The following is a 111,872-nucleotide window of genomic DNA, read 5'->3' on the forward strand; positions in this document are numbered from 1 at the left end:
GTGCCGAAACGGAGGACGGTCGGCGCGGCCATGCCGAGGCCGATGCCGATCCGGCGCGGGTCGTTGTCCGGAGCGCCAGCCGCCTCCAACTCGGTGTCCACGACAGCCTGGAGAGCGCGCGGGGCACCCAGCCCACCGAGCCCCTCGGGGTAGTGCACCCACGCGAGCCCGGCGTCGAAACGGGCCTTGAGGAAGTCGAGCTGGCCGGTCTCCAGCGGTGGGTGCGCGGCCAGCAACTCCTGGGCGCGGCGGCGCAGTTCGGCCGCGCTCGTGGACGCTCCCGTGGTCTCTTCGCTCATACGGCGGCTCCGTTCTCCAACGACGGTACGACGACGACCCGGCCGGTGGTGACACCGTCGCCGACCCGCTGCACGGCGGCGGCCGCACCGGCCAGCGGGACGCGCTCGCTCACCAGCGGCTTGATGGCGCCGCGTGCGGCCAGGTCGGTCAACCGCTCGTGGCAGTCGAGGATCAGCTTCGGGTTCTTGACGGCGTACAGGCCCCAATGCAGGCCCAGGATCGAGTAGTTCTTCACCAGGGCGTGGTTGAGCGACGGGCTGGGAATCGTGCCGCTCGCGAAGCCCACGACCACGATCCGGCCCTCGAAGGCGACGACCTTCGTGGACTGCGTGTAGGCGTCGCCGCCGACCGGGTCGAAGATCACGTCGGCACCGCGTCCGCCGGTGGCCGCCTTGACGGCCGCGACGACGTCCTCGGTACGCCGGTCGATCACGACGTCGCAGCCCAACTCCCGTGCCACGACAGCCTTTTCGGCACCGCCGACGACACCGATGACGGTGGCACCGGCTGCCCTGCCGAGTTGTACGGCCGCGCTGCCGACCCCGCCGGCGGCTGCGTGCACGAGCAGGGTCTCGCCTGCCTCCAGGTGGGCACGCTGGTGGAGCGCGAACCAGCCCGTCTGGTAGCCGATGTGGAGTGCGGCGGCCTCGGCGTCGTCCAGCGAGTCGGGGGCGGGCAGCAGACCGGCGGCGTCCGCGACCGCGTACTCGGCGAAACCGCCGTACGGCAGCGCGGGGTTGGCGATCACGCGGCGGCCGTCCTCGGTCTCGCCGCAGATCTCGACACCCGGGGTGAACGGGAGCGGGGGCCTGACCTGGTAGTGGCCTCGGCACATCAGGACGTCCGGGAAGTTGATGTTCGCGGCGCGTACCTTGAGCAGGACCTGGCCGTCGCCCGGCGTGGGTCGTTCCACCTCCGCCAGGCGCATCGCCTCACTTGGCTCGCCGTTCTCGTGCACTTGCCATGCCTGCATGCGGGGCCTCCACGGGACTGCTCTGTCTGACCGGGGTCGATTGCATACTAAGCGGTCGCTTGCCGATGAGGGAACAGTCGGGTTCGTCACGGTCGAGTGGGTGCGTGCCGTTCTTTGACCGCAGGCCGGTGGGGGCTGGTCGCGCCCACGCGGCGGAGCCGCACATCGATACAGCCCCGCGCCGCTGAGGGGCGCCCCGGTGGCCGCGTCTTTCACTGACCGCGCTTCGGCCTCGCCCTCACATGCATCCGCTCCCCCTGCGGGCCGAACAGGCTCAGGAACTCCGCGGGACCCTCCCCCGTGGACCCGAACCAGTGCGGCACCCGCGTGTCGAACTCGACGGCCTCCCCCGTCGCGAGCACGACATCGTGTTCGGCGAGCACGAGCCGGAGCCGTCCGGACATCACGTACAGCCACTCGTAACCCTCGTGCGTCCGCAGGTCGGGTTCCTCCTTCCGCTGTGGGACCAGCACCTTGAAGGCCTGGAGTCCGCCCGGCTGACGGGTGAGCGGCCAGTAGGTGCGACCGTGCCGCTGGATCGGCTCGGACCGGACCCGTGGATCACTCACCGGCGGCGTCCCCACCAGCTCGTCCAACGGCACCTGATGAGCCCGCGCGATCGGCAGCAGCAGTTCCAGGCTGGGCTTACGCAGCCCGGACTCCAGGCGGGACAGCGTGCTCACCGAGATGCCGGTCGTCTCCGAGAGCCCGGCGAGAGTCGCGCCCCGCTCCTTCCGGATCCGCCGCAGTCGCGGGCCGACCTCCGCCAGGACCTCGTCCGTGTCGTCGTTCATGACCGATATTGCAGTTTCGGCAAACACGTTTGTCAATACGGCAGCGATGGGGCGACCTTCGGGGGTGGAGGTGGTCACCGTGACCGAGACACGTACCGGAACCTACGAAGTGGTCGTCATCGGCGGCGGAGCGGCAGGGCTCTCCGCCGCGCTGGTCCTGGGCCGGTCCCGGCGTCGCACGCTGGTCGTCGACGCCGGTGAGCCGCGCAACACGCCCGCCGCTCACATGCAGGGCTATCTGTCCCGGGACGGCATGTCACCCGCCGAGTTCCTCGCCCTGGGCCGCGAGGAGATCGCGCGCTACGGCGTCGACCTGGTCCGGGACCGTGCGGTGGACGTCACGAAGGGCGAGGACTTCGCCGTAGCGCTGGCCGACGGGGAGACCGTGCACGCGCGGCGGATCGTCGTCGCCACCGGGCTCAAGGACGAGCTGCCCGCCGTCCCCGGAGTCGCCGAACGCTTCGGGCGGGACGTGATCCACTGCCCGTACTGCCATGGCTGGGAGGTCCGTGACCAGGCCTTCGGTGTCCTCGCGACGACGGCGATGAGTGTGCACCAGGCGCTGATGGTCTCGCAGTGGTCGAAGGACGTGACCCTGTTCCTCCACACGGTCGCCGAGTCCGAGCTGACGGACGACGACCTGCGGAGGCTGGCCGCGGCCGGGGTCGCCGTAGTGCCTGGTGAGGTCGCGGAACTGGTGGTCCAGGACGATCGACTCACCGGCGTCCGCCTCGCGGACGGCACCACGCACCCCCGCGAGGCCCTGTTCGTCGCGCCCCGCGCGATTCCGCAGACCGGCCTCCTGGAGAAGCTGGGAGCCGAGCTGCAGGAGACCCCGTTCGGCGCGTACCCCGTGGTCGACCCGACGGGCCAGACGACCGTGCCCGGGGTGTGGGCGGTGGGCAACGCGATGGGCTTCGCGGAGCAGGTCGTGAACGCGGCCTCCGCCGGGTACCGGGCGGGCGCCACGATCAACGGCGAGCTGCTCATGAGCGACCTCGACGCGGCCGTCCGGGTGTAGACCGCCCGCCTCCGTTGCACGATGGCTGCATGCTGCTGACCCGGCTCGCTCATGTGTCCCAGGAGGTCGCCGCCACCTCGGCGCGGTCCCGGAAGATCGCCCTGCTCGCGGAGCTCTTCCGGGACGCGGAGGCCGACGACGTCCCGATCGTCATCCCGTATCTGGCGGGCCGCCTGCCGCAGGGCCGCCTCGGTATCGGCTGGAAGGTGCTGAGCCGGCAGGTCGAACCGGCATCGGAACCTACTCTCACCGTGCGCGAGGTGGACGCCCGGCTCACCGGCCTCGGCACGGTGTCGGGCGCCGGTTCGCAGGCCGAACGCTCCCGCCTGGTGGGCGAGTTGATGGGTGCGGCCACCGCCGACGAGCAGCGCTTCCTGTTCGGGCTGATCACCGGTGAGGTCCGGCAGGGCGCGCTGGACGCGGTCGCCGTGGAGGGGCTGGCCGAGGCAACTGGCGCGCCCGCGACGGACGTTCGGCGGGCCGTGATGCTGGCGGGTTCGCTCCAGACGGTGGCCGAGGCGCTGCTCTCCGAAGGCCCCGCCTCCCTCGACCGGTTCCGGCTGACCGTGGGCCGCCCGGTCCTGCCGATGCTCGCGCACAGCGCCACGTCCGTCGCCGAGGCGGTCGAGAAGCTGGGTGCCTGCGCGGTCGAGGAGAAGCTCGACGGCATCCGTGTCCAGGTCCACCGCAACGGCGAGGTCGTACGGCTCTACACCCGCACCCTCGACGACATCACCGACCGCCTGCCCGAACTCACCTCCGCCGCCCTGGAGTTGAGAGGCGAGCGGTTCATCCTGGACGGTGAGGTCATCTCGTTCGACGCGGACGGGCGGCCCCGTTCCTTCCAGGAGACGGCGGGCCGGGTCGGCTCGCGCGTGGACGTGGCCACGGCCGCCGAGACGGTCCCCGTCTCCCCCGTGTTCTTCGACGTACTGTCCGTCGACGGCCGCGATCTGCTCGACCTGCCGTTCGCCGAACGGCACGCGGAACTGGCCCAGTTGGTGCCTGAGCCGATGCGCGTCCGCCGGACTCTCGTGTCCGGCCCCGAGGATGTCCCGGCGGCCGAGACCTTCCTCGCCGAGACCTTGAAGCGCGGCCACGAGGGGGTCGTGGTCAAGGGCCTCGACGCCCCGTACAACGCGGGCCGCAGAGGCGCCTCCTGGCTGAAGGTGAAGCCCGTCCACACGCTCGACCTGGTCGTCCTGGCCGCCGAGTGGGGCCACGGCCGCCGCACCGGCAAGCTCTCCAACCTCCATCTGGGCGCCCGGAGTTCGGACGGTTCCTTCGCGATGCTCGGCAAGACCTTCAAGGGCATGACCGACGCCGTGCTGGCCTGGCAGACCGAGCGCCTCCAGGAGCTGGCCGTGGAGAGCGACGGCCACGTGGTGACCGTACGGCCCGAACTCGTCGTAGAAATCGCGTATGACGGCCTGCAGAAGTCGACCCGCTACCCGGCCGGTGTCACGCTGCGCTTCGCGCGGGTCGTGCGGTATCGGGAGGACAAGCGGGCGGAGGAGGCGGACTCGGTGGAGACGTTGTTGGCGGCGCATCCGGAGGTGAAGCCGTGAGTGGGGACGCGAGGGGCAAGCGGAGCGCCGGGCTGTTGTTGTTCCGGCACACCGATCGTGGGCTGGAGGTGTTGCTCGGCCATATGGGTGGGCCGTTCTTCGCACGCCGGGACGCGGGGGCGTGGAGTGTGCCCAAGGGTGAGTACGAGCCCGACGAGACCGCCTGGGACGCGGCCCGGCGCGAGTTCCAGGAGGAGCTGGGGATCGCGCCGCCGGACGGTGAGGCGATCGGGCTCGGCGAGGTGCGGCAGAGCAACGGGAAGGTCGTCACCGCGTGGGCGATCGAGGCTGATCTGGATCCGGCGGCCATGGTCCCCGGCACGTTCCGGATGGAGTGGCCGCCGAAGTCCGGGCAGGTCCAGGAGTTCCCGGAGCTGGACCGGGTGGAGTGGCTGAGCGTCGAACGGGCGCGGGAGGTGATCGTCACAGCGCAGGCCACGTTTCTCGACCGGCTGGTGGAGCACTCGGGCTGAGCGAGCGCGTATGCGTACGCGTTGCGGTCCCCCGCGCCGCGCGGGAAGGTCGAAGCACAGCCCGCTCCAGGAGGTCAGCCATGCCCATCGCGACGGTCAACCCGGCGAACGGCGAGACGCTCAAGACGTACGAGGCCATGGGTGCCGAGGAGATCGAGCGCCGGCTCCAGCTCGCGGAGGCCACGTTCCGTACGTACCGGACGTCTTCCTTCGCCGAGCGCGCCCGGCTCATGCATCGGGCCGCCGATCTGCTCGACGAGGACCAGCAGGACATCGGCCGGACCATGACCACCGAGATGGGCAAGCCGGTCAAGCAGGCCCGCGCGGAGGCGGCCAAGTGCGCGAGGTCGATGCGCTGGTACGCCGACCACGCACAGGAACTGCTCGCCGACGAGCTGCCCTCCGCGGCGGACGTCAAGGACTCGGGCGGTTCACGGGCCCTGGTGCGGTACCGGCCGCTCGGCCCCGTCCTCGCGGTGATGCCGTGGAACTTCCCGCTGTGGCAGGTGATCCGCTTCGCCGCGCCCGCGCTGATGGCGGGCAACGTCGGCCTGCTCAAGCACGCGTCGAACGTCCCGCAGACCGCCCTCTACCTGGAGGACCTGTTCCACCGCGCGGGCTTCCCGGAGGGCGCCTTCCAGACCCTGCTGGTCGGTTCCGGCGCGGTTGAGGAGATCCTGCGCGACGAACGGGTGAAGGCGGCCACGCTCACCGGCAGCGAGCCCGCAGGCCGGGCGGTCGCGTCCGTGGCCGGGGACATGGTCAAGAAGACGGTGCTGGAACTGGGCGGCAGCGATCCGTACGTCGTCATGCCGTCCGCCGACATCGAGCGGGCCGCGCAGATCGCGGTGACCGCGCGCGTACAGAACAACGGGCAGTCGTGCATCGCCGCCAAGCGGTTCATCGTGCACACGGATGTCTTCGACGCGTTCACCGAACGGTTCGTGGCGGGCATGAAGGCGCTCACGGTCGGTGACCCGCTGGAGGAGGAGACCGAGGTCGGACCGGTCGCGAGCGAAGCGGGCCGTGGCGATCTGGAGGAACTCGTCGACGACGCGGTGGAGAGCGGGGCGACCGTGCTGTGCGGTGGTGAGCGGCCGGATGGCCCCGGCTGGTTCTACCCGCCGACCGTCCTCACCGACATCACCCGCGAGATGCGCATCCACCGCGAGGAGACGTTCGGACCTGTCGCCACGCTGTACCGGGTAGCCGACCTCGACGAGGCCGTCCTCCTCGCCAACGACACGCCGTTCGGGCTGAGTTCCAACGTGTGGACGCGGGACGAGGCCGAGGTCGAGCGGTTCGTACGGGACCTGGAGGCCGGTGGGGTGTTCTTCAACGGGATGACCGCGTCGCATCCGGCGTTCCCGTTCGGCGGGGTGAAGCGGTCCGGGTACGGGCGGGAGTTGTCGGGGCACGGAATCCACGAGTTCTGCAACATCACCACGGTATGGCACGGAGCGTGAGCGTTACGCGGCTACGATCCCCTCTGTGAACCGCGAAGTGACTCTGCCTCTGATCGTCGACGACCGCGGGACCCTGCAGGTGGCTGCCGCCGATGTCAGCAAGCTTTTGCGTACCGTGGGTGGGCGGTGGCTGCACCTTGTCGAGGCCGGGGAAGAGGGGCTTGATGAGGACACGGTGGCTGCGTTGACGATCGAGCTGGCGAAGTTGGCGGATCGGATTGACGTGGCTTGCATCGCCCATAGCAGTGGGGGGTCGTCGTAGTTCGCTGAGTGCGGGTGCGCCGTGGCTTGTCGCGCCCACGCGACGGAGCCGCAAATAGATACAGCCCCGCGCCCCTAGGGGGTGCCCTGAGCCGGCGTTGGAAGGCTCGCCCAGAACATTGCCTCGTAGTGCTTGAGCTTGCTGCTGTATCCCCGTACCAGGTTCTCGTTCACACGGCCCGCGTGTACCGCTGCCGCCGCCTTCTCGTCCAGTTCCGGGGACGGCTCGGCGAAGAAATCGAAGAAGCCGCAGGCCGCCTCCGTGAAGGCGTAGTGCTCGCGCAGCGCAGCGGCGATTGTTGCGCAATAGGCGCCCCATTCCGCGAAGTTGGACGTCAGGGCGAGTACCACGTCCGTCGGGTTCGCGTTGAGGGCTAGCCACGCGACGTAGGCCGGATAGGACTGGCAGCCGGGCAAGGGTTCGTAGCTGGTCAACCGAGTCTCGTCCACGCCGCAGGCCTCCGCGAAGGCGATGAGCCGCTCCCCCGCCATCGACTCCCCCTCCGCCAGGAACTCGAAGAAAACCGATGCCTCCGGGGTGGTCTCCGGGCGTTGCGCCAGATGCAGGAAAGCGCGGCGGTCGGCCGGGATCACCCGGTGTTGTTCCAGGGCCAGGGTTGCGAGGGTTTCCCGGGGTGCGGCACCGGTCTCGATCCGGGCTACCAAAGGGTTGGTGGTCATCGCGTCCTTCTTCGGCCGGGGTCCGGATACTGATCCGACCTTTACACAGGGTCCCTGAATTGGAGTAGTCCACCGAGAGATCGTCGCCCTCAAGGGTGATCGTGGGTGCACCACCCTCTGAGGTGAACCACCTTCTGACCGGCGGGCGAAGGCCTTCCGGAAGGCGAAAGCAGGGACGGTTCATGGCGACTTTGTGCAAGCCCTCGGTGTCGGTTCCCGAGCACGTGATCACGATGGAGGAGACGCTGGAGCTGGCGCGCTCCCGTCACGCGGACCACCCCAACCTGCCGCTGGCCCTCCGGCTGATCGAGAACACCGGTGTGCGCACCCGGCACATCGTGCAGCCCATCGAGGAGACCCTGAAGCACCCCGGGTTCGAGGACCGCAACAGGATCTACACGGCCGAGGCGAAGGCCCGGGTCCCGTCGGTCGTGCAGCGCGCGCTCGACGAGGCGGAGCTCCTCACCACCGACATCGACGTGATCATCTACGTCTCGTGCACGGGCTTCATGATGCCCTCGCTCACGGCCTGGCTGATCAACGAGATGGCCTTCGACGCCACCACCCGCCAGATCCCCATCGCCCAGCTGGGCTGCGCGGCCGGCGGCGCGGCCATCAACCGGGCGCACGACTTCTGCACGGCCTACCCGGACGCCAACGCGCTCATCGTCGCGTGCGAGTTCTGCTCGCTGTGCTACCAGCCGACCGACCTCGGCATCGGCTCCCTGCTCTCCAACGGCCTGTTCGGCGACGGCATCGCGGCGGCCGTGGTGCGCGGGCGCGGCGGCACGGGCATCCAGCTGGAGCGCAACGGGTCGTACCTGATCCCCAAGACCGAAGAGTGGATCATGTACGACGTCCGGGCCACCGGGTTCCACTTCCTGCTGGACAAGCGGGTGCCGGCCACCATGGAGCCCCTCGCGCCGGCGCTCCAGGACCTCGCGGGACTGCACGGCTGGGACGCGGCCGACCTGGACTTCTACATAGTCCACGCGGGCGGGCCCCGAATACTCGACGACCTGAGCAAGTTCCTGCAGGTCGACCCGCACGCGTTCCGGTTCAGCCGGGCCACCCTCACCGAGTACGGCAACATCGCCAGCGCCGTCGTGCTGGACGCGCTGCGCCGGCTCTTCGACGAGGGCGGCGCCGAACACCGGGCGCGTGGACTGCTCGCCGGGTTCGGACCCGGTATCACCGCCGAGATGGCCCTGGGCCGCTGGCACAACGACGACCGAGAGACGGCTTGAGTACGGCATGACTGAAGAGACGCTCACCGAGACCCTGCCCCCGGTCCGGCCCTGGCCGGCCCTCGACCTGACCGGGGTGGACTTCGACCCGGTCCTCGCCAAGCTGATGCGGGAGGGTCCGGTCAACCGGATCAAACTGCCCAACGGCGAGGGCTGGGCCTGGCTGGTCACCCGGCACGACGACGTGCGGATGGTCGCCAACGACCCCCGGTTCAGCCGCGAGGCGGTGATGGACCAGCCGGTGACCCGGCTCGCCCCGCACTTCATCCCGGCCCGCGGCGCGGTCGGCTTCCTCGACCCGCCGGACCACACCCGGCTACGGCGCTCGGTCGCCCCGGCGTTCACGGCGCGCGGGGTGGAGCGGGTGCGGGAGCAATCCCGGCTGCTGCTCGACGAGTTGGTCGACGAGCTGCTCCAGCACGGGCCGCCGGCCGATCTCACCGAGACCGTGCTGAGCCCCTTCCCGATCGCGGTGATCTGCGAGCTGATGGGCGTCCCGGCCGCCGACCGGCACGGCATGCACACCTGGACGCAGCTCATCCTGTCCTCCTCGCACGGCGCCAAGGTCAGCGAGAAGGCGAAGCAGGAGATGGGCGCCTACTTCGGCGATCTCATCGGTCTGCGGGAGGGCGGCGACGGCGAGGACGTCGCCTCGCTGCTCGGTGCCGCCGTGGGCCGGGAGGAGATCACGCTGGAGGAGGCGGTCGGGCTCGCGGTGCTGCTGCAGATCGGCGGCGAGGCGGTCACCAACAACAGCGGGCAGATGTTCTACCTGCTGCTGACCCGCCCGGATCTCGTCGAACGGCTGCGCGCCGAACCGGAGTTGAGACCCCAGGCCATCGACGAGCTGCTGCGCTACATCCCGCACCGCAACGCGGTCGGGCTGTCCCGGATCGCCATGGAGGACGTGGAGATCCGCGGCGTACGGATGCGGGCGGGCGACCCGGTGTACGTGTCGTACCTGGCCGCGAACCGGGACCCGGACGTGTTCCCGGACCCGGACCGGATCGACTTCGCGCGCAGTCCGAACCCGCATGTGTCCTTCGGTTTCGGCCCGCACTTCTGTCCCGGCAACATGCTGGCGCGGCTGGAGTCCGAGCTGCTGGTGGACGCGCTGCTGGACCGGCTGCCGGGGCTACGGCTCGCGGTCCCGGCCGACGAAGTCCCGTTCAAGAAGGGCGCGTTGATCCGCGGTCCTGAGGCGCTGCCGGTGACGTGGTGAGGTGTCGATGACGGCGACAGAGGGGTTGCTGGTGCCGCCGGGTCACGGCCGGGTCGTACAGACACCCGCGCAGCACGTGACGTTCAAGGTGACCGGCTCGCACTCGCGGACCGCGTCGACCTTCGAGGTGGTGGTGCCGCCGGGGTTCGACGTCGGGGCCCATGTGCACACCCGTAGCGAGGAGTTGTTCTACGTGCTCGAAGGCGAGCTGGATGTCCTCGCCTTCGAGCCGCGGATCCGTACGCCGGACAACTGGCAGCGGTGGGAGTCGAGTTCGGGCACGCGGGTGGTACGGGCGACACCGGGGACGGTGATCGTCGTGCCGCCCGGGTGTCCGCACGCGTTCTCGAACCCGACGGAGACGGCGGCGAAGATGTTCTTCCAGGCGTCGCCGCCGCCGGATCATGAGCGGTATTTCGAGGAGCTGTTGGAGATCCTCGGGGGTGGGGGGCCGCCGGATCATGCGGCTATCGAGGAGTTGCGGGGGCGGTACGACATCGAGCAGCTGACGCCTTTGAAACACCGGTAGTTGTTCGTCCACCGGCCGGTGGGGGCTGGTCGCGCCGACGCGGCGGACCCGCACATCGATACAGCCCCACCGGTCCCGTACCCGAAACTCAACGAATCGGCATTCCCGACAACGTCCGCGCGATCACCAGCCGCTGGATCTCGCTCGTACCCTCGAAAATCGTGTAGATCGCGGCGTCACGGTGCATCCGCTCGACCGGATACTCACGCGTGTAGCCATTGCCACCGAGGATCTGAATGGCCTGCCCGGTGACCTTCTTCGCCGTCTCGCTGGCGAACAGCTTCGACATCGACCCCTCGGCCGCCGTGAACTGCTTGCCGTTGACGGCCATCCAGGACGCCCGCCACACCAGCAGCCGGGCCGCGTCGATGGACGTACGCATGTCGGCGAGCTGGAAGGCGACACCCTGGTTGTCGATGATCGGGCGGCCGAACTGCTCGCGGGTCATCGCGTAGTCGAGGGCGACCTCGTACGCGGCACGGGCGGTGCCGACCGCCATCGCGCCGACGGCCGGGCGGGACGCCTCGAAGGTGGCCATCGCCGCGTTCTTCACGCGCTCGCCACCGCCGGCCTTCGCGCGCTCACGGGCGCGGGCGAGGCGCTCGTCGAGCTTCTCTTTGCCGCCGAGCAGGCAGGAACCGGGGATGCGTACGTCCTCCAGGACGACCTCGGCGGTGTGCGAGGCGCGGATGCCGTGCTTCTTGAACTTCTGCCCCTGGGACAGGCCCGGCGTGCCCGACGGGACGATGAAGGAGGCGTGGCCCTTGGAGCCCAGGTCCGCGTCGACGACCGCGACGACGACGTGGACGTTGGCGATACCACCGTTGGTCGCCCAGGTCTTGGTGCCGTTGAGCACCCACTCGTCCTTGGCCTCGTCGTACACGGCACGCGTGCGCATGGAGGCCACGTCGGAGCCGGCGTCGGGCTCGGAGGAGCAGAAGGCGGCGACCTTGACGTCGTTGGCGTCGCCGTACATCTGGGGAATCCAGGTGCCGATCTGCTCCTCGGTGCCGTTGGCGAGGACGCCGACCGCGGCGAGACCGGTGCCGACTATGGAGAGGGCTATGCCCGCGTCGCCCCAGAACAGTTCCTCCATGGCCATCGGGATGCCGAGGCCGGTGGGGTCGAAGTACTGCTGGGCGTAGAAGTCCAGGGAGTAGATGCCGACCTTCGCGGCCTCCTGGATGACCGGCCAGGGAGTCTCCTCACGCTCGTCCCATTCGGCGGCGGCGGGGCGGATGACGTCGGCGGCGAAGCCGTGCAGCCAGTCCCGCACCTCCTTCTGTTCGTCGTTGAGTTCCATGGTGAACTCGGCCATGACTCCTCCAGCGGCGCACTAGCATGTTACTTGCGGTAACGACAGAGTCTGTTACCGACGGGTAGGAAAGTCAACTCCCGATGACCACTCGGCAGCCCGTTCGAGGCGTTGGGGCCATTGAGTGTTAGTTTGCGCAGGCGTCACCGATTCAGCACGGGCGGGGAGAGACCATGAGCACCACGCAGCGGACCGATCAACAGCGGTCCGCCGACCGCCGACGGCGCGAGTTGCTGGAGGCCGCGGACAGAGTGGTGCTGCGTGACGGTCCGCAGGCCTCGATGAACGCGATCGCCGCGGAAGCGGGTATTACGAAGCCGATTCTGTACCGGCACTTCGGGGACAAGGGTGGACTGTACGCCGCCCTTGCCAAGCGGCATACGGATGCCCTGTTGTCTTCTCTGCGGGCGGCGTTGGATGCGCCCGCTGAGCGTCGGGAGCGGGTTGAGTCCACGCTCGACACCTACCTCGCCGCGATCGAGGCGCTGCCCCAGGTGTATCGGTTCCTGATGCATCCCGTGGAGGGTGGGCAGACCGCGGATCAGGGGTTCGACACGGGGAATCACTCTGTTCCGCTGCTCCGGCGTATGGGCGAGGAGTTGGCTCAGGTCATCGAGGAGCGGGTGGATCTCGGGCCCAACAGTCAGCAACTGGCTCGGGTGTGGGGGCACGGGATCGTCGGAATGATGCACGCGGCCGGGGACTGGTGGCTGGGTGAACGGCCCTGCTCCCGGGCCGAGTTGGTGCGGAGTCTGGCCGACCTGTTGTGGGGGCGGTTGGCTGCCGCCGGGGACAAGGTCGGCGGGCCGGGGTTCTAGCCGGTTGCGTTTCGGGGGCGGGTCCGGTGGGGGCTGGTCGCGCCCAAGCGGCGGAGCCGCAGATCGACACGGCCCCGCACCCCTTAAAAACCTGCGCTGGCCGGTGCTGAAGAGCTGTCCACGCCCACGCGGCAGAGCCGCAAACCGATACAGCCCCGCGCCCCTCAAGAAGCTTCGCTCACCGGTGCCATGAGGCTCGGCTCACCTGTCGCTTCAGGCGTTTTTGGCGCCAGCCCGTCAAGTGGTCCGCGTACACCCGGCCCTCCACGTGGTCGTACTCGTGCTGCAAGCACCGTGCGAACCAACCCGTGCCGTGCACGGTGATCGGGTCCCCGGCCACCGTGAAGCCCTCGATCACCGCGTGGTCGTAGCGCTCCGTCCCCGCCTCCAGGCCCGGTAGGGAAAGGCAGCCCTCCGGGCCCCGCAACACCACACCGTCCGTCTCCACCAGGCGTGGGTTCACCACATGGCCGAGGTGGCGGGTCTCCTCGTCGTCGGGGCAGTCGTAGACGAACACCCGCAAGGACTCGCCCACTTGGTTCGCGGCGAGGCCCACGCCCTGGGCCGCGTACATCGTCGCGAACAAGTCCTCTACCAGGCGGGCGAGTTCGGGGCCGAAGTTCGTTACCTCCTCGCACGGGGCATGCAGCAGGGGGTCGCCGAGCAGGGTGAGGGGACGGACTCGCCCGTGGGCGCCCGGGATGGAGCCGTATCGCATGGGCGCAAGGGTACGGTTCTCTACGGCGCACGCCCGCCGCGAGGGGTTCGCGGTGCCGCGGTTCGGGCACCGATAAGGATCTCGATAGGCTGAGGTCCACACCACGTTGCCGGAGGCAGAGGCGCGGCGCGTACGCAAGGAGGATCGAGAACTGATGGCAGGCAACTCGGACCCGCTCACGCCGCGGGCCAAGCTGGCCGTGACGGCGGGCAAGGCGGTCGCGGCGGCATCGCGTGCCGCGGGGCGGGGCAGCGGATCGGTGATCGGCGGCCGAGTGGCACTCAAACTCGACCCCGACCTGCTCGCCCGGCTCGCACAGAACCTGGACGTGACGCTCGTCTCGGCCACCAACGGCAAGACCACGACGACGCGCTTGATCGCCGAGGCCCTCGGGGCCGCCGGGGAGGTCGTCTCGAACGCGCTCGGCGCCAACATGCCCGCCGGTATCACCTCGGCGCTGGCCGGTGGCTCGGCCGCCAAGTTCGGTGTCATCGAGGTCGACGAGAAGTACCTCGCCGGCGTCGCCCGTGACACCGACCCCAAGTGCATCGCCCTGCTCAACCTCTCCCGCGACCAGTTGGACCGCGCGGCCGAGACCCGCATGCTCGCGGAGAACTGGCGTGAGGGGCTGTCGGGTTCCAAGGCCGTCGTCGTCGCCAATGCCGACGACCCGTTGGTCGTGTGGGCCGCTTCCTCCTCCCCCAACGTGATCTGGGTCGCCGCCGGGCAGATGTGGAAGGACGACGCCTGGTCCTGCCCGTCCTGCGGTGGCGTGATGCAGCGGCCCGGTGACGACTGGTTCTGCGGCGAGTGCGGATTCCGTCGGCCGACGCCGAGTTGGGCGCTGTCCGGGGACCATGTCCTCGATCCGCACGGCTCCGCCTGGCCCATCCACCTCCAGCTGCCGGGGCGCGCCAACAAGGCCAACGCCGCCTCCTCGGCCGCCGTCGCCGCCGTCTTCGGGGTGCCGCCACAGGTCGCCCTGGAGCGGATGTACCGGGTGCAGGCCGTCGCCGGACGCTATGACGTCGTCCAGTTCATGCAGCGCGACCTGCGGCTGCTGCTGGCGAAGAACCCGGCGGGCTGGCTCGAAACGTTCAGCCTGATCGACCCGCCGCCGACCCCGGTGATCCTCTCGGTGAACGCGCGCGGCGCCGACGGCACCGACACCTCGTGGCTCTGGGACGTCGACTACACCCGACTGACCGGCCACCCCATCTTCGTCGTGGGCGACCGCAAGCTGGACCTCGCGGTCCGCCTGGAAGTGGCCAACCAGCACTTCCAGGTCTGCGACAACCTCGACCAGGCCGTGCAGCTGGCCCCGCCCGGCCGCATCGAGGTCATCGCGAACTACACCGCGTTCCAGGACCTGCGCCGCCGCGTCGGCAACTGAGACTCAGAGGACGAATTGACCATGAGCGACAACCAGCTGCGTCTGGTGTGGATCTACCCGGACCTGCTGAGCACCTACGGCGACCAGGGCAACGCCCTTGTCGTGGAACGCCGGGCGCGGCAGCGCGGCCTCGACGTGGCCCGGATGGACGTGCGCAGCGACCAGCCGATCCCCACCTCGGGCGACATCTATCTGATCGGCGGCGGCGAGGACCGCCCACAACGGCTCGCGGCGGAGCGGCTGCGCCGTGACGGCGGGCTGCACCGAGCGGTCGGCAACGGCGCGATCGTCTTCTCGGTGTGCGCCGGCTACCAGATCCTCGGCCACGAGTTCATCAACGACCTCGGCCAGCGCGAGCCCGGCCTCGGTCTGCTCGACGTGGTGTCGACGCGCGGCGAGGGCGAGCGGTGCGTCGGCGATGTCCTGGGTGACATCGACGCGCGCCTGGGCCTGCCCCAGCTGACCGGCTTCGAGAACCACCAGGGCGTCACCCATCTCGGACCCACCGCCCGCCCGTTCGCACAGGTGCGGCTCGGCAAGGGCAACGGCACGGGCGACGGCACGGAGGGCGCGTACAACGACACGGTGTTCGGTACGTACATGCACGGGCCCGTGCTCGCCCGCAACCCGCTGATCGCGGACCTGCTGCTGAAGCTGGCCCTCGATGTGAACGCGCTGCCGCCGATCGACGACCGCTGGTACGAGGCGCTCCGCAACGAGCGCATCGGCGCAGCTCAGCAGCCTGCCTGAACCAGGTCCGAGGGCGGGTGTACATCTCCTCTTCGGACACCGGAAACCAGCCCGTCTGACGGCTCGTCCGCGCAGGTGAGCGGGGTCGTCCAGCAGGCGGACGCACGCTACGGTCCCGCCCCCTCCTGCCGTTAGGGTGGCGGGGTTCGTACCGGACAATGTGGTCCGGTTTCGGCCCACGTTGAGAAGGTTCTTCGGGCTATGCGCATTGGTGTCCTCACGTCCGGCGGCGACTGCCCCGGCCTGAACGCCGTCATCCGGTCCGTCGTGCACCGCGCCGTCGTGGACCACGGCGACGAGGTCATCGGCTTCCGGGACGGCTGGAAGGGCCTCCTGGAGTGCGACTACCTCAAGCTCGACCTGGACGCGGTGAGCGGCATCCTCGCTCGCGGCGGCACCATCCTCGGCTCCTCGCGCGTCCAGCCCTCACAGCTGCGGGACGGCGTCGAGCGGGCCAAGGGCCATGTCGAGGAGCTCGGCCTCGACGCGATCATCCCGATCGGCGGCGAGGGCACGCTCAAGGCGGCCAAGCTGATGTACGACGCCGGTCTCCCGGTCGTCGGCGTCCCCAAGACCATCGACAACGACATCGCGGTCACGGACGTCACCTTCGGCTTCGACACGGCCGTCGGTGTCGCGACCGAGGCGCTCGACCGGCTCAAGACCACCGCCGAGTCCCACCAGCGCGTCCTGGTCGTGGAGGTCATGGGCCGCCACACCGGCTGGATCGCGCTGCACTCCGGCATGGCGGCCGGCGCGCACGCCATCGTTGTACCTGAACGCCCCTTCGACATCGAGGAGTTGGCCGCGCGCGTCGGCGAACGCTTCGAGGCAGGTAAGCGCTTCGCGATTGTCGTGGCCGCTGAGGGGGCCAAGCCGCGGGTGGGGTCCATGGACTTCGACGAGGGCAAGAAGGATGTCTACGGTCACGAGCGCTTCGCGGGGATCGCGCGGCAGCTGTCCATCGAGCTGGAAGAGCGGCTCGGCAAGGAGGCGCGGCCGGTGATTCTTGGGCATGTGCAGCGTGGGGGTACGCCGACTGCGTACGACCGTGTGCTTGCCACTCGGTTCGGGTGGCATGCGGTGGAGGCCGCGCATCGCGGGGAGTTCGGGAAGATGACCGCGCTTCAGGGGACCGACATAGTGATGGTGTCGCTGGCGGATGCGGTGGAGACGTTGAAGACCGTTCCCGCTGATCGGTATGAAGAGGCTGAGTGCGTGCTGTAACTCGTCCATGAGCGAAACTGCCCCCGGTCACGATCGTGACCGGGGGCAGTTCTAGTCTGTGTGCGGACAGACTTGCACAACCCCCACGAATCAGGAGCCGTCCGATGGATCACGGCGGGCACGGTATGACCATGGATCTGCCGCCGTTTACCTTTGCGCGCGGGCTTGAGTGGTCGGCCGACCCGTTCTTCCTGACCGCCTGCCTGCTCGGGCTCGGGCTTTACGGCTGGGGGGTCGTGCGGTTGCGGCGGCGGGGCGACTCGTGGCCTGTGGGGCGGACGATCTCTTTCGTCATCGGTGTGCTGACCATCGGGCTGGTGATGTGCACCAAGCTCAATGACTACGGAATGGTCATGTTCAGCGTGCACATGGTGCAGCACATGGTCATCAGCATGTTGACGCCGATCCTGTTGCTGCTCGGTGCTCCGGTCACCCTGGCATTGCGCGCGCTGCCCCCGGCCGCAAGGGGTCGCAAAGGGCCCCGTGAGCTGTTGCTGATGTTCCTGCACAGCCGGTACATGAAGATCATCACGCATCCCGCGTTCACGATCCCGCTGTTCATCGCGAGCCTGTACGCGCTGTACTTCACGCCGATCTTCGATTTCCTGATGGGGTCGAAGACCGGGCACATCGCGATGATGGTGCACTTCCTCGCCGTGGGTGTGGTGTTCTTCTGGCCGATCATGGGTGTGGACCCGGGGCCGAGTCGGCCCGGTTATCTGATGCGCATGCTGGAGCTGTTCGCCGGGATGCCGTTCCACGCGTTCTTCGGCATCGCGTTGATGATGGCGTCGGAGCCGATGGTCCAGACGTTCAAGAACCCGCCCGCCTCGCTCGGCATCGACGCGCTCTCCGATCAGAACGCGGCCGGCGGTATCGCCTGGGCGTTCAGCGAGGTGCCGTCCGTGCTGGTGCTGATCGCCCTGCTGTTCCAGTGGTACAGCTCGGAACAGCGGCAGGCCAAGCGCCAGGACCGGGCCGCCGACCGGGACGGCGACAAGGAACTTGAGGCGTACAACGCCTATTTGGCCTCATTGAACACACGAAGCAATTGAACACATGCGGCAACTGAACGGAAATTTCGTTCAGTAGCATAAGCGCGATGGGGGAACCGCCACCGGGGGGAGCGGTAATGACATTTCGCACTGTTGTGCAAAGGACCGGAATTCCGGTGATCCGCAGGATCGCCGTGCTGCTCGTGTGTGCCCTGGTCGTGACCGGACTGGGCGGATGCGGCGGGGGCGCACATACGTTCGCCGTGCAGGCGGTCGCCGCCGGAGTTCCGTCGCTCGCGCCTTTCTTCGACGAGAAACAGGGGCTTGGGCAGGACGCCGAGGTGCGTTCGATGCCGGTGCAGGGCAGCTTGCAGCAAGGGGACACGCCTGGTCTGTACGGCGGCACCAAGAAGCCGACCGTCTGTGACGTGGCGAAGCTCAAGAGGTTTCTGACCGATCCCGCGAATCGTCCGAAGGCCGTTGCCTGGTCGGGCGTGCTGGGTATCACCACGGATCAGATACCGGGCTATCTGGATCGGCTCACACCCGTGCTCCTGCGTCACGACACTCTCGTACAGAACCACGACTACAAAAAAGGAAAGGCCACGCCCTACAACTCCCTTCTCCAGGCGGGAATCGCGATTCTCGTCGACGAGCAGGGGGAACCCGCCGCGAAATGCTCGTGCGGAAATCCACTGCGCCCCTTCAAGGGCGACGCGAGCCGCATTTCCGTCAAGTTCGCGGACGGCAACGAGAAGTGGAACGGATATCACCCGTCCTCGGTCGTGGCCGTACGTCCGGCACCGCGGAAGATGGAGGGGCTCGCGCTCGTCGACGTCGACGATCCCGACACCGGCATCACGCGTCCGGTCGGTACGACGGGCAGGCACGACACCACCTTCGACACCCGGAAGCAGCACGCTGTGCCTGACCTCGCGGGGATGACCTTCGGGGCGGCGCGGCAGCAACTGGTGAGCAGTGGGCTGGCCGTGGGGTACGGCGGAAGTGCGCTGCCGTCCGACGACGCTCACGTCACGGCCAGCGATCCGCCCGCCGGGACCGAGCTGCGGTTCGGGGAGTACGTGCTGCTGAGCGTGGCCGGTGGGACGAGTGAGGGCACTGCTTCCACTCCCCCGGGTCCGACGTCCTCCGGGCCGACGACTTCCGAGCCCACGCTGGCTCCACCGACGTCCACGGCACCGCCCTCGACGTCCGCACCAGCACCGCCCACGTCCTCGTCTCCGCCTTCGTCACCACCACCGTCCTCGCCCACGAACGAGCCGCCACCGTCGAGCAGTTCGCCTACGACCGGTTCGCCCGCGGTGGTGTCCCACTCGCCGTCGACGAGCGCACCGGTCACCAGCAGCGCCCCGATGACGAGTGCTCCCGTGACCAGCAGCGCGCCCGTCACCGCCAGCGCCACCGTGACGACCGGCACGCCCACCGCCACCACCGTCACCGCGACCGCCACCACGACCGAGACGTGACGCGGACCCGGAAGGAGGAGTCCGGATGCCACAGGGATCGCCGACCTCGGGAGTGGGCCGGGTCATCGCCGGTCGTTATCTCCTGCTGAACCGGCTGGGCAGTGGCGGTATGGGACATGTGTGGCTCGCACATGACCAGCGGCTGGCCTGTGAAGTCGCGCTCAAGGAGATCGTGTTCAGTAACCCGGCCTCCGCCGACGCCGAACGGGAGGCCCGGGTCGCGCGGGCACGGGCCGAGGCGCGGAACACGGCGGGGCTGCGCGGTCATCCGCATGTGGTGACCGTGCACGACGTGCTGGAGCACGAGGGGCTTCCCTGGATCGTCATGGAGTACGTGGCGGACGCCGTCGACCTGCGCGACATGGTCGGCCGGTACGGCTCCCTGGCCCCCGCGGAGTGCGCCCGCATCGGGCTCGCCGTGCTCGACGCGCTGACCGCCGGGCACCAGCGGGGCGTGATGCACCGGGACGTGAAACCGGCGAACATCCTGCTCGCGCCGGACCGCACCGGTTCGCCGTACGCCCGCGTACTCCTCACCGACTACGGGATCTCGGTGCAGCCGGACGCCGGGGAGACGCGGTACACACTGACGTCCGTGCTCGTCGGTACGGCGGGCTATCTGGCACCGGAGCGGGCCACGGGCGGGCCACCGACCGCCGCCGCCGACCTGTTCTCGCTGGGCTGCACGCTCTACCACGCCGTCGAGGGCCACGGCCCTTTCGTGCGCGAGACCCCGCTCGCCGAGATCACCGCAGTGGTCATGGAGGACCCGCTGCCCCCGGTCCGCGCGGGCGCCCTGGCCTCGGTGCTCCACGCGATGCTGGAGAAGGATCCGCTACGACGGATTCCGGCGGCGGAGGCCGAGGCGGCGCTGGCGCGGATCGTGACGCCGCAGACGGAGCCGGAGGCGTACGCGCGGACCCAGACCGACCTGGGCTCGCCCTCACCCTGGGAGGGGCAAGCGGTGCCTTTCACGGCAGGGCAGCCGCCTCCCACGCACTCCCCCACCGGCCGGCGCCGACGCCCCCGCCCCCGGCTCCGCCAGGCCGCCCTCGCGGGCCTGCTCGGGCTCGCCCTCGCCCTGGGCGGTGTCTGGTACGCCATGGCCCACCAGTCGTCCGGCGACGACACAAGCACGAAGAAGGACAGTCCGCCGTACGGCACAGCCATCGGGCTCTCCGCGCCGCTCAAGGACGGCGACTGTGTGACCGCCGACTGGCCGGGCGGGAAGCGGTTCGAGGGGACGCCTCGGCTCGCCGTCGACTCCACCTGCCGGAACTCGGTGCCCGACGGTCAGGTCATGGCGTTCGTGTCCACCGCGTCCGCCGGCGAGGCGCGCAAGGTCGGGGCGGACCGGTGTGCGCAGCGGACGCAGGAGATGCGGGAGAAGCTCGCGGACGTGCGGGGCTTGGCCGTCGTACCGACCGACGCGGGTTTCGAGGCCGCCGGGCATCGCACCGCGTGTCTGGTGCTGGGCGCGCACGGGCCGGTCTACGGGCCACTCGGCAGTCGTCGCGCCCTCGGGTCGGCGTTCGCGGACACGTCGACCATGCAGAAGCGGGACTGTCTGGACGTGCCGTCCGACCGGGCCGCGAGCCTGGTCTCCTGCACCGGCAAGCACGATCAGGAAGTGCTCGGGTTCACCCGGTTGGGCGCGGGCGTCAAGCTGGCCCAGGCGCGTACGGAATCGGACGCGGCGTGTGCCCGGGACGTCCCACCGGCCGACTACGGCTTCGATCCGTCGGTGTACGAGGCGGCCTCCTGGACCAGCCAGGGACCGTGGAAGTCGGGCACACATTTCGTCGTGTGCGCCGTTCGGAGGCAGAACGGGGGCACCATGGAGGGGAACGAACCATGAGGAGGGTGTTGCGATGCCCGGTTCCACGAAGACCATGGGGGTCATCACCGTCGGCGGTCTGGTGGTGGTGACGGCCTACACGGTGGCGCTCGGCAGTAACGGCTGGCTGTGGTTCGGCTGGGTCGTGCTCGGGCTGATCACCCTCGGGATGGTGGCCACGCGGAGCACCTGACGCCCGCTACGCCTCACTCCGGCGGCTCGCCGAGTGCACGCCCGGCTGGTACTTCGGCAGCCGGGCGGTGATCTTCATGCCCGCTCCTACGGCGGTCTCGATGACGAGGCCGTAGTCGTCGCCGTAGACCTGGCGGAGCCGGTCGTCGACGTTGGACAGGCCGATGCCGCCCGAGGGGCTGACCTCGCCCGCGAGGATGCGGCGCAGCAGGTCGGGGTCCATGCCGGCGCCGTCGTCCTCGATGACGACGAGTGCCTCGGCGCCCGCGTCCTGCGCGGTGATGCTGATGCGGCTCTTGTCGGCCTTGCCCTCCAGGCCGTGCTTCACGGCGTTCTCGACCAGCGGCTGCAGACAGAGGAACGGGAGCGCGACCGGCAGCACTTCGGGAGCGATCTGCAGGGTGACCGAGAGCCGTTCGCCGAAGCGGGCGCGGACTAGCGCCAAGTAGTGGTCGATGGCGTGCAGTTCGTCGGCGAGGGTGGTGAAGTCGCCGTGCCTGCGGAACGAGTAGCGGGTGAAGTCGGCGAATTCCAGGAGCAGTTCGCGGGCGCGCTCGGGGTCGGTGCGGACGAACGAGGCGATCACCGCGAGCGAGTTGAAGATGAAGTGCGGGGAGATCTGGGCCCGAAGTGCCTTGATCTCGGCCTCGATCAGACGGGTGCGGGACTGGTCCAGATCCGCCAACTCAAGTTGTACGGAGACCCAGCGGGCCACCTCTCCAGCGGCTCGGACGAGGACAGCGGACTCGCGCGGTGCGCAGGCGACCAGGGCGCCGTGGACCCGGTCGTCGACGGTGAGCGGGGCGACCACCGCCCAGCGCAACGGGCAGTCGGGGGCGTCGCAGGTGAGCCGGAACGCCTCGCCGCGGCCGGTCTCCAGCGGGCCGGCGAGCCGTTCCATGATCTCGGTCCGGTGATGGTCACCGACGCCGTCCCAGGCGAGGACCTGCTTCTGGTCGGTCAGGCACAGCGCGTCGGTGCCGAGCAGCGTGCGCAGTCTGCGGGCCGAGCGGCGGGCGGTCTCCTCGGTGAGGCCTGCGCGCAGCGGGGGCGCGGCGAGGGACGCGGTGTGCAGGGTCTGGAAGGTGGCGTGCTCGACGGGGGTGCCGAGCCCGCCGAGGCTCTCGGGGCGTGCGGTGCGCCGGCCCAGCCAGAAGCCGGCGGCGAGCAGCGGGAGTACGGCGACACAGAGGCCGGCCAGGAATCCGCTCATGCGGCCACCTCCGTAAGGGAGTTGGGCGATCCGCCCACGGTGACGCCAGGACCGCCCGTGGGTGTCGTCACGCCTTCACCTCCGCCCGCAGCTCCTCCGGCAGATGGAACCGCGCCAGGATCGCCGCCGTTCCCGTCGGCACCCGGCCCGGCGTGGCCAGGGACACCAGCACCATGGTGAGGAACCCCAGCGGCACCGACCAGAGCGCGGGCCAGGCGAGCAGCGCGTGCAGGGGCCCGGTGCCGGGGAAGCCCGCCATGGTCGCGGCCACCGCGACGAACGCCGACCCGCCACCGACCAGCATCCCGGCCGCCGCGCCGGGCGGGGTGAGCCGCGTCCACCAGATGCCGAGGACCAGCAACGGGCAGAAGGAGGACGCCGATACGGCGAACGCGAGCCCCACGGCGTCGGCGACGGGCAGCCCGCCGACGAGCACGCTCGCCACCAGCGGTACGGCCATGGCGAGGACCGTGCCGAGTCTGAAGTGCCGTACACCGCGCGACGGTAGGACGTCCTGGGTGAGGACCCCGGCGACGGCCATGGTCAGCCCGGAGGCGGTGGACAGGAAGGCGGCGAAGGCGCCACCCGCCACCAGTGCGCCGAGCAGATCGCCGCCGACGCCGCCGATCATGCGGTCGGGCAGCAGGAGGACCGCCGCGTCCGCGTCGCCGGTGATGGTGAGTTCGGGGGTGTACAGGCGGCCGAGGGCGCCGTAGACGGGCGGGAGGAGGTAGAAGGCGCCGATCAGGCCGAGGACGGCGACCGTGGTGCGGCGGGCGGCGACACCGTGCGGGCTGGTGTAGAAGCGGACGACGACGTGCGGCAGGCCCATGGTGCCGAGGAAGGTGGCGAGGATGAGGCCGTACGTCGCGTACAGCGGGCGTTCCTCGCGGCTCGCGGCGAGGGAGGTCGACATGCCGCCGTTGGTCCCGCGGTCGACGACGGGGACGGGGTCGCCCTTGGCGAAGGCGAGGCGGGTGCCGCGCTCGATGTGGTGGGTACCGGTGGCGAGTTGGAGCTTCGTGGCGTCGTGGGTGTGGCCGTCGACCTTGCCGGTCACCGTGACCGTAAGGGGGCGGTCGAGCCTGAGGTCGAGTGTCTCGTCGACCCGAACTGCCCGCTGTTCACGGAACGTTGCCGGTTCCTCGAAGGCGCGCCGGGGTGCTCCGTCGCTCTGCCAGGCGAGGACCAGGAAGAGGGCGGGGACGAGCAGCGCGGTGAGCTTCAGCCAGTACTGGAAGGCCTGCACGAAGGTGATGCTGCGCATGCCGCCGGCCGCGACGGTGGCGACCACTACGACCGCCACGATCAGTCCGCCGAGCGAGTCGGGCGCGCCAGTGAGGACGGTCAACGTGAGCCCGGCGCCCTGGAGTTGGGGCAGCAGGTACAGCCAGCCGACACCGACGACGAAGGCGCCCGCGAGGCGTCGTACGGCGTGCGAGGCGAGGCGGGCCTCCGCGAAGTCGGGGAGGGTGTAGGCGCCGGAGCGGCGCAGTGGAGCGGCGACGAACAGCAGGAGGACCAGGTATCCGGCGGTGTAGCCGACCGGGTACCAGAGCATGTCGGGGCCCTGGACGAGGACCAGTCCCGCGATGCCCAGGAACGAGGCGGCGGAGAGGTATTCGCCGCTGATGGCGGCCGCGTTGAGGCGGGGGCCGACCGTGCGGGAGGCGACGTAGAAGTCGGACGTGGTGCGGGAGATGCGCAGGCCGAAGGCGCCGACAAGGACCGTGACCACGACGACGAGGGCGACCGCCGGTACCGCGTAACTGGAGTTCACCGGCTCAGCGGTCCTCGACCAGGCGGACGAAGTCGCGTTCGTTGCGTTCGGCGCGGCGCACGTACCAGAGGGCGAGGAGGACGAGCGGGGCGTAGAGGCAGAAGCCGAGGATCAGCCATTCGAGGCGGTGGGAGTCCGGGGTCGCCGCGAAGACGAGGGGCAGGGGGCCGACCAGGAGCACGAGGACCGCGAACACCGTGAGGGCGGCGCGGAGTTGGGTGCGCATGAGGGAGCGGACGTAGGTGTGGCCGAGGGTGGTCTGTTCGTCGATCTCGGTGCGCGGGCGGGAGTAGCCGGAGGCGCGGCGGGTGCGGCGGGGCGGGCCGGTGACAACTACCCTGCGTTCGCTGGGGTCCTGAGGCATCGTCATGACCTCCGCATCAGCAGGTCCCGCAGTTCGCGGGTGTGGCGGCGGCTGACCTGGAGTTCCTCGCCGCCGACCAGGACGCTCACCGTGCCCGCGTCCAGGCGGAGTTCGCCTATGTGGCGCAGGGCGACGAGGTGGCGGCGGTGGATGCGGACGAAGCCCCGGGCGCGCCAGCGGTCCTCCAGGGTGGACACCGGGATGCGGACGAGGTGACTGCCCCTGTCGGTGTGCAGGCGGGCGTAGTCGCCCTGGGCCTCGACGTGGGTGATGTCGTCGACGGCCACGAAGCGGGTGACGCCGCCGAGTTCGACGGCGATGTGGTCGGGGTCGGGTTCGTGCACGGGTATCCGCGGTGCGGAGCCGCCGAGTTCGGCCGCCCGGCGCACCGCTTCCGCGAGGCGTTCCTTGCGGACGGGTTTCAGCACGTAGTCAACTGCCTTGAGATCGAAGGCCTGTACGGCGAAGTCCTCGTGCGCGGTGACGAACACGACGAGCGGCGGCTGCGCGAAGCCCGTCAACAGCCGTGCCATGTCGAGCCCGTCGAGGCCGGGCATCTGGATGTCGAGGAACACGACATCGATCGCTTCCGGTCCGTCCGGCCCTGATTCCAGGGCCCTGTTGATGCGGCGCAGCGCCTCGGTCGCGTCGCCCGCGCCCTCCGCGCTGCCGATGCGTGGATCGGCGTTGAGCAGGTAGAGCAACTCCTCCAGCGAGGGGCGTTCGTCGTCGACGGCGAGGGCGCGCAGCATGAAGGTGGAGTGTAGGAGTAATTCGTACGGCTGGACATGTACCGGGCGTGGACGTTCGCGCTGGATACAGTGCGCACATGAACAGCAGGACCGCCCCGTTCGACGAACTCGACCGGAAGATCATCACCGCGTTGATGGCGAACGCCAGGACCAGTTTCGCCGAGATCGGCGGGGCGGTCGGGCTGTCCGCGACGGCGGTGAAACGGCGCGTGGACCGGCTGCGGGAGACGGGTGTGATCACCGGGTTCACGGCGACGGTGCAGCCGTCCGCGCTCGGCTGGCGCACGGAGGCGTACGTGGAGGTGTACTGCGAGGGCGCCGCGCCCCCCAGGCGGCTCGCGGAGGTGGTGCGCAACCATCCGGAGATCACCGCGGCGATGACGGTGACCGGTGGCGCGGACGCGCTGCTGCACGTTCGGGCGACCGACGTCGTGCACTTCGAGGCGGTGCTGGAGCGCATCCGGCAGGAGCCGTTCATCCGGAAGACGATCAGTGTGATGGTGCTGTCCCACCTCCTCCCGGAAAGCCCGGAGGCGGGAGCCACCCATCCCGCCCCGGACGACGCATCAGGCATGCGCTGAAGCCACCTAAGACGCAGCATTCCTGCGCGGACACGCAGCCTTCATCGCTTGTCGCGCGTATTGGTCTCTTCCTACCGTGGTGTCAACCCCAGTCGTCATCACAGGAAGCGGAGGGACCCCTCTGTGCCCGACACCCGTGTGCGGCGCCGGCGGCGCTTTCTCGTCTGCGAACCCAGACACTTCGCCGTGCAGTACGCGATCAACCCCTGGATGCATCCCGACACCCAGGTGGACGTCGATCTCGCCCAGGAGCAGTGGCGGACGCTGATCGACACCTACCGTGCCCACGGCCACACCGTCGACACGGTGGCGCCGGTGGCCGGTCTCCCGGACATGGTCTTCGCCGCGAACTCGGCGGTCGTCGTCGACGGCCGCGTCTTCGGCTCCCTCTTCCACGCGCCGGAGCGGCGCGCCGAGTCCGACCACTACGACATGTGGTTCAAGGCGGCGGGCTACGACGTCCACCGCCCCGAGTCGGTGAGCGAGGGCGAGGGCGACCTGATCCCGACCGGCCGTTACGTGCTGGCCGGCACCGGTTTCCGTACGACCCGCGAGGCCCATCGCGAGGTGCAGGAGTTCTTCGGCGTCCCGGTGATCAGCCTGACGCTGGTGGACCCGTACTTCTACCACCTGGACACGGCGCTGTTCGTCCTCGACGAGGACAACATCTGCTACTACCCGGAGGCGTTCTCGCCGGGCAGCCGCGAGGTGCTCGCGCGGCTGTACCCGGACGCGGTGCTCGCGACCCGCGAGGACGCGATGACGTTCGGCCTGAACTCGGTCTCCGACGGCCGTCACGTCTTCATCTCCCCCCGGTCCGGGGCGCTCGCCTCGCGCCTCGCCGACCACGGTTACGTCCCCGTCCCCGTCGACCTGTCGGAGTTCCACAAGGCCGGCGGCGGCATCAAGTGCTGCACCCAGGAGATCCGCTCATGACCGCACCCGCCAGTGCCCGTACGTCCGCCGACCTCATCCGCGCCGAGGAGCCGGTCCTCGCGCACAACTACCACCCGCTGCCCGTGGTCGTCGCCCGCGCCGAGGGCACCTGGGTGGAGGACGTCGAGGGCCGCCGCTACCTCGACATGCTCGCGGGCTACTCGGCCCTCAACTTCGGCCACCGCCACCCGGCGTTGATCGAGGCCGCCCACCGCCAGCTCGACCAGCTCACCCTCACCTCCCGCGCCTTCCACAACGACAAGCTGGCCGAATTCGCCGAGCGGCTCGCGGAGTTGACCGGGCTCGACATGGTGCTGCCGATGAACACCGGCGCGGAGGCGGTCGAGAGCGGCATCAAGGTGGCCCGCAAATGGGCCTACGACGTGAAGGGTGTCCCGGCCGACCAGGCGACCATCGTCGTCGCGGCGGAGAACTTCCACGGGCGTACGACGACGATCGTCAGCTTCTCCACGGACGAGACGGCGCGGGCGGGCTTCGGTCCCTTCACCCCCGGCTTCCGGATCGTGCCGTACAACGACCTCGCCGCGCTGGAAGCGGCGGTCGACGAGACCACGGCGGCGGTCCTGATCGAGCCCATCCAGGGCGAGGCCGGGGTCATCATCCCGGACGCGGGCTATCTGGCCGGTGTGCGTGAACTCACCACCCGCAAGGGCTGCTTGTTCATCGCGGACGAGATCCAGTCGGGCCTCGGCCGCACGGGCCGCACGCTCGCGGTCGAGCACGAGGGTGTCGTCCCGGACGTACTGCTGCTCGGCAAGGCGCTCGGCGGTGGCATCGTGCCGGTGTCGGCGGTCGTCGCGCGCCGGGAGGTGCTGGGAGTACTGCACCCGGGCGAGCACGGGTCGACGTTCGGCGGCAACCCGCTCGCCGCGGCGGTCGGCACGGCGGTCGTCGAGCTGCTGGAGACCGGTGAATTCCAGCGCAGGGCCACGGAGTTGGGCGTGATCCTGCGGGACGGTCTGACCGAGCTGGTCGGCAAGGGCGTGGTCGGTTTCCGCGCCCGCGGCCTCTGGGCAGGCGTCGACGTCGACCCGGCGATCGGCACGGGGCGCGAGATCAGCGAACGCCTCATGCGCGAGGGCGTGTTGGCCAAGGACACGCACGGCTCGACGATCCGGCTGGCGCCGCCGCTGACCATCACGGCGGATGAACTCCGGTCAGCTGTGGGCGCGTTGGAGAATGTGCTGAGGCAGGGGGCGTGAGCCTGCGTCAGCTGTGGGGGCTGGCTGGATCGACGGACGGTCCAGCCAGGCCCCGCAGGGAGGCGGGCAACTGCCCTGCGGCAGGCGCCACTGGGCGTGAGGTGTGGGGCGGGGTGGATCGACGCACGGAGACCCGTCCAGCCCACCCGCACGGAGGCACGTAACTCCCGTACAGCAGCTGCCACTTGCCCACCCGCAGGGACGCAGGTAACTCCCGGACGGCAGAGGCTACTTGCCCGCCGCGCCCTGCTCCGCGGGAGTACCCGTGCCGGTACCGCTGTCGGCCAACGCGGCCTGGGCGAGGAGGCGGCGGGCCAGGTCGCGGGCCTCGTCCACGGTGAGGGAGGCCCAGAGTCCGGGCTCGCCGCGCACGACGGGGCCCACGTCCAAGGTGACCCGGCTGATCGGCCGTTCCGGGATCGCCAGCAACAGCCGCTTCACCGCGACCTGTCGGCCGCAGGTGGTCACCAACGGTGCTTCACCTGACGGCGGGAGCGGCTCCTGCCCTGACCGATTCATCTCCTCCACGACCCTTCCCTGAGTACCCGGCGAGGTATCAGGAGCAGCGCCGAGCGGGCCCGGGTTGTTCCCGGGCGCCGGCTCCGCCACCCGTTCGGGCCGACGGCGACGCGTGGTCGTATGTACCGCTGCTTCGCCGGGCGCCGTCGCGTTCCACCCATCACTGACCTGAATCCGGGCCGGCCGGTTGCCCCAGCGCGCGGCGCAGCCGGTTCGGCCTCACCCGCATCGCACCCTCTTCCCCTCCACCAGAAACTCCCCGTGTCGACCCACGCCCCCAGCCGTAGCCCACCGTGCACCCCCACACACCGCACCGTGGCCGTCACGGACCGTCCGGTGAACCCCGGGCGAATTCTCGCCCGCCCTCCGGTCAGAACAGGGTCAAGGGACGCGGTGGGGGCCGTAGCGCCCTCATAAGATCGCTGGTACCGCCACCTTTCGTACGACTCCCCCTGGAGGCCCGGCGTGCCCGAAACCGCGCGCGGCGCCGAAGCCGATGCCGAGCCTGGTCCGATACCCGCCTCGGAGCCGGCCTCGCCCACGCCCGAGCCCCGTACCGCCCGTCGCCGCACCGTGCTGCTCGCGGCCGGTGCCCTGGTCGCCGTGGCGGCAGTGGTCGCCGGGGTGCTCGCGGGCCGCGGTTCCGGCTCGGGCGGAAAGGCCACCGCTGCCGCCGACGGGCTCCCGCACACCACCGTCGAGGTCGCGACCGCCGGGTGCGGCAGCGGCTGGACGCATCCGCAGGCCGGGCACCAGGTCTTCGAGCTGCACAACACGTCCAGCACCGCCGCCGAGGTGTATCTCACCGACGTGAAGACCGGCGCCGTCTACGGCGAGGTCGAAGGACTGGCGCCGGGTACCGTCCGGCCGCTCGGGGTGACCCTCGGGAACGGGTCGTACGCGTTCAAGTGTCTGCCCGATGACGCCGACGCCGTGACCGGGCCCACCGTGCGGATCACCGGTTCGAAGGTGAAGAGCGGACCGGCCGCCGTGCCGATCACCCAGCAGGAACTCATCCCCCCAACGCTGGCCTACCAGAAGTGGATTCAGGCCCGGACCGTCGAACTCGCCCAGAGGACTGACGTGTTGCGTGCCGCCGTCGACCATGGCGACCTCGCCGCCGCCCGCGCCGCCTGGCTTCCCGCGCATCTCGTCTACGAGCGGATGGGCGCCGCCTACGGCACGTTCGGTGACTCCGACGGGGCGATCAACGGCACCACGGCGGGGCTCGCGGGCGGGGTGCACGACGCCGGGTTCACCGGGTTCCACCGGGTCGAGTACGGGCTGTGGCACGGCGAGTCGGCGAGCGGGCTGCGCGGGCCCGCCGATCAACTCGCCAAGGACGTCCACGCGTTGGAGGGCAGCTGGCCCTCCCAGCGGATGGATCCGGCCGACACCGGGCTGCGCGCGCACGAGATCCTGGAGAACACCGTGCAGTTCGAGCTGACCGGCCGTACCGACTACGGCAGCGGCACCAACCTGGCCACCGCCCGCGCCAACCTCGACGGCACCCGGTTGCTGCTCGGGTATCTGCGGCCTCTGCTGAAGACCCGGGACGCGGGATTCGCCGAACTCGGTACCTGGATGGACCGCGCCCAGCACACCCTGGACGGCCTCGACCACTCCGGGAAGTGGACACCCTTGGCTCAACTCACCCGTCCGCAAAGGGAGAGGGTCGACGCCGACCTCGGTGGACTGGTCGAGCGGCTGGCCGACGTGGCCGCCCTCACGGACGTACGGAGGACCGCGTGAAGCGCGTGAACGAGGTGGGCCGCCGGGGCTTCCTGGCGAGTGCGGCGGCCGTGGCCGGTGGCGGTCTTGTCGCCGCCGATCGTGGTGCCGCCGCGGCTGCCGTGCAGACGTCGGCCGCGGCCGTGCCCTTCCACGGGGTCCATCAGGCCGGGATCATCACGCCCGCGCAGCGCGCCACGGCGTTCGTCTCCTTCGACACGACGGCCGCCGATCGGGCCGAACTCACCGACCTGTTGCGGACGTTGACCGACCGGGCCCGCTTCCTGACCACCGGTGGCAGCCCGGAGGACCTGGGCATCACCGCCCCGCCCTCCGACTCGGGCACGCTCGGCCCGGACCTGCCCGCCGACCGGCTGAGCGTCACCGTCGGCGTCGGGGCCTCGCTCTTCGACGACCGCTACGGGCTCGCGAAGCTCACGCCCCGCCGGCTGACCGCGATGCCGTCGTTCCCCGACGACGATCTCAACTCCGCCTGGTGTCACGGCGATGTGAGCGTGCAGTTCTGCGCGGACAGCGCGGACACCGTGCTGCACGCGCTGCGCGATGTCACCCGGCACACGCGCGGCGGGCTCCAAGTCCGGTGGCGGACGGACGGGTTCATCAGTCCGCCGCGTCCCTCGGGCACCCCGCGCAACCACCTGGGCTTCAAGGACGGCATCTCCAACCCCGAGGTGACCGACGCCCGCGCGATGAACGACCTTGTGTGGGTGGGCAGTAGCGGCGGGGAACCCGACTGGGCGACCGGCGGCAGCTATCAAGTCGTACGGCTGATACGGATGTTGGTCGAGTTCTGGGACCGGGTCTCCATCACCGAGCAGGAGCGGATGTTCGGCCGCGCCCGGGACACCGGCGCCCCGCTGGACGGGCACCACGAGAAGGACACCCCCAACTTCGCGCAGGACCCGCAGGGCGATGTGATCCCGCTCGACAGCCACATCCGGCTGGCCAACCCGCGCTCCACGCAGAGTGCCGACCAGCGCATCCTGCGGCGGGGGTACAACTACGACCGAGGCATGGACAGCAACGGCAACCTCGACATGGGTCTGCTGTTCTGCTGCTACCAGCAGGACCTGGCGCGGCAGTTCGAGAACGTGCAGAAGCGGCTGGCCGGTGAACCGCTGGTCGACTACGTCTCGCCGTACGGCGGCGGCTACTTCTTCGCGCTGCCCGGGGTGCGGGACACGTCCGACTGGCTGGGCCGCACCCTGCTGACCTGAGAAACCGCCGATCTGAGACACGGGTCAAGAACAGGCCAACAGACCATGAGAATTTCCTGACCCGGCGTTCGCTCTCACGTCATTGCCGCTCCCCCGCCCCGCCGTCACCATTGCCCAGGCTACGGCGGTAGGTGCCACGGCCATGGACGGTGTGGCAGCAGAACCACTGCTCCCGGAAGGCGAGACAGCATGATCGGCAAAGGAAGAACCCCCGGTGCACGGCGCCGGTTGACGCGCGTGGGCGCCCTGCTCGGCGCCGCGGCCCTGGCCACCGCGGGCGGGGCCGTCCCCGCGTCGGCGGCCTCGCACGGCCACCAGCCCTCGGGCAACACGCACACGTCGACGCCGATCAAGCACGTGGTCGTGATCTACGACGAGAACATCTCGTTCGACCACTACTTCGCCACCTACCCCCAGGCCGCGAACACCGACGGCACCACGTTCAAGGCCGCGGCGCACACGCCGAAGGCCGACAACCTGCTCAACGCCGGGCTGCTGAAGAAGAACCCGAACCTCTACACGCCCACGCGGCTGAGCAGTTCGCAGGCGATGACCTGCGACCAGAACCACTCCTACGGCCCCGAGCAGTACGCGGCCGACGGCGGCAAGGCCGACAAGTACGTCGAGAACACCGAGGTCAACAAGTGCACCGGCCTCTTCGGTGAGCCCGGCCTGGTGATGGACTACTACGACGGCAACACCGTCACGGGCATGTGGAACTACGCCCAGCAGTACGCGCTGAACGACCACTCCTTCAGCTCGAACTTCGGCCCGTCGACGCCCGGCGCCCTGAACCTGATATCGGGTCAGACGCACGGCGTGATCTCCGTCGACCCGGCCTCGGGCACCGAGAACCCGAAGCAGACGTCGACCCCGGACTCGTACGCCGTGGTCTCCCCGAACGCCAAGGGTGTCGGCACGGTCATCAACGACCCCGACCCGGCCTTCGACGACTGCTCGGACAAGGACCACACCTCGACCAGCGCGCTCGCGGAGATGCAGGGCAAGAACATCGGTGACCTGCTCAACTCCAAGAACGTGAGCTGGGGTTGGTTCCAGGGCGGCTTCCGGCCCAGCACCACGTGGGACGGCAAGAGCGGTGACTACGCGCAGTGCGCCGGCACCACGCACACCAACGTGGGCGGCGCGGCGTCGGAGGACTACAGCGCGCACCACGAGCCGTTCGAGTACTACAAGTCGACGTCCAACCCGCACCACCTGGCGCCGAAGTCCGTCGCCGAGATCGGTCACAACGGCCGGGCGAACCACAACTACGACCTGACCGACTTCGACGCCGCGCTGAAGGCGAACAACCTTCCCGCGGTGAGCTTCCTGAAGGCGGCCGAGTACCAGGACGGGCACGCCGGTTACTCGGACCCGACCGACGAGCAGAACTTCCTGATCAAGGAGATCAACGCTCTTCAGAAGTCGCCCGAGTGGAAGTCGACGGCGGTCGTGCTCGCCTACGACGACTCCGACGGCTGGTACGACCACGTCTCCTCGAAGGTGCTGAACGGCTCGAAGGACTCGACGGTCGGCTCCAACAGCAAGGCCACGGACAGCCCGGCCTGCCAGGCCGGTCCGGCCGCGAAGGGCGGCTACGCGGACCGCTGCGGCCCGGGTACCCGGCAGCCGCTGCTGGTCATCTCGCCGTACAGCAAGGTCAACAAGATCGACCACACCGCCACCGAGCAGGCGTCGATCACGCAGTTCATCGAGGACAACTGGCACACCGGCCGCATCGGTGACGCGTCCTTCGACCAGCGGGCCGGCACCCTCGGCGGCATGTTCGACTTCCGGCACCCCAACAACAAGCAGGTGCTGCTGAATTCGAACGGTTCGGTGAAGTCGGTCAAGCGGATCCCGCACTACACCCAGACCTCGTCGACGGCCACGAAGGCCCCGTACCCGGCGTACGTCCAGGACCTGAAGGCGCAGAACGTCGCCGCCAGCAGCGACTCCTCCACGGCTCTGCCGGTCGCGATCGGCGCCGGTCTGCTCACGGCGGTGGGAGCGACCACGGCGTTCGCCGTGTACCGCCGCAGGACGCGTACCGCGGCTCTGTAAGTCACCGTGCACCAGGGCCGGTTGGCCCGTACCGAGGGCGGCGAGGACGATCTCCTCGCCGCCCTTCGTCGTGCCCCGTGTCGGCCTGATCGCCCCGGTTCCACGGGACGGCACCTGCCCCTACACTGGCAGCTCACGAGGTACCGGGTGACCTGCGAGAACAGGTCGGTCGAGCCGACCCGCCGGAGTGAGGAGCGACCCCCCTTGTTCTACTACCTCCTGAAATACGTCATTCTGGGGCCTTTGCTCAGACTGGTCTTCCGCCCCCGGATCGAGGGCCTGGACCACATACCGGAGGAGGGCCCGGCGATCGTCGCCGGCAACCACCTGTCGTTCGCCGACCACTTCCTGATGCCGGCGGTCCTCAAGCGCCGCATCACCTTCCTCGCCAAGGCCGAGTACTTCACCGGCCCCGGCATCCGCGGCCGCCTCACCGCGACCTTCTTCCGCAGCGCGGGCCAGATCCCGGTCGACCGCTCCGGCAAGGAGGCGGGGCAGGCCGCGATCCGCGAGGGCCTCGGCGTCCTGAGCAAGGACGAGCTGCTCGGCATCTACCCCGAGGGCACCCGCTCCCACGACGGCCGCCTCTACAAGGGCAAGGTCGGCGTCGCGGTCATGGCGTTGCGGGCCCAAGTCCCCGTCATCCCCTGCGCGATGATCGGCACCTTCGAGGCGCAGCCGCCCGGCAAGGTCATCCCCAAGATCCACCCCGTGACGATCCGCTTCGGCAAGCCCCTCGACTTCTCCCGCTACGAAGGCATGGAGAACGAGAAGGCGATCCTGCGCGCCATCACCGACGAGATCATGTACGCGATCCTCATGCTCTCCGAGCAGGAGTACGTCGACCAGTACGCGGCGGTCGCCAAGGCGGAGGAGGCGGCCGCGGCGAAGGAACGCAAGTTCCCGCGCCTGCCGCTGAGTTGAAATCCCGAGAACCCTGAGTCGATGTGAGTGAGGGGCGGCCGGTTCAGAACCGGCCGCCCCTCACCACGTACAACTACTGTCTACGACTTGTTGCTTACGACGTGCTGCTTACGGCACCGGCGTCGCGTGCGGGGTGCACGTGAAGTCGGCGGCGTCGAGCTTGCCGGTCAACAGGTAGGCGTCGACACGGGAGTTGATGCACGGGTTGACCAGACCGGTCACACCGTGCGAACCGGCGTCCTTCTCGGTGATGAGCCGGGAGCCCTTGAAGCTCTTGTGCAGGACGACCGCGCCCTCGTACGGCGTGGCGGCGTCGCGCTGCGACTGCACGATGAGGACGGGCGGCAGACCCTTGCCGGTCTTGACCTTGACCGGGGACTGCTGCTTGACGGGCCAGGTGGCGCACGGCAGGTTCATCCAGGCGTTGGACCAGGTCAAGAACGGGTACTGCTTGTTGAGCGCCGTGTTGTCCTTGTCCCACTTCGCCCAGCTGGTGGGCCACTTGGCGTCGGTGCACTCGACGGCCGTGTAGACGGCGTTGCCGTTCTCCGAGGAGATGTTGCCCGCGGTGTCCGACAGGTCGGGCGAGGCCGCGGCGATGAGCGGCTGGGGGTCACCGGCGAAGTACTTGCTGAAGGCGGTGGCGACCGGCACCCACGAGGAGTCGTAGTACGGGGCGCCCTGGAAGAAGCCGAGCAGCTCGGCCGGTCCGACGACCCCGCCGAGGGGGTTCTTCTTGGCGGTGGCGCGCAGTTCGAGCCACTTGGCCTGGACGGCGGCGCGCGTGGTGCCGAGGTGGAAGGCCGCGTCGTTCTTGGCGACCCAGTCCTCCCAGTCCTTCCAGCGGCCCTCGAAGGCGACGTCCTGGCCCAGGTTGGCCTCGTACCAGATGTTGTCCTGCGCCGGGTTGACGACGCTGTCGACGATCATGCGGCGGAGGTGGCTCGGGAACAGGGTGCCGTAGACGGCGCCGAGGTAGGTGCCGTAGGAGACGCCCAGGTAGTTGAGCTTCTTCTCGCCGAGGGCGGCGCGGATGACGTCGAGGTCGCGCGCGGTGTTCGGCGTGGTCATCTGCGCGAGCATGGTGCGGCCGGTGCGCTTGGCGCAGCCGTCGGCGTACTCACGGGCCAGCTTGCGCTGCGCGTTCTTGTCGGCGGTGCTGTCCGGTACCGGGTCCGCCTTGGGCGCCTTCACGAACTCCTGCGGGTCGATGCAGGAGATGGGCGCCGAGTGGCCGACACCACGCGGGTCGAAGCCCACGAAGTCGTACGCCTTGGACGCGTTGACCCACAGCGGGTTCTTGGTGGTGACCCGGAGCGGGAAACGCAGCCCGGAGCCGCCCGGACCGCCGGGGTTGTAGACGAGCGCGCCCTGGCGCTCCGCCTTGGTGCCCGTGCTGACGGCGCGGTCGACGGCGAGCTTGATCTTCTTGCCGTTCGGCTTGGTGTAGTCGATCGGCACGGTGACCCACCCGCACTGGACCGGCTTGGCCAGCGCCCAGTCGGCGGGGCAGTCCTGCCAGTTGATCCCGGCCTTGGCGGCGCGGGCGGCGGTGAGCGCGGCGCCCTGGGCGGCCGCACTGTCCTGCCTGTGCCCTGCCGTCTGACCGGTCTGCGCGTTGGCCGCGGGTGCCACCACGGCACCGGCTATCAGTGCCGCCGCCGCGAATCCGGCCGAACCGAACGCCATCACCCGGCTCTTCGGTCTGTTGTGCCTCAAGTGGGCCCCTCCCCGTACATCGTTGCGAAATGGTCTCGGAGGATCCTCGCGGCTGTGAGCCACCTGAGAACAGAGGCAGTTGACCTTCTTTACCAATCCGATAAGCGGAAACACCCGTACCGCTCAGCGGATACTCACCCCAGCGACGCCAACGCCTCGTCCAGCACCCGCCGCAGCCGCAGCGCGTCGGAGGCGATCGCACTCACCAGCAGAGCGGGCCCGGCAAGCGGCACCAGGGCCGCACACTCCCCCAGCATGCGCGCCGCGACCGGATTCCGGGTGAACTCCGGCCGTACGACGAGGAGTTGCCCCACAGCACGATGCCCCCCGAGCACGGCGGGCCCGTCCCAGCCGCCCGGCGCCCCCGGCCCACAGGCCAACTCCTGGTCCAGCACGGTACGCCCGGCAACCCTTACGGACAGCCGACTGGTGAGCCGCCCGGGCTCCTCCCCGACCCGCCCGAGCACCTGCTCCTCACGGAGTACGAGCCGAGCGGAGTCGGCGAGATCGACGCGCGTCGTGACGCGCAGGTCACTACCGCGCACGGAGATCAACTGCTCGGGCAGCCAGTGCAGTTCACCGCCTTCGGCGACGCTGAGCCGAACGTCGTACCGAGACTCCCCCTTCGCCTGCCCGGGCAGCGCGATGGTCGCGGCAGCGGACCCGACCCGCAACCGAGCGCCCCGCTCGACACCTGCCTCGACGGCGAAGTGGTCCCCGCCGAGCGGCCCGCTCATGGCCCCGACGAGCATGACCTGAGCCTCGGCCCCGCTCCCCCGGGTCCGCCGCAACGCAAGCGGCCCGTCCCCCTCCAGGACGGGCAGCGCGGTACCGCCCCGCCCGTCCTCCCGGGCCACGATCCGAGCGGTGGCCCGCACCCCGCTCACGCGACCCACGCGGCAAGCCGCTCCCTCACCCAACCGGCAACATCGACCACTCCAGCCTCACTCCTCAACGACTGGAAGACGACGGGCAGTTCGGCCCGCTGAGCCTTGGCGTCGGCGGCCATCCGCCCCAGATCGGACCCGACGTAGGGCGCGAGGTCGGTCTTGTTGACGACGAGCAGATCGGCGGTGGTGACACCGGGCCCGCCCTTACGCGGAATGTCGTCCCCACCGGCCACGTCAATGACAAAGATCTGCGCGTCGACAAGCCCCTTGGAGAAGGTGGCGGTGAGGTTGTCCCCACCCGACTCGACCAGGATCAGGTCCAACGGCCCGACCTCGTCCTCCAGATCCTCGACAGCTTCGAGGTTGGCGGAGATGTCGTCCCGGATAGCGGTGTGCGGACAGGCCCCGGTCTCCACGGCGGTGATCCGCTCGGGCGGCAACACGGCTTCCCGGAGCAGGAATTCGGCATCCTCACGGGTGTAGATGTCATTGGTGACGACAGCGAGCGAGAGCTCGTCCCGCAGGGTCCGGCAGAGCGCGGCGACGGTGGCGGTCTTGCCCGATCCGACAGGCCCGCCAAGCCCGATGCGCAGGGCACGGCGAGTGCCGTCGGCACGGCGAGCGTCGGCACTGACGGCGGCGGGGCCGTCGTGGGTGTGGTCGAGATGCATGGGGCGGCTCCTTCTGGTCTTTCTACGTCACGCTGCGGCTTGGGAGGCTTCGGGCTGTTGTGGCTTGGGGCCTGCGGCTTCGACGCCTTGTCGCGTCGGGATCTTGCAGCTTGGGGCCCTGTCTCCTGCGGCGGCTGTGACTTCGGCGCCTTGCGCCTCAGGTCTTGCGACTCGGGGTCTTGCTTCCTACGGCTTTCCTACGGCGCTTCGCGGATCCGGTTTCCTATCAGCCGGGGCCGGCACCACCCAGCCCGTCCGGCGTTTGAAGACGAGGCCGTTCAGGCCGATCGGGGGTCCAGGGGGCGGAGCCCCCTGGCGGGGCCGAAGGGGCAGCGCCCCTGGGGATGGGACGGGTAGGGGCGGCGGGGGCGAGAAAACCCCTACGACGCGAACAACCGCACAGCCCAAGCCGCATGCGCCTCCGCCCCGATCTCCAGCAAGGGCGCAGAAGCACACGGCAGCACGTCGACCCCCTCGTCGACCACACCCCGCGCCGCCTCCACCGCCCGATCAACGACCAGGTCCAACTCCGGCGCCAACCGCGCCAGTACAGCCGTAGCGTCGAACGGATCCAGGCTCAGCAACCGCACCGTCGCCGACGCCGGCCCACTCACACTCTCGTAGGCCGCGCAGTACGCCGCGTCCTCCGGCCCCAGCCCGGCCGACCGAGCCACCAGCCCCAGCACCACCGGCTGATGCGCCCCCTTGGGGAACTCCCGCGCCAGGGCGTCGAGTTCGGCGGACGGCCAGGTGGCCCGGGCGGCCCGCATCAACTGCCGCCCCAGTTTCCGCGAGGCCAGCCGCAACGCGGGCGACGGAGTCCGCGCATCCGCGGCGAGGTCCAACTCCCCCGGATCGGCACCGAGTACAGCCGCAGCGGCCAACGCGGCGGACACGAGCCCGGCCGTGTGCAACCGCCCCCGGCAGAACTCACCAAGACTGGCCGCGCCGGTGACCCGCCCGGCCTTGACGGCGGCCTCCGCCCCGCCGGAGTGCGCATGCCCTCCGGCGGGAAAGCGCCCGTCGGCGAGAACCAGCAGTGCTCCCCTGGACATCAGAAGAGGAAGTACCGCTGGGCCATGGGCAGTTCGGCCGCCGGAGTCGCCTCGACCAACTCCCCGTCGATGTGCACGGCGAAGCTGTCGGGGTCGACCTGGACGCGGGGCCGGGCATCGTTCTCACGCATGTCGGCCTTGGTGACCCCACGCGTGGACTCGATGGCGACGAACTTCTTGCCGAGGTCGAGCCGTTCGGGAAGTCCGTCCTCGATCGCCAACTGGGCGACGAAGTTGAAGGAGTTGGCGGCCGGCGCCCGTCCGATCGCCCCGAACATAGGCCGCGGCAGGATGGGTTGAGGCGTCGGGATGGACGCGTTGGCGTCGCCCATCTGCGCGTACGCGATCTGTCCGCCCTTGATGACGAGGTGCGGCTTGACGCCGAAGAACGCCGGTTCCCACAGCACGAGGTCGGCAAGCTTGCCGGTCTCGACGGAGCCGATCTCGCGGGCGAGGCCCTGGGCGAGGGCGGGGTTGATCGTGTACTTGGCGATGTAGCGCCGTACGCGATGGTTGTCCGCGCGCCCGTCACCGGGCAGCGCGCCCCGCCGCCGCTTCATTACATGCGCCGTCTGCCAGGTCCGCATGATGACCTCGCCGACCCGGCCCATCGCCTGGGCGTCGGAGGAGATGATCGAGATGGCGCCGAGGTCGTGGAGGATGTCCTCCGCGCCGATGGTCGACGGGCGGATGCGGGACTCGGCGAAGGCCAGGTCCTCCGGGACCGCGGGGTTGAGGTGGTGGCAGACCATCAGCATGTCGAGGTGTTCCTCGGCGGTGTTGACGGTGTAGGGCCGGGTCGGGTTGGTGGAGCTGGGCAGCACGTGCGGCTCGGAGACCACGGTCATGATGTCCGGCGCGTGCCCGCCGCCCGCACCCTCGGTGTGGTACGCGTGGATGCCGCGTCCGGCGATAGCGGCGAGGGTGTCGCCGACGAACCCGGCCTCGTTCAACGTGTCGGTGTGGATGGCGACTTGGACACCCGTACGGTCGGCGACGGTGAGCGAGGCGTCGATGACGGCGGGAGTGGAGCCCCAGTCCTCGTGCAGCTTCAGTCCCAGCGCTCCCCCTCGGATCTGGGACATCATCGCGTCGTGCGAGACGGTGTTGCCCTTGCCGAGGAAACCGATGTTGAGCGGGTACTGCTCCATCGCCGCCAGCATCCGGGCCAGGTGCCAGGGGCCGGGGGTGACCGTGGTCGCCTTGGAGCCCTCGGCCGGTCCGGTGCCGCCGCCGACCAGCGTGGTGACTCCGGCGGAGAGCGCCTCGTCGGCGATCTGCGGGCAGATGAAGTGGACGTGCGCGTCGACGGCACCGGCCGTGAGGATGCGGCCGTTGCCGGCGATGACCTCTGTCTCGGGGCCGATCACCAGGTCGGGGTGGATGCCGTCCATGGTGTCGGGGTTGCCGGCCTTGCCGATGCCGGTGACGCGGCCGTCGCGGATGCCGACGTCGGCCTTGACGATGCCCCAGTGGTCGACGATCACGGCGCCGGTGATGACGGTGTCGGGGGTGCCCTCCGCGCGGGAGGCACGCGCCTGGCCCATCGACTCGCGGATGACCTTGCCGCCGCCGAACACGGCCTCGTCACCGGCGAGTCCGGGACCGCCGCTGCGATCCTCCTCGATCTCGATCAGCAGATCGGTGTCGGCGAGCCGGATGCGGTCGCCGGTGGTCGGCCCGAACAGGTCCGCGTACGCGGCGCGGGAGATCTCAGGCATCGAGGGCACCTCCGGTCTCCCCGCGCAGTCCGGGCACGATCCGGGCGCCGGCGAGGGGGACGAGTTCGACGGCGACGGGGATGCCCGGCTCGAAGCGCACGGCCGTACCGGCGGCGACGTTGAGCCGCTGCCCGCGCGCGGCCGCGCGGTCGAACTCAAGGCCGGGGTTGGCCTCGGCGAAGTGGTAGTGGGAGCCGACCTGGACGGGCCGGTCGGCGGCGTTGAGGACGGTCATCCGCGTGACCTCGCGGCCCGCGTTGTAGACGATCGGGTCGTCCGCGAACAGGATCTCGCCGGGAATCATCGAGGCCTCCTACACGATCGGGTCGTGGACGGTGACGAGCTTGGTGCCGTCCGGGAAGGTTGCCTCGACCTGTACGTCGTGGATCATCTCGGGGATGCCCTCCATGACGTCGTCCCTGGTGAGCAGCTTGCGCCCGGAGGCCATCAGCTCGGCGACGGTCCGGCCGTCACGGGCGCCTTCGAGGATGTGCGACGTGATGAGGGCGACCGCCTCGGGGTGGTTCAGCTTCAGACCACGGGCCCGGCGCTTCTCGGCCACGTCGGCCGCCACATGGATCAGCAGCCTCTCTTGCTCGTGCGGGGTCAGTTGCACGTCCCACCTCACAGTCCTCGCTCCGGACCGTGCGGGGTCCGGCTGCCGCAGCCCCCGGGCAAAGTCCCTGGTGGCGTGGATCGGCAGGCTAGTTGGACGGCGTTTCAAGCAAGTTAACCGAGCTGTGATCAGGACAATCACATCTACGCCCGTAGAGCGGCCCCCCGCACGACCCCTCGCGCGACCTCCCGCTACGAGGGATTCGAGCCCCGGTGTTCGGCCGCGATGCCGAACCGCCGGTGTTCGCGGGGCGCGGACGCGACCTCGTGGACGCGCGAGACGGAACTGATCACCTGTTCCTCGGCGTTCGCGTCGAGCTTGTCCAGGCGGTCGAGTTCGTCGAGGCGCTCCAGGTCGGCGGCGGAGACCAGCGCGACAAGGGGCTTGCCGTGCCGTGTCACGACGACGCGCTCACCGCCGTACACCACCCGGTTGATCAGGTCGGCGAGCTCAGCCCTGGCTTGCGTCACCGGAATCTCGTAGGCCATACCCCCATCATAACGTCATGTACGTCCTGTACATTTCTTACAGACGCCGAAGGAGGGGTACCCATGACCCGACCGTCCGCCCGCCATGTCCTGCCGGAGTTCTCCGAGCGCACCAGCGCCGGGTACCGGACCCTCGATCCGTACTCGAAGCTGCTGGAGGAGCGGATCGTGTTCCTCGGGACGCCGATCGACGACATCTCGGCGAACGATGTGATGGCCCAGTTCATGCACCTCGAATACCAGGCGCCGGACCGGGACATCTCGCTGTACATCAACTCGCCCGGCGGATCGTTCACCGCGATGTCGGCGATCTACGACACGTTGCGGTTCGTCACGTGTGACGTGGAGACGATCTGCCTCGGCCAGGCCGGCACCTCCGCGGCGCTGCTGCTGGCGGCGGGCACCCCGGGCAAGCGGTCGGCGCTGCCGGGCGCCCGGGTGGTGATCCACCAGCCCTCGTTCCCCGAGCCGATCCAGGGGCAAGCGAGTGATCTCGCCATCCAGGCCGAGGAGTTGGCGCGTACGCGGGTCCAACTGGAGGAACTGCTCGCCCTGCACACGGGCCGGACGGTGGACCAGGTGAGCGCGGACATCGAGCGGGACCGGATCATGGATGCCCAACAGGCCCTGGAATACGGCCTGGTGGACCGGATCGTGACCACCCGCAAGACCTCGCTCACCGAGCCGGGCGGGGAGTGAGCCGACGATGCTGCCGCCGGAACTGCCTCCGCTGCCCGCACTGACGCGCGCCGAGGGCGAGTTGATCGACCGTTACCTGGATGTGGCCGACCTGCTGGGCCGTATCAACCCGGCGCACAACGGTGACACGTACCGTGGGCTGAGGGCCGCTCAGGCGCTCGTGGCCAGGGCCGCCGAGCTGCGGGACGCGCTGGCGCTGATGCACCAGCGGGGCGAGACCGAACTGCACGCCCCCACGCTCGCGCGGGCACTGCGCGTGCTGGACGGGGAGCGCCGTACGGCGCGCGTCACCCTGCCCGCGCCCTCCGACAGTTGACGGACGCACAGCCGCCCCGGGCGGACGCGTCTCACCGAAGGCGCGTCCGGGGCCAGGTCGAAACGGACCAAACGGCGTACCCCCGTTCGGAGTAGACACCCCTCCTTCGACAAGGCCGTTGGGGTTGCGCAACGCGCGTAGTCCAGTGGGGGTGGTGGGGCGCTCCGGCGCTGGTCCGAGGGCATTTGACCCCCTCGACATCTATTCGAACATCTCGGTGTCCACCCGAACGGGTGAGTGGTGAGTAACCCCACAAATCCCCGATTCCGTTGGGATTTTCAGACATCAATAGGTCAAGATCCCTGTCTGACGACAAGACCTCGCCGCAGCGGCGGGGCGATCCGGGCGGACGCCGAGTCCTGCCGCCACCCGGATGACAGGTCGACAGGAGTGCATCGGCAGGAGTGGAGGACCCAAGCACGACGGGTCGCCGGGACGGTCACGCCATGACCGGGTCGAGCAGCCCTTGGGGTGAAGCCGCGTCAGCGGCCGGGCAACTTTGTCAGCCCGAATCCGACAGGTCATCTTTCACAGGCGGCTGACGAAGGGTTGCGCATGACTGCGCTCAATCGTGTCCCGTCGCTGATGGTCAGGGCCGGTACGGCCTCGGCCTTCGCCATCGCCGCTGTTGGCGGCTCCGTCGTGATACCGGGCGTCGCATCCGACGCCGCGGCCGCGACACCCGCGACGAAGGCACTCCAGGTCGCGGCGTCCAAGAAGGGCGCCCCGTACAGGTACGGGGCCACCGGACCGGGCCGCTTCGACTGCTCCGGGCTCACGCTGTACTCGTACAAGAAGGCAGGCAAGAAACTGCCCCGTACGGCGGCCCAGCAGTACAACAAGTCCCACCACATCTCGGCCAAGAGCCGCAAGGCCGGGGACCTCGTCTTCTTCCACTCGGGCTCCAGCGTCTACCACGTCGGCATCTACGCCGGCAAGGGAAAGATCTGGCACGCCCCGAAGACCGGGGACGTGGTGAGGCTGCAGAAGATCTGGACCAAGAGCGTCTGGTACGGCCGGGTCAGCTGACCTGCGCTGAAAACTCCCGAGGGGGTGGCGGTCTCCTGACGGACCGCCACCCCCTCGGGTGTCCAGAGGCGTTCGGCATGGTTCTCTACGGCTCCTGCTGGCCCGCGGCGGTCACCGGCCGGGCCGGTACCGTCCAGGGCACCTCGATGGAGACCGTCTTGCCGCCCTCCAGGGTGGGCCGGACCTTGAGTTTGCCGCCGCACTCCGCGGTCAGCCAGCGGATGATCACCATGCCCCGGCCGTTGTCCTGCTGGACGGCGGCCGGCAGGCGTTTCGGGAACCGGGGATGGCTGTCGGTGACCCCGATGCGCAGCCGTTCGTCACGCTCCAGCTCGATGTCCACCGTGAAGGTGGGTGACTGCCCGAAGGTGTGCTGTACGGCGTTGGTGGCGAGTTCGGAGACGATGAGGCGGATGGTGTCGGCGACCTCCGTGTCCGCCGGAAGTCCCCATTCCACCAGGGTCCCGACGACGTAGGTGCGGGCGGTGGAGACCGAGGCGGGATCGCTCGGCAGAGTGACGGATGCTTCCAGATGGTCTGCCATGGCGCGGTCGTCCCTTTCCCGCGGGACCGGTGTCCGACACGGAGCGGATGGTTCGAGTACGGTCCCGGACTGGTGCTTCTTCGCCAGACTGCCATTACCGCGTCGGTAACGGTGGCGATCCACCAAGATATGCATATATCTGTCGCTCGAAGCGGTGAACTCTGCGACCCCAGACCGTATTTGGGCGGCTCGGAAGGAGTAAGGAGAAACCCATGCAGTACGGTCCCGCGGTGCGCCGCCGGAAACTGGGCGCGGAACTGCGCGCATTGCGTGCGGAGGCGGGGCTCACCAGCGGTGAGGCGGCCCGGCTGGTCGGCTGGCACCAGTCGAAGGTGAGCCGCATCGAGACCGGCGCGAGTGGCGTGAAACCGCCCGACGTCCGGTTACTCCTGGACGCCTACCAGGTCGGCGACCCACAACTTCGGGACATGCTGCTCGTGTTGGCCGGCTCCGACGACGGCGGCGGCCGGCACCACTGGTGGCACGCCTATCGCGGTGTACTGCCGCCCGCCTACCGGGACTTCATCAGCCTGGAGTCACAGGCCAGCACCCTCCGGACCCTGGAGACCTCGGTGGTCCCCGGACTGCTGCAGACGCCCGAGTACGCCCGCGCGGTGACCCGGGCCGCCGTGGGAGGCCTCGACGACGACGGCCCCGAGCGGCTCGACGCGCTGGTGCAGGTGCGGCTGGCCCGGCAGGACGTGCTGCGCGCGGATCCGCCGCTGGAGCTGAGCGTGGTCCTCGACGAGGCGGTGCTGCGGCGCGAGGTCGGCGGGCCGGGGGTGATGGCACGTCAGCTGGACCGGCTCGTGGAGGCGGCCAAGCTGCCCCAAGTGAGGCTTCAGGTACTGCCGTTCGCCGCAGGAGCACACATCGGCATCACCGGACCTTTCGTTATCTTCTCCTTTCCGAGCACTTCTGATCTGGACGTGGTTGTTCTAGACCACTTGACGAGTAGCCTCTACCTCGAACGGAAAGAAGACCTAGAGGCCTACAGCGAGGCCTTCAGAACCCTTCAGTTCCACGCCCTTTCGCCCGATGATTCGTCGGATTACATCGCCGGGATAGGTGACGGCGCGTAAGGAGGCACCATGTCTGCACTGCCTCGGAACGTACCTTCCAGTTCTGAACTGTCCGGTGTGCGGTGGCTGCGCAGCAGCTACAGCACGGGAGCTAACAACTGCGTCGAGGCGGCTCGTCCGCGCTCAGGCCCCCGCGCGGGGCTGCTCGCCGTACGCGACTCGAAGGACCCGCAAGGACCCGCCCTGCTCTTCTCCCCCGAGAGCTGGACGGGCTTCCTCGCCACGTTCCACTGATCTGTCCGATCGCCGGCGACCCACGGCCGTGTAACGCCGACTCATGGTCGCGTCTCGCCGATCACACGTACAGCGCGTTCGATCTCGGCCCCGGAGAGGTCCGCTCGGGCGGTCAGCCTGAGCCGTGAGATGCCGTCGGGCACGGAAGGAGGACGGAAGCAGCCCACGGCCAGCCCTGCCGTACGGCAGTCGGCCGCCCACTTCACGGCCGCCTCCGGGGACGGCGCACGCACCGAGACCACGGCGGCGTCCGGACGTACCGCTTCCAGACCCGCGGCGGTCAGCCGCGTGTGCAGGTCACCCGCCACGGCGCGGGCCCGGGCAGCCCGCTCGGGCTCGCGCCGCAGCAGGGTGAGCGCGGCCAGCGCCGCACCGGCCGCCGCGGGCGCCAGTCCCGTGTCGAAGATGAACGTCCGCGCCGCGTTGACCAGATGGTCGATCACCCGCGCCGGCCCGAGCACGGCACCGCCCTGACTGCCCAGCGACTTGGACAACGTCACCGTCACGACCACGTCCTCGGCCCCCGCGAGCCCCGCCGCGTACGGCGTCCCGCGCCCGCCCTCGCCCAGCACCCCGAGCCCGTGCGCGTCGTCGAGCAGCAGCCCCGCCCCGGACTCCCGGCACGCCTCGGCGAGCGCCCCCACCGGCGCCGCGTCCCCGTCGACGGAGAACACCGAGTCGGACACGACGACAGCCTGCCCGTCGTGCGTCCGCAGCGCCTTGCGCACCCCGTCCGGGTCGGCATGTCCTACGACCTGGGTCGCGCCCCGGGCCAGCCGGCAGCCGTCGATCAGGGAGGCGTGGTTGCCCGCGTCGGAGACGATCAGCGAGCCGTGCGGGGCGAGGGTGGTGACCGCGGCGAGGTTGGCCGCGTAGCCGGAGGAGAAGACGAGGGCCGCCTCGAACCCGCAGAACTCGGCCAGCTCGCGCTCCAGTCGGGCATGGAGCTCGGTCGTACCGGTGACGAGCCGCGACCCGGTCGACCCCCCGCCCCAGGTCCGCGCCGCGTCGGCGGCGCCCTCGACGACCTCGGGGTGATGCGCCAGACCCAGGTAGTCGTTGCTCGCGAGATCGAGGAGCGGCGAGTCGGCGGGACGGGGCCGCAGCGTCCGTACGAGCCCGGCGCGACGGCGCTGCTCCGCCTGCTCGTCGATCCAGCCGAACGCCATGGTTCCTCCGGGCTTTTGTAGGCAGTGCACAGACACTAATCGGACGACGAGCCGCCCATGGTGTGGTGATACCCACATGCCCGGGGCCATGTCTTGTGCATTCTCTCCTTGGCCGCAAGCGGTCCCGTAGGACAGGATCGGATCTCATGGACCTGCTGAACACGCTCGTGGACAAGGGGCTTCGGCGCGAGCTGCCGACCCGCGCGGAAGCTCTCGCCGTCCTCTCCACCTCGGACGACGACCTGCTGGATGTCGTGGCCGCGGCCGGAAAGGTGCGCCGGCACTGGTTCGGCCGACGGGTGAAGCTCAACTACCTCGTCAACCTGAAGTCCGGCCTGTGCCCCGAGGACTGCTCGTACTGCTCTCAGCGGCTCGGCTCCAAGGCCGAGATCCTGAAGTACACGTGGCTGAAACCCGACGCCGCCTCGAAGGCCGCGGCGGCCGGTGTGGCGGGAGGCGCCAAGCGCGTCTGCCTGGTCGCCTCCGGCCGGGGTCCGACCGACCGGGACGTGGACCGGGTCGCGGGCACCATCAAGGCGATCAAGGACCAGAACGAGGGCGTCGAGGTGTGCGCCTGCCTCGGCCTGCTCTCCGACGGCCAGGCCGACCGGCTGCGCGAGGCCGGCGCGGACGCCTACAACCACAACCTCAACACGTCCGAGTCGACGTACGGCGACATCACGACCACCCACACGTACGCCGACCGCGTCGACACCGTGCAGAAGGCGCACGCGGCCGGCCTGTCCGCCTGCTCCGGCCTGATCGCCGGCATGGGTGAGAGCGACGAGGACCTGGTCGACGTCGTCTTCTCCCTGCGCGAGCTGGACCCCGACTCGGTACCGGTCAACTTCCTGATCCCGATGGAGGGCACCCCGCTCGCCGCCGAGTGGCACCTCACCCCGCAGCGCTGCCTGCGCATCCTCGCGATGGTCCGCTTCGTCTGCCCGGACGTCGAGGTCCGTATCGCGGGCGGCCGCGAGGTCCACCTGCGCACGATGCAGCCCCTCGCCCTGAACCTCGCCAACTCGATCTTCCTCGGCGACTACCTCACCAGCGAGGGCCAGGCCGGCCACGCCGACCTGGAGATGATCGCGGACGCGGGCTTCGAGGTGGAGGGCGCGGGCGAGGTGACACTGCCGCAGCACCGGGCCACGGCGGGCGGCTGCGGATCGCACGAGGACGCCGGGTGCGGTGGGGGCTGCGGTGGGCACGAGAGCACCGGAGTCTGCGGTTCCGCTCCCGCTTCCACGTCTACGCCGGCTGCCGCGCCGCAGGTCGACGAGGTGCGCCGGGACCTGGTCTCCGTACGCCGTCGAGGTGCCGGAACGGACATCGCGCCCAATGCCTGACCCGACCGGCCGCCTGCCCGTCCCGGAGCTGCTGGAGCTGGACCGGCGGCACGTCTGGCATCCGTACGGTCCGATGCCCGGCCGTGTCGACCCGCTCGTCGTGGAGTCGGCGAGCGGGGTCCGGCTCCGACTGGTGGACGGCGGGGGCGAGTTGGTCGACGGGATGTCGTCCTGGTGGTCGGCGATCCACGGCTACAACCACCCCGTGCTCAACGAGGCCGCGCAGGAGCAGCTCGGCCGGATGAGCCATGTGATGTTCGGCGGGCTCACCCACGAGCCCGCCGTACGCCTGGCGAAGCTCCTTGTCGACATGTCACCCGACGGCCTGGAACACGTCTTCCTCGCCGACTCGGGCTCGGTGTCGGTCGAGGTCGCGGTGAAGATGTGCCTGCAGTACTGGCGCTCGCTCGGCCGCCCCGCGAAACAGCGCCTGCTGACCTGGCGCGGCGGCTACCACGGCGATACCTGGCAGCCGATGTCGGTGTGCGACCCCGAGGGCGGGATGCACGAGCTGTGGGCGGGAGTGCTGCCCCAGCAGGTGTTCGTGGACGCGCCTCCCGCCGAGTACGAGGAGTCGTACGCCGACCAGCTGCGCTCGGCGATCGAGCGGCACGCTCACGAACTGGCCGCGGTGATCGTGGAGCCGGTGGTGCAGGGTGCGGGCGGGATGCGGTTCCACTCCCCCGCGTATCTGCGGGTGCTGCGCGAGGCGTGCGACGCGCACGACGTGCTGCTGGTGTTCGACGAGATCGCGACGGGTTTCGGCCGCACGGGCGCGCTGTTCGCGGCGGAGCACGCGGCGGTGACCCCGGACGTGATGTGCGTGGGCAAGGCGCTGACCGGCGGCTACATGACGATGGCGGCGACGCTGTGCACGCCCCGCGTGGCGGACGGCATCTCGCAGGGCGAGGTACCGATCCTGGCCCACGGCCCCACGTTCATGGGCAACCCGCTGGCGGCGGCCGTGGCCTGCGCCTCGCTCGAACTCCTCCTGAACCAGGACTGGTTGACGGAGGTCAAGCGCATCGAGACGGGCCTGCGGGAGGGCCTGGCCCCCGCGCGGGAGATCCCGGGTGTCCGGGACGTCCGCGTCCTCGGCGCCATCGGCGTGGTCCAGCTCGACCACGCCGTCGACATGAAGGCCGCCACGGACGCGGCCGTACGCGAGGGCGTGTGGCTACGGCCGTTCCGCGACCTCGTCTACACGATGCCGCCGTACGTCACGGGCGACGCCGACCTGGCTCGGATCGCCCGCGCGGTGTGCGCGGCGGCACGGGAGGGATGACATGCCGGTACTGGTGATCACGGGCACGGGCACGGAGGTCGGCAAGACGATCACCACGGCCGCCGTCGCGGCAGCGGCGATCGCGGCCGGCCGCACGGTGGCCGTCCTGAAGGCCGCGCAGACGGGCCTACGGCCGGACGAGCGCGGGGACGCCGACGAGGTGGCGAGGCTCGCTGGTGGGGTCACGGCGACCGAACTCGCCCGCTACCCCGAGCCGTTGGCACCCGGCACGGCCGCACGCCGGGCCGGTCTGGCACCGGTACGCCCACACGAAATCGCGGAAGCCGCCCAGAAGTTGGCCACCGAGCACGACCTGGTGCTGGTCGAGGGCGCGGGCGGGCTGCTCGTACGGTTCGACGCGGAGGGCGGCACACTGGCGGACGCCGCGCGGCTGCTCGGGGCGCCGGTCCTGGTGGTGGCGTCGGCGGGCCTCGGCACCCTGAACACGACGGAACTGACGGCCCGTGAACTCCGTTCCCAGGGGCTCGACCTGCTGGGCGTGGTGATCGGCAGCTGGCCCAACTCACCTGATCTGGCGTCGCGTTGCAATGTGGCCGACCTGCCGGAGGTGGCGGGGGCGCCGCTGCTCGGGGCGTTGCCGGAGGGTGCGGGGGCGCTGGCACCGGCGGACTTCCGTGTTGCGGCGCCGAGTTGGGTGGCGCCGCGACTCGACGGGACGTGGGACGCGGAGGGGTTCGGGGAGCGGGAGGCACCGCCGTCCTGGAACTCCCGCTCGACCGGCGCCGTCTAGGAGGCCTCCCCTTCCGCCAGCAGCCGCACCAGTTCGATCCGCGACCGGATGCCCAACCGGCTGAAGACGCCGCGTAGATGGTGGTCGATCGTGCGCGGGCTGAGGGCGAGGCGGACGGCGATCTCGCGGTTGGTGGCGCCGTCGGCGGCCATGCGGGCGACCATCAGCTGCTGGGCGGTCAGGCGGGTGGTCGGGTCGAGCGCACCCGGTGCCGGGAGGACGGTCGCGGCCACCGGGGTGCCGAGGGCGCGAAGTTCGGCGCGGGCCTGGGCGGCGCAGTGCGGGGCGCCGAAGGACTCGAAGGCCTCCAGCGAGGTGTGCAGGCGGTCGCGGGCCTCGGTGCGGCGGCGCAGTCGGCGCAGGGCGCCGCCGAACAGCAGCTCGGTGCGGGCCCGTTCGAAGTCGCGGGTGCCGCGTGCGTGGAGGTCGAGGGCTGTGCGGTAGTGCTCGACCGCCTCGTCGCCGGGCGCGAGCAGGGCCCGGCAACGGGCGCTCAGGGCAAGGTCGTCGGGGCTGCGGACGGCGCGTGCCCAGCGGTCGTAGTCGGCGTGTGCGGCACGGGCGATACGGGTGTCGCCGCTGCGGACGGCGGCCTCGACGTAGTGCGGGGTGGCGAGGTGGCGGATGGCCCGGTGGCCGTGGCCCGGGCCGAACCCGGCGAGCGCGCGCAGCCGGGCCGCGGCGGCGGCGAAACGGCCGCTGCTGAGGTCGAGGTAGGCGAGTGCCCACTGGGCGAGGGCGGCCGGCAGGCCCAGGCCTCGGCCCAGGGCGTACGAGCGGGCTGCGGCGGCACGTTCCCGGCAGACATCCCCGTCCCCGGTGAGCGCCGCGAACATGGCGAGCGCTGCTTGTAGATGGCAGGCGCCGTTGTCCTGCCCGGTCGCGTGGGCCTGCCACAGAGCGTCCGCCGTGGCCGTCTCGGCGGCCCTCGGATGCCCGGTCCAGAACTCGGCGTACGCCCGGAACTCCATCGCCTGCGCCACGACCACGGTCGCACCGCGTGCACGGGCCGAGGCCGCCGCCCGCACGGTGGCGGTGGTGGCGCGGGTGTGGTCGCCGAGCATCAACGCGGCGATCCCTGCATGGATGAGGAGGGTGGGGTCACCGCCGGGGCCGCATCTCCCGGCGGCGGCCTTGAGCAGGTCCCGCGCGTCCTCGTACCGCCCCTCGAAGGCGGCGGCCAGCCCCCCGAGCGTCCCGTGCGGCACGATCCCGGCCCGGGAGGCGACGGCCGCCGCCTCCCGGCACCGTCTCAGGTCCCCGGTGTATATGGCGGCTTCGGTGGCGCGGGCGAGGAGGTGAACGGCGTGATCGGGAGAGGGAGTTGGGGGTACGGCGATCGTGCGGGGTACCTCGGTCGACCGGGACACCGGTCTCAAGTCGGCGCCGGAGCCGTCCAGTTCGCGCCGTGCCACAGCCGTCAGCAGCGCGTCGAACGACTCCGCCGCGTTCCCCGCCCGCAGCGCGAACACCCCGTTCAACGCGTCGCTGTCCGTCGCGGCCGCGAGTCTTCGGGCTCGATCGCCCTCGCCGGACTGCCAGGCGTCACCGGCGGCCCGGTTGAGGAGGCGGGACTGTTCGCGGGGGTCGAGGGAAAGCGCGGCGGCGCGTTCCACGAGGGCGCAGGCGAGGGGGTGTTCACCGGCGTCGCGTGCCTGGTGCGCGGCCGTGTGGAGTTCCGCGGTGAGGCGCACGCTGGGGCCGAGTGCGCCCGCGCCCCGGTGCCAGGAACGCCGCGGTGTCTCCCCCTCGGCGCGCAACACCCGTGCCAGCAACCGGTGGACGTCCCGCCGGTCCGCCGGTGACCCGGTCTCGTACGCGGCGATCCTCGTCCACGCGTCGCGGAAGACGACCCCGCCGGCCGTCGCGTACGCGACCCCGGCCGTCTCGGCGGCTTCGAGGGGCCTGGTGTCGAGCCGCCCCGCCGCGACGGCCCGCAGGAAGGCATGCGTGGCGACCGGGTACTGGTCCGCCGCCGCGAGCAGCAGGAGCAGCCGTGTGTCGTCGGGCAGGGCCCGGATCCCCCGGCGGTACCGGGTCAGCAACTCCGGTGCCAGGTACGCCGGTTCGGTGGGGAGGGGGTCGAGTCCCGCGGCCTGGCGTGGGGTCAGGCGCGGGAGGAGTTCGGCGGCGGCGCGCGGATCGCCGTAGACCGCGCGCAGCATGCGGATGCGGACCCCTTCGGGGAGCGCGGGGTCGAGGGTTCGCCCGGTGTCGGTGCGCGACGGGGGCGAAGTGCGGTCTAGGGAAGTGGGGTTCACCGGAGTCAGCACACAACTGACGTTACTGGCGAGTTAATTCACCCGTAAAGACCGGCGATTTCGCCGATGCGGTGCGCGTAGACCCGCGCTGACACTCCTGACAACCCCACCCGTATCAGGAGGCATCATGCAGCGCCACAAGCGTCGCATCGCCACGGCCCTGTCGGCCGTGACCACCTCGCTCCTTCTGTCACTCTCCCTGGCCTCGACGCCCGCTCACGCGGCGAGCCACAACCCGATCGTGTTCGTGCACGGCCTGAGCAGCGACTCCACAAGCTGGAACGACTGGATCGCGGACTTCGAGGCGGACGGCTACTCGTCCTCCGAGCTGTACGCGATCTCCTACGACTGGACGAAGTCGAACGTCACGACCGCTTCGACGCTGTCGACCTACATCCAGTCCGTCCTCGCCAGCACCGGCGCCTCGAAGGTCGACCTGGTGGTCCACTCCATGGGTGCGCTCAACAGCCGCTACTACCTCAAGAACCTCGGCGGGACCTCGTACGTCGACGACTTCGTGTCGGTCGCCGGGGTGAACCACGGGACGAGCATCGCCTCGCTCTGCGGCTGGCTGTACACGTCCTGCAAGGAGATGCAGACGGGCAGTTCGTTCCTCACGGCGCTCAACTCCGGTGACGAGACGCCCGGCAGCGTCTCGTACGCGGCCTACTGGTCGGACTGCGACGAGGCGATCAACCCGGACACCTCGGCCGAGCTGAGCGGCGCGACCAACGTCGACGTCGGGTGCATCTCGCACACCGACATGAACAACGACCACGGCGTCTACGAGCAGGTCCGGGACTTCATCTCCTGACCCCGGCCCCGCCCGGTCCCCGGCGGCAGCGGGGGTGGTCAAGGGCGGCAGGGGGGACAATCCCGGTAGGGACCGGTTTCGGCCCGGTCCGGCCCGGGAGGTCGCCATGCCGCTACGGTCCGCAGGCTCCGGCACAGTGCCGCGGGACGCCGTCCACCACCCGTTGTTCGCCCGTTACTACGCCCGTTTCAGCGTGAGCGCCGAGTCGCGGTTCGGCCTCGCCGGGATGCGGGACCGGCTGCTCGCCGGGCTCTCCGGGCGGGTGATCGAGATCGGGGCCGGGAACGGCCTGAACTTCGCTCACTATCCGAGCGCCGTCTCGGAGGTCGTCGCGATCGAACCCGAGCGGACTCTGCGGCAGCTCGCCGTGGAGTCCGCGCTCCGCTCCGAGGTACCCGTCGACGTGGTGCCGGGCGCGGCGGAGAAGCTGCCCGTCAAGAGCGAGGCCTTCGACGCGGTCGTGCTGTCCCTGGTGCTGTGCAGCGTGCGCGACGTACCGCGTGCGCTCGCAGAGGTACGGCGGGTGCTGCGGCCCGGTGGCGTCGTACGGTTCTTCGAGCACGGCCGGGGCGGCGGACCGGCGATGATGTTCACCCAGCGCGCCCTGGACCGCACGCTGTGGCCGCCGCTGAACGGCGGCTGCCATCTGGCCCGCGACCCGGTCGCCGCGCTGCGCGACGCGGGGTTCGAACTCGGGCCGTACCGGCGGGTGTTGATCCCCGAGAAGGGGCCCACGCTGCCGACCTCGTACTGCGTCCTGGGCACCGCGTGGCGCCCTGCCGCAGACAAGTGATCACAGGCTCCACTGGCGCAGCTCGTGCGCGATCTCGTCGACCGACGCCTCACCGCTCTTGACCAACCGGGCCAGATCGCGGACCTGTTCGGGCGAGGTGACGACCTTCAGGCCGCTGGCGACGAGGTAGGCGTAGGCGACAGCCGAGGCGAAGAGGGCGTTCGAGCGCTCCAACGCGGGGACGTGGATGAGGAGTTGGAGTAAGGCTGCGGCGCGGGCGTGCGGGCTGTCGTAGACGGGGACGTCGAATATGTCGGCCTGGTGGCGCGCGACGGCGGCGACGAGCGCGCCCCAGTCGGTGACCTGGGGGTCTCCGGGTGTGTTGTGTTCGGCGAGCATGAGCAGCCAGGCGAGGTCGATCCTGAGGTTGTTCAAGGGATCAGCGGCGACCTTCGCGGGTGCTCTTCCCGTCGGCGCCGAACTCGTCGGCGAAGACGGACTCGTACTGCTTCATGAAGTCGGCCGCGGCCTCGACGAAGGTGTGGCCGACCTCGCCGGTGTCCTGTCTGACCAGCTCTTCTATGTAGCGGTTGACGCTCATGCCACGCGCCAGGGCACGTTCACGGGCCGCGCGGGCGGTGCCCTCGTCCACGCGTACGTTCAGCTGGGTCTTCGCCATACCTAGACGCTAGCGCCGGATTGCTAGCACCGGCAAGGGCTCAGCCGGTGGGCGGAGGGCGGGTGGAGATTGCCCCTTACACCGGTATCGGGGGCCCGACCTGGGGTGGAGACCGCCTCGGTCGCACGGGGGATATCGGGTGTGTGGCGCGTCACACTAGGCTCGGCCCGCGACGAAGGCGTCGGAACAACAGCGAGCGAAGACGACGAGCGAGGGAATCCCAGGGGGCTGTCTTGTCCACATCTGCTGCGGAGCACGCTCCAGGCCCGGCCTCGGCCGGCGGGATCGCGGCCCGCGCCCGCGTTCTGACCAAGGCGTACGGCTCGGGCGAGACGGCCGTGCTCGCCCTGGACTCGGTGGACGTGGACATCGCGCGGGGTCGCTTCACCGCGGTGATGGGTCCGTCGGGCTCCGGGAAGTCCACGCTGATGCACTGCCTGGCGGGGCTCGACACCGTCTCGGCCGGGCAGGTGTGGCTCGGCGACACCGAGATCACGGGGCTGAAGGACCGCGAGCTGACGCGGCTGCGCCGGGACCGGATCGGGTTCATGTTCCAGTCGTTCAACCTCATCCCGACCCTCAACGCGGCCGAGAACATCACGCTGCCCATGGACATCGCCGGCCAGAAGCCGGACCAGAAGTGGCTGGACCAGGTCATCGACACGCTCGGACTGCGGGACCGGCTCAAGCACCGGCCGTCCCAGCTGTCCGGCGGCCAGCAGCAGCGCGTGGCCTGCGCGCGGGCGCTCGCCTCCCGCCCCGAGCTGATCTTCGCCGACGAACCGACCGGCAACCTCGACTCACGGGCGGGCCTCGAAGTGCTCGGCTTCCTGCGCGACGCCGTGGACGATCTCGGCCAGACCGTCGTCATGGTCACCCACGACCCGGGCGCCGCCGCCCACTCCGACCTGGTGCTCTTCCTCGGGGACGGACGGATCGTGGACGAGATGGAGCGGCCTACGGCGGAGGGGGTGCTGGAGCGCATGAAGAGGTTCGACATCGCCCGCAGCACGTTCGAAGGCCCCTCGGAGGACACGACCGGCGCACCCGACATCACCCTCGACAAGGACTGACCCCGTGCTGAAGGCGACCCTCCGGAGCTTCCTCGCGCACAAGGGACGGCTGCTGCTCTCGGCGCTCGCCGTCGTGCTGTCGGTGGCGTTCGTGGCCGGCAGTCTGATCTTCTCCGACACGGTGACCCGTACCTTCGACCGGCTCTTCGCGTCCACGTCCGCCGATGTGACCGTCGAGCCGAAGCAGGACCTCAAGTCCTCGGTGCCGACCGGCGCGACGGAGACCGTGCCCGCCTCGCTCGCCGGGCAGGTGGCGAAGGTGGCCGGGGTCGCCTCGACCCACGCCGACGTGTCCGTCGAGAACATCGTGGTCGTCGACAGCAAAAACAAGTCCGTCGGCCCGACCACGGGCGCGCCCACCATCGCCACCGACTGGTACCTCACCGACCGCAGCCCGGTGAAACTGACCTCGGGCCATGCCCCGCAAGGCGCCAGCGAGGCACTCCTGGACGCGGACACCGCCGACAACAAGCACGTGAAGATCGGCGACACGCTCACCGTTCAGGCGCAGCCCGGCAGTTTCAAGGTCCAGATCGTCGGCATCGCCACCTTCACCACCACCAACCCCGGTGCCGCACTGGTCTTCCTCGACCCCGCCACCGCGAAGGACCAGTTGCTCGGCGCGCCCGACCGCGCCACGAGCATCTCGGTGGACGCGGCGAAGGGGGTCGACGACGCCGTACTCAAGCAGCGGGTGACCGCCGCGATCGACTCTTCCGGTACGTACGACATCAAGACCGCCGACGAGCAGGCGAAGTCGGCCGCCGCCGATCTGGGCGGCTTCCTCGACGTGATCAAGTACGTGATGCTCGGCTTCGCCGGGATCGCGGTCCTGGTCGGTGTCTTCCTGATCGTCAACACGTTCTCCATGCTGATCGCCCAACGCACCCGCGAACTGGGCCTGTTGCGTGCCCTGGGCGCCGACCGCAAGCAGGTGCGGCGGTCGGTGCTCACCGAGGCGCTGCTGCTCGGGCTGGTGGGATCGACTCTCGGTCTGGCGGCCGGGATCGGGCTCGCGGCCGGGCTGATCAAGCTGATGACCGCGTTCGGGATGAACCTCAAGACCACGGAGATGGTGGTCGGTTGGCCAACTCCCGTGGCGGCGTACGTCGTTGGGGTCGGTGTCACCTTCGTCGCCGCGTATCTCCCGGCACGGCGCGCGGCGACCGTCTCCCCGATGGCGGCTCTCGCGGACGCCGAAGTCGCGGGCGTGGGGCGGCCGTTGAGGGTGCGCGCGGTCGTGGGTTCGATCGTCGGGGCGATCGGCGTGGCCGCGCTGGCGGGCTGCGCCGCCGCGACGAGCACGGCCTCGTCCTCCTCCTTCCTGGGCCTCGGCATCGTGCTGACCCTCATCGCGACCGTGATCGCGGGGCCGCTCCTGGTCCGCCCGATGATCCGGGTGCTGGGCGGCGCCTTCCCCGCCCTGTTCGGCTCTGTCGGCCGGATGAGCCAGCGCAACGCCCTGCGCAATCCACGCCGTACGGGCGCCACCGCGGCGGCCCTGATGGTGGGGCTCGCGCTCGTCGGCGGGATGTCGGTGGCGAGCGCGTCCATGTCCAAGTCCTTCGACCAGCAGATCGACAAGACCCTGGGCGCCGATTTCGTGATCCAGAACGGCAACTTCCTGCCGTTCTCCAAGGAGGTCACGGACCATGTGCGCGCCACCGAGGGCGTCGGTCTCGTCGTACGGGCCCGCTTCGCGCCCCTCGCGGTCCGACTGCCGGACGGCAGGCGGGTGGAGACTACGGCGGCCGGTTACGACACCCCGCTCGACGACGTCGCCCACATCAAGTACGCGCAGGGCGGCACGAGTTCGGCGCTCGCCGCCGGGCACCTCGCGATGGAGGCCGACTTCGCGAAGAAGCACGGTGTACGGATCGGCAGTGTGCTCCCCGTCGAGTTCCCGGGCGGCCGCACCACGAAGCTGACGGTGGGCGCCCTCAGCGACCAGGGTTCCTCGGGCGGTTTCGGGACGCAGGGCGGGCTGTTCTTCGGGATCGCCACGGTCGAGAAGTACGTCCCGAACGGCCAGGACTCCTCGCTCTACGTGAACGCCACCTCCGGTACCGGCGCCGACCAGCTCCGCAAGTCCCTGGAGACGACGCTGAAGCCCTATCCGCAGGTCCAGGTCCGCGACCAGGCCGACTACAAGAAGCTGGTCCACGACCAGATCGCCGTGCTGCTCTATCTCGTGTACGCGCTGCTCGGGCTGGCCATCGTCATCGCGGTGCTCGGCGTGGTCAACACCCTTGCCCTGTCGGTCGTGGAGCGCACCCGCGAGATCGGCCTGCTCCGCGCGATCGGCCTCGGGCGGCGCCAACTGCGGCGGATGATCCGCCTGGAGTCGGTGGTGATCGCCGTGTTCGGCGCGGTACTCGGTCTCGGTCTCGGCCTGGTGTGGGGCGTGTGCGCGCAGCAGGTCCTGGCCCTCCAGGGCATGAAGGCGCTCGCGATTCCCTGGACCACGATCGTCGCGGTGGTGATCGGCTCGGCGGTCGTCGGCATCGTGGCGGCACTGCTGCCGGCGTTGCGCGCGTCGCGTATGAACGTGCTGGCGGCTATCGCGCACGAGTGATGGAATCGCGGTGGACACTCAAGTCGCCTTCCGTGGAGGAGAGTTCATGCCGCGCCCGTTCCGCTTCGGGGTCAGTCTGCTCACGTCCGCGCCCGCCGACGAGTGGCGCGCCAAGTGCAGACGGGCCGAGGAACTCGGCTACGACGTGATCCTGGTCCCCGATCATCTGGGCATGGTCGCGCCGTTCCCGGCGCTGGTCGCGGCGGCGGAGGCGACCGAGCGGCCACGGGTGGGCACGTTCGTGCTCAACGCGGGCTTCTGGAACCCGGCCCTGCTGGCCCGCGAGGTGACCACGACCGACGACCTGACGGGTGGACGCCTCGAACTCGGGCTGGGCACCGGCTACGTGCAGGCGGAGCACGACACGGCGGGGTTGCCCTTCGGATCGCCGCGCGAACGGGTGGACCATCTGCGGTACACGGTCCAGGAGTTGGGGCGGCTGCTGGACGCCGCGGAGTGCCGGGTACCGCTGCTGCTCGGCGGCAACGGCGATCGCATGCTGCGCCTGACCGCCGGGCACGCGGACATCGCGGCGTTCACGGGTGCGAGCCTGGAGCCGGGCAGCACGACCGGCAAGCTGGCACCGGTCGACGCCGCCGGGTTCGGCCAACGGGTCGCCCGCTACCGGGAGTTCGCGGCCGGCCGCACGGAACCCGCCGAACTGAACCTGCTGATCCAGCAGGTGGCGGTGACCGACGACCCCGCGAGCGCGCTCAAGCCCCTGCTGGACCGCCGACCGGACCTGTCCCTGGAGTACGTGCTGGACCTGCCCGTCTTCCTGGTCGGCAGCCTGGACCAGATCACCGCGAAGCTGCGCGCGCTGCGGGACCGATACGGGTTCTCGTATCTCACCGTGCTGGAGCCGTGCATGGAGGCGTTCGCGCCGGTGGCCGAGGAACTGCGCCGAAACCCACTCGCGGCGCCCGACGTCCCTCTGCTTGGCTCACCCCATGAGTGATCTTCACATCCGCAGCGCGGCCCTCTCCGACATCGACGCCGTCCTGGCCTTCTGGGGCGAGGCCGCCGAGGGCACGAGCATCAGCGACGACCGTGACGGCGTGGCCCGGCTGATCACCAGGGACCCGGACGCGCTGATCCTCGCGGAACGCGGCGGGCGGCTCGTCGGGTCCGTGATCGCCGGTTTCGACGGCTGGCGCTGCCACCTGTACCGGTTGGCCGTGCACCCCGCGCACCGCCGGCAGGGCATCGGCTCGGCGCTGCTCACCGCGGCCGAGGAGCGGTTCGTGGCGCTGGGCGGGCGCCGCGGGGACGCGATGGTGCTGGAGCGCAACGAGACCGGACAGCATGCGTGGCGCGCGGCGGGGTACGCACCCGAGGAACAGTGGCGGCGCTGGGTGAAGCACCTCACCACCTGAACGCTTTGCTCATCCTTTACTATTGGCGGACCACTCCGAACCTCTGAATCTCTTCGAAAGGTGTGAGCGTCCGCCCATGGGCGAGCCTCCCAGTCCCGGCGCGCGACATCGCGCGAACCTCCCTGCCCTGTCCGATCATGGGACGGAGGTGACCCGATGACCGAAGTGCTGCTCCTGCTGGTGGCGATCCTGCTCTCGCTCGCCTGTGGTGCCTTCGTCGCGGCCGAGTTCTCGCTGACCACCGTCGAGCGCGGCGAGCTGGAGCGCGCGGTCGAGCGCGGCGAGCGGGGCGCCGCGGGTGCCCTGAAGGCCGTACGGAATCTGACGTTCCAGCTCTCCGGGGCGCAGCTCGGCATCACCGTCACCAATCTGGTCGTCGGCATGCTCTCCGAGCCGTCGATCGCCGCGCTGATCGCGGGTCCGCTGGAATCGCTGGGCATCTCGCACTCGGCGTCGAAGTCCGTGGCGCTGGTGCTGGGTACGGCGCTGTCGACGGTGTTCCTGATGGTCGTCGGCGAGCTGGTGCCGAAGAACTGGGCGATCTCGTCGCCGCTCAGCGTGGCGAAGCGGGTGGGGAACGCGCAGCGGTGGTTCAGTGCCGCGTTCCGCCCGTTCATCAGCCATCTGAACAACACGGCCAACCATGTGGTGCGGGCCTTCGGCCTGGAGCCGGCCGAGGAGCTGGCCTCCGCGCGCGGGCCGCAGGAGCTGGCCGCGCTGGCCCGGCACTCCGCCAGGGAGGGCGCGCTGGAGCCGGACACGGCGGAGCTGTTCGTACGGACCCTCAACCTCGCCGACCTCACCGCGGAGAACGTGATGACGCCCCGCGTGCAGGTCGTCGCCCTCGACGCCCAGGCGACCTGCGAGGACGTGGCGAACGCGACCCGGGCGACCGGGCTGTCCCGGTTCCCGGTCTTCCGGGGCAACCTCGACGAGGTCGTCGGCACGGTCCACATCAAGGACGTCCTGGCCGTGCCGGCCGACCGGCGGGCCCGCTTCCCCCTCTCCGAGGTGATGCGCGAACCCCTCCTCGTCCCGGAGTCCCTGACCGTGGACCGTCTCCTGGACCGGCTGTCGGGCAAGCGCACGATGGCGGTCGTCATCGACGAGTACGGCGGTACGGCGGGGGTCGCGACCCTGGAGGACATCGTCGAGGAGGTCGTGGGCGAGGTGCGGGACGAGCACGATCCGCACGAGACGCCCGACCTGGCTCCGGCCGGGACGGACGACGACGGCCGCACGCTGTACTCGGCGGACGGCGCCGCCCGGATGGACCAGCTCGCGCGCGTGGGACTGCGGGCGCCTGAGGGGCCGTACGAGACGCTGGCCGGTCTGATGGCCAATGAGCTGGGGCGGATTCCGGAGGTCGGAGACGTCGTCGAGGTCGCCGGGTGGCGGATCGACGTGGTGGACGCGTCCGGGCGCAGGGCGGCGCGGCTGTTGCTGCACGCGCCGCACGACGACGCCGGTTCCGACACCGATTCCGGATTTGGTTCCGACTCCGCGAAGGGGGAGCTGTGACCGCCGTACAACTGCTGATCGGGTTGGCGACGCTGGTCGTCAACGCCTTCTTCGTGGCCGCCGAGTTCGCGCTGATCTCGGTGCGCCGCAGCCAGATCGAGCCGCACGCCGAGGAGGGCGACCGGCGGGCCAAGAGCGTGCTGTGGGGGCTGCAGCACGTGTCGGCGCTGATGGCCGCGGCCCAGCTCGGCATCACGCTCTGCACCCTGGTGCTCGGCATCGTCGCGGAGCCGGCGATCGCCGATCTGCTGGAGCCGGTGTTCCACGCGGTCGGCGTGCCGGAGGGCGCGGGGCACGCGGTGTCCTTCGTGATCGCGCTCGCCGCGGCGACCTATCTGCACATGCTGCTCGGCGAGATGGTGCCGAAGAACATCGCCCTGGCCGAGCCGGTCCGCAGCGCGCTGGTCCTCGGACCGCCGCTGGTGACGTTGTCCCGGGCGCTGCGTCCGGTGATCTTCACGATCAACGCGTTCGCCAACACCCTGCTCAAGCTGCTGCGGGTCGAGGTCAAGGACGAGGTCACGGCATCCTTCTCGGACGCCGAACTCGCCCGGATCGTACGGGACTCCGGCGAGGCGGGGCTCATCGACGAACGGGCCCTGGAGCGGCTGAACGACGCGCTGGAGCTGGGCAGGCGTCCCGTGCGGGACGTCGTGCTCCCCCTGGAACGCGTCGACTACGTGGTCGCGGGCATCACCCCGGCCGAGCTGGAGGTGCTGTCGGCCGAGTCCGGCTTCTCCCGCTTCCCCGTGGTGGACGGCGAGCGCCGCATCATCGGCTACCTGCACGTCAAGGACGCGCTGGACGCCTCGCCGCGCAACGAGCCGTTCAAGGTGGAGGACATGCGCTCCATCGCCAACGTGAAGGAGAGCACCCCGCTCGACGACGTCCTCACCGCGATGCGCAGCAGCCGCACGCACCTCGCGGCGGTCCTCGACGAGGAGGACCGACTGACCGGCCTTGTGACCATGGAGGACGTACTGCGGGAGCTGTTCGGACAGCGGGCGTAGGCGGGGCGGGGGCCGGTGGAGGGTAGGCCAGGCAGGGGTGGCCGGCGGCTGGTGGAGGCCGACCTACCGGCGAGTATGGACGCGGGATATCCTCTTCGTCGCCATGCAGACGAATCCCACGCACACCAGCCTGGTCGCGATCGGCGACTCCTTCACCGAGGGCATGTCGGACCGGCTCCCGGACGGCACCTACCGGGGCTGGGCGGACCTCCTCGCCGGCCGGATGGCCGCCCGGACGCCCGGCTTCCGGTACGCCAACCTCGCCGTGCGCGGCAAGCTGATCGCGCAGATCGTCGAGGAGCAGGTCGGCCCGGCGGCCGCCATGCAGCCCGATGTGATCACGCTGGTCGGCGGCCTGAACGACACCCTGCGCCCCAAGTGCGACATGGGCCGCGTCCGCGCCCTGCTGGAGGAGGCCGTCGAACGCCTCACCCCGGCCTGCAAGCACCTGGTCCTGATGCGCAGCCCCGGCCGCCAGGGCCCGGTCCTGGAGCGCTTCCGCCCCCGCATGGAGGAACTCTTCGCCTGCGTCGACGACCTCGCCGCCCGCCACGGCGCCCTCGTCGTCGACCTGTACGGCGCCCCCTCGCTTGCCGACCCGCGCGCGTGGGACGTCGACCGCCTCCACCTCACGGATGAGGGCCACCGCCGCGTCACCGAGGCGGTCTGGCAGACCCTCGGCTACGAGGCGGAGGACCCCGAGTGGCGCACCCCGATGCCCCCGACCCCGCCCCCGAACTGGACCGCCCGCCGCGTCGAGGACGCCCGCTTCACCCGCCAGTACCTCCTCCCCTGGATCGGCCGCCGCCTCACGGGCCGCTCCTCGGGGGACGGCCTCTCCCCCAAGCGCCCGGACCTGCTCCCCTACGAGGGCCCGGCGGCGTAACTCCCCATGACCACGCGGGTGATCAACATCAGGGGCCACATCCACGAGTACGGCCGCCGCCTGGAGCTCGCCCCGGAGGACATCACCTACGTAGGCCGCCGCTGGACTCTCGGCGGCTGGGACCTCCCCCGCCACCCGCTCTACAACCCCTTCGCCTACGACACCCCCACGCGCCGCCGGGACGGCACACGCGCGGAGGTGATGGCGAAGTACCGGGCGTATCTGCTGGAGCGGCCTTATCTGCTGGAGCTGATTCCGCCGCTGCGCGGACGGGTGCTGGCTTGCTGGTGCGCGCCGTTGGTCTGTCATGCGGGGGTGTTGGCTGACCTTGCCGATGGTGGGGAACGCGGAGCCTGACGTGGGTCCCGTAGCCGGGGACGTCGATCGTGACGTGGATCTCGTAGCATCCGCCGAACCGAACCCTGGCGCTGGCCTGCACGAACCGCCAGTAGAATCTGTCTACGTGACTTCCGTTCCCGCCAAGCCCCGCATCCCGAACGTCCTCGCCGGACGTTACGCCTCCGCCGAGCTCGCCACGCTCTGGTCTCCCGAGCAGAAGGTGAAGCTGGAGCGGCAGCTCTGGCTCGCTGTGTTGCGGGCCCAGAAGGACCTCGGGATCGAGGTGCCGGACGCGGCGATCGCGGACTACGAGCGCGTGCTGGACCAGGTCGACCTGGCCTCGATCGCCGAGCGCGAGAAGGTCACGCGGCATGACGTGAAGGCGCGGATCGAGGAGTTCAACGACCTCGCCGGGCACGAGCAGGTCCACAAGGGCATGACGTCCCGGGACCTGACGGAGAACGTCGAGCAGTTGCAGATCCGGCTCTCGCTGGAGCTGATGCGCGACCGTACGGTGGCCGTTCTGGCGCGTCTCGGCAAGCTGGCCGGTGAGTACGGCGAGCTGGTCATGGCGGGCCGCTCGCACAACGTGGCCGCGCAGGCCACCACCCTCGGCAAGCGTTTCGCGACCGCCGCCGACGAACTGCTCGTGGCCTACGGCCGGGTGGAGGAGCTGCTCGGTCGTTACCCGCTGCGCGGCATCAAGGGCCCGGTGGGTACGGCGCAGGACATGCTGGACCTGCTCGGCGGCGACGCGGCGAAGCTCGCGGATCTGGAGCAGCGGATCGCCTCCCACCTGGGCTTCTCGCAGGCGTTCACCTCGGTCGGCCAGGTGTACCCGCGCTCGCTGGACTACGAGGTCGTGACCGCGCTGGTGCAGGTCGCGGCGGCGCCCTCGTCGCTCGCGAAGACGATCCGGCTGATGGCCGGGCACGAGCTGGTCACCGAGGGCTTCAAGCCGGGCCAGGTCGGTTCCTCCGCGATGCCGCACAAGATGAACACCCGCTCCTGCGAGCGCGTCAACGGCCTCATGGTCATCCTGCGCGGCTACGCGTCGATGACGGGCGAGCTGGCGGGCGACCAGTGGAACGAGGGCGACGTGTCCTGTTCGGTGGTGCGTCGAGTGGCCCTCCCCGACGCGTTCTTCGCGCTCGACGGGCTGCTGGAGACGTTCCTGACCGTGCTCGACGAGTTCGGCGCGTTCCCGGCCGTCGTCGCGCGTGAGCTGGACCGCTACCTGCCGTTCCTCGCGACGACCAAGGTACTGATGGCCGCGGTCCGCGCGGGTGTCGGCCGCGAGGTCGCGCACGAGGCCATCAAGGAGAACGCCGTCGCCTCCGCGCTGGCGATGCGCGAGCAGGGCGCCGAGCGCAACGAGCTGCTGGACAAGCTCGCCGCCGACGAGCGCATCCCGCTGGACCGCGCCCAGTTGGACGCGCTGATGGCCGACAAGCTGTCCTTCACGGGTGCCGCGGCCGACCAGGTCGCCGTCGTCGTCGCCCGCGTCGAGGAGCTCGCGAAGCAGCACCCGGAGGCCGCGGGTTACACCCCGGGGGCGATCCTCTGACCCGCTTCACCCAGGCCGAGCTGGAGGCCGCCCGCGACCGTCTCGTACCGGACGTCGTCGCGGACGGCCTCGCCGTGCTGTTCTGCGGTATCAACCCCGGTCTGATGACGGCGGCCACGGGCCACCACTTCGCCCGTCCCGGCAACCGCTTCTGGCCGGTGCTGCATCTGTCCGGCTTCACCCCGAGGCTCATGAAGCCGTCGGAGCAGGGCGAGTTGCTGTCGTACGGCCTCGGCATCACGAACGTGGTGGCACGGGCGACGGCCCGGGCCGACGAGCTGAGCGCGGAGGAGTACCGCGAGGGCGGACAACTCCTCGCGTCGAAGCTGACGGGCTGGAAGCCGCGCTGGCTGGCCGTCCTCGGGGTGACGGCGTACCGGGCCGCGTTCGACGACAAGAAGGCCCAAGTAGGGCCGCAGGAGCGGACGTTCGGGGACACGCGCGTGTGGGTGCTGCCCAATCCGAGCGGTCTCAATGCGGTTACAACTACCCCTCGACCATGATCCACTTCGCCGCCTGGCGTCAGGGGTGGATACCCCTAAACGATCTTGCGACAGGGGCGTTTGCGCAGCTCAGAGCCCATCTCGCACCAACCCCCGAGCGTCAGGCGTAGCCTGCAAGGCCGCAGGGAAGTGCGACCGATCCAATCGGGTGATCTTGCAAGTTAGAAGCGTCCGACCACAAGGGGCGATCGGCTCGTTCACGCGAGTGATCTTGTGGCACATGATGCCCCTGCCTCTCCTGACGCGTCGTGGGAATCCCGCTTGTCCTGAGGTGGCCGCAAGTGTGATCCTTCCTATGAACGCGAAGGACGCACGACATGGCATACGCCCGTTGGAAGCACATCCTCATCGAGTCGCAGCGGCACGCCCTCAAAGCAGTTGACGAGTGGAACTGTTCAAACGGCAACTACAGCGACTTCCTCACCCACATGCACAAGGCGTGGCACTACCTGCTTCATGCGGAGTTCCACGAGGCCAAGATCGACTACCACTACAAGGACGCCCAGACCGGTCAGTACAAGCTGATCGACGGCGAGCCGAAGGCGTGGGATCTGGAGTGGTGCTTGAAGCAGCGCTACACCAACAGTGCCGACCCGGTGCGCTTGAACGCCGAGCTCTTCGTGGCGCTCCGCAACAAGGTGGAGCACCGGTACGAGCACAACCTGAAGATCGTGACCGGCGGCAAGGCGCAGGCGCTCGTCATGAACTACGAGCAGGAGATGGTGGACCACTTCGGCCCCGCCTTCAGCCTCGCTGATCAGCTACGCTTCCCGATCGCTCTCCAGACGCTCACCGCCGAAGGTCGCGAGCAACTCCAGGATGCGGCGAAGAAGCTGCCGAAGAAGACCCGCGACTTGGTGGCGAAGTTCGAGGCGGCCATCGACTCGGACGTACTGGATGATCTGAAGTACGACTACCGGGTCCGGCTGGTGCCCATCGTTGGCAAGAAAACCGATGCCGACCTAGCGGTCAACTTCGTCAACTTGGACGCGTTGACCGACAGCGAGCGCGCGGTCATGACCAAGGCGGGGCGTACCGGGACGATCATCACCAAGGTGAAGCACGTCGAGACGATGAACCCGGCGAAGCTCCGGGCATCGGTCGTCGCCGAGCGCGTCGAGGCCAAGCTGCCGTTCTGCTTCAGTGTCCATGGTGAGCACACCGAGATGTGGCGACGACTCGGCGTCCGTCCGGCTGTGGGAAGTGCCGACCCGTGCATCACCGATGCGCGCTACTGCATCTACGACGAGCCGGTCAACACCTACCTGTACACCGATGCCTGGGTGGCGAAGATCGTCAAGGAGATCGGCACGGTCGACAAGTACCGCAAGTTCTTCGGCAAGGACCCTCGCATGAAGCAGGTGACCACCTTGCCGAAGCAGGCAGACCCCATGCTCGACGAGCGTTCCATGGGGAAGACTGCCTGAACGGGTGACGGGCTGCGCTTACCGCGCAGCCCTCCGCCGCGCCAGCACCGGGATCGCCGCGATCTTCTCGGGCGTCAAGTCCTCCCAGACCAACCCACGCGGGCGACGGCGGTTGGCGCACGGGATCACCTCGTCGGGCGTCACGATGTAGTCCACCGAGAAATCGTGCTCGGTCTCGGGGATGTCGTCCTCGATCACCTGGAGCGCGTGGACGGGCGCGACAATCACGGTCGACTCAGTGACGAGGCCGGCCTCGATAAGAAGCGCGACTTCAAGGTCGGAGTACCCGGCACCTTTCCCGATGCGGGCACCCGACCGGTTTACGGCCACGCTGCCGCACACCACGATGTCGATCGGCTCGACCTCTTCAACGCCGACACGGCGGGCAACCTGAGCCGCGCCCTTCTTCTCGGCAGCCTCCTCGGGCGAGAGCGTCAGGTTCTTGGGATCGAGCAGGTAGAAGGGTTCGGGACTGGCCATCCTCGGAACCGCCATGTAGACGCGCTTGCCGTCCTTCAAGGCACGGACACGGACGGGAAGCTGCGCCCAATCCGGGTTGGCCTTGACGGTGGTTGCTCGTTGCCACTCATCCAGAGTTGCCAGCTGCTCAGCTGTCGCCTCAGCTCCGTAGAAGCCCGGAATCTTCCCGTACGAATCGGCCGGTGCACCGCCGCCGTCGATGAGTCGCCGCCACACCCGCTCGCGTACGGCCTGCTTCGCCTGGTCGATGTCCGTCAACGCCTCACCCGTTCTACATCAGGGCGAGCAGTCGATCGTTGATCTCCTGCGCCCATGGCTCCGTCCTCCACTGCCGCAACTCGCGTCCGGCAGAGAAGGCCAGATTAAGACCACCCCCGCCACGCGTCAGCTCCACGGCATCAATGGTGCGGTGCATGGTCGCAGCGGCTTCGTCGAGCTTTCCTTGACGGATGAGCGCCAAAGTTAGGTTACCGAGCGTGATGGCCTGAGATTTCTTCTTGCTGGCCAACGCCCGTGAAGTCATACGGAGGATCGGTTCGGCGCGCTCAGGAAGATCGAGGGCCAGATAGCACGAGCCTGCCAGCCGGTTGAACTCGTTCACCGTGTAGAAGGGTGCGGCCAGATCATCGGGGTGGACACGGTCGAACTGCGCCTCCGCCTTCCTCAGCGCCGCTTCGCACTCAGAGAGCGCGCCGGCCATGGCGTGCCCCTCGGCAACATGAAGAAGGCTCAACCCAGTGAGCGATGGACTGACCATGCGGGCGGCATCGGCTGCTTGTTCAGCGAGCGTCACACCACGAACCGGGTTCTTCTCTCCGTACAGCGCAACGAAGCTCATTCGCAGCGTGGCGTACGCCTCTGTCGATGGGTCGCGGGCATGACGGGCAGCTTCGACGGCTTCCTTGAAGTACTGAACCGGCGCGTGGTGGTCACGGCGTTGAGAAACGTCCCAGACCAGTTGCCCCATGATCGTCGCTGAATCGGCTTCGACTTCGTACAGCGCTCGGCGCACGCGTGGGTTGGCGGCGTTCTCTCGGAGGAAGCGCACCTGGCCGTGCAGTTGACCGGCTCGACCAAGCAGCGCCGTCGATGCTTCTTGGTCGTACAACTCATCCAGCTTCCGCAGCCGTTCATGGATGTAGGCAACCACCATGAGATCGGCCGACGCCGGATTTTCCAGGGCGTACGTCATCCGCTCACCTGGCTGGGTGTCGGTGACGATGATGTCGTCGAGGAGGGCTTGAAGCTCCTCGTTCGACACCTTGAGCGCGCGGGCAAGTTTTGGCCGTAACCAAGCTTGCGGCTCCGTCTCGGCGGACTCCCAACGTCCTACTGTCGAGCGCTCGACACCAAGAAACTCGGCCAGGCTCTCTTGGGTGTGGCCTGCCGCTTTACGACGCCGGACGAGACCCATCCGCTTCGCTGCCATCGCCCATCCCTCCGGTACGGGGCGAGCCTTCACCATAACGGTGCAGGTGGCATCCGTGCAGGCCAGCGCCAGGAATCCCCCATGGATGCGGCAAGAGTGCCGCACGTTTGCTGTGGTGTCTTTGCAGGTCAAACCGCTTCTCTAGCGGGCAGGTTGGCGGGCAGACGGAATCCCCGTGCCGCTGCTCGCCAGCCGTTCCAGTCCCCCAGGAGGAACGGATGCGACCGCTCATGTTCGGCTACATGCGACTCGCCGCAAGCGATGATCCAGATGAAAACGCGGCAATCGAAGGGGAGTTGAGGCGCTACACCCTCAGTGAAGGCTTCGAGTTGGAGCGGTTGTTCATCGAACGACTCGGTGCCAGCGATGAATCCGCCTTCTTCGCCCTCGTCGATGCCCTGAAGACCGCTGAAGTCAAGAACGTCATCGTGCCGTCGTTGTGGCACTTCGCCAGGCTCCCCGGTCTGCAAGCTGCCATGCGTGACCACATCGAGCGCGAGATCGGTGCGCGGTTGTGGGTCATCCAAAACAAGATCACGCAGCAGAGGAGCACCGCGTCATGAGCGCCGACGACGTGACCCCGATTCCTCTGCTGGCGTCCTCGGTCCGGCTGAACGCTGTCCCTCAAGCCGTCGCCGCGACGCGGTTGTTCGTACGGCACACCTTGACGCTCTGGGATCTGGAAGAGCACGTGGAAACGGTGGCGCTCATCATGAGCGAACTGGCCACGAATGCTGTCCTGGCGAGCATCACCGACGCACAGGCGAGGATGGAGGAGACCACGGACGAGGTGGTCATCGGAGCACAGATCCGTGCCATCGAAGCCAGTCTTTTCGTCGAGGTCTATGACAGAACAAGTGCAGTGCCCGTACGACGGAACCCCGACCAAGACGCCGAGGGTGGGCGCGGCCTACTGCTCGTCGATGTGTTGGCGAAGCAGTGGAACGTCTACCGCCCAAGCGTCGGTGGCAAGATCGTGTGGGCTGAACTTCCGCTCGGCTTCGCGTTGGAGCCGTTCCACTGCCACTACGAGCACATGCCCCTACTGCTACCGCAGGGACTTCGTGCGAAGCACGGCCCAGCTGAAAACCTAGTGCGACGGGCGCTGCTCGACTGTCTGCTGAAGACAACGCTCCAGGCGAACGCGGCCATGAGGATGACCGATGCGACCTGACGCTCGGGGCCGGCGCACCGTAGATACCCTCGGCCAAGGGCGGGCGACCTGCATATGAAGCCGCAGCAGGTTTGGGACTTGTTCGACTGGTACCGCGGTACGTGCTTCCGCTGTGAAGAAGTCGGTGTTCCTGTGGCTGTCGTCGGTGACATCACGGCACAGGACATGAAGCTGCCGTTGTATGCCTGTCACCTCTGTATCTTCCGCATGCAACAGAGCCATTGGTTCAGGACAAGGCGGCGAGCGTGGCCGCTTGACCAGTTGCAGCTCCCACCACGAGCCGGGCCCAGAGCGGGACGGACAGCCGCGCTCCGTTGGCTTGGGTACAGGCGACGAGAAAACGTTGGAGCATGAAGAACGCCCCGCTCATCGCGGGGCGTTCTTCGTTTTCGACTCCCAGGGTGAGTCTCAAAACGTGGATGATTCACCAACCATGTTGCGGCTGTTAGATCACGCTGATAAAAAGTCAGCAACAACAGAACGTGGTTCACCTCGAACACGACGAAGGACGAAGCGACGATGGCACAGCAAATCATCACTCAGCTGGTGGACGACCTCGACGGGTCGGAAGCGTCCGAGACGATCGTGTTCGGGCTCGACGGCAAGACGTACGAAATCGACCTGAACGACAAGAACGCTGGCAAGCTGCGCAAGGCACTTGAGCCCTATGTCGGCAAGGGACGCAAGTTGAGCCAGGCGCGCGGCAGCAGGCGCGGAGGGGCTACCCAGTCGGCAACTTCCGGCGGTGACACCGCCCTGATTCGTGCGTGGGCCAAGGAGAACGGTTACGACGTGAACGACCGTGGTCGTGTCCCGGCGGAGATCAAGGACGCGTACGCGAAGGCCACGGCTGCATAGCACTTCCCACAGAAACGAAGAGCGCCCCCGCATCCATAGCGGGGGCGCTCTTGCTTTCCACTCAAGCCCTACGGATTCTCCTGCATAAATTTATCAAGCAGATCACGGAGTACCTGCGGCGGCTGTTCCATTGCTTCGGCGAGCGCCAGACCGTCTTTCGACTTCTTGTACTTGCGACCCAGGTACTTCTGCCACAAGCCTTCAAGAACCTCTTCACCAGGCGCAAGGTTCTTCCAGTCGGCATCCCAACTTGAAGAGGTATCCCCATCGTGCTGCTCCCACGTTGAAGAAATTTTCTCTTCAATCGCCTCAGCCGTAGGGACACGTGCCAAGACTTCTGCGGTCAGCGCGGACTTGTCTGCCGATTGCTTCGCCAAGTTGCCACGCATTTTATGATCGACAAGTCGAATCGGCTCAGCGAGATCGGCCATGGTTTGCTTCAAAACCACCACTTGTTGCAGTTCATCAGCAAATTCACGAGTAGACGTCGAAACGTCCTCAACCGTCACCGCCTCCTTGCCGAGCCGTTCACGCTCGGCGTTGATGACAGCCGCAATCGCCTCATCGTCGAGCATCAGGTTTTCAAGCTCGCGACACGGCAGGACATACACGTTTTCCGACGCTTCCAGCTTGGCGAGGAACTCGGCAGAAAGTTCATCCCGGTCACGAACATAGAGCACGCGGCGTTGCCCAAGCCCATCTGCTTCGTCGAGCCACGAGGCAAACAAACCGGCATGGCGAGCGTTATAGCCGCCGCCTCCCCGGATAATGACGACTCGTGGATTATTCAGTACAGCCGGAAACCATGTGTCGAGAATTTCTTTGTCCGTCGGCCCTTCCACGATGAGGATGCGCTCCGCAGAGAGAACATCGCTCAGGCGAACGCCTAGCTCGTGTAGGAGTGTCGCTCGCTCGGTCGTGACGGGTGTAACTACCGATTCGCCGTCCTTACGGGAAACGGCAAGTACCGATGTCGTAGGGGAATGCCAGTCAAGCAGAGCGGCCGAGTGAGTGGACGCCATGAACAGCCGGTCTGCCGACCACGACTGAAGGAGCGTGAGCAGCGCTCGCTGCGCGCTGGCATGGAGCCCTGTTTCCGGCTCTTCCAGCACAACAACGTTGGCTGATTCAGTCAGGCCGACGACGAGCAACATGAGCAGTTGCTCGACGCCTGAACCCAGGTCTTTAAGGTTGTGTCGGACGCCGGAAGAGCTGTCCTTAAAGACAACCTCGACACTCTGTTGCTGTACCGGCACCATGAGCTGGCCGACGTCGGGAACGATGCTTGTCACAAGTTTCTGCAATGTCTGCCAGGTGTCTAGCTCATTCGTGTACAGGTAAAGCAGCACTCTTGCGAGATTTGCTCCGTTGGTTTCAAGGAGAGGAGTGACAGCAGCAAGTCCGGAACTTCGACCTGCTGCTTCTCGCAACGGGTGAAAGTGAAAATACCCCTTCCTCCATTCTGTCAGGATACGGAAGGCTAGTCCATTCGCATAAGGCTCGAAAAAATGAATGGTGTCAGAGGGCGGCGTGCCACCTTGCGACCCCCTCACAATGAGGTTTGTCGACTGGCTCGTAAAGGGGAAATCTACGCTGGAGGTCTCAGTCGTACTAGGCCCACTCTGCACCAAGAGTACGGCGGTTCGTTCCTCTGATCCCCATTGCAGAGTGAGTTGAGTCGGACGAATATAGTCCATGTGTTCCGAAAATACCAACTCAAGCCAACTGGCCATTTCGGGGTCTGCTAGCAATGCTTCAGTTTCGCTCGACCCGCTGAGTAGTTCGGCTCGCTCTTCTGGTGTCAATGACCACCGCGCGAAGATGCGAGCATGTTCGCCGTGGGCATGTCGTGCGGAGGCGGGTGTTTCCACTCCGGCGATGACATCCAGAGCGGAGAGAAGCGCACTTTTTCCCGAGTTGGTCGGCCCAGCAACAAGAAAGAGACCTTCGCCTCGAAGGTCAATGGAAAAGTTCCTGTAGCCTCGAAAATCCTCGCCTCGGATGTTGACGAGTTGAGCCATGCGTACTCCTTATATGAAATTTACATAAACTGACCCAAGTGTAGCAAATTGATCTTCTTAGGCATAGAGGGAAACCATCACCTCAAGAATGAAAGAACGCCTCCGACAGCGGACGCTAGGGCGTTCTTAGCTGTGATGCGGGACTGATCTGGGATGAACTGTCGCATCCGGCCCCACCCGAGTGGTCGCCCTGAACGCGCTGACCTAATAGCTGCCGGCCACGGCCTGGTGGTCGATCCGTTCCAAGCGGCACAACCCCGGAAATGAAAACGCCCCGCCACCCTGTACGGGTACGCGGGGCGTCTCCGTTTGGGTTGCGGGGCAGTTGGGCTGTGTCAGAGCTGGTTGATGAGGATCGTGGCAGCCCTTGCGCTGCTGTCGGGGTGCTTGAGTGTCCACGACAGCAAGCCGGACAAGTAAAGCTCGGCGATCTCCGTTACGTTACCGACCGGATTGACTCGTCGGTTCCAGAACACTTCGAGCAGTCGGCCGAAGTGCTCGGCGAGCTGATCGAAGTTAACCAAGTCGACCTCGGCCGCGCGCGGCTTGGTGATGTCGGACTTGGTGTCACGACACGCCGGAAGCAGGGCGATGGCCAACACGGGGTGGTCGGTCGCGGCATTCGCCAGATCGTGGATGAAGTCCGTGATGACTTTCTCCACTTCTCGGTCGGTGACGGCTCCTTCGGTTACGAGGGGCCGCACCAGCGAGGCGTACGCCACGAGAGCGACGTTTTGTTTGCTGCCAAGATTCTTATGCAGCGTAGCCACGCCGACGCCCGCCGCTTTGGCGATGTCGTCGCGCGTGACCTCGTGCCAGCCCCGCTCATCGAACAACTCTTTTGCCGCTTCGGCGATCGAGTTGATGGTCCTCTTGCGCTTGGTGGCCGCCGCCCTCTGAAAGCGGTCAGGTGCTTCTGTTGACACGCGTCTCTCCGATGTCACTCCGATGGGACGCGCCAGCAACTAAGCAAAAGTTACTTGGTGGGGCGTTCCATCCGAGATGGAGAGAGCTATTGCTTTTAGGCAATCTATGTATATTTAAACACATTTCGTATTAAAATGCAATACTAAATCACTTTCCACACTCGTCCACGATTCCGCTTGTATCAACGGCAGCCTCGATGCGCTCAAGTCGCTCGTACCAAGCGTCCGACGCAGACCAGTTGAAGCCGTCCGCATTCACCCTGACGACCTGCTGGCAAAGGGTCCTCGATACGCACATGGCTACGTTGTCTCGTCGCTCGTGTTGGAGGTCGAGCAGAAGCGTGCGTGCATAACGCAACCCATCATCCACCTGGAGGTAGAACGGGTTGAACTGGAGGATGCACTCGATCGCCGGAGCGATCGGGCTACCCAATGTTTCAAAAGTAAGCTCAGCCTCGAAGTACGAGCGGATCATGGAGACCGTGAGCGCCCGGCGTTTCTGACTCACCCTGGCAACTGTGTAGATGTAGCGGATCAGCTCATCAACAGCGTCCGGCGGGTTGTAGATACCTTGCTCGCGCCCTTTGACGATCGGATCAACGAGAGGCGAGAGCAGGCGTTCATAGGCGAGGCGCAGCACCTCGTACTTGCTGCCGAAATTTTTGTGCAGCGTGGCTGTGCCGACGCCGGATGCTTCCGCAATCTCGTCTCGCGTGAAGTCGCCGCGTTCAAGCTCGCCGTAAAGATCAAGCGCGCCGCTGATGATCGCCTCCCTGGTTCGTCGGCGCTTCGTCTCCGCCGCTCGCTGGTGCCTGTTCAGCTCCTCGTCTGCCATGGACGACAGCCTAGACCACATGACCCATGAGTCAAGAGAACCTTTGACTTCTTTGAACTCCGCAGATACTTTGATGGACCCAACCCACCCACTGCGGCCGGCCTGCGCGAGCGCTGCGTTCCACAGGGCTGCCTTGGCATGGATGAAGGAACCGATCTACATGGGCAATGACCTGATCCTTGGCGGCTACGGCCAACCGGAAGAACGGCGCGGCTGGCTCTCTCCCAAGCAGTCCGCCGTACAGCGTGAGTTCCAGCAGCGCGAAGAGCGGGCCTCGGCCGAGCTGCTTTTCAACGCGAGGAAGCAGCAGGCCACAGCTGCACTGCGGATGCACTTGACCGAGACCGCCATGCACGACGTAACCGACATGGTGAGCCTGGCCCGACAGCTTGCGGGCGGTGATCCGCTCCTCGCTCAGGAGCTAGGCAAGCTGGTCGCCGAGTTCAACCGGCAGACAGCCCGCGACATCCGTAGCTTCGGTAACGGGCTCGGTCTCTGATGAACCTCGCCGACCTGGTGGAGCGAATCGTCTTGCTCCTCCTCGGTTCCAGTCTGCTCGTGGGCTGCTACATCCACGACAAGGTGACCGAGAAGAGGAACGCCCAGCGACGTGACCCCTGGCGTGAGTCGGTTGAAGTCCGCGCCAGGATGCGAGCCCGTAAGCGCGACGTCAGGCGTCAGATGCTCGAAGCCGCCCAACGTCACCGCCGTTAATCCTCCCCACCGGCCCCTTCCCGAAGGTCGTCACCTTTCACTCTGCACTGGGGAAGACAGCCGAGAACATTTCTCGGCCATAGCCACCCCTGCACCCGGCGACCTTCGGCGAGGGGACCGTGTCATTGAGCTTCTTCAACTGCGCCCCGGGAGAGTGACGGTGGGTCCGTCGTTGACCTCCGGTCGACCAGCAGGATCGAGCGCGATGACCGTGGTCGACACCTCAGCCGCATCACCCGATCGGTGGCCGATCTGAAGAAGCTCACTGATCCGCTCCACCAACCCGCCGCCAGCCACGAGCAGTAGGTCGGCGGCACCATCCCGAGGAGTCCGACCGTGGCGAAGGCCCGGAACTTGTTGCTGCTCCTGCTGCTGGCCGCGCTGACGATCCGCGTGCTGTGGCTGGCCATTGAGCCGATCCTTCCTTACCTCGTCAGCGGCCTGGCGTTGCTGCTCGTGCTGGGATTTATCTACCATCGAATGACCAGGTGGTGACAAAATGACGCAACCTTACCGCCTGAACTTCCCCTCGAATCTCGACGCCGACCAAGTGTCGGCGTGGCTGCGCGCTTGTTCCGGCACGCTCACCACCGGGCCGCGGCGGCTCTTGGACGTCTCGTCCATGGTGTTCGAGGTCGAGGCCGGAGAATTCGGCATCTCGTACCGCCTGGTTGTTCCGGATGAAACCGCCGACTTCCTGACCGGCCAGCTGCGCACGTTGATCCCCGGTTCCAGTGCCATGCCGGCGGGTGCGGATGATCCCGCCCGCCAATGGACAGCCGCGGTCGAGCTGGGACAGACGAACCCACGACGCAGTCTCGGCACCGTGAACCCGGAGGCCACCAGCGCAAGCCTGCTCGCCGGAATGCAGGGCCTCGGCCGAGGTGAAGCGCTGCTTCTCCAGTGGGTGGTGTCGCCAGCACTGCGGCAGCGTCCACCCAGGGCAACAGGCGAGTTGGTATTGCCTGGTTCCCGCTTCGCTCCGAAGCCTGATCGCGACCGCATCACCGACGTGCGGGCGAAGCTCAGCGAACCCAACTTCCTCGCCGTGCTCCGCGTAGCCGTGGAGGCCCCGAACAAGCAGCACGGCGAACACCTCCTCGCCCGTGTTCGTGCCAGCCTCCGCGCGGTCGGCACAAGCGACAACCGTTTGAAGCAGCGGCTCGTGACCAGTGGTCGGGTTATTCAACGGGTGCAGGCGCGGGCGGTGCCGACGCTCTTCCCAATGCAGTTGGCCGGCTCCGAGTTGGTCGGCCTGATCTGCTTCCCGGTCGGTGCTCCGCATGTTGCCGGGCTTCCTCGTTCCCGTGCGCGGCAGCTTGCCGCGACCGGGGCGATTCCGCGTACTGGCCGGGTGATCGCGCGCTCCAACTTCCCCGGGAACGAACGGCCGCTTGCTCTCGGGGTGGTCGAGTCGGCTCAACACCTACAGGTCGTCGGGCCGACCGGCAGCGGGAAAACTGCCCTCCTGGCAAATATGATCAAACAGGATATGGACGCTGGTAGGGGCGTGATTTTGATCGAGTCAAAAGGCGATCTTTTTAACGCCGTTCTCGAACGTGTGCCCGAGCATCGGATTTCCGATGTCGTCCTGATCGACGTCAGCGACACGGCTTATCCGGTCGGTTGGAACCTGATGGCCGGATCGCCGTACGTGGTGGCTGCGGATATCCAGCGCCTTTTCGATCACCTATATCCCCAGGACTCTCGCGGAGTGCGAGTTCGACAAGGGTTCTACCACCTGATCCTCACCGCGATGTTGAGCACGGGTGCAACCGCACCCTTGACGTTCGCGGATATTGGAGCCCTGGCGGTGCCACGGCCAGACCAAGAGGAGTTCGCGCAACGGTTGGTTCAGGGCGTTTCACACGTCGAGGAGCTGGCGACGTGGTGGCAGGGATTCAGCGACGCCCGGACGAGGGCGATGCACTTCCAACCGATCCTAGATCGAATCTGGCAGTTGAATAATCGACCAAGTATTCGGAACATCATCGGGCAGAGCGCGAGCACGGTGAACCTTGGCGAGATCATCCGGAGCAATAAAATCCTGCTCGTCAATTTGGGTCGCTCAAACGAGGGGCGAGACACAGCCGGATTGTTGGGTTCGCTGCTGCTGAATGCTGTGTGGAGCGCGGTACAGGCCGGGGCGGCTAATCCCGCCCGACCAACCATGCTCGTGCTGGACGAGTATCAGGACTTCGCCGGGCTGCCGATTTCTGCCGCCGACTGGTTCGCCCAGGCCCGTAGCTTCGGATTGGCTGTGACGGTGGCGCATCAGTTCTTGGGACAGCTCCCCCGAGAACTTCAGGAAGCGACGCAAAATAACGCCAGGTCGACCGTCGTGTTCCAAACGTCAGCGGACGAATCCAGGGACTTTGCCCGATTCTTCGGCCGCAGCGTGAGCGACGAGGATTTCATGAATCTTGGGCGGTTCGAGGTTCTTTGCCGATTTGCCACGACCGACGGAGTTAGTTCGCCCGTAACTGGCGTCACGCTCCCGCCCGTTGATCCGACCGGCTCTAGCGCCGAGGTGCGGCGGAATTCCCGAGCGACTTACGGGCGACCCGTTGCCGAGGTGGAAGCGGAAATCAAGCAGCGCCGCGGAGCGCAGCCGGCCCCGGGACCTTCTACGAGGCGACCCCGGTTCGGTGGACCGAAGAACGGAAGCTGAACCATGGGGCGAGGAGCAAGCGAAGCACTAAGCCGCGATCTGCAAGAACTCCACGACAATGCGTGCTACGTCGAGGCGTATGCCGGTTTCCTTCAAAAAGAGCTGCGCGACCTCGTAGCGGCATCTGCTCGGGCTCGGTCGTTGCTTGATGGGAACGAAGGCGGCGACGATTCGTTCGGGGACTACGCCCGCGAAGTCATGGCGATGAAATACGAGATCGGGCGGTTGGCTGAGCGAGTCCTTCTCATGCGGATGGACTGCGAAAGGATGTAAATCCTCACGACGTAGGCGAACCCCGTAGGCCAGGGGTGGGCGAACCGTAGGCGTACCCCCACCCCTGTAGCGGCAGTGACCAGCCAGAACGCCGCCGCCACGACGTGACTACCCCAGGGATGGAACCTGTGGAACTACTTGAGCGGGACTTTCAGGTGTTGAGGTTGGTGGACACGTTCACGCAGCTTGCCTCAACCCATATTGCGGAACTTCTTTTTTCTGACCGCTCACACTCGGTACCGGACAAGGTTCTTGGACGGCTGATGAATGGCGGCTACCTCGCGCGAGTTGGCCGCAGAACGAGCGGGATCAAAGGCGGTGCGGGGGCGTTCGTATTTCAGCTCGGCCGGTACGGCCGCGCCCTCCTGGACGTCGAAGGTCGCCAGTCGCCAACGGTGAATAACCACGCCTTGATGGTCGCTGACACCTACCTTGAACTACGGCGAGCGGAACGGCTTGGGGTTCTGACACTCAAGGATTACGCGGTGGAACTTTCCGTTCCTCCGGCAGTGCGGGCAGATTTGTCGGTGTCGGTGGACTTTCCGCAGCAGTCACGCGCAAGCCGGTACTTTCTTGAAATCGACCTGGGGACGGAACGACCGGCGCGGATCACGGAAAAGCTTGCCGGTTACTGGCGGGCGGTCGAGGTCAGCGCCGACGACTGGTTTCCGTACGTAGTGTTTGTCGTCAGGCAGCAGGCCCGAAAGAACGAACTCGCCCGGATCTTCCGACGGCTTCCCGAAGAGCGGCAAGAGATGGTGCGGGTGTATCTGACGGGCGAACTTATCCCGCGACTATTGGAGCTTTAGAGTGCCGTGTATCTGACACCACTCTTGAGGTAGTCAACACCAGACACGTATACATCGTCACCGAACTCATCAGTGAAATAAGCGGACGTGTCTGGCCTCTCTACTTCAAAACCCAACCCGATGAACACCTCATCTTCAACCATAAACATCGGCCAGCTTGCCAGTATCCTCAAATCTTTCTCATTAAAGTCTGTGATGACACAGAGCGCAGACAACAAACACCACTCTCCATTAACCACGCGGCTGTAGACACGAAACTCGACGCGCGGACGCAGCCTCCGATCCCCTTGATCAGCATCCTTCCCAAGAGCCTCGGAATAGAGAAGCGCTTTATCTTTGGCAATAACCACATGAGAACCAGTGTTCGTATGGATGAAAAACACACCGTCGCTATGTAGGAAGGTAACGGAGATGCTCGTTTGATTCATCGCGCCGTCGAGGGCTTGCCTGTCACGGGCCGCCCAATGCTTAAAGTCTTTACCTGCGGCACCGCTTGAGATACCTAGAATTTTCGCCGTCGCAGCGTCCTTGGCAGCTTCTTGAATGGCATCGAATGCCTCTATATTAACTCTGAATGTTTCATTCTGTTGCTTTGATTTAAACATGCTTCCTAGTTTGGCATTTCCGCAACAAGGAAACAAGCAGCCCCTTGAAAGGCGTTGACTTTTTCGCATCACCAACAGGGGCGAAAGGCATTGATTAACAGGGGTAGATTCGTTATAATAAAGACATAAAGTAAGAGCCCTGATTTCGGCAGGACTCCCACAGGTTTCGGCTAGAATTAGTAGCCAAAACCATTGCTATTATTAGCACCTCCTGCCGAATCTGGCAAGGAGGTTATTTTTTACCCGATACCAGAAACGACATAACGAACCGAGAATAAACAAACGTAAGTAGCGCCGGAAGCCTGACCGTTTCTAGGGCTGGTTTCCCGTGGCGCAGGAGAAAAAGGAATGAGGATTCAGAACATAGCGGACAAGATTAATGGGCTGGGTGGCACCTGCGGCATTAGCTCGCGCTCCCGGGAAGACAACCGATACGTCGTGGCGGTGACAGGAAAACTTGGGGTGTATCAGCTCGAAGCCATCGACTACGTGTCACCGTCGCCGCTTTCTACGGATGCGGACACATCGTCAATATCAGTCAGGCGTGACGGCGACGCGTCTTGGGTGGTGCATCGCACGATTAACGCGCTCGATCAGCTCGCACCAAAGGGGGTGATGTGAAACTTTTGACCAACGAGCTGAAACGGAAGCTGCCAGACTTCACCGTAGAGAGAGGCGAAGCGGTAGCCGTCGTTAAATTCTTTGCGCCATGGAGTAGCTGGACATGGTATGCCGCCGAGTACGACCCCGCTTCCCGTACGTTCTGGGGATTGGTGAACGGCTTCGAGAAGGAGTACGGCTGTTTCAGCCTTGATGAGCTGGAACAGGTACCCGGCCCGTTCGGACTGCGGATCGAGAGAGACAAGTTCTTTAGGCCGACGCCGCTCAAGGACTTGGAATGACGGCACCGTTCCATGTGATCGACACGGCAACGGGTGAAGTCGTCCGGGAGCTGCGGCGCGACTGGTCTGTGACGGCCGCTCGTCCGCGTCGCAGGACGAAGAGAGCACAAACCCAGACCACGCAAGATTTCGTCATCGCGGCCGGGCTTGTCCTCGGGGTCTGGCTGTCCTTCGTCGTCATGCCGTGACACTGGACGCCGACACGCTTACGCCCGCGCTGCTGTAGCGCGGGCGTCGTGGTTGGTGGCGGGCATCAAGGGGTCGAGGCCGGCACTCGATTGGCGTGCTCGATCAAGCGTCATCCGCGGCAGTCCGTAGAACTTCGTTACTCGCTTGCCCTGCATCGCTGTTGGCCCGATCCTGGAACGTTCGTCGCTACCAACAGAAAGACGATCATGAACGAGATTTGGGTGAACATCGCCAGCGTGAACGACGCGGCCCGGCTGGAACTCAAGTCCGTCGACGGCACGAGCGGCCTCGGCGTGATGCAGCTCCGCTTCCACTTCGAGGCGTCATGTCGGCATGAGGCATCGGCACAAAAGCCGATGTGGCTTGAGGGCAAGTTGCACGCCGTCGGACTTGGCAGGTCGAGCGGCTACCTGAGTCGGCTGACGGTCGAATCCTCGCCTGTCACCCTGCAAAAACTGGCAGCCACAACGACGTTCGTCCTCGTTGCCGACCTCGACCACCGGCAGCTTCAGATCATCGAGGAACACCGAACGGGTGCGATCACGTTCCGGCTCGAAGTCACGGGCACGGCTATGACTGACGGCAACCTCGAACGCATCGGGGTCGGCAGCATCGAGTACGAGGTCAACCAAAGCAACTGGGCGGCGATCCTTGAACAGATGCAGTACCGCCGCCTGCTCCTGATCGAGCTGGACGCACCGGACACCAACCGCCCGGTTGAGTTCGCCGTCGCCCTCGACTACTACCGCGACGCCGAGAAGCAGTACATCAAGCAGGAATGGCGCCTGACGGTTGAAGCTCTCCGTCAGACTCTCGCGGCGCTCGTCGGCAAGAAGGCTGACGACGAAGACGAGGCGGCGGACGTTACAGCCGCGGCCAAGACGCTCCGTAAGGAGTCGATGAACACGAGCGTTGGCTACGCGTCGCGTGCCGAACAGGTACGGCTCGCCCTCAAGTTCATGTGCGACCTGGGCGCGCACCCGGAAGTTGCCGAGACTACCAAGGCCGATGCGTACTCGGCCCTCTTGATGGTCGGCGGCCTGCTGCACAGCTGGCAGCCGGTGAAGGCGCGGATCACGGCGCAATCGTCAGCCCCGGAGGACGAGCCGACCCAACCCGCGCCGGCGGCGGGCGTCTGAACCTCACGACCAAAGCACCCCGCAGCCAAGAGTGGATGCGGGGTGTTCTTGGGCGGAGCGCCTGGTGTCAGAATGCTGTCCGTCAGCCACCCGTAGGGGTAACGGGATCTACCCGAGCAATCCTGAAGATTGCCACAGTTCCTAGGAACGGTGACGGGCCACCCGTCAGGGGATAGTCGTCTGTCTTTGCGGCATAGAGGGCGAGCCCCTTCTCTGCAAGCTCGTCCAGGATGGTCGTGATGCTGCGCTGAGCATCCCGTACCGAGGAGCGGTTGAACTCGATGTCGCCTGAGATGTCGCTCCAGTCTCGGAAGCTCTGAACCGCACCGTCAATGAGGTCCTGCTCCTCGTCGGTGCAGTCGTCTGGTTCCTCATGCGGCAACCACCCAAGACAGCCGGAGAGGATCGGCCAGAGATCACGCCCCGTCTTCATGTGGCTGAGGAAGACGACCTCAAACTCTGGCTCGTCCACCGTGACAACGTCGATGATCTTGTCGACCTGCGCCCGCTTGAGCTTGCTGATCTCATCGGCGAGCGTCTTGAGGCCCCACACCTCGATGGTGACATCTCTGTACAAGGGGCGAAGCTCGTTGTCGATGAACTGGTCGACCTCGCCCGGCAGGGTGTCGTTAGTGAGGAAGCGCCACACCTTCACGTCGCGGTGCTCCTGGAGGCAGCCCTCCAAGTCACCGCGGATCTTCGCCTTGGTCTTGTCGATCCGCTCGCCGCGCGTCGCGTGCGCCGCGAAGAACACCCGAGCCTTCGGGCAGTAGCCGTCGTTCTTGGTGTCGCCCTTCGGCCCGGCGGCCCGCACGGGTTGATAGTCACCGGGGTACAGCTCTAGCCCGAGCCGATCCATACAGTCCTGGAAGGTGTTGCCCTCCAGCCGAAGGAGCTGGCCTTCAACGAGCTTCCGCAGCGAGTTCTGATCCACACCAGCCATTACCGCACGGCTCCCGTACCCGCCGCAGCTAGGTTGCACGGATCAAGTTGCTGTGGCCGGCGCGTAGTTGGTCAAGGGGTTCTACGCTGCGAGCAGCAGCTTGCCTGACTCTGCGAGCTTCGGCACCAGTCCAAACGGTTACGCCGCCGTACGCCCGTGCTCGTCGTCCTGCGTGCCGAAGCTCGTCCACCCACAGGCAAGCGGCCCGCCCCTCCACACGCAGAAAATAACCTTTCCGACCCATAAGGTACGCGGTAAAATTATTCCATGACTGAACAATCATTCCTTGAATTTGCAGATCTGATCGACTACGCGACCGGACAGCGGTCCGTCGGCGGGTGGGTGACCGTTTACGCGCAGGAAAAGCGCGATCTGGAAGACGGAGGCTATTACAGCGCCCTCGTGCCGGTTGGTGACGTTGACGCTTGTCTTAACAATGTGTCGTGGGATTTGGACCTTGGCCATGGAACGCCGGGCTTCATTTTCTACCCCGACGACAGAAAGGAATACCTGCGCTTCGGAGACGATGACGGTATTGAGCCCCTGATCGTTCGCCGCTTCTTTCATGGATTGAAGCCACCCTATAACGAAGTGTCCGAGGAGTTTAGGCACTTCCACAACCTCTACGAGGACCGAGCAAGAAACGTCTTTTTGGCGTTCGACGACAGCGGCGACGAGATTGAAGTTGTCCGCATGTCTGACGACAAGGTGGAAGTTAAGGTCAAGTACCTCAAGGAGTATCTTGCGGTGCGCGAAATGTCACTACTGCTTTTTTATGTCGTTGACCGGTGGAGCGAAAAGACTCTCGCTGAACTTGGCATGATGCAGCAAGACGAAAGGTCACGCGATACAGGTTATAGCTATTCGCGATTCGTGCAAGAGTTCCCTGACCTTGGACCCGAGAGGGAGACTTGCGGGCGTCTGCTTGGCAAGAAGGTAATGAAGGGCGCTGCCAACTATGATCCGGAGCACTCATGGGGGCGTCGTGACCGCAAGTACGAGGACTTCATCATTGGTGTAGATGAGGATGGCGAGGAGGTTCACTACACCTGCGACGAGGAGAAGCTAGCCAACTACTTTGGAAAGAACCCCGGCGCACCGCAATTTCTCAGGCCGGTGTTCTTTCGCAAGGAAGTACTGACGAAGTACTACAACGAGCCTGGCAAGTTCAGCGTCGATGACGGCTACCTGACGTGCGCAGGTTACTGGGGTATGCCGCTGGACAACAACCACCAAAAGTATGTCACTGCCTTTCTTGGCGATCTCGGAAAGCTGCCGCACAAGGAGCAGCTTTATTGGAAGGGCTACAACGTCACGCCCGATGGTGGAATGAGCGATGTTGCTTTCCGCCGCTCCATGCTCGGTGAATGGGCTGATGCTACTGATCCGGCACTGGTCTTCAAGAGGACGTACGAACGCTTTGGTAAGAGCTGGCTCTCAAAGCATGGGTGGGAACTCTTTAAGAAGCTCAAGCCCGCAGACGCCCATCATTGGACGGCGCTGCATGTTCCGTCGGACGGCAACCAAAAAGAGTTCGACGAGCAAATCATGTCGCTCACGAAGCTTCTGGTCGACCGCATCAACGAGGCAGAGGTTGGTAAGCGCGCAACCCTCGAACCCGATGACAAGGGTGGCATCACGAAGTTTGGCAGGTATCTGGATGTCGTCTCGTTCGCTGACACGGAAGCGCTAGTCAAGTTCCTTCGGAACCTGCAAAGTCTGCGTAGCGGCGCGGCCCATGTCAAAGACATGAAACGCGGCAGCCAGTACCAGAAGGCTGTCGGCTTCTTCGACCTTGATGCCAAGGGCCTTTCTCGGGGGTTCGCTGACATCCTCAGCGAGGCGACGGTATTTGTCGGGAAGCTGGAAGAGCACGTCACGACGAACAGGGACGATCAGCAGGAGGAGACGAATGGTGACTAGATCAATCGATGAAGAGGTTGTGCGGGTTAACGGCCTGACTCGTTCCATGCTCGATTCCTACTCCTTGTGGGGATCAAGGATTGGGCATGGAAACACGCAGCATGCCATGTATGGCGAACTCCTTGAGTTCGTGAACCTCCGTATGGAGACAGCGGACAGTTGCCTCACACTCATTGAGAACGAGAAGATTGCAGATGCCCTCGGACTTGGCCGTTCCCTTCTGGAACACTATCTCCTCTTTATACTCATGTGCCGAGGGAAGAAATACTTCCAGGTGCAAGACTTGACGAACCTGACGGAGGGCGAGTTCAAAAAGCGCCTGAAGGCGCAGCAAGAAGATCTCGCACAGAAGCAAGCTGACGGTTCGACAAAGTGTCTTGAAGTGAGACGCTACACGCGCGGGCGGTACCTCATGTACGTCTTTGAGGGCCTGCACAGTGGAGACGAACCAGAGTTCACGATTCCGATGCATTTCTTCCAGCATCAGGAATTTCGCCCTGAGGTGATGCGCCTCAAAGACGAAGATTATTTCCAGTACTATGAGGACCCGGAGGACGTGAAGAAAGCACTGAAGGCGCATACCCGAGAGGCGGAGTTTCGGTACAAGTACTACCTCTCCTACGGCGCGCTGCTTGAGTGCCTTGAACTGAATGGGCTAGCCGACGCCGGAGACATTACCAGAATCGAAGCGCACTACACGTTTCTTGGTAAGTTCTTGCATCCCACCCATGACGCTGTGCGCGAGCTTCACGAAAATAGCAATGTGCACCATGGCGGTACGGGAGTCGGCTTGTCCCAAGTCTATTCAAGAGAATCCAAGCTCCTCACAGCGGTGTACGTCTGCTTCATGGTTCACGGGCTTCTGAATGAAGCGCAGGGAGTGTTGGAGGCGGCTCCCGTTAAGTACGTCACTAAGGCAGGAACCGAGGATCTGCGAGCAATCACCAACGTCGTTGAATCGCAGATTCCATACTTCTGGTTCATCTTCAACGGTCCGACCGCCTACGACAAATTTCAGTTCTGTGTGAGCCATGCAACGCAAGAGAACCGGGAGGAGTGGGGAGACTACTTGAACGCCCCTAGCGAGAAGGCCGTGTTCAATCAAAGCATTCTCGGACACTTTAAAGATACGCTCAGAGGCTGGTCGAACAGACTTTGGGGATCGTACGCATCGCCGCTCGCGTGAAAAAATGGATCACAGGCGAGATTAAAGCCTAGGTTCAGCAGTGAGCCGCGAGGGGCTTATAGCCTCCAGTACCCGTCGGCCTCTTTCGCAGCAATGACTGCTGATGTCGTTGGACACGTGGCCGGCGCAAGGTTGGTCGGCTTGCTCTACGCGGCAAGCGCTACCTCCTCGGCCCTAGGGTCTTTGACAGCAGCGCTGACAGCAACCACACCCAACAACGCCTGCCTACGACGTGCTTGGTAATACTTAGCTGCCTCTGTTATTCGTCCGGTTTCACCTGAACGGATGGAGCTTCGGAACCAGGTGTCGCAAGTTCGAATCTTGCCGGGTGTACCAGAGATGATTGATGCAAGGCGGTCCATAAAACTGTGTCCCTGACAGCCATTCTGACAGCAACCGCTGCTGTCAAAGACGCCCACTAGATACCCAGGCTGTACAGTCTGGGTATCTTGATGTGTTGGCACGTTCAGAGCGGTCTCTACGCGGCTTAATGCCTCGCGTCGTCCTTCCATGCTGTCGTGCTGGTAAATCTGCTGCGTTATGGCGATGTCTGAGTGTCCAAGAATGAGTTGGGCATCTCGTGCCGGTACGCCGAGGTCTTTAAGAAGCGTCGCGGTCGTGTGCCGCACCTGATGAACCGTGATCCGACGGATACCGCTCCTCTCGCAGATTCGTTGAAACGAACGCACGAAGTTGCGAGGCTCGATGGCCGTGCCGTTCTTGGTGGTGAAGAGGAGACCCCCAGTTGGTTCGCGGTTTTCAAGGACACTTCGTGCCAGGCCGAGCATCGGCAAATCGCGACGCCCAGCCTTTGTCTTGACCGGGCCTATCCGTAGGGCGCCCGCTATACGACCGACCTGTTGTCGTACTCGTATGACTGAGTTCTCAAAGTCAACGTCCTTTTCGAGGAGCCCGAGAACCTCGCCTCGCCGCAGACCGTAGAGGACCAGGAGCACGAACATCGGATAGAGCGGATCGGTGCGGGCAGCTTCCAAAAAGAGCTTGGCTTCTTCCAGCGTCCAAGGTCGGATGTCGGCTTGCTCTCGTTTTTTCAACTTGACGAAGCGGGCGACGTTGCGACTGACGATTTCCTCTTCACATGCCCGCGTTAGAGCAGATCGCAATATCTCGCGAAGAATCTGGATGCTCCGGACCGACATGCCTGCGGCCGACCGCTCATTCAGAAATGTTTGTACAAGCGGTACAGACAGCCGGACGAGTTGATTTTCGCCCAGTCCCGGCTTTAAGTAGAGGCGAACGCCAATCTCGTATCGTTCGTAGGTGGATAGACGGAGGTTCGGTTTCACCACCTCCCTAAGCCAGTAGTCCAGATACTCCCCGAGCTTCCAGCTCTTATCGGCTGTCGGGATGCCTTGGGCGGCCTGGGATTTTAGTTCTGTCAGCTTCTCGTGAACCCCGGCGCGGGTCATGCCATAGGCATAGACCCGCTTGGGCTTTCCGCTTGTCGTCTCAACCCAAATGGAACCGACCCAACGCTTATCGCTCGCGCGTTGGTAGATAGAACCCTCGCCGTTTCCATTGCGGCGGGCCATCAGGCTAAGGACTCTTTCCAGCCCTTCAAGACATACGCCTCTACCGAGCGCAGCGGTATCAGTGTCCGCCTGCCAATCTTGACCATTTCAAGCTGCTTCGACCGCAGCAGGTCGTACAGCTTCCACTTACTGATTCGTAGCCTCATGTACGCCTCGCGTACCGTGAGCAATAGTGTGTCTTCACCTCCAGGGATCGCACGTCGAATTACCTCATTCATTAATTGTTCTCCTTCCAGTTAAAATCTTTCGGTCGGCGTTGTGAACACCTTGGCGGACTTCTGCACTGTGGTTTTGACATCATGCGGCGGTTCCTTGCTCTGCCCCACCAAGCAAGCTCGGACCGTCACCGAGGAGGCCGACGTCAAAGAGCGCCTGAGTGTCGGTGGTGAACTTCTGAATCACGCCCGCGATCTGCTCGCGGCGACGCACCGTTTCAACCAACCAGACGACTTTCGGGAAGACCCCGCGCCACTGCTGCTCCACGCCGCTCCGCCAGTAGTCGACGTACCGCAGACACTTCTTCTGGATGGTCGGCAGCGTCTCCGTAGCCATGTCGACCTCGATGAAGCTGCTGTGTTCAAGAGCGGCCCGGCCTACGCGGACGTACGCGTCAGGCCTGACCATGACGAGTTCGTTGTGCTTGCCGGTGAAGTGACGCCAGGCGGCCGGCTCGGCGTCGTACGCCAGTAGGTCGCCCTGACCAAGCCGGTGCCGCTCGACCAGTTGGACGTACAGTTCAGCGACCGCGAGCACGTGGTCTTGGAAGTACGGTTTCGACTCCCAGACCCGGCGGCGACGACCACCGAGCGGGCCGTCAGTGTCGAGGACGGCTTGACCCAACCCGCTCAAGCCGTAGATGAAGCCGGACGATCCCGCCCGCACGCCCCCGATGATCCGCGAGAACCGTGTCACCAAGCCGAGTTCGGTAAGCCTGGTCATCATGAGCTGCGTACGGCGCGTCCGTGCCGCTGGCGATCCATCTGTCACGAGGAGCCGCTGTAACTGCCGCCCACTTGCCAGGCGAACCCGCTGCAAGATGGTCAGCGCCGCAACGTCACGCGGACTGAGCCGAGAGCGCAACCGGGCCACCCGCGCGGTTTGCAGTCGAGGTTTCACCATAGGGAAACTCCGTTTCCTGTCGGTGAAAATCTGGCTGGCGCTTGCTCTGCTCCAACAGAGGAGCACCGACCGCCGCAACCGACGCGGAGCGAAGCGTGACGCGAACCGCGAGGCGAAGGCCGGGACGAACATGAAGGCCAGACGTTCATGTCGTCCTCCGTGGCGCTTGCCCTATAGGTCCATCCGGCCGGGCGTCGTCGCCTTGCCACCGCTGACGTAGCCGCGCGTCGACGTCCAGGCCGTCAGCCCCGAACCGCGCCGCGCTTTCGCGTCGTAGATCGGTCGGATCACTGAGGACGCGGCCGTCCGGCTGGCGCGTACGGATAAGAAACGGTTCGCTTGGCTGCCGGTTCACCAGGACTTCCGCATACGCCTCGTGAGCACCGAGGAGTCCGAGGTCATCCGCCACCAGGCCGCCGCCAAGAACGCTGGCCAACGTGGATGCGTCCTCGCTGCTGGGACGGAACACCACACGATTACGGGCATTCGCGATGATCCCCGCCTTCATCTTCGGCGGGAGCTGGCCCATGTGCTGATGTGCCACTGTCAGGCCGACGCCAAGGCCGCGCGCCTGGGCGAACATGTCGCCGAGATCAACCGGCAGTCGGAGATACTGCTGTACCTCGTCGATCACGACCATGACCGGGTGTCGCTGAATCGACGGAACCGCCGCTCGCCGCTGCATCGCTTGCCAGAGCTGCGTCACCAGCAGCGCCCCGATCATCTGGGACGTCTCGCTTCCGATGACGCCAGCGTTCAGGTTCACCAGCACGATGCGCGGACGTTGAAACAGCTCGTCCAACCCGAACCGCGGGGATGCTTGACCCAGCAACCTACGGATCGCCGTGCGGCTCAAAAAAGCCCGGGTCTTGTTGAGAACCGGGCTGATGACTTGTTGGCGTTCGGCCTCTGACAGGCCGTCGTACCAGGAGAAGAAGGGAGCAAGGACGAGCGCATCGTTGACCTCGGCGAGCACGCGGCGGCGGAAGGCCGCGTTGGTCAGGAGAACAGGAAGGTCAGCGAGCGTGCTTTGGCCACTTCGGCTCAGTGCGACGAGCGCGTGCATGAGGACGTCGGCACTTCGAGGCCCGAGGCTGGTGCCGTACAGCTCACGGAACAAGTGCAAGAGGTGGTCGGCGCGCTGCTCGGCGTCCTCGGGACGACCGGCCAGCGGGTTGAAGCCGACGACCATCCCAGCTTGTCCCGGCTCGATGACCACCACGTCCTTACGACGCTCTGCGGGGACGCCGGCCAGGATCGCTTCTACCAGGTCGCCCCGGGGTTCAAGGACGAAGACACTTCGCCCGGCCGCCACGTCGGCATGAAGCAGCGCGGCCAGCAGCGTGGATTTCCCGCTACCCGTCGGCCCGACGACGTGCAGATGATGCAGCGCACTTTCCGTCGGCAGCGTCACCAGTTGGTCGCGCTGACTTGGGTGCAGGCCGGTGCCGAGGACGCGTGCGCCCGGTTGGTGCCGTCCTTCTCGCGGTACGAGGAGCGCGGAAGGTGCCGGGTACTGGCGGCCGTGACGCGCGTGCCGTGATCCCGTCGCTTCTACCGGCCAGCCGATGACCGACGCCAGTTCCGCCACGTTGAGGACGCCCGACCAACGGTTGCCGTCCGCCGCGTCGTCGAGCTGGTTCACGCCGCGCGTCGTGGGCCGCAAAACGTGAAGGCTTCCGTGCGGCCCGCTGGCAAGTTGGATCGCTTCGCCTAAGGAGCGGACGAGAAGACGGGCCTGTTCCGCGCTGCGGGCACGGGCACCGATGCGGCCCCGGATGAGTAGCAGCGGCTCCGCCGCCTTGGCCTTCCAAAGTTTCCGAGCGTCGGCCGTCTCGTGGACAACGGCGACCAGGCCGAGCGCACGGGCGATGCTGAACTGCTCCGCCCTCTGCTTCCGGTTCTGTGCTGGCCCGACGATCCACTGAAGGGCGACGGATTGCCCCCGTGCGAGGGCGTTCATAATTTCGAGGAGTCCAGCGGTGACGCTGGCGGCCATGTCCGTACGGACGGGGTCGGCGAGGCTCGACAGGCGGACGTTGGCGGCGACCATGGGGACGGGCCGCGCCGGTTTGTCGAGCGGAACCAGCACCAGGCCGGGAAGCTGCGCTTGCAACTGGCCGGGGAACTCGGCGCGGATCGCGGAGTCGACGCCGACCAACCAGCGGACGTCACCGCCGGATGATGCGCGCGTCTCAAGGACGGCGGCCGGCGTGCGCTTGAACCAGCCGACCAATGGCCGGTAGGCCAGGGGTTGGAGTGCTCTGACTACATCGGGGGCGGTCAGGTCGTGGGGGAAGTGAATCTCGAACCAGGTGAGGCCGGTGTGATCCGGCGGGCCTGTTCTCTTGGTGGGTGTCAGTGAATCTGTCTTGTCATTAGTCCTCCTGTCGCGTTCCTAATTTTGAGGTGCACAAAGATTGCCTCGCGCCGGGGCGCTGGTTGCTCGTGGGCTATGTGCTTCGGGTTGGTCGTGCGAGCTGCTGACCGTCGGTGGTCTGCCGCTCTTCCGTATTCCACTATGGGGAAGCGAGCGGAGGGGATCAATGACTTTGGCACGGACTACAACACCGATGCGAAACGTCTCAACAGAGGCGCGAACACCAACGGGACGCGAGCCCGTTTACTATACTTATGCAAGTGACTGAGGACTTGCTTGGGTTTGGTTGATGACGAACAAAAATACCGCCGAGGTGGCGGTATTTGCTCCTCTGAGACATATCGTCTCCACGTCTGCGCAAGTCTATTTCTTTTCGGACTTTCGCTTCTTTATGTATCGAACGACAACCCAAATTAAAGCAACTGGAACAGCGATCCATAGAAGGATCACGATCCAAGGCAGTATGACGTAAAGCACGTTGATAAATTCTTCCATGTGGACTCCCTTGATTAATGTAACTTGATCGGTGCAGTAGCGGGTGGCGAGATCGGATTTCTCCGACCCCGCCACCCCGGAAGTTACGCCGTCCTACGGACGCAATTCCATCCCCATACGTCCCGGCCCATCAGCTCGGCGTGCGTACCCCGGTACCTGTCCTGGCACCAACCGTTGATGTCGAGACCGCCGGTGAACGTGATTCCAGCCGGAACAGACAGGTCGTAGCAGTACCAGCTGTACGGGTTGAACCCGTTCCAGAACGAGGCCCCGAAGTGGCCCTGACGATTACAAACCTGGTTGTGGTACACCGGGTAGATGTAGGTCGTCGAAGCCTGCGCCGGTGTGGCCGTAGCCATGCTGATGCCGACCATCATGCCGATGGCCAGCAGCAGGGAAACGAGTCCCTGCCTCACTCGGGGGACGAATCCCCTACGAGTCAAACCCATGTCTTACTCCTGGGTCGTTGGGTGTGAATGTGCGAGATTCACGCCAGCAAGCCGTCCGGTATCTGACCGAGGCGGCGTGGCGTTACGGAATACAAATGGATTTCGTATCCGCTCTCGTCGATGGTGGATTATGAGGCATTGTTAAAGTAATTACAAGCACTAATTTTTTGGAAAAGAAAAACCCCTCATCCCGACATGGCTTTGCCGGGATGAGGGTCCGCCGTCACCGTCGGGAGTAAGCGCAACGGGAGGCGGAGTTCAGATGCGGCGCGCGGGCCGTCACTTAGTCTATTAATGACACAGTCGGTGTGCTTTGCAGAGGGCGGAATTTACAACACGACATAAAGAAACCCCCTCCGAAGAGGGGGAATCCCACGGGCTAACGTGACTACTGCACGCCGATAACCCTCGCGCTCCTGACGGTCGCGAACGTCTCCTCATGGATGATCGCGTAGTTATACGCCTCGAACCAGTCAGTGAACGTCAGCGACTTTCGCGACCATGGACCGTCAGGCCGATGCAGGAACTCGACGCCGTACGTCTCGGTTTCGAGAAGCAGTTCAATCAACTGCGACGGAACCGACTTGGTGAACCCGCGCCTATCCGGCATACCCGTGAGGACTGCATCCCCGCTGATATACGCCTGGCCGCGGAGCCCTTTGGCGTGCTGCCACAACAGGACGGTTGCGCGGTGGTTGAACGGCAACGACCAAAGCATCGCCTCGTCGTTCGCCAGGATCGAAGCCGGCGGTACGTCGAGGTTGAACGCCTCGAACGTGCCGCCGACCATCTCCTGAATGAGCTTGTCGTTCTCGGCGTCGAACTCAACCCGCTTGATGGGCTGTTCTTCGGCGCAGGGGAGCAAGATGCCGGTAATCACGGAACCACTTCGCCTCTCGACCGTGGGACTCTGGTCCGGGGTGACGGTCGTTTCACCCCGGATTTGAACCTCACGTGGCCAAGTTGATAAGCCCCGCCCCGATGACCCTTTCGGGTCACCAGGACGGGGGTTTCCACGCTGCCGGGAGCGGTGGCAGACGCGGAGCTGTGGGGTTTAGCTGCCGTTGCCAACCTTGGTTCCGGGAACGCGGCCACGGGTGCCGCGCGCGTCCTTGAGAATCTGGGGCATGTTGTCGGCAGCCTTGTTGAACTCCTCCAGCGGGACGTACATGTCCTGCTTGGTGTTGTCGGGCATCGTGACTTCGAGGATCACGAGGTCGGCGCTGATGTCCGAGAACGACTTGAGTTCGGGAACCAACACATCCAGCGCCTTCGGCTGGTCGATGTCCGGGTGCTGCCGGACGACGACCTGTGCGAACTGCTTGTCGGTGCCTTGCTTGCCACTGAGGTCTGAAACCTTCTGGCTGACAATCGCCATTTCTGCTCCACTCGTTGGGTTGGTGCTCGGCCGGGGCTTCTTCCTCGGCCGTTACTCTTATTAAGCCAAAATGATCTGGCGGAGCACTTGGGGAGTTTGGTCGGTGGAGTTTGGGAGTGATTGATATATAATTAATGCAGAGATTTATACATGACAGCCCAGCAACAAGGACCATCAGTACCAACGAATCGGCAGCCGACCATCAAGGTCGAGCCGGTTCAAGGTGAGACGGGCACAAAAGAATCCAGCCCCGCACCTATGACGATGCAGGACTGGATTCAACGTGAACTAGCAAAGGCACCTCCTCTTACGCAGGAGCGTGAGAAGAAGATCAAGCAGTTACTTCTCGGGTGAACGCCAAACTGGCTTCGCCCGTTCTGCTTCGTACACCCCGCCCTTAGGATTACTGGCAGGCATGATGACGATGACTTCAAAGACTTCACCGATGATGGCCTGTTGGCGCTCAAGCCCGATGTCATCCCATTCATCGGCAGCGGTCGTGACCTTCCGCTTCATACGGACATGCTTGGCAGCCTGACCCTGAAGTACCTTCTGCTCATCTTCCAGCTCCTTGATCGAGGGAAACACGATCGAGCCTGACATCTCACCGGTGCGGTAAGCGGTCATCAACTCGGCAATCTTGGCTGTGACTTCATCGAGTCGCGTTTGGCTCTCGAAGGGCTTCTCTTCAACCGCGTCGATCGGTTGGTTGAGGTAGGCCAGCACCAACGCCGTGATCTGCTTGTCGAGCTTGGGGCCGGACATCGCCACCCTGGCGCAACCGCCAGCATCAACCGACTGGCAGGCGTACATGAAATAGGTGTCAGTCTTGCGAGTACGCACCATGCGCGAACCACACAGGCCGCAGCGGAGAAACTTACTGAGAAGCGCTTTGGTTGGCTTCCGTCGTCGCCCCAGCTTAGTTTCCAGCTCTTTGCAGACCGCCCGCCAAGTCGCCTCATCCGTTAGCCCGCCGTCTCGACGCTTGATTGGCTCGCCATCTGTTCCAATCAGCAGTTCCTTACGGTAGACAGCGAGACCAGCAATACCGGGGTCAATGAGGATACGGCGGACGGTCTCACCGTTCACGCGACCACCGCGCGCTGTTGTGATGCCCTTCGTGCGCCACTCATCGGCAATGGCTGTTGGACGCACGCCCGCGAACACGTCCTCGATCGCTTTGAACGTGATGGCTGCCTTCTCGGAATTGATGGAACCATCTTTGTTCCGATAGAAAGCGGGGTAGTTGCTGAAGATGTTTCCCTTTAGCGCTTCGTCACGGTAGAAGTCAGTGACGCGCTTCACCGTCTTTGCGCTCGACTGGTTGGCGACAGCGACCAACATACGCGCGATAGTCTGACCGTCTGGATCAGTAAGATCCAGGGTCATTGAAGGTAGCCACAACACCGGCTTGGGACGCTTCTGCTTCAAGTAGGCATCGCAGTACGCCTTGATGACCCGTTCAAGGTCCGTGTTCTGGCGAAAGACGCGGTCGAGATCCCACGCGGCGATGCCGTCGTTCTTGTCGTCGATAAAGTCCTGAAGCCACGCCTCGAAGTCGTCACGAAAGACTTCCGGCTTATAGGCCGACTTATCGTTGTCGGTGTAGTCGCGTGTTTGGACGGCACCCCGCGACGCAATAAGCGGGTGCACTGTCCGCAACTGTCGATCGATGCCAGGTGCCCGCTCTTCATCCGTATCAGAGATGCGAGCATAAGGGCTGACCCTCAAAGGCGAATTTGATTCTGAATTAATCTCGCTCACAAGATCAATTTTAAAACAAATGGGTAGTTATTGGAATATTCAGAGGGCTGAACGCGCACTGGACGGCGGCGACGATGGCCGAGGAGTTCGGGCGGCTGCGGGTCGCCGCGCAGGACTAGACCCTCACGGCGGGTCCATCTCCGTTACGACGGCCAGGAGTTGGAACGGAAGTTCCTTGTCCCACTGAGCTTCTTCAGATCGGCCACCGATCGGGTGATGCGGCTGAGGTGTCGACCACGGTCATCGCGCTCGATCCTGCTGGTCGACCGGAGGTCAACGACGGACCCACCGTCACTCTCCCGGGGCGCAGTTGAAGAAGCTCACTGGGACACGCCGAGGGCGATCCACCGGCCGGTCTCCGGCGACTTCCACAGGTGTACGTCCGGCACGTGCGCGCTGAGCGAGGCCCAGGGCTCCGGTATGTCCTCGCCGCCTTGCGACCGCTCGAACGCGCTCTCCAGGCTGATGACACGGGGCGCGCTCCAGCGTTCGATCAGCCGCACGCCGAGTCCGTCCCGGTCGAACTCGTACTGTGCCTCGGTCTCCTCCCGCTCCGTCCCGTCGTCCTCCCAGAAGTCGCCGCTCGTCTGCAGTTCGGCGATGTGACAGCCGGGTCCTCCCGTACCCACGTCCGTCCTGCCGTGCTCCGCGGGAAAGTCCCGGGTGCACAGCAGGTCGATCGTCGCCGGCCAGTGCGTGATGTTCATGCCTCCAGTAAACCGGCCCGCACTGACAATTGACGGGGCGTCAGCGCCTGCTTGGGGTCAAACGTTCCGGCACGTCCGGGGTCAGGCGTCCCGGCGCCGCACGCTCCGTGCCCCCGCCGCCAGCACCGCCGCTGCCCACAGGGCCGTCACCCCGAGTCCGGTCCACGGCCCCATCGCCCCGGCCCAGGTCTGGTGGAGCGCCACCTGGCCGGCCCGGTCGGGCAGAACGTCCGCGATGTCGCTCGACGCGTCGCCGACCACGAAGGACACGATCAGCAGGAACGGGATGAGGGTGCTCAGTGTCGCCACCCCGCTGCGCAGCACCGCCGTGAGACCGGCCGCGAGCAGCGCCATCAGCGTGAGATAGACGGCGCAGCCGACCACACCGCGCACCTGCTCCGCCCAGCCGAGTCCGTCGGCCTCGGCGCCCAGCACCGCCTTTCCGACCACCAGCGTCACCACACCGGTGACCAGGCCGACGGCGAACACGGGCACGGCGATCGCCGTCGCCTTGGCCGCGAACCAGCGCCCCCGGTGCGGCACCGCGGCCAGCGACAGCCGTAGCGCTCCACCTTGGAACTCCGAGGACACGGCGGTCGTACCGAAGGCGATCGCCGCGATCTGGCCGAAGGTCACGCCGAAGAAGACCGCGAACATCGGGTCGAAGTCGTCGCCTCCGGTGTCGGACGAGGCGAGCACGGAGAAGACCACCGTCACCGCGAGGATCATGGCGAGGGCCGCGAGCTGTGAGCGCAGGGTACGGATCTTGATCCACTCGGAGTGGAACACGGGCGTGAACGTCATGGTCAGGCCTCCTGGTGCGGTGCGGTGAACTCGGTCTCCGTGGCGGTCAGATCGAGATAGGCCTGCTCCAACGTGCCCTCGGTGGCGGTCAGTTCGAGGATCGGTACTCCGGCCGCGGACAACAGGGTGCCGATCTCGTCCACGCGTGCGTGCGCCACGGTCCAGTGCCCCTCCTCGTGTTCCGTGCCGTCGAGACCGTGCCCGGCGAGTGCGCTCTTGAGGGCGCCGGCGTCCGTCGTACGGATGCGTACGTGGGGTTGCACGCGCGCGTCGATGAAGTCCCGCATCGGGGTGTCGGCGAGGAGACGGCCGCGGCCGAGGACCACGAGGTGGTCGGCGAAGGAGGCGGTCTCGTTCATCAGGTGGCTGGAGACCAGGACCGTACGGCCCTCCGCCGCCAGCCGGCGCAGCAACTCCCGGATCCAGACGATGCCTTCGGGGTCCAGGCCGTTCGACGGCTCATCCAGCAGGACCACCTCGGGGTCACCCAGGAGGGCACCGGCGATGCCCAGCCGCTGGCGCATGCCCAGGGAGTACGTCTTCACCCGGTGCCGCGCGACCGACGCGAGCCCCGTCTCCTCCAGCACCGCGTCGACCCGGGCGGCCGGGATGCGGTTGCTCGCCGCCAAGGCGCGCAGATGGTCGCGGGCGGTACGGGAGCCGTGCGCGGCCTGGGCGTCGAGCAGGGCGCCCACGTGGCGCAGCGGCTCGGTGAGCTCGGCGTAGGGGCGGCCGCCGATGGTGGCGGTCCCGGAGGTGGGGCGGTCGAGGCCGAGGACGAGGCGCATGGTGGTGGACTTCCCGGCGCCGTTGGGGCCGAGGAAGCCGGTGACCTTGCCGGGGCGGACGTCGAAGGTGACGTGGTCCACGGCCCGCCGGGTGCCGTACTCCTTGGTGAGGTCTCGTACGTCGATGCTGGTCATGACCAACAGCCTGGCCGGTCAGGGGAGTTGGTGCCTCCCCCGCCGGTGGAGATCGCCTCCCCCGCCCGGGGGAGGCCGATTGTCGGTGCCGGGTGTCACGATGTCGGAATGGCCCGCTTCCTGCGCCCGCTGCTCCGGGGGACGACGTACACGCGTCTGCTGCATCTTTGGGTGCCGATGCTGATCGTGAGTGTCTGGCTGTACATCGACATGTCGACGCCCTATGTGCCCGCGCTCATGCTCATCCCGGTCGGCCTGATCCCGTCCGTGCGCATGGGTGAGGGGGTACAGGCGCGGCTGCTGCTGACGCCGGGCGAGCAGGACTCGGGCATCTCTGTCGCACCGGCGGCGACCTGGCGGGACCGGGGCCGGACCGTGCTGTGGCTGGAGACACGGATGGCGCTGAGCGTGCTGGGTTCGTTCAGCACCATCTGGGGGCCGCTCCTGTCCGTGACGCTCGTCGGGCTGGCGATCGGCAAAGTACCGGACGGCGTCCCTGTGCTGAGCAACGCTCAACCACACTGGGGATACGCCCTCCTGGCACTGCTTCCCCTGATCGCGATGTACGCAGTCGTCGTCGGCCTCGGCGAGTTGGCCACACTGCTGGCCCGGAAGCTGCTCGGCCCCTCGCGCGCGGAGCAACTCGCCGCCCTGGAAGAGCGCACCGAGCAGTTGCTGGAACGCACCCGCATCGCGCGGGAGTTGCACGACTCCATCGGTCACGCGCTGACCGTCGCGGTGGTGCAGGCGGGTGCCGCCCGGGCGGCGGGTGATCCGGAGTTCACCGAGCGGGCGCTGGGTGCCATCGAGGAGACCGGTCGGGCGGCACTGGAGGACCTGGAGCGGGTGTTGGGCGTGCTGCGGGAGGCGGAGCGGCCAGTGAGCGGCCGGCCGACGCTCGTGGACGCCGACCGGCTGTTGGAGTCGGCGCGGGCCTCCGGGGCGAAGGTCGACGCGGAGGTGACCGGGCCGTTGGAGACGGTGCCGGGGCCGGTCTCCCGGGAGGGGTACCGGATCCTGCAGGAGGCGCTGACCAATGTGCTGCGGCACGCGGGTTCCGTCCCCGTGCGGGTCCGTATCGGGGTCGCCGACGGCACCCTCGATCTGGAGGTCCGCAATCCGCTGACGGCGGCGATACCGGGACCGGGCCGGGGCAGTGGTCTACGGGGCATACGCGAGCGTGCCGCACTGCTCGGCGGGCGGGCGCACACCGGGCCCGACGAGGGTGACTGGCAGGTGCATGCGGAGCTGCCGCTGGGCTGATCTAGGCTGGCCGGATGCCGGTCACCGTTCTCCTAGTCGATGACGAACCCCTCGTACGCGCGGGTCTGCGGGCCGTACTGGAGGCGCAGCCGGACATCGAGGTGGTCGGGGAGGCCGCCGACGGGGCCGCCGTGATCCCGCTGGTGCGGCAGCTGCGGCCGGACGTGGTCGCCATGGACGTACGGATGCCGCTCCTGGACGGCATCGAGGCCACGCGCGCGGTGCTGCGCACGGTCGACGATCCGCCGAAGATCCTGGTCATCACGACCTTCGAGAACGACGAGTACGTGTACGAGGCGCTGCGGGCCGGTGCCGACGGGTTCCTGCTGAAGCGGGCGCGGCCCGCCGAGATCGTGCACGCGGTGCGGCTGGTGGCCGAGGGCGACTCGCTGCTGTTCCCGGCCTCCGTACGGCAGTTGGCCGCCGAGTACGGCGACGACGGCGGGAACCGGGCGGCACGCGCGGTGATGGAGCGGGCCCAACTGACCGAGCGCGAGGCCGCGGTGCTGCGGCTGATGGCGCGGGGTCTGTCGAACGCGGAGATCGCCGCCCGGCTGGTCGTCGGGACCGAGACGGTGAAGTCGCACGTGAGCGCCGTGCTGGCGAAGCTGGGGGCGCGGGACCGTACGCAGGCGGTGATCGCGGCGTACGAGTCGGGGTTCGTGGCGCCGGGGTGAATCAGTGGGGCGAGTGGGTCGGGGGCGCCCGGCTCTCGCCGCGGTCCGCCGCGCCGAGTACGATCCGCCCAACACGCGCACGAGCTGGGAGGACAGACCTTGGCGGGGCTGACCGGCGGGGACCCCTCGCTGCTGCGGAGGATCAACTCCGCGGTGGTGTTGCACGCGTTGCGTGCCACGGACTGCGCCACGCTGACGGAGATCACCCGGGTGACCGGTCTGTCCCGGCCGACCGTCGAGGGCGTCGTCGAGGGACTGATCGAGGCCGGGCTGGTCGTCGAGAAGGCGGCCGACGAGAGCGTTGTACGGCGGCAGGGGCGGCCCGCGCGGCGGTTCCGGTTCCGGGCCGAGGCCGGGCATCTGCTGGGCCTGGAGATCGGCGCACATCGCGTCGCCGTGCTCCTCGCCGACCTGGACGGCCGGGTGCTCGGCGCGATCGCGAAGGACGTCGACGAGACGGCTTCGGCGGACGAGCGCCTGGAGCGGCTGCGCACCGCGGTCGCCGAGTTGCTGCGCCGGGCCGGGGTCGCACGCGGCTCGCTGCGCGCGGTGGGCGTCGCCACGCCGGGCATCGTCGAGGCGGACGGCACCGTACGGCTGGGCACGGCGTTGCCCCAGTGGACGGGGCTGCACCTCGGCGAGCGGCTGAGCCGGTCCTTCAAGTGCCCGGTGCTGGTCGAGAACGACGCCAACGCGGCGGCGGTCGCCGAGCACTGGAAGGGCGCGGCGACCGAGTCCGACGACATGGTGATGGTGCTGGCCGGGTTGAGTCCGGGCGCCGGTTCGCTGATCGGGGGGCGGCTGCATCGGGGGTATCGCGGGGCTGCCGGTGAGATCGGCGCGCTGCATCTGCTGGGGCGGGACGTGACTCCGGAGACGCTGCTGTCCACCACGGACGAGCCACTGCATCCGTTGGACGAGCAGGCGGTGGCGCAGGTCTTCGCGCTGGCGCGGGACGGTGACCAGCGGGCGATGGCGGCTGTCGACCGGTTCATCCAGCGCCTTGTGCACGATGTCGCCGCGCTGGTGCTGGCGCTCGATCCGGAGCTGGTCGTCGTGGGTGGTTGGGCTGCCGGGCTGGACGGTGTACTGGAGCCGTTGCGGCGGGAGTTGGCGCGGTATTGCCTGCGGCCGCCGAAGGTCGCCCTGTCGTTGCTCGGGGAGGCGGCCGCGGCAACTGGGGCGTTGCGGTTGGCTCTTGACCATGTCGAGGAGCAACTGTTCGCGGTCGAGGGCACGGTGACGCGGCGCTAGCTTGACCGGGGTGATCGTGTGCCGGGTGCGGGTTCGTTGCGGCTGGGCGCGCCCACGCGGCGGAGCCGCAAATCGATACAGCCCCGTGCCCCTTTGGGCGCTGCCGTGCCCCGCGTGAAAAACACGCCCAGCACGTAGAACGCGTCGCGCCCCGGGTGGAGTTCCCGGGGCGCGACGGATGAATCCTGATCTCGGTCAGGAGGCCTGGCGTTCCGGGCCGTGGTGGATTTCTACGCCTCCGGAGTCGGCGAAGGTCAGGCGGCAGGTGTCGGCGCGGTAGGTCGCGACGGAGACCGCGGCGGTCCGGCCCTCGGCGAAGAAGCGGGTGGTGACGACGAGGACCGGGGCTCCGGGGAGGCGGTCCAGCTCCTTGGCGTCGTCCGCGCGGGCCGAGCCGAGTTCCACGGCACGGTCCTGGCCCTCCAGTTCGAGGCGCTGCAACTCGCGCAGGACGGCACGCGCGCGTGCCGTCGCTGAGGGAGTGTCTATGGCGGAGAGGTCGGGCACCGACGACTCCGGGATGTAGAGCAGTTCGGCGGCGACCGGCTGGCCGTGGCTCACCCGGGAGCGCCGCACGATGTGGACCAGTTCCTCGGAACGGGTCTCCAGGACGTCCGCGACGGCCGCCGGCGGGGCCGCCAGCACACAGTCGACGGACTGCCAGGCGTCCTCCCCGGCGCCCGGCCAGGCGTGCTGCTCGGTGCCGACGGCGACACCCACGCGCGGCGGCGCGACGGTCGTACCGACTCCGCGACGGCGCTGCAGCCGGCCTTCCAGTTCGAGTTGTTCCAGAGCCTGCCGGAGCGTGGCCCGGGCGACGCCGAAGCGGGCCGCCAGGTCGCGCTCGTTGGGCAGGATCTCGCCCACGGAGAACTCGGAGTCCAGTGCCTCACTCAGCACTGTCTTGAGATGCCAGTACTTCGGCTCCGGCACCGATTCCAACTGCGTGGTCCCCACCCTGTCCTCCGCAATCGCCGTGTTCCGGCGGCGTTTTAGCGCCCTTGTTTATTAAAGGTTGTTTCACTTATCTGCGACCATAGGACGGCCCCCACCCTTGGTCAAGACCAATCCTCTATGTCATATGCGATGCACAGAGCGTCTGCCGCAGAGCGTTCACAGGGCGTTCGTACTGGGTGTTCTTCGTGACGTAACAGCAAAGCCCCCGTCTCGAAACGGGGGCTCCGCCCGGGCCACGGCTAAGCGGAAGCCAGTGATCGAAGCTTGTCGGGGTTGCGGACGATGTAGACGGAGCGGATACGTCCGGCGGATACGTCCACCTGGAAGACGCTGTCGGGCGTGTCACCCGAAAGGATCAGTACCGCGGGTCCGCCGTTGAGCTCCAGGAAGCGGAACGACATCTCCGGGATCCCCTTCGCGGCGACGGCGACCAGGAAGCGGCCCACATTGTCGGCACTCTCCAGGATGCGCAGCGGCGCCTTGGACTTGCCGCCGCTGTCGCCGATCAGACGGACGTCCGGGGCGAGCATCTTCATGAGGCCCGCCAGGTCGCCCTCGGCCGCCGCGGCGAGGAACCGCTCGGTGAGGTCGCGGCGTTGGGCCGGGTCGACCTCGTAGCGCGGGCGCCGTTCGTCGACGTGTTTGCGGGCCCGTCCGGCGAGTTGGCGCACGGCCGGCTCACCGCGGTCCAGCATGGCCGCGATGTCGGCGTACGGGTAGCCGAACGCCTCTCTGAGGACGAACACGGCGCGTTCCAGCGGGGACAGCGACTCCAGGACGACGAGTACGGCGAGGGAGACGGAGTCGGCGAGCACGGCGCGTTCCGCGGTGTCGGGGACGGTGTCCCCGAAGTCGGTGACGTACGGCTCCGGCAGCCATGGGCCCACGTAGGCCTCGCCGCGCGCCTTGACCTGGCGGAGCCGGTCGATGGCGAGGCGGGTGGTGACGCGCACCAGGTAGGCGCGCGGTTCGCGGACCTCGGCGCGGTCGGCGGCGGACCACCGCAGCCAGGCGTCCTGGACCACGTCCTCGGCGTCGGCCACCCGCCCGAGCATGCGGTAGGCGACCCCCATGAGGACGGGGCGGTGTTCTTCGAAGACATCGGTCGGGGTGTCGGTGGTCACCGCTCCATCCCATGCGTTGGGCGCGGCCCTGTCCAGCAGAAAACCGTGGGCCCCAAGGTCCCCCGCATTTGGGGCTACCGGTGAGTAGCAGTTGCTGACAAGCTGTCTACACAACCTGCACGGCGTCTGCCGGCGCGTCCCAGACGAGGAGCATCCCCATGTCCGCCACCGTCTCCTTCCCGGTCCCAACTCCACAGGGCCCGAAGACCGTGACCGTGTCCTACGCGCGCGTGGGCAGCGGCGAACCGCTGCTCCTGCTGCACGGCATAGGTCACCACCGGCAGGCCTGGGACCCGGTGGTGGACATCCTCGCGACCGAGCGCGATGTGATCGCCGTGGACCTGCCCGGGTTCGGCGCCTCGCCCGCGCTCCCGGAGGGGCTGGCGTACGACCTGACGACGACGGCCGCCGTGTTCAGGGCCTTCTGCGAGGCGCTGGGGCTCGAACGCCCGCATGTGGCGGGCAACTCGCTCGGCGGCCTGATGGCCCTGGAGCTGGGCCGCGAGAAGGTCGTACGGTCCGTCACCGCCCTCTCCCCCGCCGGGTTCTGGTCCCAGGCAGAGCGGCGCTACGCCTTCGGTGTGCTGCTCACCATGCGGCGGATCGCCCGCAGCATGCCCCTCCCGCTGGTCGAGAAGCTGGCGCGCACGACGGCCGGCCGCACCGCGCTCACCAGCACCATCTACGCCCGCCCGGGCCGCCGTTCACCCGAGGCCGTGGTCGCCGAGACGCTCGCGCTGGTCAACGCGCCCGGGTTCGACGACACGCTCCGGGCCGGTACGAGCGTCCGGTTCACCGACGACATCCCCGGCATCCCGGTGACCGTGGCCTGGGGTACCCAGGACCGGCTGCTGCTGCGCCGCCAGGGCGTCCGCGCCAAGCAGATGATCCCCCGGTCCCGGCTGGTGCGGCTGCCCGGCTGCGGGCACTGCCCGATGAGCGACGACCCGGCCCTGGTCGCGCGCGTCATCCTCGACGGCAGCCGCTGACCGGCGCGGGAACAGCCCCAACGCGCCCGATCCCAGGGCCACTCCGGCGCCGACGAGGGCGCTGCCTGCGGCCTGGGCGGCCCCGTAGGAGCCCGTTCCGACGAGCGGCGCGGTAGCGGCGGCGACGACCGGGATGAGGCCTGAGAAGAGCGTGGCGCGCTCCGCGCCGATCCGCTGCATGCCCATGTACCAGCACACGAAGCCGACGACCGTGACGACCGCCGCCTGCCACAGCAGCGCGGCGGCCTCGGTGCCGTCGGGGCGCCGCAGCCAGGCGGTCCCGTCGAGGACGAGTCCGCCCGTCGCCGCCTCGACCGCGGCGAGCCCGCACACGGTGGCCGACAGCAATCGTGGTCCCAGGGGCCGCAGTACGGGAACCGCGAGCACCGCGAAGCCCACCTCTCCCGCAAGTGCGCACCCGGAGAAGGCGATTCCGGCGCCGTCCGTACGGCCCCATCCCTGGACCGCGAACGCGCCCACGACGACGAGCGACGCCCCGTAGAGCACGATCCGCCGTGGCCGGCGTCCTTCCAGGAGGGGGACGAGGACCGCGACGGCCACGGGGGCGCAGCCCACGAAGACGCCCGGGACGGCCGGTTCGGCGCTGCGTTCGGCGGCGATGACGGCCAGGTTGAAGCCGACCATGCCGACGGCCGCGAGCAGTGCGAGACGGGCCCATTGGCGTGGGGTGAGCGTCCGCAGCCGGGCCCTCGCGTCCTTGCCGGTGAACGGGACGAGGAGCAGGCAGGCGAGGCCGTAGCGCAGGAACTGGCCGCCCGCGTATGGGTAATGACCCAGGACGCTGTTCGCGGTGAAGGACGCTCCGACGAGGACGCAGGCGAAGGCGGCGAGCGGGGTGCCGCGGGCGGTGGTGGCGTTCATGGCGGCGACGCTAGGGAGATCGGCGGTCCGGTTTAAGGTCCACTTCCATGACGTCATCGCGGACCAATCCGGAGGAGCCGACCGGTCCGGAGGGTCTGCCGGGTTCCGCCGCCTGGGAGTTGCTGCTGCCCGCGGCGTCGGCACCGGCACGCGCGCGTGGCCGCTCCCTTCAGGCGGCGCTGCGCGAGGCGGTGCGTTCGGGGCGGCTGGCGCCGGACACCCGGCTGCCGTCGAGCCGGGACCTGGCGGCCGACCTCGGGGTGTCCCGGGGGCTGGTCACAGAGGCGTATGAGCAGCTGACGGCGGAGGGCTATCTGCGCAGCGGGCGGGGTGCGGGCACCTGGGTGGGCGGTGCCGTACGGGCGGCGCGGCCACACGCGCGTGACCTCGCGCCACGCTCCCCCGGCGCCCGCGCCGACTTCGTGCCCGGCACCCCGGACCTGTCGCTGTTCCCGCGTGCCGCCTGGGCGTCGGCGCAGCGCGGTGTGCTGGCTGAGGCGCCGCACGAGATGCTCGGCTATCCCGATCCGCGCGGGCTGCCCCGGCTGCGTACGGCGCTGGCGGAACTCCTGGCGCGCCGCCGGGGTGTGGTCGCCGACCCGGAGCGGCTCGTCGTGGTCTCCGGAGTGGCGCAGGCGACGGCGCTGCTCGGATTCGTGCTCCGCGCGCGCGGGACACGCACCGTGGGCGTCGAGGACCCGGGCAGCCCCCAGCACGACGCCCTGTACGCCTCGGCGGGCGTCGGCACCGTACCGCTGCCCCTGGACGGGGAGGGTCTCGCGGTCGGGCCGCTACGGGCGTCGGGCGTACGGGCCGTGGTGACCACACCCGCCCATCAGTTCCCCACGGGCATCGCCTACTCCGCGCGGCGGCGCGCCCAACTCCTCGACTGGGCGCAGTCGGTGGACGGTCTGGTCTTCGAGGACGACTACGACGGCGACTTCCGCTACGACCGAGCCCCCGTGGGCGCGCTCCAGGGTCTCGACCCGGAGCATGTGGCCTACGCGGGCTCGGTCAGCAAGTCCCTCGCCCCGGGGCTGCGGCTCGGCTGGCTGCTGGTGCCCGAGTCGCTGGCCGACGAGGTCGTCGAACGCAAGCGCACCATGGACCTCGGCCACCCGACGCTCGACCAGGCACTGTTCGCCCGCTTCCTGGAACGCGGCGACTACGACCGCCAGTTGCGCCGCTGCCAGCGCGCCTACCGACAGCGCCGTGACGCCCTCGTCGCCGCCCTGGAGGAGCACTTCCCGGGAGCGGAGGTGACCGGCATCGCGGCGGGACTGCACGTCATCGCCGAACTGCCGGAGAAGTACGGCCCTCAGGAGGACTTCCTGGAACGCGCGGCCTCCGCCGGTGTCGCGGTGCGCCCGCTCAGCGCATACGCCCACGCGCGCGTGGACGACGCGGTCGTACGGCTGGTCCTGGGGTACGCGCATCTGTCGCCCGGGCGGATTCGTGCGGGTGTGGGTCTGATGGCCGGCGCCGTACGCCCGTAGAGAGTCTCTGGTGTCGCACGCGGGCCCCCATGTCACCGCGTTCCGTTGTTCACCCCTGGTTTGCGTGTGCGCTGTGGCGCACCAGTAGTTGTGGCAGTGCACCCTGACCGCATCCCGTCCGTGGAGGCGCAACCCCATGTCACATCGTCCGTTCCCCGCCCGCCGTAGCGTTCTGCGCGGCTCCCTGGCCGCGTCGGCGGCCCTGACCGTGCCCGCCGCCCTCGGCGCCGCCCCGGCCTTCGCCCTGTCCGGGCGTCCCCAGGCGGGCTGGGGCGTGCAGGCGGGAGACGTGACCTCGGACTCCGGGCTCGTGTGGGTGCGCTCGGACCGCCCGGCCCGGATGATCGTGGAGACCTCGGCCACCGAGTCGTTCCGCAATCCGCACCGGTGGCACGGTCCGCTGCTCGGCGCCGACACGGACTTCACCGGCACCACCCGGCTGCGCGGGCTGCCCTCGGGGCAGCAGATCCACTACCGGGTCCTGCTCGCCGACCCCGACGACCCGCACCGTACGGGCGAGCCGGTCGACGGCACGTTCCGCACGGTGCCGACCGGGCGGCGCGGCGTGCGTTTCCTGTGGTCCGGTGACCTCGCGGGGCAGGGCTGGGGCATCAACCCGGACCTCGGCGGCTACCGGATCTACGACGCGATGGCCAAGCTGGACCCGGACTTCTTCGTGTGCAGCGGCGACAACATCTATGCCGACGGTCCGATCACGGCGACCCAGGCGCTGCCCGACGGCAGCCTCTACAGGAATGTCACCACGGAGGAGAAGTCCAAGGTCGCCGAGACCCTGGCCGAGTTCCGCGGCAACTTCCGCTACAACCTGCTCGACGAGAACCTCAAGCGGTTCAACGCCCAGGTCCCGTCGATCATCCAGTGGGACGACCACGAGGTGCGCAACAACTGGTACCCGGGCGAGGTGATCGCCACCTCCGACACCCGCTACACGGAGAAGAACGTCGACGTCATGGCGGTGCGCGCCCGACGGGCGTTCAGCGAGTACTTCCCGATCTCGACACTGCGGCCGGGTGCGAAGGAGGGCCGGGTCCAGCGTGTGATGCGGCACGGTCCGCTGCTCGACGTGTTCGTCCTGGACATGCGGACCTACCGCAACGCCAACTCGCCCGACAAACAGACCGTGGACCCGCAGGGCATCCTCGGCCGGGAGCAACTGGAGTGGCTCAAGCGGGAGTTGTCGCGCTCGCGTGCGGTGTGGAAGGTGATCGCCGCCGACATGCCGCTCGGCCTGGTCGTGCCCGACGCGACCGAGGGCAAGCCGAACATCGAGGCGGTGGCGCAGGGCGACCCGGGCGCGCCGCTCGGGCGTGAGCTGCAGATCGCGGAGCTGCTGCGGTACATCAAGCACCGGCGGATCACCGGCACCGTGTGGCTGACGGCCGACGTGCACCACACCTCCGCCCAGCACTACCAGCCCTCGCGGGCCGCGTTCACCGACTTCGAGCCGTTCTGGGAGTTCGTCTCCGGTCCGCTGAACGCGGGCGCCTTCCCGGCCAGCGCTCTCGACAACACCTTCGGTCCGGAGCGGGTGTTCGTGAAGGCGCCGACCGCGCAGAACGTGTCGCCGGCCGAGGGCTACCAGTTCTTCGGCGAGGTCGACATCGACGGCCACAGCGGGGAGTTGACGGTGCGTCTGCGCGAGCAGGACGGCACCGTGCTGTTCGCCAAGACCCTTCAGCCGGGACGGGTCGGCCAGTAACTCCACTACCCTCGTACCTGAGCCGCGCACCGGCGTCATCCCCCGGTGCGCGGCGTGTGCCGATGCCTGCCAACTCTCCGTCGGAATAGACGTTTTCGCAGGTCAGAGCGATTGTCAGTGGTCGCCTCTACGGTTTTCCCATGACGCGATCTTTGCAGGCCGTGACCTATCCCCGACCCTCCGTGCTGGAGTCGTCGGCGGATGGACGGCGCCTCGGGCTGGAGACCTCACGAGGTGCGACTCCTTCGGGTGTCACCGACCATCCGCGCTTCTTCGCGGGCTTCCTGACCTCGCCTCAGGTGGCCTCGGCAGCGCTGCTGGCGGTGGCGGACGTGGCGGCCACGCGCTACTACCAGCGCCAACTGGCCGCCTCCCTCGACCCGGTGGTGACGGCGGGCGGCGACCGGCTGCGCTTCGAGTCCTTCTCCGGCTGCGGCGGGGTGTACGCGCGGCTGGACGTCCTCGCCCCCGGACTCGACGGCGACGAGGTGGGACACGGCACGACGAACGTCGACGTCAACAACCCGCTGCGCGAGGCCCTGTCCCGGATCGGCACGGACGACCCGCTCCATCTCCGGGTCGGCCCCGAGGAGTTGGCCGTGACCACGCTCGACGGCCCGGTCGTGGAGAAGAAGGTGCCGCTCCCGGACCGGTGGCTCCGCGGCTTCGCGGAGGCCCAGGTCATAGCGGCCGGCTTCGACCTCCGGGCCGAGCTGCCCGCGGCGGAGGCGGTCCGGTTCCTGCGCTCACTCCCGAAGAGCGGCGCGCGCGGCACCACGAGCGGCCCTCGCTGGGTCGTTCCGGCGGGACGCGGCCTCCGCCCGACGACCCGCCCCGTACCGGGCGCGGTCTGCCTCCCGGGCCCGGAGCGCCTGATCGCACTCCAGCGCGTCCTGCGCCACGCGACGGCCCTGCGGATCTACGGCCCCTCCGTCATCGGCGCCTCGGCGACGGCCGGCGCGTGGGAGGCCGTCCTGCCGGGCATGCGGCTCACCCTCACGCTGTCGCCGGACGCGTCACGCGGATTCTCCGGCGAGGGCGGGGTCCTGGACGCACTCGCCGCCGACGAGGCGGGCGAGGACGCGGAGTTGATCTCCGTACTGCTGGCCTGGGAGCCCCGCATCGACGTCGCCGACATGGCCGCCTCCTCGGGACTCACCCCCGAGCGGGTCCGCGCCGCGCTGACCCGGCTGGGCACCTCGGGGCGCGTCGGCTACGACACGGCGGAGGCGGCCTACTTCCACCGTGAACTGCCGTACGACGCGCAGCGCGTGGAGCGTCACAATCCCCGGCTGCGTTCGGCCCGCGCGCTGGTGGCGGCGGGGGCGGTGACCTTGGAGGGCGCGCTCGGGACGGTGACCGCCGAGGACGGTCATGTGCACCGGGTGCGGGACGAGGCGGGGGTGCTGAGTTGCAGCTGCGTGTGGTGGGCGAAGTACCGGGGCGGGCGCGGGCCGTGCAAGCACGCGCTTGCGGTACGGATGGTGCGGCGGGGCGAAGCGACGGAGCAGAGCACGGTCCGGGATGCGGACCGGAACGCGGATCAGACCATGGTGCGGGTCGACGGGGGTGTGCGATGAGTTCGCTGATGGAAGCGGTGCGGGCGGGCCGGACGGCCGAGGCGGTGGGGCTGCTCGACGGGTTGACGGACGCCGAACGGCGGGCGTTTCTCCCGGAGTTGAAGGAACTCCGCAAGGAGCTGCGCAAGGCGCCCTGGGAGGAGCCGTCCCGCCGCGCCTACCCGGCTCTGCACGCGGCCGGAGCCGCCTGCGAGACCGGGGCGGCGGCCGCGGCGACCTGGATCGCCGCCACCGACATGCGCTGGTCGCAGTCGTCACCGGCGCTGCTGATCCACATCCTGGGCGACCGCGACACCGCCTGGCTCGCCGACGTGACGCACCGCCTCGCCGGACGCCCGGCCTCCGCCGACGTGCCGTACGAGCTGATGGCCGGTCTGGTACGGCTCTCCGGCTGCCCGGTGCCGACGACGGACGCCTATGTGCGGGCCTGGGTGGAGCACATCGGCAACCTGCGGCAGCTCGGGAACACCCTGCTGGACCGGCTGCGCAAGGATCCGCATCTCGCGGAGCTGGTGGACGCCGTCTTCGAGACGGAGGACATCGGCAGCCCGCTGGAGTGGACCTCGGCCGAGGGACCGAACAGCTGGGTCGACGCGCTCGCCCAGCTCACCACCGAAGGCGTCCTGGACCGGAAGCGCGCGGTGGACGCGTGTGCGGCCCGGCTGCTGCGGGGCGGTACGACCCTCGACAACCGGGTGTTCCTGCGCGTGTTGAAGGCCCTCGCCCTGACTCGCGACGAGGAGCGGGAGCGGGTCGCCGACTGGCTGGCGCTGACGTCGGACGCGGTACCCACAGTGGCCTCGCATGCCCAGTCGGTGCTCGGTTCCCTGGCCCTGGACGGGGAGTTGACGCCGCGTCGACTGGCGGAGATGTCGGACGCCGTGCTGTTCCGGCCCGAGAAGAAGCTCGTCCGGGCCCAACTCGTGCTGCTGGGGAAGGTGTTGGCGCGGGACGCGTCGGCCGCCGACGAAGTGCTGCCCGCCCTCGCGCAGGCCTTCGGGCACGAGGACGCGGACGTACAGGAGCGGGCACTGAAGCTGGTCGAGCGACACCTCAAGAAGGTCGCCTCCCCCGGGGTACTGGCCGAACTCGCCGCGGCCGCCGACCAGTTGACCCCCGTCCTGCGCGCACGCGCGGTCGAGACGCTGGGCGCGGCGCCGGTGACGGCGGCGGCGCTGGTGTACGAGGAGATGCTCCCGCCGGCACCGGAGCCGGCGCGCCTCGTACCAGCGCCCGAGTCGGCGGTCGAACTCGCCGAGGAGGTGGGGGTGTTGCTGGCGACCGAGGGCGACGTGGCGACGTTCGAGCGGACGCTGGACGGGCTCGTCCGCCATGCGTACCAGGACCGGGACACCCTGCTGGAGGCATTGGTGCCGGTGGTCGCGCGCCGCTGGTGGGCCGGTGACGGCCCCGGGCACGTCCAGCGTCCGGACGACCACTTCAGCAGGTCGCACCACACCTTCGGCAGCGGGTCGTACGGGTTCGACCTCCTGCTGGCCACCCTCCTGGACAAGGTGCGCACCGTCACCCTCCACGAAGGGATGCGGCACGGCCACCGGGGCCGGGAGTGCGGGCACAGCGCACTGGCGCGGGCCTTCGACGCCCGGGTGTGGGAAGTGGCGTACCGGCTCCGCGCGGAGCCACTGCCGTTCCTGCTGTCGACGCCGAGTTGGAGCACGGGGTTGCTGGAGCCGGACGAGCTGGTGGACCGGCTGGACGCGTACCGGCGTCTGGGCGCGCGGGTCTCGGAGGCCGACTTCGCGCAGGCGCTGCTGCGGGTGCGCCGCGAGGACCGGGTGGCGGCCGCCGCTGCCGCCGAGCGGGCGGAGGCGCTCGGCACGGCGGAGGGCACCCGGCTCGCGCGCCGGCTGACGTCCGAGAGCCCCACCCTGCCGCTGAGCAGGCGCCGGACGTCCGGGGCGCGCGTCGTGGTGGAGTTGGGTGAACTCCTCGATCTTCAGGAGGACTTCCCGGCGGAGTTCCGTGCGCTGGGCAAGCCGGTGACCGCCAACGGCGACCGTTGGTACTGCTACCACTGGAACCAGGACATGCAGCGGCACTGGCTCGCGATACTCCCCGAGCGTCGCGAACTGGTGGCGGCTCGGCTGGTGCGGGACGTGTCCGCCGCCGCGCTGGACGACACCCGCGGCGCAGCGGCCGTACTCCCGCTGCTGGCCGAGTCCGAGGGGGTGGCGGGTCAGGCCACGCACCTGTGTCTGGCGTACGGGCTCGGTGCGCGGCACCCCGAGGACCGGCTCGCCGCCGTAGACGCGTTGCTGGTGCTCGCGGCGCGGGGGCAGTTGG

110 protein-coding genes, 2 pseudogenes and 1 riboswitch (2 of these 113 cut by a window edge) are annotated in these 111,872 nt (G+C 67.7%); of the genes and pseudogenes, 67 read left to right on the top strand and 45 right to left on the bottom strand.

Translation table 11 applies throughout. The features are described from left to right. The 3 genes from OG496_RS12005 to OG496_RS12015 all read right to left on the bottom strand — a co-directional run. Positions 1-299 carry the beginning of an acyl-CoA dehydrogenase family protein gene (locus OG496_RS12005; protein WP_405970838.1) on the bottom strand. Its footprint begins 907 nt before the window's first position, so 299 of the gene's 1,206 nt are visible here — the first part of the coding sequence; the start codon lies at positions 297-299; its stop codon lies beyond the left edge, outside the window. Further along, positions 296-1,273 carry an NADPH:quinone oxidoreductase family protein gene (locus OG496_RS12010; RefSeq protein WP_405970839.1) on the bottom strand — a complete coding sequence of 326 codons (978 nt, stop codon included), beginning with the start codon at positions 1,271-1,273 and terminating at the stop codon, positions 296-298. Before OG496_RS12010 ends, OG496_RS12005 begins: the two co-directional genes overlap by 4 nt. Positions 1,274-1,485: 212 nt before the next feature. After that, positions 1,486-2,067 carry a helix-turn-helix domain-containing protein gene (locus tag OG496_RS12015; RefSeq protein ID WP_405970840.1) on the bottom strand — a complete coding sequence of 194 codons (582 nt, stop codon included), beginning with the start codon at positions 2,065-2,067 and terminating at the stop codon, positions 1,486-1,488. Between the two features lie 46 nt (positions 2,068-2,113). Between OG496_RS12015 and OG496_RS12020 the strand changes: the two genes are divergently transcribed. From OG496_RS12020 to OG496_RS12040, 5 genes are all read left to right on the top strand, one after another. Continuing rightward, positions 2,114-3,088 (top strand): NAD(P)/FAD-dependent oxidoreductase, encoded by a 975-nt coding sequence (locus OG496_RS12020; protein ID WP_405970841.1) that lies wholly within the window; start codon positions 2,114-2,116, stop codon positions 3,086-3,088. A 29-nt stretch (positions 3,089-3,117) separates the two neighbouring features. Continuing rightward, entirely contained in the window at positions 3,118-4,656 is a 1,539-nt protein-coding gene (locus OG496_RS12025; protein WP_405970842.1) for an ATP-dependent DNA ligase, read from the top strand. Then, the gene (locus OG496_RS12030) at positions 4,653-5,129 is read left to right on the top strand and encodes an NUDIX domain-containing protein (protein ID WP_405970843.1); all 477 of its coding nucleotides are present in this window, start codon (positions 4,653-4,655) and stop codon (positions 5,127-5,129) included. The genes OG496_RS12025 and OG496_RS12030 overlap by 4 nt, the downstream gene beginning before the upstream one ends. 80 nt (positions 5,130-5,209) lie before the next feature. Further along, the gene (locus OG496_RS12035; protein WP_405970844.1) at positions 5,210-6,595 is read left to right on the top strand and encodes an NADP-dependent succinic semialdehyde dehydrogenase; all 1,386 of its coding nucleotides are present in this window, start codon (positions 5,210-5,212) and stop codon (positions 6,593-6,595) included. 25 nt (positions 6,596-6,620) lie between these two features. After that, on the top strand, positions 6,621-6,857 hold the full coding sequence (locus tag OG496_RS12040) for a DUF6213 family protein (protein WP_317880821.1): 237 nt from the start codon (positions 6,621-6,623) through the stop codon (positions 6,855-6,857). 74 nt (positions 6,858-6,931) lie between these two features. Here OG496_RS12040 and OG496_RS12045 read toward each other — a convergent pair whose 3' ends face one another. Beyond that, a complete protein-coding gene (locus tag OG496_RS12045) occupies positions 6,932-7,537 on the bottom strand; it encodes a transcriptional regulator (protein WP_405970845.1) in 606 nt (201 codons plus the stop codon). A gap of 182 nt (positions 7,538-7,719) precedes the next feature. On the opposite strand from OG496_RS12045, the gene OG496_RS12050 reads away from it, so the two are divergent. Genes OG496_RS12050 through OG496_RS12060 form a run of 3 tightly spaced genes read left to right on the top strand, consistent with a single transcriptional unit; the run spans position 7,720 to position 10,535 of the window. Then, entirely contained in the window at positions 7,720-8,784 is a 1,065-nt protein-coding gene (locus tag OG496_RS12050; RefSeq protein ID WP_366498180.1) for a type III polyketide synthase, read from the top strand. Positions 8,785-8,791: 7 nt separating this feature from the next. Beyond that, the gene (locus tag OG496_RS12055; protein WP_405970846.1) at positions 8,792-10,006 is read left to right on the top strand and encodes a cytochrome P450; all 1,215 of its coding nucleotides are present in this window, start codon (positions 8,792-8,794) and stop codon (positions 10,004-10,006) included. A gap of 7 nt (positions 10,007-10,013) precedes the next feature. Next, positions 10,014-10,535, top strand: coding sequence for a cupin domain-containing protein (locus OG496_RS12060; protein ID WP_327405718.1), 522 nt, complete (start codon positions 10,014-10,016; stop codon positions 10,533-10,535). A gap of 88 nt (positions 10,536-10,623) precedes the next feature. On the opposite strand, the gene OG496_RS12065 is transcribed toward OG496_RS12060, so the two are convergent. Next, entirely contained in the window at positions 10,624-11,853 is a 1,230-nt protein-coding gene (locus tag OG496_RS12065) for an acyl-CoA dehydrogenase family protein (RefSeq protein WP_033278259.1), read from the bottom strand. A gap of 170 nt (positions 11,854-12,023) precedes the next feature. Between OG496_RS12065 and OG496_RS12070 the strand changes: the two genes are divergently transcribed. Next, positions 12,024-12,668: a TetR family transcriptional regulator gene (locus OG496_RS12070; RefSeq protein WP_366498178.1), complete on the top strand. Its 645-nt coding sequence runs from the start codon at positions 12,024-12,026 to the stop codon at positions 12,666-12,668. A 178-nt stretch (positions 12,669-12,846) separates the two neighbouring features. Here OG496_RS12070 and def read toward each other — a convergent pair whose 3' ends face one another. Further along, positions 12,847-13,386: a peptide deformylase gene (gene def, locus OG496_RS12075; protein ID WP_405970847.1), complete on the bottom strand. Its 540-nt coding sequence runs from the start codon at positions 13,384-13,386 to the stop codon at positions 12,847-12,849. 154 nt (positions 13,387-13,540) lie between these two features. Here def and OG496_RS12080 point away from each other — a divergent pair, with 154 nt between their 5' ends. The 7 genes from OG496_RS12080 (at position 13,541) to OG496_RS12110 (ending at position 21,268) form a co-directional block, all read left to right on the top strand. Beyond that, entirely contained in the window at positions 13,541-14,779 is a 1,239-nt protein-coding gene (locus tag OG496_RS12080) for a MurT ligase domain-containing protein (protein ID WP_366498176.1), read from the top strand. A 21-nt stretch (positions 14,780-14,800) separates the two neighbouring features. Beyond that, the gene (locus OG496_RS12085) at positions 14,801-15,529 is read left to right on the top strand and encodes a type 1 glutamine amidotransferase (RefSeq protein WP_399392299.1); all 729 of its coding nucleotides are present in this window, start codon (positions 14,801-14,803) and stop codon (positions 15,527-15,529) included. A 201-nt stretch (positions 15,530-15,730) separates the two neighbouring features. Continuing rightward, the gene (locus tag OG496_RS12090) at positions 15,731-16,756 is read left to right on the top strand and encodes a 6-phosphofructokinase (RefSeq protein WP_366498174.1); all 1,026 of its coding nucleotides are present in this window, start codon (positions 15,731-15,733) and stop codon (positions 16,754-16,756) included. 104 nt (positions 16,757-16,860) lie between these two features. Beyond that, a complete protein-coding gene (locus OG496_RS12095) occupies positions 16,861-17,811 on the top strand; it encodes a cytochrome c oxidase assembly protein (protein ID WP_405970848.1) in 951 nt (316 codons plus the stop codon). A 116-nt stretch (positions 17,812-17,927) separates the two neighbouring features. Continuing rightward, positions 17,928-19,238 carry a DUF6777 domain-containing protein gene (locus OG496_RS12100; protein WP_405970849.1) on the top strand — a complete coding sequence of 437 codons (1,311 nt, stop codon included), beginning with the start codon at positions 17,928-17,930 and terminating at the stop codon, positions 19,236-19,238. Positions 19,239-19,263: 25 nt separating this feature from the next. Continuing rightward, complete coding sequence (locus OG496_RS12105; RefSeq protein WP_405970850.1) at positions 19,264-21,096, top strand: protein kinase domain-containing protein; 1,833 nt, start codon at positions 19,264-19,266, stop codon at positions 21,094-21,096. A gap of 13 nt (positions 21,097-21,109) precedes the next feature. Then, entirely contained in the window at positions 21,110-21,268 is a 159-nt protein-coding gene (locus OG496_RS12110; protein WP_019070924.1) for a hypothetical protein, read from the top strand. 6 nt (positions 21,269-21,274) lie between these two features. Here the strand turns inward: OG496_RS12110 and OG496_RS12115 are convergent, their stop codons facing one another. The 4 genes from OG496_RS12115 to OG496_RS12130 form a co-directional block, all read right to left on the bottom strand. Next, the gene (locus OG496_RS12115; protein ID WP_366498169.1) at positions 21,275-22,480 is read right to left on the bottom strand and encodes a histidine kinase; all 1,206 of its coding nucleotides are present in this window, start codon (positions 22,478-22,480) and stop codon (positions 21,275-21,277) included. 67 nt (positions 22,481-22,547) lie between these two features. After that, positions 22,548-24,260 (bottom strand): cation acetate symporter, encoded by a 1,713-nt coding sequence (locus OG496_RS12120; RefSeq protein ID WP_405970851.1) that lies wholly within the window; start codon positions 24,258-24,260, stop codon positions 22,548-22,550. A 4-nt stretch (positions 24,261-24,264) separates the two neighbouring features. Further along, positions 24,265-24,624: a hypothetical protein gene (locus OG496_RS12125; RefSeq protein WP_033278249.1), complete on the bottom strand. Its 360-nt coding sequence runs from the start codon at positions 24,622-24,624 to the stop codon at positions 24,265-24,267. 2 nt (positions 24,625-24,626) lie between these two features. Further along, positions 24,627-25,376: a LytTR family DNA-binding domain-containing protein gene (locus OG496_RS12130; RefSeq protein ID WP_033278248.1), complete on the bottom strand. Its 750-nt coding sequence runs from the start codon at positions 25,374-25,376 to the stop codon at positions 24,627-24,629. A 77-nt stretch (positions 25,377-25,453) separates the two neighbouring features. Here OG496_RS12130 and OG496_RS12135 point away from each other — a divergent pair, with 77 nt between their 5' ends. From OG496_RS12135 to rocD, 3 genes are all read left to right on the top strand, one after another. Then, a complete protein-coding gene (locus tag OG496_RS12135) occupies positions 25,454-25,957 on the top strand; it encodes an Lrp/AsnC family transcriptional regulator (RefSeq protein ID WP_366498166.1) in 504 nt (167 codons plus the stop codon). Between the two features lie 123 nt (positions 25,958-26,080). Continuing rightward, the gene (gene ddaH, locus OG496_RS12140) at positions 26,081-26,893 is read left to right on the top strand and encodes a dimethylargininase (RefSeq protein ID WP_405970852.1); all 813 of its coding nucleotides are present in this window, start codon (positions 26,081-26,083) and stop codon (positions 26,891-26,893) included. Next, positions 26,890-28,116 carry an ornithine--oxo-acid transaminase gene (gene rocD, locus OG496_RS12145; protein WP_405970853.1) on the top strand — a complete coding sequence of 409 codons (1,227 nt, stop codon included), beginning with the start codon at positions 26,890-26,892 and terminating at the stop codon, positions 28,114-28,116. The genes ddaH and rocD overlap by 4 nt, the downstream gene beginning before the upstream one ends. A gap of 228 nt (positions 28,117-28,344) precedes the next feature. On the opposite strand, the gene OG496_RS12150 is transcribed toward rocD, so the two are convergent. Continuing rightward, a complete protein-coding gene (locus OG496_RS12150) occupies positions 28,345-28,584 on the bottom strand; it encodes a hypothetical protein (protein ID WP_366498163.1) in 240 nt (79 codons plus the stop codon). A 516-nt stretch (positions 28,585-29,100) separates the two neighbouring features. On the opposite strand from OG496_RS12150, the gene OG496_RS12155 reads away from it, so the two are divergent. The 4 genes from OG496_RS12155 (at position 29,101) to OG496_RS12170 (ending at position 34,595) form a co-directional block, all read left to right on the top strand. Beyond that, positions 29,101-30,387, top strand: a complete 1,287-nt coding sequence (locus tag OG496_RS12155) for an imelysin family protein (protein ID WP_405970854.1) — start codon at positions 29,101-29,103, stop codon at positions 30,385-30,387. After that, a complete protein-coding gene (gene efeB / locus OG496_RS12160; protein WP_405970855.1) occupies positions 30,384-31,604 on the top strand; it encodes an iron uptake transporter deferrochelatase/peroxidase subunit in 1,221 nt (406 codons plus the stop codon). The genes OG496_RS12155 and efeB overlap by 4 nt, the downstream gene beginning before the upstream one ends. A gap of 189 nt (positions 31,605-31,793) precedes the next feature. Next, positions 31,794-33,671 (top strand): phospholipase C, encoded by a 1,878-nt coding sequence (locus OG496_RS12165; RefSeq protein WP_405970856.1) that lies wholly within the window; start codon positions 31,794-31,796, stop codon positions 33,669-33,671. A 204-nt stretch (positions 33,672-33,875) separates the two neighbouring features. Next, positions 33,876-34,595, top strand: a complete 720-nt coding sequence (locus OG496_RS12170; protein WP_399398250.1) for a lysophospholipid acyltransferase family protein — start codon at positions 33,876-33,878, stop codon at positions 34,593-34,595. A 108-nt stretch (positions 34,596-34,703) separates the two neighbouring features. Here OG496_RS12170 and OG496_RS12175 read toward each other — a convergent pair whose 3' ends face one another. The 8 genes from OG496_RS12175 to OG496_RS12210 all read right to left on the bottom strand — a co-directional run bounded on the left by OG496_RS12175 (position 34,704) and on the right by OG496_RS12210 (position 41,755). Further along, positions 34,704-36,284, bottom strand: coding sequence for an alpha/beta hydrolase (locus tag OG496_RS12175; RefSeq protein WP_405976617.1), 1,581 nt, complete (start codon positions 36,282-36,284; stop codon positions 34,704-34,706). A gap of 164 nt (positions 36,285-36,448) precedes the next feature. Further along, positions 36,449-37,210 (bottom strand): urease accessory protein UreD, encoded by a 762-nt coding sequence (locus OG496_RS12180; protein ID WP_405970857.1) that lies wholly within the window; start codon positions 37,208-37,210, stop codon positions 36,449-36,451. Then, positions 37,198-37,875, bottom strand: coding sequence for an urease accessory protein UreG (gene ureG / locus OG496_RS12185; RefSeq protein WP_328684784.1), 678 nt, complete (start codon positions 37,873-37,875; stop codon positions 37,198-37,200). Before ureG ends, OG496_RS12180 begins: the two co-directional genes overlap by 13 nt. Positions 37,876-38,255: 380 nt before the next feature. Continuing rightward, entirely contained in the window at positions 38,256-38,930 is a 675-nt protein-coding gene (locus OG496_RS12190) for an urease accessory protein UreF (RefSeq protein WP_405970858.1), read from the bottom strand. After that, on the bottom strand, positions 38,930-40,651 hold the full coding sequence (locus tag OG496_RS12195; protein WP_366498966.1) for an urease subunit alpha: 1,722 nt from the start codon (positions 40,649-40,651) through the stop codon (positions 38,930-38,932). The genes OG496_RS12190 and OG496_RS12195 overlap by 1 nt, the downstream gene beginning before the upstream one ends. Next, on the bottom strand, positions 40,644-40,955 hold the full coding sequence (locus OG496_RS12200; protein WP_405970859.1) for an urease subunit beta: 312 nt from the start codon (positions 40,953-40,955) through the stop codon (positions 40,644-40,646). The genes OG496_RS12195 and OG496_RS12200 overlap by 8 nt, the downstream gene beginning before the upstream one ends. 9 nt (positions 40,956-40,964) lie before the next feature. Next, complete coding sequence (locus OG496_RS12205; RefSeq protein WP_010355509.1) at positions 40,965-41,267, bottom strand: urease subunit gamma; 303 nt, start codon at positions 41,265-41,267, stop codon at positions 40,965-40,967. 191 nt (positions 41,268-41,458) lie between these two features. After that, positions 41,459-41,755 carry a type II toxin-antitoxin system Phd/YefM family antitoxin gene (locus OG496_RS12210; RefSeq protein WP_366498969.1) on the bottom strand — a complete coding sequence of 99 codons (297 nt, stop codon included), beginning with the start codon at positions 41,753-41,755 and terminating at the stop codon, positions 41,459-41,461. A 63-nt stretch (positions 41,756-41,818) separates the two neighbouring features. On the opposite strand from OG496_RS12210, the gene OG496_RS12215 reads away from it, so the two are divergent. The 3 genes from OG496_RS12215 to OG496_RS12225 all read left to right on the top strand — a co-directional run bounded on the left by OG496_RS12215 (position 41,819) and on the right by OG496_RS12225 (position 43,799). Continuing rightward, positions 41,819-42,454: an ATP-dependent Clp protease proteolytic subunit gene (locus OG496_RS12215; protein ID WP_405970860.1), complete on the top strand. Its 636-nt coding sequence runs from the start codon at positions 41,819-41,821 to the stop codon at positions 42,452-42,454. A gap of 7 nt (positions 42,455-42,461) precedes the next feature. Further along, positions 42,462-42,770, top strand: coding sequence for a hypothetical protein (locus OG496_RS12220; RefSeq protein ID WP_366498972.1), 309 nt, complete (start codon positions 42,462-42,464; stop codon positions 42,768-42,770). A gap of 340 nt (positions 42,771-43,110) precedes the next feature. After that, positions 43,111-43,322, top strand: a riboswitch (cyclic di-AMP (ydaO/yuaA leader). 3 nt (positions 43,323-43,325) lie between these two features. Then, entirely contained in the window at positions 43,326-43,799 is a 474-nt protein-coding gene (locus OG496_RS12225) for a C40 family peptidase (RefSeq protein ID WP_019059527.1), read from the top strand. Between the two features lie 85 nt (positions 43,800-43,884). Here OG496_RS12225 and OG496_RS12230 read toward each other — a convergent pair whose 3' ends face one another. Continuing rightward, entirely contained in the window at positions 43,885-44,343 is a 459-nt protein-coding gene (locus OG496_RS12230; protein WP_366498973.1) for an ATP-binding protein, read from the bottom strand. Positions 44,344-44,555: 212 nt separating this feature from the next. Between OG496_RS12230 and OG496_RS12235 the strand changes: the two genes are divergently transcribed. Continuing rightward, positions 44,556-45,425, top strand: coding sequence for a helix-turn-helix transcriptional regulator (locus tag OG496_RS12235; protein WP_366498974.1), 870 nt, complete (start codon positions 44,556-44,558; stop codon positions 45,423-45,425). 9 nt (positions 45,426-45,434) lie between these two features. Then, positions 45,435-45,659 (top strand): DUF397 domain-containing protein, encoded by a 225-nt coding sequence (locus OG496_RS12240; RefSeq protein ID WP_327405689.1) that lies wholly within the window; start codon positions 45,435-45,437, stop codon positions 45,657-45,659. A 41-nt stretch (positions 45,660-45,700) separates the two neighbouring features. Here the strand turns inward: OG496_RS12240 and OG496_RS12245 are convergent, their stop codons facing one another. Beyond that, the gene (locus OG496_RS12245) at positions 45,701-46,828 is read right to left on the bottom strand and encodes an 8-amino-7-oxononanoate synthase (RefSeq protein ID WP_405970861.1); all 1,128 of its coding nucleotides are present in this window, start codon (positions 46,826-46,828) and stop codon (positions 45,701-45,703) included. Between the two features lie 146 nt (positions 46,829-46,974). Between OG496_RS12245 and bioB the strand changes: the two genes are divergently transcribed. Genes bioB through bioD form a run of 3 tightly spaced genes read left to right on the top strand, consistent with a single transcriptional unit; the run spans position 46,975 to position 50,213 of the window. Beyond that, the gene (gene bioB / locus OG496_RS12250) at positions 46,975-48,177 is read left to right on the top strand and encodes a biotin synthase BioB (protein ID WP_405970862.1); all 1,203 of its coding nucleotides are present in this window, start codon (positions 46,975-46,977) and stop codon (positions 48,175-48,177) included. Next, complete coding sequence (locus OG496_RS12255) at positions 48,170-49,462, top strand: adenosylmethionine--8-amino-7-oxononanoate transaminase (protein ID WP_405970863.1); 1,293 nt, start codon at positions 48,170-48,172, stop codon at positions 49,460-49,462. The genes bioB and OG496_RS12255 overlap by 8 nt, the downstream gene beginning before the upstream one ends. A 1-nt stretch (position 49,463) precedes the next feature. Then, positions 49,464-50,213, top strand: a complete 750-nt coding sequence (gene bioD / locus OG496_RS12260) for a dethiobiotin synthase (protein ID WP_405970864.1) — start codon at positions 49,464-49,466, stop codon at positions 50,211-50,213. On the opposite strand, the gene OG496_RS12265 is transcribed toward bioD, so the two are convergent. After that, positions 50,210-52,486, bottom strand: a complete 2,277-nt coding sequence (locus tag OG496_RS12265; RefSeq protein ID WP_405970865.1) for a LuxR C-terminal-related transcriptional regulator — start codon at positions 52,484-52,486, stop codon at positions 50,210-50,212. The two genes, bioD and OG496_RS12265, sit on opposite strands and share 4 nt — an antisense overlap. A 115-nt stretch (positions 52,487-52,601) precedes the next feature. On the opposite strand from OG496_RS12265, the gene OG496_RS12270 reads away from it, so the two are divergent. Beyond that, positions 52,602-53,288: a triacylglycerol lipase gene (locus tag OG496_RS12270; RefSeq protein WP_366498980.1), complete on the top strand. Its 687-nt coding sequence runs from the start codon at positions 52,602-52,604 to the stop codon at positions 53,286-53,288. 106 nt (positions 53,289-53,394) lie between these two features. Then, positions 53,395-54,081 (top strand): class I SAM-dependent methyltransferase, encoded by a 687-nt coding sequence (locus OG496_RS12275; RefSeq protein WP_366498981.1) that lies wholly within the window; start codon positions 53,395-53,397, stop codon positions 54,079-54,081. Here OG496_RS12275 and OG496_RS12280 read toward each other — a convergent pair whose 3' ends face one another. Continuing rightward, on the bottom strand, positions 54,082-54,456 hold the full coding sequence (locus OG496_RS12280; protein WP_366498982.1) for a fic family toxin-antitoxin system, toxin component: 375 nt from the start codon (positions 54,454-54,456) through the stop codon (positions 54,082-54,084). 4 nt (positions 54,457-54,460) lie between these two features. After that, entirely contained in the window at positions 54,461-54,700 is a 240-nt protein-coding gene (locus tag OG496_RS12285; RefSeq protein ID WP_033278219.1) for a hypothetical protein, read from the bottom strand. A gap of 233 nt (positions 54,701-54,933) precedes the next feature. On the opposite strand from OG496_RS12285, the gene OG496_RS12290 reads away from it, so the two are divergent. The 11 genes from OG496_RS12290 (at position 54,934) to OG496_RS12340 (ending at position 66,977) form a co-directional block, all read left to right on the top strand. Beyond that, the gene (locus tag OG496_RS12290; RefSeq protein ID WP_405970866.1) at positions 54,934-55,773 is read left to right on the top strand and encodes an ABC transporter ATP-binding protein; all 840 of its coding nucleotides are present in this window, start codon (positions 54,934-54,936) and stop codon (positions 55,771-55,773) included. Positions 55,774-55,777: 4 nt separating this feature from the next. Then, positions 55,778-58,348: an ABC transporter permease gene (locus OG496_RS12295; RefSeq protein WP_405970867.1), complete on the top strand. Its 2,571-nt coding sequence runs from the start codon at positions 55,778-55,780 to the stop codon at positions 58,346-58,348. 46 nt (positions 58,349-58,394) lie between these two features. Beyond that, complete coding sequence (locus OG496_RS12300; protein WP_405970868.1) at positions 58,395-59,306, top strand: LLM class F420-dependent oxidoreductase; 912 nt, start codon at positions 58,395-58,397, stop codon at positions 59,304-59,306. Beyond that, positions 59,299-59,724 (top strand): GNAT family N-acetyltransferase, encoded by a 426-nt coding sequence (locus OG496_RS12305; protein ID WP_405970869.1) that lies wholly within the window; start codon positions 59,299-59,301, stop codon positions 59,722-59,724. Before OG496_RS12300 ends, OG496_RS12305 begins: the two co-directional genes overlap by 8 nt. A gap of 156 nt (positions 59,725-59,880) precedes the next feature. Next, positions 59,881-61,245: a hemolysin family protein gene (locus tag OG496_RS12310; protein WP_405970870.1), complete on the top strand. Its 1,365-nt coding sequence runs from the start codon at positions 59,881-59,883 to the stop codon at positions 61,243-61,245. After that, a complete protein-coding gene (locus tag OG496_RS12315; protein ID WP_405970871.1) occupies positions 61,242-62,255 on the top strand; it encodes a hemolysin family protein in 1,014 nt (337 codons plus the stop codon). Before OG496_RS12310 ends, OG496_RS12315 begins: the two co-directional genes overlap by 4 nt. Positions 62,256-62,358: 103 nt before the next feature. Beyond that, entirely contained in the window at positions 62,359-63,141 is a 783-nt protein-coding gene (locus tag OG496_RS12320; protein ID WP_405970872.1) for an SGNH/GDSL hydrolase family protein, read from the top strand. A gap of 6 nt (positions 63,142-63,147) precedes the next feature. Then, the gene (locus OG496_RS12325; protein ID WP_405970873.1) at positions 63,148-63,498 is read left to right on the top strand and encodes a DUF4326 domain-containing protein; all 351 of its coding nucleotides are present in this window, start codon (positions 63,148-63,150) and stop codon (positions 63,496-63,498) included. A 106-nt stretch (positions 63,499-63,604) separates the two neighbouring features. After that, positions 63,605-65,047 carry an adenylosuccinate lyase gene (gene purB / locus OG496_RS12330; protein ID WP_405970874.1) on the top strand — a complete coding sequence of 481 codons (1,443 nt, stop codon included), beginning with the start codon at positions 63,605-63,607 and terminating at the stop codon, positions 65,045-65,047. Beyond that, positions 65,044-65,550, top strand: a complete 507-nt coding sequence (gene mug / locus OG496_RS12335) for a G/U mismatch-specific DNA glycosylase (RefSeq protein WP_405976618.1) — start codon at positions 65,044-65,046, stop codon at positions 65,548-65,550. Before purB ends, mug begins: the two co-directional genes overlap by 4 nt. A gap of 317 nt (positions 65,551-65,867) precedes the next feature. Next, the gene (locus OG496_RS12340) at positions 65,868-66,977 is read left to right on the top strand and encodes a DUF3644 domain-containing protein (protein ID WP_405970875.1); all 1,110 of its coding nucleotides are present in this window, start codon (positions 65,868-65,870) and stop codon (positions 66,975-66,977) included. 18 nt (positions 66,978-66,995) lie between these two features. On the opposite strand, the gene OG496_RS12345 is transcribed toward OG496_RS12340, so the two are convergent. Next, the gene (locus OG496_RS12345) at positions 66,996-67,715 is read right to left on the bottom strand and encodes a 5-formyltetrahydrofolate cyclo-ligase (RefSeq protein ID WP_405970876.1); all 720 of its coding nucleotides are present in this window, start codon (positions 67,713-67,715) and stop codon (positions 66,996-66,998) included. 13 nt (positions 67,716-67,728) lie between these two features. Further along, the gene (locus OG496_RS12350) at positions 67,729-68,886 is read right to left on the bottom strand and encodes a helix-turn-helix transcriptional regulator (RefSeq protein ID WP_405970877.1); all 1,158 of its coding nucleotides are present in this window, start codon (positions 68,884-68,886) and stop codon (positions 67,729-67,731) included. Between the two features lie 218 nt (positions 68,887-69,104). Between OG496_RS12350 and OG496_RS12355 the strand changes: the two genes are divergently transcribed. The 3 genes from OG496_RS12355 (at position 69,105) to OG496_RS12365 (ending at position 70,918) form a co-directional block, all read left to right on the top strand. Continuing rightward, the gene (locus tag OG496_RS12355) at positions 69,105-69,449 is read left to right on the top strand and encodes a recombinase family protein (RefSeq protein ID WP_405970878.1); all 345 of its coding nucleotides are present in this window, start codon (positions 69,105-69,107) and stop codon (positions 69,447-69,449) included. Beyond that, positions 69,446-70,060: an ATP-binding protein gene (locus OG496_RS12360; RefSeq protein WP_405970879.1), complete on the top strand. Its 615-nt coding sequence runs from the start codon at positions 69,446-69,448 to the stop codon at positions 70,058-70,060. The genes OG496_RS12355 and OG496_RS12360 overlap by 4 nt, the downstream gene beginning before the upstream one ends. Before the next feature lie 519 nt (positions 70,061-70,579). Then, positions 70,580-70,918: an Lsr2 family protein gene (locus OG496_RS12365; RefSeq protein WP_405970880.1), complete on the top strand. Its 339-nt coding sequence runs from the start codon at positions 70,580-70,582 to the stop codon at positions 70,916-70,918. 68 nt (positions 70,919-70,986) lie between these two features. Here OG496_RS12365 and OG496_RS12370 read toward each other — a convergent pair whose 3' ends face one another. The 3 genes from OG496_RS12370 to OG496_RS12380 form a co-directional block, all read right to left on the bottom strand. Beyond that, on the bottom strand, positions 70,987-72,939 hold the full coding sequence (locus OG496_RS12370) for an AAA family ATPase (RefSeq protein WP_405970881.1): 1,953 nt from the start codon (positions 72,937-72,939) through the stop codon (positions 70,987-70,989). 335 nt (positions 72,940-73,274) lie between these two features. Beyond that, complete coding sequence (locus OG496_RS12375) at positions 73,275-73,865, bottom strand: TetR/AcrR family transcriptional regulator (protein ID WP_405970882.1); 591 nt, start codon at positions 73,863-73,865, stop codon at positions 73,275-73,277. Between the two features lie 148 nt (positions 73,866-74,013). Continuing rightward, the gene (locus tag OG496_RS12380) at positions 74,014-74,700 is read right to left on the bottom strand and encodes a TetR/AcrR family transcriptional regulator (protein WP_405970883.1); all 687 of its coding nucleotides are present in this window, start codon (positions 74,698-74,700) and stop codon (positions 74,014-74,016) included. 142 nt (positions 74,701-74,842) lie between these two features. Here OG496_RS12380 and OG496_RS12385 point away from each other — a divergent pair, with 142 nt between their 5' ends. From OG496_RS12385 to OG496_RS12405, 5 genes are all read left to right on the top strand, one after another. Beyond that, on the top strand, positions 74,843-75,199 hold the full coding sequence (locus OG496_RS12385) for a hypothetical protein (protein WP_405970884.1): 357 nt from the start codon (positions 74,843-74,845) through the stop codon (positions 75,197-75,199). A gap of 551 nt (positions 75,200-75,750) precedes the next feature. Beyond that, a complete protein-coding gene (locus OG496_RS12390; RefSeq protein ID WP_405970885.1) occupies positions 75,751-75,909 on the top strand; it encodes a hypothetical protein in 159 nt (52 codons plus the stop codon). 4 nt (positions 75,910-75,913) lie between these two features. Continuing rightward, positions 75,914-78,085, top strand: a complete 2,172-nt coding sequence (locus OG496_RS12395) for a type IV secretory system conjugative DNA transfer family protein (RefSeq protein ID WP_405970886.1) — start codon at positions 75,914-75,916, stop codon at positions 78,083-78,085. Positions 78,086-78,088: 3 nt separating this feature from the next. Continuing rightward, entirely contained in the window at positions 78,089-78,358 is a 270-nt protein-coding gene (locus OG496_RS12400; RefSeq protein WP_405970887.1) for a hypothetical protein, read from the top strand. Between the two features lie 167 nt (positions 78,359-78,525). After that, positions 78,526-79,167 (top strand): replication-relaxation family protein, encoded by a 642-nt coding sequence (locus OG496_RS12405; RefSeq protein ID WP_405970888.1) that lies wholly within the window; start codon positions 78,526-78,528, stop codon positions 79,165-79,167. Here OG496_RS12405 and OG496_RS12410 read toward each other — a convergent pair. Then, positions 79,164-79,772 (bottom strand): hypothetical protein, encoded by a 609-nt coding sequence (locus OG496_RS12410; protein WP_405970889.1) that lies wholly within the window; start codon positions 79,770-79,772, stop codon positions 79,164-79,166. The genes OG496_RS12405 and OG496_RS12410 overlap by 4 nt on opposite strands. A gap of 348 nt (positions 79,773-80,120) precedes the next feature. Between OG496_RS12410 and OG496_RS12415 the strand changes: the two genes are divergently transcribed. The 4 genes from OG496_RS12415 (at position 80,121) to OG496_RS12430 (ending at position 82,002) form a co-directional block, all read left to right on the top strand. Continuing rightward, entirely contained in the window at positions 80,121-80,393 is a 273-nt protein-coding gene (locus OG496_RS12415) for a hypothetical protein (RefSeq protein WP_405970890.1), read from the top strand. Continuing rightward, on the top strand, positions 80,390-80,674 hold the full coding sequence (locus OG496_RS12420; protein ID WP_405970891.1) for a DUF2958 domain-containing protein: 285 nt from the start codon (positions 80,390-80,392) through the stop codon (positions 80,672-80,674). The genes OG496_RS12415 and OG496_RS12420 overlap by 4 nt, the downstream gene beginning before the upstream one ends. Continuing rightward, entirely contained in the window at positions 80,671-80,862 is a 192-nt protein-coding gene (locus tag OG496_RS12425) for a hypothetical protein (RefSeq protein WP_405970892.1), read from the top strand. Before OG496_RS12420 ends, OG496_RS12425 begins: the two co-directional genes overlap by 4 nt. A gap of 207 nt (positions 80,863-81,069) precedes the next feature. After that, positions 81,070-82,002, top strand: a complete 933-nt coding sequence (locus OG496_RS12430) for a hypothetical protein (protein ID WP_405970893.1) — start codon at positions 81,070-81,072, stop codon at positions 82,000-82,002. An 82-nt stretch (positions 82,003-82,084) separates the two neighbouring features. Here OG496_RS12430 and OG496_RS12435 read toward each other — a convergent pair whose 3' ends face one another. After that, positions 82,085-82,945, bottom strand: a complete 861-nt coding sequence (locus OG496_RS12435; protein ID WP_405970894.1) for a hypothetical protein — start codon at positions 82,943-82,945, stop codon at positions 82,085-82,087. A 267-nt stretch (positions 82,946-83,212) separates the two neighbouring features. Here OG496_RS12435 and OG496_RS12440 point away from each other — a divergent pair, with 267 nt between their 5' ends. Further along, positions 83,213-84,868, top strand: a complete 1,656-nt coding sequence (locus OG496_RS12440) for a hypothetical protein (protein ID WP_405970895.1) — start codon at positions 83,213-83,215, stop codon at positions 84,866-84,868. 46 nt (positions 84,869-84,914) lie between these two features. Beyond that, positions 84,915-86,054: a hypothetical protein gene (locus tag OG496_RS12445; protein WP_405970896.1), complete on the top strand. Its 1,140-nt coding sequence runs from the start codon at positions 84,915-84,917 to the stop codon at positions 86,052-86,054. 146 nt (positions 86,055-86,200) lie between these two features. Here the strand turns inward: OG496_RS12445 and OG496_RS12450 are convergent, their stop codons facing one another. The 8 genes from OG496_RS12450 to OG496_RS12485 all read right to left on the bottom strand — a co-directional run bounded on the left by OG496_RS12450 (position 86,201) and on the right by OG496_RS12485 (position 95,192). Next, positions 86,201-87,607, bottom strand: coding sequence for a tyrosine-type recombinase/integrase (locus OG496_RS12450; RefSeq protein ID WP_405970897.1), 1,407 nt, complete (start codon positions 87,605-87,607; stop codon positions 86,201-86,203). Next, on the bottom strand, positions 87,607-87,825 hold the full coding sequence (locus OG496_RS12455) for a helix-turn-helix domain-containing protein (RefSeq protein WP_405970898.1): 219 nt from the start codon (positions 87,823-87,825) through the stop codon (positions 87,607-87,609). Before OG496_RS12455 ends, OG496_RS12450 begins: the two co-directional genes overlap by 1 nt. A 79-nt stretch (positions 87,826-87,904) precedes the next feature. Continuing rightward, the gene (locus OG496_RS12460; RefSeq protein ID WP_405970899.1) at positions 87,905-88,858 is read right to left on the bottom strand and encodes a replication-relaxation family protein; all 954 of its coding nucleotides are present in this window, start codon (positions 88,856-88,858) and stop codon (positions 87,905-87,907) included. Between the two features lie 13 nt (positions 88,859-88,871). Further along, entirely contained in the window at positions 88,872-90,962 is a 2,091-nt protein-coding gene (locus OG496_RS12465; protein ID WP_405970900.1) for a type IV secretion system DNA-binding domain-containing protein, read from the bottom strand. A gap of 722 nt (positions 90,963-91,684) precedes the next feature. Then, entirely contained in the window at positions 91,685-92,017 is a 333-nt protein-coding gene (locus OG496_RS12470) for a hypothetical protein (RefSeq protein ID WP_405970901.1), read from the bottom strand. A 421-nt stretch (positions 92,018-92,438) separates the two neighbouring features. After that, positions 92,439-92,930 (bottom strand): DUF3846 domain-containing protein, encoded by a 492-nt coding sequence (locus tag OG496_RS12475; RefSeq protein WP_405970902.1) that lies wholly within the window; start codon positions 92,928-92,930, stop codon positions 92,439-92,441. A 174-nt stretch (positions 92,931-93,104) separates the two neighbouring features. Beyond that, positions 93,105-93,428 (bottom strand): hypothetical protein, encoded by a 324-nt coding sequence (locus OG496_RS12480; protein ID WP_405970903.1) that lies wholly within the window; start codon positions 93,426-93,428, stop codon positions 93,105-93,107. Positions 93,429-93,767: 339 nt separating this feature from the next. After that, the gene (locus tag OG496_RS12485; RefSeq protein ID WP_405970904.1) at positions 93,768-95,192 is read right to left on the bottom strand and encodes a recombinase family protein; all 1,425 of its coding nucleotides are present in this window, start codon (positions 95,190-95,192) and stop codon (positions 93,768-93,770) included. Between the two features lie 44 nt (positions 95,193-95,236). On the opposite strand from OG496_RS12485, the pseudogene OG496_RS12490 reads away from it, so the two are divergent. Continuing rightward, positions 95,237-95,311 (top strand): annotated as a pseudogene (locus tag OG496_RS12490) (mismatch-specific DNA-glycosylase); the annotation flags it as partial. A 201-nt stretch (positions 95,312-95,512) separates the two neighbouring features. On the opposite strand, the gene OG496_RS12495 reads toward OG496_RS12490, so the two are convergent. From OG496_RS12495 to OG496_RS12505, 3 genes are all read right to left on the bottom strand, one after another. Continuing rightward, positions 95,513-95,899, bottom strand: a complete 387-nt coding sequence (locus OG496_RS12495; RefSeq protein WP_405970905.1) for a hypothetical protein — start codon at positions 95,897-95,899, stop codon at positions 95,513-95,515. A gap of 81 nt (positions 95,900-95,980) precedes the next feature. Next, a complete protein-coding gene (locus tag OG496_RS12500) occupies positions 95,981-96,703 on the bottom strand; it encodes an ABC transporter permease (protein ID WP_405970906.1) in 723 nt (240 codons plus the stop codon). Positions 96,704-96,705: 2 nt separating this feature from the next. Further along, positions 96,706-97,626, bottom strand: a complete 921-nt coding sequence (locus OG496_RS12505; RefSeq protein WP_405970907.1) for an ABC transporter ATP-binding protein — start codon at positions 97,624-97,626, stop codon at positions 96,706-96,708. Positions 97,627-97,734: 108 nt separating this feature from the next. On the opposite strand from OG496_RS12505, the gene OG496_RS12510 reads away from it, so the two are divergent. The 3 genes from OG496_RS12510 (at position 97,735) to OG496_RS12520 (ending at position 100,820) form a co-directional block, all read left to right on the top strand. Further along, positions 97,735-98,889, top strand: a complete 1,155-nt coding sequence (locus tag OG496_RS12510; RefSeq protein ID WP_405970908.1) for a sensor histidine kinase — start codon at positions 97,735-97,737, stop codon at positions 98,887-98,889. Positions 98,890-98,903: 14 nt separating this feature from the next. Beyond that, positions 98,904-99,566, top strand: coding sequence for a response regulator (locus tag OG496_RS12515; RefSeq protein WP_405970909.1), 663 nt, complete (start codon positions 98,904-98,906; stop codon positions 99,564-99,566). A gap of 99 nt (positions 99,567-99,665) precedes the next feature. Then, positions 99,666-100,820: an ROK family transcriptional regulator gene (locus tag OG496_RS12520; RefSeq protein ID WP_366497229.1), complete on the top strand. Its 1,155-nt coding sequence runs from the start codon at positions 99,666-99,668 to the stop codon at positions 100,818-100,820. Positions 100,821-101,015: 195 nt separating this feature from the next. Here OG496_RS12520 and OG496_RS12525 read toward each other — a convergent pair whose 3' ends face one another. Both OG496_RS12525 and OG496_RS12530 read right to left on the bottom strand, forming a co-directional pair. Continuing rightward, on the bottom strand, positions 101,016-101,777 hold the full coding sequence (locus OG496_RS12525; RefSeq protein ID WP_405970910.1) for a GntR family transcriptional regulator: 762 nt from the start codon (positions 101,775-101,777) through the stop codon (positions 101,016-101,018). Positions 101,778-102,016: 239 nt separating this feature from the next. Then, complete coding sequence (locus OG496_RS12530) at positions 102,017-102,901, bottom strand: RNA polymerase sigma-70 factor (protein ID WP_405970911.1); 885 nt, start codon at positions 102,899-102,901, stop codon at positions 102,017-102,019. Between the two features lie 158 nt (positions 102,902-103,059). On the opposite strand from OG496_RS12530, the gene OG496_RS12535 reads away from it, so the two are divergent. Continuing rightward, on the top strand, positions 103,060-103,890 hold the full coding sequence (locus tag OG496_RS12535; RefSeq protein ID WP_405970912.1) for an alpha/beta fold hydrolase: 831 nt from the start codon (positions 103,060-103,062) through the stop codon (positions 103,888-103,890). A gap of 45 nt (positions 103,891-103,935) precedes the next feature. On the opposite strand, the pseudogene OG496_RS12540 reads toward OG496_RS12535, so the two are convergent. Next, positions 103,936-104,829, bottom strand: a pseudogene (locus OG496_RS12540) (DMT family transporter); the annotation flags it as partial. Here OG496_RS12540 and OG496_RS12545 point away from each other — a divergent pair. The 4 genes from OG496_RS12545 to OG496_RS12560 form a co-directional block, all read left to right on the top strand. Continuing rightward, the gene (locus tag OG496_RS12545; protein ID WP_405970913.1) at positions 104,820-106,268 is read left to right on the top strand and encodes a PLP-dependent aminotransferase family protein; all 1,449 of its coding nucleotides are present in this window, start codon (positions 104,820-104,822) and stop codon (positions 106,266-106,268) included. The pseudogene OG496_RS12540 and the gene OG496_RS12545 sit on opposite strands and share 10 nt — an antisense overlap. 136 nt (positions 106,269-106,404) lie before the next feature. Continuing rightward, a complete protein-coding gene (locus OG496_RS12550; protein ID WP_405970914.1) occupies positions 106,405-107,988 on the top strand; it encodes an alkaline phosphatase D family protein in 1,584 nt (527 codons plus the stop codon). Positions 107,989-108,128: 140 nt separating this feature from the next. Further along, positions 108,129-109,568, top strand: coding sequence for an SWIM zinc finger domain-containing protein (locus tag OG496_RS12555; RefSeq protein ID WP_366497235.1), 1,440 nt, complete (start codon positions 108,129-108,131; stop codon positions 109,566-109,568). Continuing rightward, on the top strand, positions 109,565-111,872 hold the 5' portion of the coding sequence (locus tag OG496_RS12560) for a DUF6493 family protein (protein ID WP_405970915.1). It continues 356 nt past the right edge of the window; only the first 2,308 of its 2,664 coding nucleotides appear in the window; it begins with the start codon at positions 109,565-109,567; the stop codon falls past the right edge of the window. Before OG496_RS12555 ends, OG496_RS12560 begins: the two co-directional genes overlap by 4 nt.

The sequence above is a fragment of the Streptomyces sp. NBC_00988 genome (assembly GCF_045162645.1).
Classification (GTDB): domain Bacteria; phylum Actinomycetota; class Actinomycetes; order Streptomycetales; family Streptomycetaceae; genus Streptomyces.

Excerpts from the sequence above, each read along its gene's own strand:
- OG496_RS12130 (WP_033278248.1), bottom strand. The coding sequence starts at position 25,376 with ATGCTGCGCGCCCTCGCCGTCGACGACGAACGCCCCTCGCTGGAGGAG.
- OG496_RS12500 (WP_405970906.1), bottom strand. The coding sequence starts at position 96,703 with ATGACGTTCACGCCCGTGTTCCACTCCGAGTGGATCAAGATCCGTACC.
- OG496_RS12275 (WP_366498981.1), top strand. The coding sequence starts at position 53,395 with ATGCCGCTACGGTCCGCAGGCTCCGGCACAGTGCCGCGGGACGCCGTC.
- OG496_RS12550 (WP_405970914.1), top strand. The coding sequence starts at position 106,405 with ATGTCACATCGTCCGTTCCCCGCCCGCCGTAGCGTTCTGCGCGGCTCC.
- rocD (WP_405970853.1), top strand. The coding sequence starts at position 26,890 with ATGACCGCACCCGCCAGTGCCCGTACGTCCGCCGACCTCATCCGCGCC.
- OG496_RS12085 (WP_399392299.1), top strand. The coding sequence starts at position 14,801 with ATGAGCGACAACCAGCTGCGTCTGGTGTGGATCTACCCGGACCTGCTG.
- OG496_RS12045 (WP_405970845.1), bottom strand. The coding sequence starts at position 7,537 with ATGACCACCAACCCTTTGGTAGCCCGGATCGAGACCGGTGCCGCACCC.
- OG496_RS12175 (WP_405976617.1), bottom strand. The coding sequence starts at position 36,284 with ATGGCGTTCGGTTCGGCCGGATTCGCGGCGGCGGCACTGATAGCCGGT.
- OG496_RS12195 (WP_366498966.1), bottom strand. The coding sequence starts at position 40,651 with ATGCCTGAGATCTCCCGCGCCGCGTACGCGGACCTGTTCGGGCCGACC.
- OG496_RS12320 (WP_405970872.1), top strand. The coding sequence starts at position 62,359 with ATGCAGACGAATCCCACGCACACCAGCCTGGTCGCGATCGGCGACTCC.
- OG496_RS12365 (WP_405970880.1), top strand. The coding sequence starts at position 70,580 with ATGGCACAGCAAATCATCACTCAGCTGGTGGACGACCTCGACGGGTCG.
- OG496_RS12450 (WP_405970897.1), bottom strand. The coding sequence starts at position 87,607 with ATGGCCCGCCGCAATGGAAACGGCGAGGGTTCTATCTACCAACGCGCG.
- OG496_RS12555 (WP_366497235.1), top strand. The coding sequence starts at position 108,129 with ATGACGCGATCTTTGCAGGCCGTGACCTATCCCCGACCCTCCGTGCTG.
- OG496_RS12415 (WP_405970890.1), top strand. The coding sequence starts at position 80,121 with ATGAGGATTCAGAACATAGCGGACAAGATTAATGGGCTGGGTGGCACC.
- OG496_RS12400 (WP_405970887.1), top strand. The coding sequence starts at position 78,089 with ATGGGGCGAGGAGCAAGCGAAGCACTAAGCCGCGATCTGCAAGAACTC.
- OG496_RS12505 (WP_405970907.1), bottom strand. The coding sequence starts at position 97,626 with ATGACCAGCATCGACGTACGAGACCTCACCAAGGAGTACGGCACCCGG.
- OG496_RS12535 (WP_405970912.1), top strand. The coding sequence starts at position 103,060 with ATGTCCGCCACCGTCTCCTTCCCGGTCCCAACTCCACAGGGCCCGAAG.
- OG496_RS12455 (WP_405970898.1), bottom strand. The coding sequence starts at position 87,825 with ATGAATGAGGTAATTCGACGTGCGATCCCTGGAGGTGAAGACACACTA.
- bioB (WP_405970862.1), top strand. The coding sequence starts at position 46,975 with ATGGACCTGCTGAACACGCTCGTGGACAAGGGGCTTCGGCGCGAGCTG.
- OG496_RS12065 (WP_033278259.1), bottom strand. The coding sequence starts at position 11,853 with ATGGCCGAGTTCACCATGGAACTCAACGACGAACAGAAGGAGGTGCGG.
- OG496_RS12435 (WP_405970894.1), bottom strand. The coding sequence starts at position 82,945 with ATGGCTGGTGTGGATCAGAACTCGCTGCGGAAGCTCGTTGAAGGCCAG.
- bioD (WP_405970864.1), top strand. The coding sequence starts at position 49,464 with ATGCCGGTACTGGTGATCACGGGCACGGGCACGGAGGTCGGCAAGACG.
- OG496_RS12060 (WP_327405718.1), top strand. The coding sequence starts at position 10,014 with ATGACGGCGACAGAGGGGTTGCTGGTGCCGCCGGGTCACGGCCGGGTC.
- OG496_RS12055 (WP_405970846.1), top strand. The coding sequence starts at position 8,792 with ATGACTGAAGAGACGCTCACCGAGACCCTGCCCCCGGTCCGGCCCTGG.
- OG496_RS12225 (WP_019059527.1), top strand. The coding sequence starts at position 43,326 with ATGACTGCGCTCAATCGTGTCCCGTCGCTGATGGTCAGGGCCGGTACG.
- OG496_RS12285 (WP_033278219.1), bottom strand. The coding sequence starts at position 54,700 with ATGGCGAAGACCCAGCTGAACGTACGCGTGGACGAGGGCACCGCCCGC.
- OG496_RS12090 (WP_366498174.1), top strand. The coding sequence starts at position 15,731 with ATGCGCATTGGTGTCCTCACGTCCGGCGGCGACTGCCCCGGCCTGAAC.
- OG496_RS12300 (WP_405970868.1), top strand. The coding sequence starts at position 58,395 with ATGCCGCGCCCGTTCCGCTTCGGGGTCAGTCTGCTCACGTCCGCGCCC.
- OG496_RS12105 (WP_405970850.1), top strand. The coding sequence starts at position 19,264 with ATGCCACAGGGATCGCCGACCTCGGGAGTGGGCCGGGTCATCGCCGGT.
- OG496_RS12125 (WP_033278249.1), bottom strand. The coding sequence starts at position 24,624 with ATGCCTCAGGACCCCAGCGAACGCAGGGTAGTTGTCACCGGCCCGCCC.
- OG496_RS12510 (WP_405970908.1), top strand. The coding sequence starts at position 97,735 with ATGGCCCGCTTCCTGCGCCCGCTGCTCCGGGGGACGACGTACACGCGT.
- OG496_RS12460 (WP_405970899.1), bottom strand. The coding sequence starts at position 88,858 with ATGTTCGTCCCGGCCTTCGCCTCGCGGTTCGCGTCACGCTTCGCTCCG.
- OG496_RS12080 (WP_366498176.1), top strand. The coding sequence starts at position 13,541 with ATGGCAGGCAACTCGGACCCGCTCACGCCGCGGGCCAAGCTGGCCGTG.
- OG496_RS12255 (WP_405970863.1), top strand. The coding sequence starts at position 48,170 with ATGCCTGACCCGACCGGCCGCCTGCCCGTCCCGGAGCTGCTGGAGCTG.
- OG496_RS12350 (WP_405970877.1), bottom strand. The coding sequence starts at position 68,886 with ATGGCAGCGAAGCGGATGGGTCTCGTCCGGCGTCGTAAAGCGGCAGGC.
- OG496_RS12165 (WP_405970856.1), top strand. The coding sequence starts at position 31,794 with ATGATCGGCAAAGGAAGAACCCCCGGTGCACGGCGCCGGTTGACGCGC.
- OG496_RS12215 (WP_405970860.1), top strand. The coding sequence starts at position 41,819 with ATGACCCGACCGTCCGCCCGCCATGTCCTGCCGGAGTTCTCCGAGCGC.
- OG496_RS12445 (WP_405970896.1), top strand. The coding sequence starts at position 84,915 with ATGCTCGATTCCTACTCCTTGTGGGGATCAAGGATTGGGCATGGAAAC.
- OG496_RS12070 (WP_366498178.1), top strand. The coding sequence starts at position 12,024 with ATGAGCACCACGCAGCGGACCGATCAACAGCGGTCCGCCGACCGCCGA.
- OG496_RS12430 (WP_405970893.1), top strand. The coding sequence starts at position 81,070 with ATGAACGAGATTTGGGTGAACATCGCCAGCGTGAACGACGCGGCCCGG.
- OG496_RS12050 (WP_366498180.1), top strand. The coding sequence starts at position 7,720 with ATGGCGACTTTGTGCAAGCCCTCGGTGTCGGTTCCCGAGCACGTGATC.
- OG496_RS12385 (WP_405970884.1), top strand. The coding sequence starts at position 74,843 with ATGAAGGAACCGATCTACATGGGCAATGACCTGATCCTTGGCGGCTAC.
- OG496_RS12325 (WP_405970873.1), top strand. The coding sequence starts at position 63,148 with ATGACCACGCGGGTGATCAACATCAGGGGCCACATCCACGAGTACGGC.
- OG496_RS12200 (WP_405970859.1), bottom strand. The coding sequence starts at position 40,955 with ATGATTCCCGGCGAGATCCTGTTCGCGGACGACCCGATCGTCTACAAC.
- OG496_RS12515 (WP_405970909.1), top strand. The coding sequence starts at position 98,904 with ATGCCGGTCACCGTTCTCCTAGTCGATGACGAACCCCTCGTACGCGCG.
- OG496_RS12370 (WP_405970881.1), bottom strand. The coding sequence starts at position 72,939 with ATGGCTCAACTCGTCAACATCCGAGGCGAGGATTTTCGAGGCTACAGG.
- OG496_RS12305 (WP_405970869.1), top strand. The coding sequence starts at position 59,299 with ATGAGTGATCTTCACATCCGCAGCGCGGCCCTCTCCGACATCGACGCC.
- OG496_RS12425 (WP_405970892.1), top strand. The coding sequence starts at position 80,671 with ATGACGGCACCGTTCCATGTGATCGACACGGCAACGGGTGAAGTCGTC.
- OG496_RS12440 (WP_405970895.1), top strand. The coding sequence starts at position 83,213 with ATGACTGAACAATCATTCCTTGAATTTGCAGATCTGATCGACTACGCG.
- OG496_RS12020 (WP_405970841.1), top strand. The coding sequence starts at position 2,114 with ATGGGGCGACCTTCGGGGGTGGAGGTGGTCACCGTGACCGAGACACGT.
- OG496_RS12230 (WP_366498973.1), bottom strand. The coding sequence starts at position 44,343 with ATGGCAGACCATCTGGAAGCATCCGTCACTCTGCCGAGCGATCCCGCC.
- OG496_RS12270 (WP_366498980.1), top strand. The coding sequence starts at position 52,602 with ATGCAGCGCCACAAGCGTCGCATCGCCACGGCCCTGTCGGCCGTGACC.
- OG496_RS12110 (WP_019070924.1), top strand. The coding sequence starts at position 21,110 with ATGCCCGGTTCCACGAAGACCATGGGGGTCATCACCGTCGGCGGTCTG.
- def (WP_405970847.1), bottom strand. The coding sequence starts at position 13,386 with ATGCGATACGGCTCCATCCCGGGCGCCCACGGGCGAGTCCGTCCCCTC.
- OG496_RS12190 (WP_405970858.1), bottom strand. The coding sequence starts at position 38,930 with ATGTCCAGGGGAGCACTGCTGGTTCTCGCCGACGGGCGCTTTCCCGCC.
- OG496_RS12220 (WP_366498972.1), top strand. The coding sequence starts at position 42,462 with ATGCTGCCGCCGGAACTGCCTCCGCTGCCCGCACTGACGCGCGCCGAG.
- OG496_RS12245 (WP_405970861.1), bottom strand. The coding sequence starts at position 46,828 with ATGGCGTTCGGCTGGATCGACGAGCAGGCGGAGCAGCGCCGTCGCGCC.
- OG496_RS12115 (WP_366498169.1), bottom strand. The coding sequence starts at position 22,480 with ATGAGCGGATTCCTGGCCGGCCTCTGTGTCGCCGTACTCCCGCTGCTC.
- OG496_RS12240 (WP_327405689.1), top strand. The coding sequence starts at position 45,435 with ATGTCTGCACTGCCTCGGAACGTACCTTCCAGTTCTGAACTGTCCGGT.
- OG496_RS12310 (WP_405970870.1), top strand. The coding sequence starts at position 59,881 with ATGACCGAAGTGCTGCTCCTGCTGGTGGCGATCCTGCTCTCGCTCGCC.
- ureG (WP_328684784.1), bottom strand. The coding sequence starts at position 37,875 with ATGCATCTCGACCACACCCACGACGGCCCCGCCGCCGTCAGTGCCGAC.
- OG496_RS12015 (WP_405970840.1), bottom strand. The coding sequence starts at position 2,067 with ATGAACGACGACACGGACGAGGTCCTGGCGGAGGTCGGCCCGCGACTG.
- OG496_RS12380 (WP_405970883.1), bottom strand. The coding sequence starts at position 74,700 with ATGGCAGACGAGGAGCTGAACAGGCACCAGCGAGCGGCGGAGACGAAG.
- OG496_RS12010 (WP_405970839.1), bottom strand. The coding sequence starts at position 1,273 with ATGCAGGCATGGCAAGTGCACGAGAACGGCGAGCCAAGTGAGGCGATG.
- OG496_RS12135 (WP_366498166.1), top strand. The coding sequence starts at position 25,454 with ATGAACAGCAGGACCGCCCCGTTCGACGAACTCGACCGGAAGATCATC.
- OG496_RS12395 (WP_405970886.1), top strand. The coding sequence starts at position 75,914 with ATGACGCAACCTTACCGCCTGAACTTCCCCTCGAATCTCGACGCCGAC.
- OG496_RS12410 (WP_405970889.1), bottom strand. The coding sequence starts at position 79,772 with ATGTTTAAATCAAAGCAACAGAATGAAACATTCAGAGTTAATATAGAG.
- OG496_RS12095 (WP_405970848.1), top strand. The coding sequence starts at position 16,861 with ATGGATCACGGCGGGCACGGTATGACCATGGATCTGCCGCCGTTTACC.
- OG496_RS12360 (WP_405970879.1), top strand. The coding sequence starts at position 69,446 with ATGAGCGCCGACGACGTGACCCCGATTCCTCTGCTGGCGTCCTCGGTC.
- OG496_RS12340 (WP_405970875.1), top strand. The coding sequence starts at position 65,868 with ATGGCATACGCCCGTTGGAAGCACATCCTCATCGAGTCGCAGCGGCAC.
- OG496_RS12025 (WP_405970842.1), top strand. The coding sequence starts at position 3,118 with ATGCTGCTGACCCGGCTCGCTCATGTGTCCCAGGAGGTCGCCGCCACC.
- OG496_RS12235 (WP_366498974.1), top strand. The coding sequence starts at position 44,556 with ATGCAGTACGGTCCCGCGGTGCGCCGCCGGAAACTGGGCGCGGAACTG.
- OG496_RS12545 (WP_405970913.1), top strand. The coding sequence starts at position 104,820 with ATGACGTCATCGCGGACCAATCCGGAGGAGCCGACCGGTCCGGAGGGT.
- OG496_RS12035 (WP_405970844.1), top strand. The coding sequence starts at position 5,210 with ATGCCCATCGCGACGGTCAACCCGGCGAACGGCGAGACGCTCAAGACG.
- OG496_RS12480 (WP_405970903.1), bottom strand. The coding sequence starts at position 93,428 with ATGGCGATTGTCAGCCAGAAGGTTTCAGACCTCAGTGGCAAGCAAGGC.
- OG496_RS12355 (WP_405970878.1), top strand. The coding sequence starts at position 69,105 with ATGCGACCGCTCATGTTCGGCTACATGCGACTCGCCGCAAGCGATGAT.
- OG496_RS12495 (WP_405970905.1), bottom strand. The coding sequence starts at position 95,899 with ATGAACATCACGCACTGGCCGGCGACGATCGACCTGCTGTGCACCCGG.
- OG496_RS12210 (WP_366498969.1), bottom strand. The coding sequence starts at position 41,755 with ATGGCCTACGAGATTCCGGTGACGCAAGCCAGGGCTGAGCTCGCCGAC.